A 115343-nucleotide genomic window follows, 5' to 3' on the forward strand; every position below is an offset into this window, starting at 1 on the left:
CGGTGGCCGCCGACCTGGTGTTCTTCGCGGTCGGCTGGCCGGGCAACGCGGACACGCTGCGCCCGGAGGCGATCGGCCTGCAGACCGCCCGCGGGTACGTGACCGTGGACGACCGGCTGGTCAGCAGCGTGCCGCACATCCTGGCTGCGGGCGACGCGACCGGCCTGTCCATGCTGGTGCCCAGCGCCCGGCAGCAGGGGCTCGTGGCGGCGGAGAACGCGGTGCTGGGCACCCGGCGGCGCAACACCCACGAGATCGTGCCGACCGGCTCGTTCACCGACCCCGAGTACGGCAGCGTCGGGCTGACCGAGCAGGAGGCGCGGGCCCGGTACGACTGCGAGGTCGCGATCGTCCGCTACGACGATCTGCTGCGGCCGGTGGTGGACGCCCGGTCCGGCGGGTTCTGCAAGCTGATCGTGGAGTCCAACCGGCGCTACATCCTGGGCGCGCACGTGCTCGGCGAGTACTCGGCCGAGATCATCCAGATGGTGGCCACCTGCATGGCCACCAACATGCGCATCGAGCAGCTGGCCGATCTGCAGTTCGCCTTCCCCACGTTCACCGAGGCGGTGGGCATGGCCGCGCAGAAGTGCGTGCGTCAACTGGGTATCGCCCGCCTGGCCCAGCAGTGGAGCGAGCTGCGGCCGCAGGCGCCCGACCCCGACACCGCAGCGGTCCGGTCCGACACCTGGCCGTGATCTGTTTGCCATGTACCGATCGGCCCGGTGCCGGAGAATGACGCAATGACCGACACCGATGACGCCGCCGGCAGCGCCCCGGCCGCCGACGGCCTCGACGCCAGCTTCGACGCCGTGATGGCCTCGCCGACCGGCGGGGTGCACGTGCTGGATCCGCCGAACACGGCGGCCGCCTCGGACGCCCCGCTGCATCCGGTGCACCACAGCTCGGGCAACTTCCCCAGCATCGGCGACTATGCGTTCCTGTCCGACTGCGAGTCGAACTGCCTGATCGCACCGTCGGGGGCGGTCGAGTGGATGTGTGTGCCCCGTCCCGACTCCCCCAGCGTGTTCACCGCCCTGCTGGATCGGGCTGGCGGCTCGTTCCGGGTGGCGCCGTTCGGCGTCGCGGTCCCGGCGGCCCGCCGCTATCTGCCCGGCACCCTGGTGCTGGAGACCACCTGGCAGACCCCGACCGGCTGGTTGATCGTCCGGGACGCGCTGATCATGGCCGAGTGGCACAACACCGATCAGCGGTCCAAGACGCACCGCCGGTCCCCCACCGACTACGACGCCGCGCACGTGCTGCTGCGCACCATCAAGTGCGTCTACGGCACGGTCGATCTGCAGATGAGCTGCGAGCCGGTCTTCGACTATGCCCGCAAGGGGGCCAAGTGGACCTACCCGAAGCCGGACTACTCCGAGGTCGTGGCCACCGCGAAGGGCCAGCCGACGTTGCGGCTGGCCAGTTCGCTGCGGATCGGGTTGGAGGGCCGCACCGCGCAGGCCCGGACCAAGATGAAGCGCGACGAGGTGCACTACGTCGCCCTGGCCTTCTCCGACCTGCCGCCGCCGGTGGACACCGCCCAGGCCGAGGACTGGATGTGGCGCACCGGGGAGTACTGGCGGCAGTGGTTGTCCCAGGGCACCTTCCCGGACCACCCGTGGCGGGCCTACCTGCAGTCGTCGGCGCTGGCCCTCAAGGGGCTCTCGTACGCGCCGACCGGGGCGCTGCTCGCGGCGGCGACCACCTCGCTGCCGGAAACGCCGGGCGGGGAACGGAACTGGGACTACCGGTTCACCTGGATCCGGGACTCGACGTTCGCCCTGTGGGGTCTGTACACGCTCGGGTTCGACCGGGAGGCCAACGACTTCTTCTACTTCATCCATGACGTGTGCCGGGACAACCCGAACGACCTGCAGATCATGTACGGCGTCGGCGGCGAGCGTCATCTGGAGGAGGGGACGCTGGATCACCTCACCGGGTACGACGACGCCCGCCCGGTGCGGATCGGCAACGGCGCCTACAACCAGCAGCAGCACGACGTGTGGGGCGCGCTGCTCGACTCGATCTACCTGCACACCCGATCCCGCGAGCAGATGCCCGAAGAGCTCTGGCCGATCGTCATCGCCCAGGTCGAGCAGGCGGCGGCGCACTGGCGCGCTCCGGACCGCGGCATCTGGGAGGTGCGCGGCGAGCCGCAGCACTTCACCGCGTCCAAGATCATGTGCTGGGTGGCGCTGGACCGCGGCGTACGGCTGGCCCGGTTGCACGACTCGCACGAGATCGCCGACAAGTGGGAGAAGATCGCCGACGAGATCCACGCCGACGTGCTGGCCAACGGCGTCGATGAGCGTGGGGTCCTGGTCCAGCGGTACGGCGCGGACGCCCTGGACGCCTCGCTGCTGCTGGCCCCGCTGGTGCGGTTCCTGCCGCCGGACGACCCGCGGATCAAGGCCACCGTGCTGGCCATTGCCGACGAGTTGACCCACGACGGGCTGGTGCTGCGCTACCGGGTGGAGGAAACCGACGACGGCCTGTCCGGTGAGGAGGGCACCTTCACCATCTGCTCATTCTGGCTGGTCTCCGCATTGGTGGAAATCGGCGAGGAAGAACGGGCGCACGCCCTGTGCGAGCGATTGCTCGCCCATGCCTCGATCCTGGGGTTGTATGCGGAAGAACTCGATTCGGTGAGCGGCCGTCATCTGGGTAATTTTCCGCAGGCATTCACCCATCTGGCCCTGATCAATGCCGTCACGCACGTGATTAGGGCCGAGGAGCGGCGCCGTTCGCACGGATTTGCGCCGGCTAACCGGCAGGCTTGATTTCGGCGACGTCGGTCGCCGGCGGCCGGCCGGCCCGGTTCGGACACCCCTTCGAGCCGCGGTCGGCCCCGGTCACCGGCGTTCGGCGACCGCGCCGGCTCGGCCATTCGCCCGCCACCGATACCCACTCCGTCCCCGTACGACCGGTGACCTCGGCGCCGGATCAGCGGGCGTCATGGTCCCCGATTCGGTGCGCTCCACCCGATCGGTTTAACGGTCGGTAACCGGCCGCCCGGGCACTCGACCCGAAGGTGTCGCCAATTGGCGACCCCATAGATTCCTGCTGGGAATGGCATAAGATCCGCATGAAGGTTCGAACGCCGATCACCGGGGGCACATATGGGAGAGTCGTACCGTGGGTACCTCGATCCCACTTCAGGTCGGCAGATCGTATTCGCCCGACCGGCCACAAAACCAGAACTTTGGCTGGATTATCTGCACGGGGCCCGCGCGACCTATCGACGGCACGGCGTTGAATCCGCGTTGGATTACGACCGAGTGCGCAACGGCCTTTCAACAGCCCTTTTTGCGGTGGCGCTGGAACCCGACGGAAAGGTCGTCGGCGGCCTGCGGGTGCAGGGGCCCTACGCGCGGGCCGACCAGGCCACGGCCATCGGCGAGTGGGCCGGCCGGGCCGGCTCGGACGAGTTGCGGCGGCAGATCGCGGACCGGCTGTCCGACGGCGCCGTGGAGATCAAGGCGGTCTGGGTCGACCACGACGTCCCGCTGCACCACGAGATCACCGACGCGATCGCCCGGGTGATCGTGCACTCCATGACCCTGCTGGGCGTCCGCTACGCCTTCTGCACGGCCGCCAGCCACGCCATCCCCCGCTGGGAATCCACCGGCGCCGTGGTCAGTACCGACGTCACGCCGGTGCCCTACCCGGACGAGCGCTACCGCACCAAGCTGCTGTGGTGGGACCAGCTGTGCGTCTACGACACCGTCGCCCCGGGGCAGCTGCCGGCCCTGCTGCGCGAATCACGTCAGTTGACGGCCGTGGCCACCGGCACGCCCTCGGCAGCCGCTTGATGACCGCGAGTACGTCCGTCGACCCATCGGCCGACGCGGTGGCCTGGTCGGCGGTGGTCCTGCGGGAGGACGAGCCGGACGACCGCGCCCGCCTGGCCGAGCTGTCGGCCGATCCCGGCGTGGTCGTGCTCGACCACTCCGACCGGGTGCAGCACGAGCTGGCCGCGCTGACCCCGGAGCTGAGCCCGGAGGGACTGGCCGAATCCCGACGGTGGGTCTGGTACCCCTGGCGGCGCACCCTGGCCTCGCTGCCCGGGCCGATCACCTTTCGGCGGCTACGGCTGGACCGAAATCGCAACAAGATCACCGCGGCCGAACAGGACCGCTTCTCCGGATTGACCATCGGAATTGTCGGGTTGAGCGTCGGGCATTCGATCGCGCACACCATCGCCCTGGAGGGCCTGTGCGGCCGGCTGCGGCTGGCCGATTTCGACACCATCGAACTGTCGAATCTCAATCGAATTCCGTCGACGGTGTTGGACATTGGTGTCAACAAAGCCGTCGCGGCCAGCCGACGCATTGCCGAGCTCGACCCCTACCTGCCGATCGAGGTCTTCACCGACGGTCTCCAGGAAGCGAATCTGGGGCAGTTCCTCGACGGCCTCGATCTGCTGGTCGAGGAGTGCGATTCGTTGGACGTCAAGGTGCGGGTCCGGGAAGAAGCCCGGGCCCGTGGCATTCCGGTCGTCATGGAAACCAGCGACCGCGGGTTGTTCGACGTGGAGCGATTCGACCGCGAGCCCGATCGCCCGCTGCTGCACGGCCTGCTGGGCGAGATCGGCTCGCAGTCGCTGCGCGGCCTGTCCACCCACGACAAGGCCCCGCACGTCATGCGCATCCTGCAGAGCGACGCGCTGTCCGCCCGGATGGCCGCCTCCATGGTCGAGATCGACCGGACGGTGTCCACCTGGCCGCAGCTGGGCGGCGACGTCCAGCTGGGCGGGGCCACGGTGGCGGCCGCGATCCGGCGGCTGGGCCGGGGCGAGGAGCTGCCGTCCGGACGGGTCCGGGTCGACCTGGACAAGGTGCTGGACACCCTGGGCGACCACGCGCTGCCGGATACGGCGCCGGCACCGTCCGACGATGACGACGGGATCCTCGGCCGGCCGCCCGAGCAGGCCGCTCAGGCCGTCGTGCACGCGATCCGGTTGGCCCCCTCGGGCGGGAACGTGCAGCCATGGTCACTGCGGGTCGAGGGCGATCGGGTCGACGTCCTGTTGGCCCGGGAGCGCACGTCGGCGATGGACGTGCAGTTCCGCGGCAGCTACGTCGGGATCGGCGCCGCCCAGTTCAACGCCGAGGTCGCCGCCGCCCGCCACGGTCGGCCGGCCTGCGTCCGGCAGTTCCCGCAGGGACCTGGATCCGACCTGGTGCTGTCCATCGATCTGCGGGAGGGCCCGGTCGATCCGGAGCTCGCCCGGCTGTACCCGGCCATGCTCGCCCGCTGCACCAACCGCGGGTTCGGCCGGCGCCGACCGTTCGACGCCGACGCCGTCGCCTCCTTCCAGCGGCAGGCCGTCGCCATCGGATCGCGACTGCACCTGATCAGCGATCCGGCGGGCGTGTCGGCGATCGCGGACATCCTGGCCGAGTCCGACCGCATCCGGTACCTCACGCCGGTGCTGCATCAGCAGATGATGAGCGAGCTGCGCTGGCCGGAGGAGGTCGGCGACAACCTGGGGATCGACGTGTCCACCCTGGACCTGGACACCACCGACCTGGCCAAGCTGGGCGTGGCCCGACGATCCGACGTGATGGACTACCTCGCCCGCTGGCAGGGCGGTGCGGCCCTGGGTGACACCACCAGGGACCGGGTGAACGCCAGTTCCGCGGTGGCCGTCCTGACCGTGGCCGGCGACACCCCGAGCGACTACCTGCGCGGCGGACGCGCGCTCGCGCTGCTGTGGACCCGGGCCAACCAGTGCGGCCTGGCCGTACACCCGGTCTCGCCCGTGTTCCTGTTCGCGCGCGACGAGCAGGACCGCGCCGGACTGTCCGCCGAGTTCACCGACGAGCTGACCGATCTGCAGGCCCGCTTCGCCGCGACGGTCGGGCTGCCGGCGGCGGAGGCCCCGGTGCTGGTGGTTCGAGTGAGCCATGACGTCGCGCCGGCCGCGCGAAGCCGACGACTGAGCGATGCGGCCGTGCTGCTGGCCTCCACGCCGCCGACCGAAGGGGAGCAGTTGCGATGAAGATGACCTTGGACGACCTGGTGACGTCGGTGGCCACGGAGCTGATGGGGGTGACCATCTCCAACCTGGAGGCCGCCTCCCGCGACCTGCTGCACCGGTTGGTCGACTACTTCGAGGTCGACCTGAGCTTCCTGCGGCGCAACGACCACGAGCTGGGCGCCACTGTCCTGGTCGCCGAATGGCCGCCCCGGGAGGACATCCCGGATCCCGATCCGCTCGGGGTCATCTATTTCGCGGGCGCCGATCCGACTTTCGCCGCGCTGGAGAACCTGAAGTCGGTGATGACCCAGCGGCCCAGCAACGACGAGAAGTACCAGGACCGGGTGCGGCAGGGCTCGGGCATCCAGGAGGTGTCGCTGGCCACCGTGCCGTTGATGACCAACGACACGACCACCGGGACACTCGGTTTCATCAAGTACGGCGACCGGGAGTGGCTGCACGACGAGATCAATGCCCTGCAAGCGGTGGCCGCGCTGCTGGCCCAGCTGCAGGCGCGGGTGGCCGCCGAGGAACGGCTGCACTACCTGGCCTATCACGACGAGCTGACCACCTTGGCCACCCGCCGCGGGCTGACCGATCACCTGGCCAAGCGCCTCAAGCCGGGTGCCCCCGGACCGGTCGCGGTCATCTTCATCGACGTGGACCGGCTCAAGGCCCTCAACAGCTTCCTCGGCCATGCGGCGGGCGATCAGTACCTGCACACCCTGGCCCACCGGCTGCGGGAGGCGATGCCCAACGACCAGCTGCTGGCCCGGCTCGGCGGTGACGAGTTCGTCTCGGTCATCCTCGGCCCGGCCGATGAGGAGCGTGCCCGGGAGTGCGCGGAACGTCTGCGGATCGCCGCGAACCAGCCGGTGCAGGTCGGTGGCGAGGAGATCACGCGGGGAGTCAGCGTCGGCGTCGCCCTGGGCGTGCCCGGCGCCGCCGATGTCTCGGAGCTGATGAATCAGGCCGACCAGGCCATGCTGCAGGCCAAAGGCAATGGCGGCAATGCGGTCTGCTTCTTCACCGCAGAGATGCGGCGGCAGAACGAGATCCGCACCGACATCGAGCTGCACCTGGTCACCGCGGTGCGCAACGACTCCCTGGTCCTGTTCTTCCAGCCCCAGGTCGCGCTCGAATCGGGCACCATCGACGGGGTCGAGGCCCTGGTCCGCTGGCCGCATCCCAATCTGGGGCTGCTGCCCCCGAGTGCGTTCATCGACGTCATCGAGACCACCAACCTGGCCGGTGAACTCGGTCGCTGGGTGATCGAATCCGGCTGCCGGCAACTCAAGGCCTGGCACGATCGTTTCCCCAAGGACGAACCGCTGACGATGAGCGTGAACGTCTCCCCCGCCGAGCTGCTCACCACCGACTTCGTCGCCACCGTCCGCCGGACGTTGGTCGAGACCGGGCTCGACGGGCAGTACCTCACCCTGGAGATCACCGAGAAGGCACTGGTCCGGGACACCGAGCAGGCCCTGCTCACCCTGCGCGGGCTCAAGGAGATCGGCGTCAAGGTCGCCATCGACGACTTCGGCACCGGGTACAGCTCGTTCGCCCAGTTGCGGGCCCTGCCGGTGGACGAGTTGAAGATCGACCGCACCTTCGTCTCCGAATTGGGTCACAACTCCAACGATCTGGCCATCGTGCGGTCGATCATCGGGTTGGCCGACGCCTTCGACCTGGAGATCGTGGCCGAGGGTGTGGAGACCGAGGTAGCCGCGGCCACGCTGATCGCGCTGGGCTGCCGCCGGGCCCAGGGCTTCCTGTTCGGAGCTCCGCGGTCGGCCGCCGACCTGACGACGATCCTGGATCAGCGCAGCGCTTCCCGCTCCGCCCGGGCGGGCCGGCCCAGCCGGCCCGCACTGATCCGGATCCCCACCATTCGCTGACGCCCCGCCCGGCTCGTCCCCGCCACCGGCCCATCCCGATCGGTAGGGTCGGACCACGGGTGCCCCGGCCCGACGGTGTCCGCGGGCCAGGCGAAGGGGCGAGCATGCGCATCGGACGAGGACTGCACCGGGCCGCGGCGGGGCTCGCGGTCGTCACGATCATTGGGTTGACCGCACCACCCGCCAGCGCCGAACCTCCGTTCCGGCTGCCCAACCAGATCACCGACCAGGTCGGGGCCCTCACCGGGTCCGACCGCACCGACGTGCAGACGGCCCTGGACCAGCTCTCGGCCGAGGAGAACATCGACCTGTACGTGGTCTACGTCGATACCTTCGACGAGCCGAGCGCGGCCGTCGACTGGGCCGCCCAGACCTGGCAGACCTCCGACCTGGGCGCCAATCAGATGCTGCTGGCCGTGGCCACCGGTGGTCGGGCCTATGCGGTGCACGTGCCGAACAACTTCAAGATCTCCGACGCCCAGCTGCAGCAGGTCGCGACCACGCAGATCCAGCCCGAGCTGCGCAACGACGACTGGGCCGGCGCGGCCATCGCCGCCGCCAACGGCTACCGGGACGCACTGGGCGGCGGCTCCTCGACCGTCTGGTGGTGGATCGCCGGCGCCATCGTGGTCGTCGGGGCCGGCGGGTACCTGATCTACCGGCGCCGAGCCAAGGCCGGCGCCGGCTCCGGGCCAGCCGGTCCGGCGGGTGCCCCGGGGCAGCCCGCGGAGCCGCTCGAGCCGTTGGAGGCCCTGTCGGCGCGCAGCGTGCAGGTCCTCATCGACACCGACAATGCCGTGCGGGCCAGCGAATTCGAGCTCAGCGCAGCCGAGAGCGACTTCGGCCACGACGCCGTCGCGCAGTTTCGGGTCGCGTTCGACTCGGCCCGCGAGTCGCTCACTCAGGCCTTCGAAATCCGGCAGAAGGTTGACGACGACCAGCCCGAGGACGACGCCACCAAACGCGCCATGATGAACGACATCATCGACCGGTGCGCCCAGGCCTCGGCGACGCTGGACGCGCAGAGCGATCGCTTCGACGAGCTGCGGGGGCTGCGATCCCGGCTGCCGCAGGTGCTGGCCGAGCTGCCCGGCACGATCGACTCCCTGCAGGCGCGGATGCCGGCTGCCGCATCGACCCTGCAGCGGCTGCAGCAGCAGTTCTCGCCGACCGCACTGGCCACCGTGGCGGCCAACGTCGAGCAGGCCGGTGAGCGGTTGCAGTTCGCCCGGGTCAGCCTGGACCAGGCGCGCCAACAGGCGGCCGGATCGACCCCGGCCACCAGCACCCTGCCGCTGCCCGGTCAGCCGCCGGCGACGGCCACGCCCCCGGCGGCCGCGGTGTTGGCCGCCGGTGCGGCTCAGGAGGCGGCCGACCAGGCCCGGACCCTGCTGGACGCCATCGACCGGATGGCCGCCGATCTGGCCACCGCGACCACGCAGCTGACCGGCGCGATCAGCGCGGTCGATCAGGAGCTGGCCGCGGTCCGGGCGGCGCTCGATTCCGCGACCGCCGGGGCCAACGAGGCCTCGATCCGGGCTCAGCTCGACCAGATTCAGGCCATCCTGTCGGTCGCCCGTTCCCCCCAAGGCGCGGCCGACCCGATGACCGCCCTGCACAAGGTCGAAGAGGCCGACCTCGCTCTGGACGGCATCCTGGCCAGCACCCGCAGCGCCCAGCAACAGGAGCAGCGCAGCCAGGCGGCGCTGGGCCAGGCGCTGCCGACCGCCCGGGCCGAGGTGGCGGCGGCCGAGGACTTCGTGAACACCCGCCGCGGCGCGGTCGGGAGCCAGGCCCGCACCCGGCTGGCCGAGGCGAAGCGGCACCTCGCCAATGCCGAAGCCGGCACCGGCGGCGCCGCGGCCGCGGCGTCCGAGGCCCAGCAAGCGGCCGCCCTGGCCCGGGAGGCCGCCGATCTGGCCCAGCGAGACGTGAACGGCTTCGGGGGTGGCGGTTTCGGCGGTGGGCAGCGCGGCGGCAACAGCGGGCTGGCCGGCGCCGTCCTTGGCGGCATCGTGCTGGACGCCGTGCTCAACTCGGGCCGACGCGGTCGTGGGGGCGGCGGCTGGGGCGGGGGCTTCGGTGGCGGCGGCTACCGTGGTGGCGGCGGTGGTTTCGGCGGTGGCGGCGGTGGTTTCGGCGGCGGCGGTGGCGCCGGGTCCGGGCACAGTGGGGGCAGCGGCCGCTTCTGATTCCGACGCGTCCGGCGCCGCAGCAGCTCTCGCTCCCGCCGCGCTCATCACGCGATCAGCAGTGACTACCCTGACCATCACGCGACAAAGGGCCGGCTCCCGAAGGAGCCGGCCCTTGGCGTTCGAGCTGATTGACGCGAGGCCCGCAGTCAGCTGGCGGAACCCGACTTCACACTCTTGCGGCGCAGCACCCCGCGAGTTCCGAAGAACAGCAGTGTGAGACCGGCCAGCAGGGCGACAATGCCGATGGCCAACGGAGCCCCGATGCTGGCGCCGGTGGACGCCAGGCCGGCGTATCCGGACGAGACGTTGCCGCCGGTCGAATAGCCGGAGGTACCGGAGTACGCGGAACCGCTGTTACCCGAGCCACTCCCGGACCCCGAGCTACTACCGGTTCCGGATCCCGAGCCGCTGCCACCGACCGTCCCGCTGCCACCGCCGGCGGCCGTCGGAACACCCGGCGGATCCGGCAGCACCGCGGGCGGGACCGCCCCGCTGCGGTTGCCGACCGCAGTGACGATCACATCGCCGTCGGACGTTAGGACGAATCTCTTCGACCAATTGCCATTCTCGTCCGGGGTAACCGAGAAGCCGTCCGCAGCCGCAGCCGCAGCCGCGGACAGGCCAGCGCTGCTGCGCAGCCCGGACGGACCCCCGTAGCTGACCGTCACCGTCACCACGTCGTCTGGGCCGTCCACCGTGCCGAAGTTGGTGCCGGTGATGATGATTTCGTCCACATTGATGGACACGACCGATACGCTGGCCGGTGCGTAGATCGGTGCCGCGGAGGCCGTGCCCGCGGCAACCAGGATCACGGCGCTCATCATCGCGAACACCGACGCGATCCTTCTGAGCATGAAGTCTTCCCCCATTCTTTGACGTTTGCGAGAACCTCGCTGACGATCAGCTCGGACACTGGTCGGAGCATATGCCAGCAAATATTGATGGGTAAGCCCACGCCAATCACTCGTGACTTCACCGGCTGCCTACGGTGATCGGACCGACGGCCACCCGGCACCTAGTGGTGACGAGATGGCAACACTCCGCAACTGCCTGCTTACACAAGGTTAACACCCTGTCCGATACCGACCGTAAAGCTCGGGCCGCACCCCTGAACGAAGGAACTTGCACTCGTTCGGGCTGCACCGGTCAGGCAATGCCCGACTAACGGTGCACGGAGCGCAGTTAGCCCTGCTATAGAGGCGATCTCGTGGCGGTCTCCCCCTCGCCGCATCGCCCGACCACGGCCGTGCGGACCGGATCGGCCAGCCGGCGACAGCGGCAAACGCTACTGAGGGTCACCTACACCACCAGACGATGTGTTCTGGCCAGGTCGCCTGGGCCGATCCTGCGCTCCGCCCGGGGGACGCCACGGGGACATCCGGTGGTTGACCGAAGAAATGCTTCGCCGAGTTCACCCGACATTCGCGAAGAATCGCTCAGATTCGCCGCATCACCTGAACATGACGTGAATTGTTGGTGCAAAACCTTCAGGTCTGCGCTCGAGAGAGCGACCCGGACGCGTGCCCGTTGCGACGATCCTCACCCGGACCTGCCGCTGGTTGATCGGCCGAGACCTGTGCGGTCTCCACCGGCGGGCTCGTCACCGCGTCGCCGGGCTCACCCGGCAAGAGCACCTCGCCGGACACCGGCGTGGTGGGCGCGTACCCGTATCCGTAGCCGTACCCGTAGCCGTAGGTCGAGCTGGCCCGTTGTGGCACGAAGTTGAAGATGGTGCCCAACACCTGGGTGCCGACGGAGTCCAGCCGCTGGCGGGCCTGCGCCGCCTGATCCCGGGTGGTCTTCCCATGGCGCACCACGAGGATCGCCCCGCCCGTCTGGGCCGCGATCAGGGCGGCGTCGGTCACCGGGAGGACGGGTGGCGCATCGATCACGACCGCGTCGTAGTCCCGGCGCACTTGTTCCAGGACGGCGGCCATTGCCTTGGACTGCAGCAGTTCCGCCGGGTTGGGCGGCAGAACGCCACTGGCGATCACATCCAGCCCGGTTCGGCCCCATGGCTGGATCGCGTCGGAGAGCTGTGCACCGCCGATCAGGACGGTGGTCAGCCCCACCGTGGACTCCAGATTCAGATACTCGCCGAACTTCGGTCGACGCAAGTCGGTCTCGATCAGGATCGTGCGACTGCCACTCTCGGCCAGCGCGAGCGCGATGTTGATGGAGGTGGTCGTCTTCCCATCACCGGGCATCGGGCTGGTGATGGCGTACGTCTTGGATGTCTGGTCGACATCGAGGAACTGCAGGTTGGTGCGCAGGACCCGGAACGATTCCACCCGTGGCGCGTGCGGGGACAACCCAGTGATCAGCGGCTTCTTGACCGCGGCGGGATCGAAGAAGATGGATCCGAGCAGGGCGGCTCCGGTGATGCGCTGGATCTCCTCGATCGACTTCAGGGTGGTGTCCAGCGTCTCCCGTAGCCACGCAGCGGCCAACCCCAGCAGCAGACCGATGACCGCTCCAAGACCGATCGTGATCATCGGCTTCGGCGACACCGGATTGGTCGGAAGTCCCGCGTCATCCACGATGTTGGCCCGGATCGGCGATCGCGAGGGGTCATCCGCGCTCTCCAGCTCGCCGACATACTGGGTGAACACCTCCGCCGTGCTCTGCGCCAACAACTGGGCTCGGGCCGGACTCGGGTCGGTGACCGTGATCTGCAGAATCACCGAGTCCGGGTCGGCGGTGGCGGTGATCTGGTTGACCAGCGCCGCGGGCGACTCGTCCGATCCGATCCGCTCCAGCACGCGCTCCGCGACGGTCGAGCCCTTGATCAGGTCGGCGTAGGAAGTCACCCGCTGTTGGGAGAACAACCCACCCTGGTACATCTGGGCGTTGGCACTGTCGCTGCCGGGGGTGGACACGAAGAGCCGCGCCGTCGACGAGTACAGCGGCGTCGCGCGCAGGATGATCACGACACCCACGGCGGTCCCCAGCAGTAGGCCGACCAACACCACCACCCACTGTCGACGCAGCACCCGCAGATATTCCCGAAGATCCACTACTCCCCCTTGAGCCGGCGCTGCCCGCTTGCTACCTGGTGCCCGATCGTCGGAGCTGTTCGACCCCCGAAAAGCGATGATACGCTCTGTAGCGGCCGATGCACCCAGCGTGATGAGTCGGTGCCGTGGGTCATTGTAGGCCAAGGGGAGGCCGGAAATTGCACCGGAACGTGAGCGGTCTGATTGCCCGCATGTCAAGCCATCGACACTTTTGGTTGCTCCTGTTCGACTCGACGGTCTGGGTATTGGCCGTCGGGTTCGCTGCCGTTGCCCGGATGGACTTCCAGTTCGTTCAGGTCGGTTGGCCATCGACGATGGTGCTCGCCGCCATCTGTGTCGTGACATTTGCGATCGTGGGGTGGATCTCGCGTCTGCATGAAGGCCGCGCCCCGCTTGGCAGCCTGGACGAGACGATCCGGCTGGCCTCTGCCGTGCTGTGCGTCGGGGTCGCCGTTTACTTGGCCAACCTGCTCTTTCTGCACCTCGTCCCGCGATCGGTGCCACTGATTGCAACGCTGGTGGCGGTCATTGTGATGGCGTGGGGGCGGGCCCTCGTGCGGGCCATCCGCGACAGTTGGAGCATCACCGATACGGCCGGGCGCGGGCAGCCGGTGCTGGTGATCGGTGCCGGTGACGGCGGACGGCAGCTAATCAGGTCGATGCGTCGGGATCCAGCGTCGCGGTGGTCACCGGTTGGGATCCTCGACGACGATCGACACAAGCGGCACCTGCGCATCGACGGTGTTCCGGTCCTGGGCACGATTGCCGAGTTGGCGACCGTGGCCCACGAAAGTGATGTGTCGACGGTCGTTGTGGCCATCCCCAGCGCGCCGGCCTCACTGCTGCAGGACATCTCCAATCAAGCAGCGGACGCCCAGCTGACGGTCAAGATCTTGCCCGGCGTGGAGGAGTTGCTCGGTGGACGGGCCGGGATCAAAGATGTCCGCGATATCAACATCCCCGACCTGCTCGGTCGCCGCCAGATCGACACGGACGTCGCCGCCATCGCCGGCTACCTGACCGGCCAACGGGTGTTGGTGACTGGGGCCGGCGGCTCGATCGGATCGGAACTGTGCCGTCAGATCAGCCGGTGGAGCCCGGCCCACCTCATCATGCTGGACCGGGATGAATCCGCGCTGCACGCGGTGCAGTTGTCGATCGAAGGCCGAGCCCTGCTCGATTCCAGCGACATCATTCTGGCCGACATCCGGGATCGCGACCGGATCATGGGCATCTTCCGGGAGCATCGTCCCCAGGTCGTCTTTCACGCCGCGGCCCTCAAGCACCTGCCCATGTTGGAGCAGTACCCGGCCGAGGCCGTCAAGACCAACATCTGGGGTACCCAGACCGTGCTCGAGGCGGCCGCCGCCGTCGACGTCGAACGATTCGTCAATATCTCCACCGACAAGGCAGCGAATCCGGTCAGCGTGCTGGGCTACTCCAAACGGATCGCCGAGGGCCTCACGGCGGCCATGGCCGTGCGGGCCACTGGCACCTACCTCAGCGTTCGCTTCGGCAACGTCTTGGGTAGCCGCGGTTCGGTGCTCACCGCGTTCGCCGCGCAGATTGCCGCCGGCGGTCCCGTCACGGTCACCCACCCCGACGTCACTCGGTTCTTCATGACCGTCAACGAGGCCGTTCAGTTGGTGATTCAGGCCGCTGTGCTCGGGCACGACGGCGAGGCCCTCGTCCTCGACATGGGAGAGGCGGTGCGCATCGACGCCATGGCCCGGCAGCTCATCGCGCTGTCCAAGCAGGACATCGCGGTCGAGTACACCGGGCTCAGGGACGGCGAAAAGATGCATGAAGATTTGCTGGGCCATGACGAGCCGGACCTGCGCCCCATGCATCCCCTTGTCTCCCATGTCGATGTCCCCCCGCTAGTTTCCGACCACCTTGTTCCTATCGACATAGCCCAACCCGCCACGATTACCAACGCTCTTGGCGCTCTATGCACCGCAATGACAAGAAACAAGGAGATTATCTGCGATGACGAACTCCTCCCACGCTGATCACTTGCAAGACCGGCTACTCGCGCGATCGGCCTCCATCGGGATCATCGGCCAAGGCTATGTGGGTCTGCCTCTTGCCCTTCTATTCGCCGAGTCCGGCTTATCAGTGATTGGCCTCGATACCGACGACGCCAAGGTGCAATGTCTGAACGCTGGCCGCTCGTTCATCAAGCACATTGGACCTGACCGGATACGCGAGGCCGTCGAGAGCGGTGCATACCGCGCGACCGGGAACTTCGATGAACTGGCCGAGTGCGATGCTATTCTGATCTGTGTGCCGACTCCCCTGGGGCGCCATCGCGAGCCGGACAACTCCTACATCCACGCGACCGGACGCGAGATTGCCACCCGACTCAAAGCCGGCCAACTGATCGTTCTGGAATCGACAACGTATCCGGGCACGACCGCCCAGGAACTTCAGCCGATCCTGGAAGAAGGTTCGGGACTGAGCTGCGGCACAGACTTCTTCCTGGCGTTCTCGCCGGAGCGTGAAGACCCCGGACGTGGTGACTACAACACCCGCACGATCCCGAAGGTCGTTGGTGGTGTCGACACGATATCGACCAAGCTTGCCGTCGCCATGTATTCCATAGCTATCACCAAGGTTGTACCCGTCTCGTCGGCGGCTGTTGCCGAATCGGCGAAGCTGTTGGAGAACATCTTTCGATCGGTAAACATTGCCCTGGTGAACGAGCTCAAGACGGTCTTCGACGCCATGGATATCGATGTCTGGGAGGTTATCGAAGCGGCCAAGACAAAACCCTTCGGATACATGCCATTCTATCCCGGGCCCGGTCTGGGCGGGCATTGCATCCCGCTGGATCCTTTTTTCCTCTCGTGGAAAGCCGCGGAACATGGGCGCTGGGCACGCTTCATTGAGCTGGCCGGCGAGATCAACACCTCGATGCCTGCATGGGTAGTAAGCAAGACCGCAGCTGCGCTCAACGACCACGGCAAGTCTGTCAAGAACTCGAAAATCCTAGTCTTAGGCCTGGCTTACAAGCCCAACGTCGACGACGACCGCGAATCGCCCTCGTACGAGCTCATCTCTGAGCTGTCCAGCCGCGGTGCGCTTGTCGACTATTGCGATCCCTATTTTCCGCGCACGGCACCCACTCGCAAATGGAATCTGGGCCTCGAATCGGTTGCTCTTTCCAACGAAACGCTTCGATCTTATGACGCCGTGGTTGTCGCCACCGCTCATGAGGAGTTCAAGGATCAGACTCTCTACGCTGGCGTTCCTCTGGTCATCGATACTCGGAACATCGTGCTATCCCAGGGGTCCGCCGATGTGGACATGACCCTGGTCAAGGCCTGACCGAAGGAAGCAAAGCCCCTCCTGGACCGATCGGAACATCCCCTCGCAGGCTACTGGTGATAACTAGATCCTGTGTGATAACTAGATCCTGTGAGGGGGCACTTCCGTCGGCTCGGAGCTGCATGCCCCGGCCTTTCCACTCGTCTTGGAGCGGATGCGCCCCGCTGCTGCGCAGGCAAGGATCAGATAAGCCCAGAAGAATCTTGTGTCATAGTGATCGCCCGAAACCATCGACGCAACAAAGATCGTGGTGCCGGCTGCCAACGGTCCCAGAACTACCGGTGAGCGGGTATTCTTGGTCCACAAGCCTCTAACCAGCACGAGCAGTGCGACCGTCAAGACAGCCAAGCCCAACAAGCCTGCGTCTACACCGACCTGCAGGAATAGGTTGTGTGTGTAGAAGCCATTGTTGGTCATGAAGGATCCGAGACCAGTCCCAAAGACAGGGTTCTCCGACATCGACGAAGTCGCATGCTCCCAGAGCGTGTCACGGCCGGAGGTATAGCCCTCCTCAAAGGTTAGCTTGACGATTCGCAAGGCAACGACCTTCTCAACGTTGGCTCCGTACTGGCCGTACAGGATGAAGAGAATCGGCGAGGCCACCACCGTGCATAATCCAAACTTCAACCAGGTTCGCCAGGAGAAGGCCACACAAACCACCAGCAATCCACATACAGTTCCGATCAAAGCCCCGCGCGACCCGGACAAGATATTGGCAACGGCCATGACGGGAATGAAGGCAAGCAGCGCTGGCCAGCCTCTCTTGCCTCTCAGCATCCAGAAGACGGCGGCGATAATGCCGATACCGGTGATGCGAGCAAAGACGTTGGGGCCTCCCCCAAATGCGGCCAAACGCGCACCTGAGCCACCGAGGACCAAGCCACCAACCGCGAAGATAATGCCGGTCACCGCACTCAGCAACATGAAAGTATCGACAGCCACCTTCGGCGACAACTGCGCTGCCGCCGAGACTACACAGAGAACCCCCAGCATCAGGACGATCCACATCAGCTGCAACCACGTCGCCTCGCCCGCCTCGCTCCACAGGCTCGAAAGAGCCAGGACGGCGAACAGCACGGCACAGGCAAGCATTGGGCCCGACGAAGCACGCCGTTCCGGCGACCTTCGTAGCGCCGCGGCTATAGGGCCCAACAGCAGCGCAAGCAGCGCCGGGACAGCAATCGCGGCAAGCGGAAGGGAGATACCGGAAGGACCACGCAGTTCGGTTTTCCCCGCAAGAAGCACGATATATGCTGCGCCGGCGGCCAACTTGGCCATTCCATCTGCACGCGATTGAGATTGGGGCGCCTGAAACCCATTTGTTGTATCGATCGACTTTTTGCTTGGTAAGTCAATCCGCATTCGTCCGCCCCCTTCCAGTCAACGCGATCCCGATCATCAACCCGATGGCATAGACCACGAGCGAGGACCAGGCAGCCCCTTGCGATGCTCCATAATATATCGAAACGAAGTACACGGGGACAGCCACGGCGGCCGTCGAAACCTCGATCACCGTCACCCGAGTCGGATCGTGTCGGCCCAAGTTATAAGAGACCGCTTGTCGGTACAGCGACAGCATGACGGCAGCGAGGCATAGCGGCAAGATCAGCGGAGCTGCACTCGCGAAGGCAGGACCAAGCAGCGGCAAGAGCCATAACCAAATGGTCAGCCCGGCAACCGTCGCGATGGGTATAAATATGAGACAGTCTCGAGCGAGAATTCCCATCAACTGGCCCCGCCGATCCCGACCTCCGGCGAGCGTGCTGACGCGATGATCACCCAAGGAGTTGGCAAGCCAAGTGAGCACCTCGGTTGCGGTCGCTACGGAAACGTAGAGGCCCAGCTGGGATTCGGGGGCTAGAATACCTAGAATTACCCGGTCAAGTCGGGTGACGATGACCGCCGAGATACTGGCCGGAAGAAGCTTCAGTGAGTCGGCGCTCACGTCCACGAACATTCCCCGACCCAGCTTAATATTTCGCCGCAATCCAGCCACCACCACGATTGGAATGGCAGGCAGCGCATAGGCGAGGGTCCACATAAACCAGTCCTGAACCTTGAGCAAATATAGCGTGACCGCGAAAGCTAAAATCGTTAGCTGATACCCCGCTATGAGCAACGTGTAGGTGCTGAATTGGTTGTCCCTGAACGACCTACTTCGTAAGACGGCGAGTGTCGCGATCGTGTATACCACCGGCCCAATCAGCGCCGTCCAATCTCGGGTCAAGGCAAAAACGGCAACGGTGACAAGGAGGCAAAGACTGGTCAGATGGACAGGAACAAAGCTGCCTTGGTCACCGCTCCTTCTGAGGGCGACCCTCTCAGCGCCAAGCAGTACAAACGGCACGATAAGGTAGGAGGCTTGGAGTACGAACGCTACCTCGCCACGCGAGTCTGGACCCAATTCCCGCGATATCAGGATGTTCGTGATGAAGGCGACCCCGGCCGCCAGGGCCGAGAGCAATACGCCCGCGCTCACCGCTTTTCGGGTGGCGACTGACGCCTTGGGCTGGTCTGATGGAGCATCCCTTCGCTGGGCGGCCCGGCGATCTGCCTCGTTCACCGGACGCCCGCACCCCCAGCCTTAGGCACTGGACTGGGCGACATGGTCCCGCGACGCCCCTGTTGCCGATCGGCGTGGTTTACGCGAGCGCCGCTCCGTGGTCGGATCCTTCGTCGGTTTGCGGCGGCGGCTCTTTACTGCAACCAGCGTCTCAAGCACGCGATCGCTCAGAAGATCTCGGGCGAACTGCTGATCAGCCAGGAGCCTAGCGGCGTCACGGGCTCTCGAGACTCGGCCCGGATCCCTTAAGAAGTCGATTAAGGCGCGGGCCGCTTTGTAGGGATCCTTGGGATCCAGCACGAGACCTGCCCCCGAGGCCTCAAGCAGCTCAGCCTGCCAGCCGTAGTGATTGACTGCCATGGGGCGCCCGGCGGCAAGCGCGTCGAAGAACTTGTTGGCACTGTTGTATTCGAGTTCTTTTACGGGCAGCACGAACGACGTACATACATCTGCCGCGCTCAGAATATCGGGCAGCTCCTTTTTGGTGACGGCACCTGGCATGAAGAGTGTCGTGTTCAGCAGGCCCAAAGAATCTGCACGTTCCCGAACTAGTTGCTCTTCTGCTCCGGTGCCATAGATGGCGAAAGCGATGCTCGACTCCAAAAGTCTTGTAGCGGCCGCTACATCGACCATATATCGAATATTGTTGACCTTGCCCAGAGTGCCGCAGTAGACCACCAACGGTCGGTCTTTGAGCCATGGCTGGCTTTCGCGATAAGCAATGCCGATAGCGTTCGGGATATTGAAATCCTCGTTGTCGCAGGAGTTAGGCGCAACGACGATTCTACTGGCTCCAATCCCTCGGTTCCGTATCCCCTCGGCCATTCCTGGCGAAAGCGCGACAACAGCGTCGGCCGAGTGGTATGCGATCCATTCCAATGTTCGTGCAGCACGTTGCATGAGTGGATTATTGAGAACCCCAAGCGCAATCGGAACATCGGGCCAGAGGTCCCGCACTTCGAAGACCATCGGGGTTCGCCGAAAAGCCGTCGCGAACAGTGCCGGCACGATGATGGTGAGTGGGGTGCTCGTCGCAAAGACGACGTCCCCCTTCAAACGACGAGCCCGGAAGCTGGCCCGAACTCCGAACTGAAAGAACGCCTGGATCCGGCGGCCAAAGGACATCGCGTTGGAATAGGGGACGGCACACGCGTGCACCGTGATCCCTTCCACTTCGTACGTGCGCCAACCTCCGGTGGACCGTTCGCTGTCACTGGTCACCATGTGGACACGGTGTCCCCGCGCCACCCACCTACGTGCCATTTCGTAGGAGCGCGTTCCGCCATTTGTCTGGGGCGTCTTGAAGTACTGGTGCAGGTAGACAATTTTCATGATCTGGTCCGATCTGCGGCCAGCCACCAGTGCTGAACATGGCCGCCGAGGAGAATGACCGAGCTCGATGTGCCAGGCGTGCTTCTCATTTCGCCGGCACCCCTTTCACGACGCGGTTTGCCGGGACGTCCCGTACCACGACGGCACCCGCACCAATCACCGCGTTGTCCCCGACCTGGAGTCCGGGCAGGACGGTCCCACTGGCACCGACCAGCACGCCTTGGCCGATCGTGACCGACCCGGACACGCATGCCTGAGGATTCAGGCGGCTGAAGGCACCCACCCGGCTGTCGTGACCGATGGTCGCGTTCTGATCGATGTGGACGTGGGACCCGACTGCGATATTCGTGCTCAGGCGCGCGCCGGCAGCAATCACCACACCGGATCCGATCTCGATGTCCTGACCCACGGTGCTGTCCGGATGAACGAGCGCCGGCCAGTCGAGATCGACGTCGGCCAGGCGGTCGACGATGGCCCTCCGGGTCACCGGAGAGCCGACCGCAGCAACCGCCGCCATCCCACCCGCGCGCAGCTTCGACACCGGGCCGATCACGCTGGAACCCAGGCGTTCGACGAGACGAAGGTTGGTCGGCGACGGGTCGTCGTCGACGAACCCGGCGATGTGCCAGCCAGTTCCCTGCTTCTGCAGCGTCAGGGCCAGCGAATACACCTCTCGCCCGAAGCCCCCGCAGCCGATGATCACCAGGTCCCGGGTCATGGTCCGGACTCCTGACCGACGGCGGTGCCCATGAACTCCGTCGTGGTCACATGTCCGGGTGCGGTGATGCCGTCCTGGCGGACGACCTGCCGCGCGGTCGCGACCAGGATCCGAACGTCGAGCATCAACGTGCGACGGTCGACATACTCGACATCGAGGGCGAGTTTGTCGTTCCAGGCGATCGCGTTGCGGCCCGATATCTGGGCCAGTCCGGTCAGACCGGGTCGGACGTCATGCCGGCGGGCCTGTTCGGGGGTGTACCGGTTCAGGTAGCGCACGAGTAGCGGTCGTGGCCCGACCAGGGACATGTTGCCGCGAATGATGTTGATCAGGGTCGGAAGTTCGTCCAGGCTGGTGGCCCTCAGTTTGGCCCCCAACGGTGTCATCCGGGATTCGTCATCCACCTGCCCACGATCGGGGTCAACCGGCAGCATGGTGCGAAACTTGACCAGCTCGAATGATTTTCCGTGCAGTCCGGGCCGCTCCTGCCGGAACAGCACCGGTCGGCCGAGTTTGCTGGCCACCAGGATCGCAATCACGGCCTGCAGGGGCAGCGTCAGGACGAACGCGGGAATGGCCACGACCAGGTCGAGCAGTCTCTTGAGCACGGGTGACCGCATCGGCTACCCGACCTTGAGACATGCTTCGACCGCGAGCAGCACTTGGTCGACATCGTCGTCCGACAGACCCGAGCCGCTGGGCAGGCTCAACCCGGTCTGGAACAGCCGGATCGAGACGGAGTTGGAATAGGCCCGGGCGTGCAGGAACACCGGTTGCAGGTGCATCGGCTTCCACAGCGGACGGGCTTCGATGTTTTGCGCCGCCAGCGCCTCAATGATCATCGTGGGCGTGGCCGAGACCAGGCGCGGATCCAGGACCAGGGTGGTCAACCAGCAGTTGTCGGCGTGGTCCGAACGCCCACTTGCGGTGCGGCCCAGGAACCGGACGCCGGGCAGGTGGCCCAGCGCTTCGACGTACCGTTCGCGGATTGCTCGCCGCCGCTCGATCATGCAGTCCAGCCGCGACAACTGGCCCCGGCCGAGGGCGGCCAGGATGTTGGACAGCCGGTAGTTGTAACCGATCTCGGTGTGCTCGTAATGCACGACCGGTTGCCGAGCCTGCGTCGACAGGTACCGGCAGCGGGCGATGAGGTCGAGGTCGTCGCTGAGGAGCATCCCGCCACCCGACGTGGTCATGATCTTGTTGCCGTTGAACGACAAGGCCGCAGCCCGTCCGAATGACCCGGCCCGGTGGCCTCCGATCGCAGCACCGAGTGACTCGGCGGCATCGGAGATGACCGGGATCCCGCGCTCTTGCATTGCCGGAAGAATCTCCGGGTAGTCGGCGCACCGGCCGAAGAGATCCACCATGACCACGGCGGCAATATCCGCGCCCTGCGCGCGCAGCAGGTCGACCGCTTGCACCAGTAGCTGCGGGTCGACATTGCCGTCCACGGCCTGGGAGTCCACGAAGACCGGTTCGGCGCCCGTGTAGACCACCGCGTTGGCCGTGGCGGCGAAGGTCATCGTGGGCACGAGAACCACACGACCGGGCCCGGCCCCGACCTCGAGCAAGGCCAGGTGCAGGGCCGCCGTTCCCGACGAGAGCGCAAGCGCGCCTTGTACTCCGACGTACTCGGCGACCTCGGCTTCGAAGGCGTCGACATCGGGTCCGAGCGGCGCGATCCAGCCGGATCGCAGCGCTCCGAGCACGAACTTCTCTTCGACCTCGGTGACCTCTGCCTTCGACAGATAGATCCTGGTGGTCACCTGCGCCCACTCCCCATTTGCGGCCCCCCTGTTTTCGGCCACACGCCACGTACGACCGGCGTAGCCGACTCGACACTGCGATCACCCTGCGGCACCGGACAGCACCCCGGAACATTACTGAGTGTAGACCAGAGACTACATTCCGCTATGCTCGCGACGGGTCGGACGGGGTCGCCTGACGGGCCCGCCGAACCGACGGAGCGTGGGGGCCGCAGTTGTCAGCTCGCGATGCCGACGACGAGTCCGCCGACCCGGCGACCGCCGAGAACCACGGAGCGAACGGCCAGAACCACGAGCCGCCGCGCCGGCGACGCCCGGGCCTCGCCTGGCTGATGCTGGTCGCCGGCGCGGTGATGGTGCTCGGCACCGCCTGGGTCGGGTGGCGCACGTACCAGGCCTACCGGGACCTGCAGTCGGCCGCCGTCCAGGTCAGCGCGCTGCAACGGCAGTTCGACGACGTCGACCAGCTCGGGCCGGCCGACGCCCGGCAGCCCGTCATCGCCTCCCTGCAGGCCGACGCGGCCTCGGCCCGATCCGCCGTGGAGGACCCGGTCTTTCGGCTGGCCACCGGGGTGCCCTGGGTCGGGCCCAATCTCGACGCGATCCGGCAGGTGAGCCTGACCGTCGACTCGCTGTCCACCGACGTCATTCCCTCCCTTGACGACATCGCGCAGACCCTGGATCCGGCCGCCCTCGCCCCGAAGGACGGCGCGATCGATCTCGCCCCGATCGTCGCGATCGGTCCCCGCCTGCAGCAGGCCGACGCCGCGGTCCAGGACGCCCGGGCCCGGCTCGGGCAGATCGACAAGTCGTCGATCGTCGCGCCGGTCGGCGACGCCGTCTCCGCCCTGCAGGCCAAGCTGGACGCCGCCGCCGACCTGACCGACCCGGCCGCCCGGATCGCTCGGCTGCTGCCCGCCGCGCTCGGTGCGGACGGCCCCCGGACCTACCTGGTGGTGTTCCAGAACCTGGCCGAGCCGCGCGCGACCGGCGGCATTTTCGGTTCGTACGCGGTGGTGACGGCCGATCAGGGGAAGGTGACGATCGTCGATCAGGCGCCGGCCCGGTCGATGAAGTTCTTCGAGCCGCCGGTCGGCGGCCTGTCCGATGATCAACAACGATTGTTCGGATCCGAGCCGGCCACCTTCCCCGCCGACGTCAACCTCACCCCCGACTTCCCGACCGCGGCGCGCCTGTTTATCGAGATGTACCAGGCCCGCGGCGGCGGGGCCGTCGACGGCGTCCTGGCCATCGACCCGGTCGCCCTGTCCTACCTGATGAAGGGTGCCCCTGCCCTGAACGTGGACGGGGTGTCGATCGACGCCGGCAACGTCGTGGCCACACTGCTGTCCGATGCCTACCAGCGCTTCGACGACACCAACCACGATCGGCGGGACGACTTCCTCGCCGGGGCCACCACCGCGGCCTTTGCGCAGATCTCCTCCGGCGCCACCGATCCCCACGCCGTCGTGGCCGGCGTGCGCAAGGCCGCCGGCGAGCGTCGCCTGCTGTACTACAGCACCCATCCCGACGAGCAGACCGACCTGAGTGCCACGGGGCTCAGCGGTGCCCTGAACGGCCCCACCGAGGCCGGCGGCTTCGGGGTGTTCCTCAACGACGCCGTCGCCTCGAAGCTCGGTTACTACCTCACCGGGCAGGCCACCGTCACGGCCGGCGAGTGTCAACCGGACGGGTCCACGTTGGGCACGGTCACGGCGACCCTGAACTACCAGCCACCACCGTCGGGCCTGCCGTCCTACGTCAGCGGGTCGAGTGCCGACTACTCCTACCGCACCCACGTCCTGCTGGTCGCCCCCACCGGCGGCTCCATCGACGCGGCCTTCCTCGACGATCGACCGGTCAGCCTGCAGTCCGGCACGGACGGTGGCCGGTCGACGGCCATCGCCGTCGTCGAGCTCACACCGGGCTCCCGGTCGACGGTCTCCTTCCACGTCTCGGTTCCACCCGGGTCATCCGCCCCGACGCTGACTCACACGCCGACGGTGGAGGACTGGTCGACCACGGTGCAGGGATTCGGGGCCTGCGGCTCGTAGAACGGACGCGCCCCCGGCGAGCTGGTACCCCGGTCGGCCAGCACGGCCAGGCTGTCGTACTTGGCGACCGTCCGCCCGATCTCGTACTCGGCCCATCCCGGCGGTGGCGCCATTCCGTGGAGGTCGGCCACGTAGAAGGCCGGAACGTCCGCGCCGGCCTGGTGATTGAACGGGTAGCCGCCACCGAAACGCGGGTTGATGTCGAGAACGAAGAACTGCCCGCCGGCGTCCACCACGTCGATGTCGATCAGCCCCTGCGGCTCGAGCAGACCGGTCAGCGCCTGCGCCAGGGCGTGGAAAGGCGCAGGATCGACGGTGGTCGCCACGTTCGCCTCGCCCGAGCGCATGGCCACCTTCTCCCGGGCGAGCACGGCGGCCGGACGCCGACCCCCACGCAGGCCGGTGACGATGTCCAGCCCGAAGTGGCACCCGGTGATCTCCGGTTGGACGATCCATTCCGAGGCCACCGGGCTGCCGTGCCGGGCCAGGCCGGACACCACCAGGTCCGCCTGGGCCGCATCCACCCGGTGCAGCCCCACCGACCCGCTCCCGAATCGCCGCTTCACGATCAGCGACCGGGACAGGGCAGCCATCCGCCGGAGTCCTTCGGAGTCGCCGGCCAGAACCGTCGGTGGGGTCAGGACGCCACACCCGGCCAGGGCCGAGGCCATCGCGTACTTGTCGGTGACCACCCGCTGGCTCTCGACCGACAACGACAGCACGCGGCACCCGGTCCGACGCAGGCGGTCGGCCAACGGTCCGGCCATGGCGAACAGCTCGTGGTCGTTGAGGGAGAAGTACAGGTCGGGTGCGATCCGGTCGACGAGGTCGGCCATCGCCCGGGGGTAGTCCGGGTCGGCATACCGCGGGACGACGTGGGACGCGTCGGCAAATGCGGTGGTCGCGGCCATCGGGTCGTGGTCGGTGATGTGGACCTCGCCGATCACCTCGCAACGGCTTAGGGCCTGGCGGAACCACTCGACCAGGTACACCCGGCGCCCGGCCGAGCCGATGAGAATGCGCGTCATCAATCCGTCCTTCGGACAGTGCCACCGGTAGGCCCCTGGTCGCTCGACATCCCCGTCCGGCCGACCGCCCACTTTGACCGATGTCACCATCAGTGTCCGGGAGATTACCGGCGGTTTGGGCCTGGTGTCGGATCCACACACCGGCCGACCGCGCCGGCCGACCGCTGACAGCGCCGTGTGCGCCGGCTGTCAGGGGTCCCCGGCAGGCTGGTCGTCGAAAGCTGAGAAAGGACGACCGATGACTCACATCATTGAGGCCGAGGGCCTGCGCAAGGCGTTCGGCAAGACCCAGGCGCTGGACGGGGTCGACCTGGCCGCCCGGGAGGGCACCGTGCTCGGGGTGTTGGGTCCCAACGGGGCCGGCAAGACCACCGCGGTGCGCGTGCTGGCGACCCTGCTGCGGGCGGACGCCGGCACCGCCCGCATCGACGGGTACGACGTGGTCAAGCAGGCCGCCCAGGTGCGCCGCACCATCGGCCTGACCGGCCAGTACGCCTCCGTCGACGAGGACCTCACGGGCGTGCAGAACCTGGTCATGATCGGCACCCTGCTCAACCTCTCGGCCCGCGACGCCAGGTCGCGCGCGCTGGAGCTGCTCGACTGGTTCGGCCTGGCCGACGCGGCCGGGCGGCGGGCCAAGACCTACTCGGGCGGGATGCGCCGGCGGCTGGATCTGGCCGCCAGCCTGGTCGGCCGGCCGCGGGTGATCTTCCTGGACGAGCCGACCACCGGGCTCGATCCGGCCAAGCGCGAGGACATGTGGGACGTGGTGCGGCGGCTGGTGGCCGACGGCTCGACCGTCCTGCTGACCACCCAGTACCTGGAGGAGGCCGACGCGCTGGCCGACGAGATCACGGTGATCGACCACGGCCGGGTCATCGCCCACGACACCCCGGAGGGCCTCAAGCGGACCATCGGCGGTCAGCGCATCCGGGTCAAACCCAGCGACAAGGATCGGCTGCCCGACGTCGGCCGGATCCTGGCCGAGATCTCCGGCGGCCAACCCCAGCCAACCGGTCGGGACGAGCTGACCGCGGCCGTCGACACCGGCGAGGACGCTCTGGCCCGCACGGTCGGCCGGCTGGCCGCCGAGGGCATCGGCGTCACCGAACTGTCCCTACACCTGCCGTCCCTGGACGAGGTGTTCCTGACCCTGACCGGCCAACGCGTCGGCGACAACTCCACCGGGCCCTCCGGTCCCACCGTCACGACCTCGAAGGACGCGGCATGAGCACCACCACGACCACCACGACCGGCCACCGCGCGGCCGGCCCCGCCCCCCAGCAGACCCCGACCGCGACCGCCGCCGCCTACCCGCGGCACGTCGTCGCCCTGGCCAAGCGCAGCCTGATCAAGATGTGGCGCACCCCGGAGGCGCTGATCGACGTCACCCTGCAGCCGATCATCTTCCTGCTGATGTTCACCTACATCTTCGGTGGGGCGATCGCCGGCAGCTCCGCGGACTACCTGCAGTTCCTGCTGCCCGGTCTGCTCGGCCAGACCATCGCCATGGCCGGCGTCGCGCTCGGTCAGAACCTGAACGCGGACATCGAGAAGGGTGTGTTCGACCGGTTCCGGTCGCTGCCGATCGGCCGCTCGGTGCCGCTGGTCGGCGCCGTCTTCGCCGACATCGCCCGCTACTTCATCCTGTGCGTGGTCACCCTGGGCTTCGGCATGATCATGGGCTTTCGCATCGAGACCAACCCGATGGCCGCGCTGGCCGCCGTCGGCATCTCGATCGCGTTCGCGCTGTGCTTCTGCTGGATCTCGGTGTTCGTCGGCATGAAGGCCCGCACCTCCGGTGCGGTGCAGGGCGTGATGTTCCTGATCGTGCTGCCGCTCTCGTTCGCCAGCAACACCTACGTGCCGACCTCGACCATGCCGAGCTGGCTGGAGACGTTCGCCAATGCCAACCCGATCTCGCAGCTGGTCACCACGGTGCGCGGGCTGATGATCGGCGGCCCGGTGGCGACCAGCCTGATGTGGACGCTGGTCTGGATGGCCATCCTGCTGATCGTGTTCGTCCCGCTCGCGCTGCGCGGCTACCGCCGGCGGGTCTGACCCTCCCGCTCAGCGGCCCAGGGCGTGGTCGGGGTCGATGGCCTCGACCGCGCCCGCCCGGGTGAGCGCGCCGCCCCGGCCGTAGTGCTCGGCATAGGCCTCGCCGAGATCCCCGCGCAGGCGCGCGATCAGCCGGGCCACCACCGGATCCCCCGGATCGTCGCTACCGCGCAACCGGGCCGACGCACCCAGGGCCACCGCCGCCCGATCCGGATGGCCGACGGCGGCGGCGACCCAGGCCACCGCCACCCCCAGCGTGGCCACCACCGGCATGTCCTCGGTGCGCAGGGCGATCGGGTAACCGGTCCGCACGTCGGCGACGGCGGTGTCCACGTCCCCGGCGTGCACGGCCACCACCGCGGTCGCGGCGACGACGAACGCCACCGCATGACTCTGCAGAGGGTCCGCGCCGCGCCGCTGCCAGTCCCCGCGCAGCTGCGTCGCCTGAGCCTGCGCGCCGGCCAGGTCCCCGGCCAGCAGGCTGATCATCGCCTGCATGCCGGCCGCGAACAGCCGCCGGTCGAATCCGGGCGTGCGCTCGTCCAGCGGGTCGTGGACCTGGGCGACCAGATCCTGCGCCCGACGCAGGTCGCCGGCCCGCATCAGCAGGCCGGCCAGCCGGAGCTGGATCATCGCCTCGTCCTCGGCCGCCCCCAGCTCGCGGGACAGGGTCAGCGCCCGCTCGTAGTCGGCGATGCCACCGTCGATGTCGCCGCTCGTGGCCCGCAGGTTGCCGCGGCTGGAAAGCACCGACGACTGGCCCCAGCGGTCGCCGATCGCCTCGAAGCCGGCCAGCGCGAGGTCGATGTCGGCCCGCATGTCGGCCGGGCGTCCCTCGTTCTCGGCGAACAGGGCCCGGCCCATGGCCAGCGCGGCCCGCGTCCACGGATCGGTCGCCCAGCTCGACGCGGCCGCCTGGGCGACCAGGTCGGCGTCGTTGGCGAACAGGGCCAGCATCGTGGGCACCATGGCGAACCACGAGGAGGGCGGCGGTCCCGCGGTCAGCAGGGCCCGGGCGATCCGTCCGGACTCGGCCCGGAAATCCGCCATCGCCGAGCTCGCGCCCACGCCGGCGAACGTGTCGACCAGGGTGAGCAATGCCTGCGCCCAGGGCCGGAGCGGATCCTGCTCGTCGTCGGCGGTCGCGGCCATCGCCACGGCCAGCAACCCGGAGGCCTCCGCCGTCGCCCCGGTCATCTGCCAGTACCAGGACATGTGCAGCACCAGCGCCAGAGCGGCCCGGCGATCGGCCGGGTCGGCCGAATCGGCCAGGTAGTGAACGGCGGCGACGATGTTGTCGCGCTCGTCGTTGAGGGCGGCGATGGCGGCCAGCTGCTCCCCCGTCCGCAGCAGCGGATCGGTCCGGCCCGCGAGTGCGGCGTAGTACCGGGCGTGCGCCGCCCGGGCCGCGGCCGCCTCGCCCCGGTCGGCCAGCCGCTCCACCCCGTACTCGCGGATCGTCTCCAGCATCCGGTACCGCACGACCGACCCGCCGGTGACGGTGAGCAACGACTTGTCGACCAGCGAGAGCATCAGGTCGGCGACGTCGGTCCCGGGCAACCGGGCGTCGCCGCAGACCGCGGCGGCCGCGGCCGGGGTGGCGCCGGCCGGGAAGACGGCGAGCCGCTCGGCCAGCAGCCGCTCCGCGGGGCGCAACAACTCCCAGCTCCACTCGACCACCGCCCGCAGGGTCCGGTGCCGGGGCAGGGCGGTCCGGCTCCCCCCGGTGAGCAGGCGGAACCGGTCCGAGAGCCGCGCCGCGATCTCGCCGACCGGCATCACCCGCAGCCGCGCGGCGGCCAGCTCGATGGCCAGCGGCAGACCGTCCAGCCGCCGGACGATCTCCACGACGGCCTCGACGGTGGCCGGGCTCACCTCGAACTCGGAGGTCACCGCATGCCCGCGCTCGACCAGCAGGCGGACCGCCGGATAACCGGCCGCCTCGGCCGCCGTCGCGCCAACCGGTGGCAGGCCCAGCGGCGGCACCAGGCACAACGACTCGCCGACGATGCCCAACGGCTCCCGGCTGGTGGCCAGCACCCGCAGCCGCGGGCTGGCCGCCAGCAGCGCATCGACCAGGTCGGCGACGGCCGCGACCAGGTGCTCGCAGTTGTCCAGCACCAGCAGGCAGTCGGCCTCGGCGAGCACGTCGATCAGGTACTCGATCGAATCTCGGGCCGCCCGATCGCTGCGCCGGTCCACCGCCCGGGTGTCCAGCAGGCCCAGGGCCCCGATCATCGCCGGCCCGATGCCCTTCGGCTCGGTCACCGAGGCCAGCTCGACCAGCCATACCCCGTCCGGGCGAGCAGCGGCGTCGGTCCGGCCCACCTCCTGGGCCAGCCGCGTCTTGCCGGCCCCGCCCGGACCTACCACCGTCACCAGCCGCCCGTCGGCCAGCAGGTCGGTGATCCGCCGAACCTGGGCATCGCGCCCGATCAGCCGGGTCAGCGGGGCCCGCAGGTTGGTCCGGCGCCGCAACGGGTTGTTCGCCGCGGGGGCCACGGCCGGTTCGGCGGCGATCTCACCGCGCAGCACGGCCAGGTGCACCGACTGGGTGTCCGCGCCCGGGTCGACCCCGAGCTCGCCGGCCAGCCGGTCGCGCAGCCGTTCGTAGACGGCCAGGGCGTCGGCCTGACGGCCGGTCGCGGCCAGGGCGCGCATCAGCTGGGCGGCCAACCGCTCGCGCAGCGGGTGGGTCGCCACCAGCTGTTCCAGGTCGGCGATCACGTCGGCCGACCGGCCCAGCCGCAGCTGCGCCTCGATCAGGTCGACCTGGGCATCCAGTCGCAGCTCCTGCAGCCGGGCCCGGGTCGCCGTCGCGTAGGGGCCGTCCGCCGCGTCGGCGAGCGGCTCACCCCGCCACAGGGACAGGGCCCGGGTGAGCAGATCCTGGGCCTGCGCAGGTCGGTCCCGCTGCAGCTCCCGGCGCCCGGTCGCGACCAGCTCGCCGAACACGGCGGCGTCGACCTCGGCGCCCTCGACGGTCAGCCGGTACCCGCCGGGCACCTGTTCGATGCGGGCCGCGTCGCCCAAGGCCCGCCGCACCCGGGACACCAACGACTGCAACGCATTCGTCGGGTCCCCGGGCGGCTCACCCGGCCAGAGGGCCTGCACCAGCTCGGCGACCGACACCGGCTCCGGGGCGGCCACGGCCAGCCGGGTCAGCAGCGCGCGCAGCCGGGTACCGGCGATCGGCACCGGCCCGTCGCCCGCCTGCACCTGGAGCGGGCCCAGGATCCCGACATACACCTCATCACTGTCCCAGAGCCCGGACAGTGAGCGGAATATCACGCCTTTGGCGCAACGTGTCACTCCCAAGAACCATTCGAATCCTTGCCAAAGTTGACACCATGATGCGAATGCCGGCAGCTGACAGCGAATGGGTCCTCACGGCGCAGCGCATCGCCGACGACGAACTGTTCCCGGCCGCGCCGGCCGTCGAGCGGCTGGACCGGGTGCCGCCCAACCACTTGAACCTGCTGGCCGACCACGGTTTCTACGGCCTGCCGGCCCCGGTCGAGTTCGGCGGTCTGGGCCGGGCCGGCTTCCCGGTCCTGACCGACGTCATCGCCGCGCTGGCCGGGGGCTGCCTGACGACCACCTTCGTCTGGTTGCAGCACCTGGCCCCGCTGATGGCCGTCGCCACCGTCGCCCAGCCCGACTTCCGGGACCGCTGGCTCGGTCCCATGGCCGCCGGGCAGGTACGGGCCGGGCTGGCCATGGCCCGTCCGCACCTGATCCGGGTCACCAAGGTGCCCGGCGGTTACACCCTGACCGGCGAGTCGGCCTGGGTGACCGGGTGGGAGCTCATCGACATCCTGCTGGTCGGTGGGGTCGACGAGCGCGGCCTGCTGCACTTCTTCCTGATCGACGCCCGGTCATCGCCCACCCTGGTGGCCGAGCCGTCCGAGTTGATGGCCGTGCAGGCCAGCCGGACGGTGTCCCTGCGGTTCACCGGGCACTTCGTGCCGGACGACCGGCTCGGGCACACCGAACCGTTCGCCTCGTTCGTCGCCGCCGAGGCGCAGGGCTCGGTGATGAACGGCTTCCTGGCCCTCGGCGTGGCCGGGCGCTGCGCCCGCCTGCTGGAGGCCGAGGACCTCGTCTCGGACATCGCCCAGGCCCGGCTGCGGCTGCTCACCGCGGCCGGCGAGCAGGTGCCGACCGCCCGGGCCGAGGCCAGCCTGCTCGCGTCCCGGGCCGCGGCCCGGCTGATGGTGCAAACCGGCAGCCGTTCGGTGCTGGCCGACGAGCACGCCGGACGGCTCTACCGCGAGTCCGGCTTCCTGCTGGTCTTCGGCCTGCGCCCGGCCATCAAGACGGCCATGCTGCAGCGGCTGGCCGACCCGGTCGGCGAGCCGGCCTGACCCCGGGGCCCGCCTCGGCCCCGCCCGCCCCGCCCGCCCCAGCCCCAGCCGCCCCCCTTCGCTGGGCGCGCTGATCGAAGGACCAGAAAACCGGACGAAACACCACCCAGATCGGCACTTGGATCAGCGCGGCCCCGCCCCCGGGCGCCGAGGGCAGCCGGAGCCGGGCGGGGGGGTGGTCAGTCCTGGCCCTTGATGCCGGCCAGCAGCATCTGGGCGACGTCCATGACCTCCACGTCGGCCACGTCGGCGGGGGTGGTCTCGGTCGGGGTGTTCTGCCGGGCGGTCAGGCCGTCGGTGAGCATGACCCGGCAGAACGGGCAGCCGGTGACGATGGTGTCCGCGCCGGTGGCCAACGCCTCGTCCGTGCGTTCCAGGTTGATCCGCTTGCCGGTCTTCTCCTCCATCCACATCCGCGCGCCGCCGGCCCCGCAGCAGAACGACCGGGCGCTGTTGCGCGGCATCTCGGCCAGGGTGACCCCGGTCGCGCCGATCAATTCCCGTGGCGGCGTGTAGACCTTGTTGTGCCGGCCCAGGTAACACGGGTCGTGGTAGGTCACGTCCCGCGAAGCGGCCGGCTTCTTGGGCACCAGCCGCCGGTCCCGGACCAGCTTGTTGAGCAGCTGGGTGTGGTGGATGACCTCGTAATGCCCACCCAGGTCGCCGTACTCGTTGCCCAGGGTGTTGAAGCAGTGCGGGCAGGTCACCACGATCTTGCGGGTCGCCCGGTCCCCGAACGCGGTGTTGATCGTCTCGACCGTGGCCTGGGCCAGCATCTGGAACAGGAACTCGTTGCCCGCCCGCCGCGCCGGATCACCGGTGCAGGTCTCCTCGGTGCCCAGCACCGCGAACCCGACCGCGGCCATGTGCATCAACTCGGCCACCGCCCGGGTCGTCTTCTTGGCCCGATCGTCGAACGCGCCGGCGCAGCCGACCCAGAACAGGTACTCGTGATCCGGGTCGATCGTGTCGGTCACCACCGGCACCTCGAACGGCAGGTCCTTGGCCCAGGCCATCCGGTCCTTGCTGTTCTGCCCCCACGGATTGCCCTTGTTCTCCAGGTTCCGGAACAACCCGCCCAGCTCCGAGGGGAACTCCGACTCGATCATCACCTGGTAGCGGCGCATGTCCACGATGTGATCGACATGCTCGATGTCCACCGGACACTGCTCCACACACGCCCCGCACGACGTGCAGTCCCACAAGATCCCCGGATCGATCACCCCACCGATCTGGTTCCCGTCGGCGTCGACGTCCGGGCCACCGACCAACGGCCGGCCCGCCTCCAGCATCGCCAACGGATCAGCGTGGGCGAACGCCGCCAACTCCGCCTCACCCATCTTCTCCGCCCCGTCCGGGGCGGTGCCCCCACCCGCGGCCAGGTACGGCGCCTTGGCGAACGAATGGTCCCGCAGCGAGAGCACCAGCAGCTTCGGCGACAGCGGCTTGGCCGTGTTCCACGCCGGGCACTGCGACTGGCAACGCCCGCACTCGGTGCACGTCGCGAAGTCCAACCAGCCCTTCCAGGAGAAGTCCTCGACCTTGCCCACGCCGAACGTGTCGACCTCCGGGTCGGCCTCCTCCAGGTTGAGCACCTCACCACCGGAAAGCATCGGCCGCAACGCACCCAACGCGGTCGACCCGTCGTCCTCACGCTTGAAGTAAATGTTGAAGAACGCCAGGAACCGGTGCCAGGCCACCCCCATCGACAGATTCCGGGCGATCACGATCGCCCACACCATCGACACGATCACCTTGACCAACGCAGCCACCGACACCGCCGCCGGCCACGCCGGCAACCACGACCCCAACCACGTCGAGATCGGCGCCGCCCACGTCGGATACGGCAGGAACCCGTTAGCCGAGGCAAACCCACGGATCAGGAAGATCAGCACCCCGATGCTCAGGATCACCGACTCGACGAAATACGCCTGCCCGAAATTCGACCCCTGGAACCGGGAAACCCGCTCGACCCGCCGCGGATGATTCAGCTGCCGGACCACGATCAGATACCCGATGCCCAGCACCGTGGTCAGCGCGATCAACTCGACGAACAACCCGTACCAGGCCTGATAACCCAGCCAGGGAATCTCGAACTCCGGATCGAACGTTTCCCCGACCGCCTGCACCAACGTCAAAAACAGCGCGCCGAACCCGATCATCACGAACCAGTGCGCGACCCCGACCCAGCCCCACTTGAGCATCCGGGTATGCCCCAGGAACTCCTTGACCAAGGTCCTCAGCCGCGCCCCGACCGGACCGGCCCGATGCGGATCCGGCGCCCCCAACCGGACATGCGCGAACATCTGCACCCCGGCCCGGATCAGCATGCCGAAACCGACCACGATGAACGCCACCGCGATCAGCCCGAGCACCCACGACCACCACATCATCGGCAGGTCCCTCTCCCTGAACACCTCGGCGATCGCGGCCGCCCGACGGTGAATGTTATCCACCGCTCACTTACGGTCCCGTTCCGGCTGCCGTGCGCCGCCGTCGCGTGCCTGTGTTCACATCCTGCGGCACGAACCTCTCCGGATGATCACGCGGTCCACTTCCTTGCTCGCCGACCGGTCCGTGGCGACCGCACCGCGGTCCGGCCGGAGCCGAAAAAACTCTCCCGCCGGTGTCGATCGGCCGCCGGACCGTTCGTAGAGGTGGTGACCAGCCGGCCGCACCCTGCTCCGGCCACACCCGAGGAGATCGACATGACCGCACCCTGGCCCACCGCCACCCACTCGACCAGCCCGACCTGCCCCCCGGCCGACCGGATCACCAAGTCCCTGCTGGGCTACGGCGTCATCGCCGGGCCGTTCTACGTCGCGGTGGCGCTGGCCCAGGCGCTGACCCGGCACGGCTTCGAGCTGAGCCGTCATTCCTGGAGCCTGCTGGCCAACGGCGACTGGGGCTGGATCCAGGTCGCCAACTTCATCCTCACCGGCCTGATGGTGATCGCCTTCGCGGTCGGCCTGGATCGTGCGCTGGGCCGCGGGCCGGGCGCGACCTGGGTCCCGCGATTGATCGGCGTCTTCGGCGTCAGCATGATCACCGCCGGTCTCTTCCGCGCGGACCCGGTCGCCGGGTTCCCGGTCGGGTCCCCGGCCGGGTCGGTCCCGTCCTGGACCGGGCTGGTGCATCTGGCCGCCGGCGGGATCGGCTTCACCTGCCTGGCCATCGCCTGCACGCTGATGGCGGCGCGGTACCGCAAGGAACGCCGGCCGGTCTTCGCAGCCTTCTCGGCGATCACCGGCATCGTCTTCCTGGCTGCCTTCCTGGCCCTGGCCGGCAGCGGCGGCGCCCCGGTGGCCACGCTGGCGTTCGTTGGCGCCGTCGTGCTGGTGTGGACCTGGATGACGATGGTCGCGATCGACCAGTACCGGACGGTCGCCGCCAGGTCCCGCTAGCTGTTGAGCCCGGACAGGTTGGTAACGGCTGGCGTGCGGTAGGCGGGCGGTTTGCCCTTCAGCGCGGTGTGCGGCCGATGGTAGTTGTAGCGGTGCACGAACCCGGCCAGGGCGGCGGCTCGTTCGTCGTTGCAGGACCAGGCCTGGCGGTAGGCCCATTCCCGGGCCAGGGTCCGGTGGTACCGCTCGACCTTTCCGTTGGTCTGCGGTCGGTACGGTCGGGTGTACTTGTGGACCGTGGCCCCCAGAGCGGTGTTGAAGTCCTTGCCGCGGTAGCAGGAACCGTTGTCGGTCAGCACCCGGTGGATCCTCTCGATGCCGTGCGCGGCGAAGAACTCGACCGCGCGGGCCCAGAAACCGGCCGCGGTCACGGACTTCTCGTCGGCCAGTTCTTCGGTGTAGGCCAGCCGGGACCGGTCATCGATCGCGGTGTGCAGGAACGCGTACCCGGGTCGCTGACCCCGCTGGGAGGCTCGGTGGGCGTCGTTGCCCCGGCCGTGGATTCGCCAGCCGCCGCCGTCGGGGATGCGGCCGATCTTCTTCACATCGACGTGGATCAGGTCACCGGGCGCGGCCCACTCGTACCGGCGGACCGGTTCCCGCAGCTGATGGCCGGTGACGTCCAGGTGCCGCAGGCGAGAGATGCCCCGGCGCACCAGGACCCGGTGGATCGTCGACGGCGCCAGCGTGATCCCGAACTCGCGCAGCTCCGCGGCCAGCATCACCGGACCGAGCTTGAGGTGCCGCCGCAGATACTCCACGACGTCCTCGACCTGGGCGTCGACCTGGCCGGGTGAGGACACCGGGCGCGACGAGCGGTCCTGCAGGCCGGCCGGACCGTCGGCCTTCCAGCGGGCGTGCCACTTGGCCAGGGTTTGCCGGGCCACGCCGGCCTCGGCGGCGACGTGACAGATCGGCCGACCGGCGTCGACGCGCTGGCACAGGCGTCGGCGTCCCTCGGGGGTCAGCGGGGCGTTACGGTGGGCCACGAGGGTCCTCCTGGTTCGGCGTGTTTGCTTGGTCGCTTCACACCTCACCAAGGGGACCCTCCCTCATGCCCGCAACCAGCCGACCCGGCGTGTCACCAATGTCCCTGGATACAACAGCTAGCGCACACACCCACTCACCCACCAGCCACCAGCCAAGGAGTCAGCAATGCGCTACCTCGTCCTGCTCACGGGAACCCAGCCCGGCACCCCGCCGCCCCCGGAATTGATGGAGGCGATCATGAATCTCGGCGCGGAGGCGACCGCCGCCGGGGTGCTGCTCGACACCGCCGGCCTGATGCCGCGCGCCGGCTCCGCCCGGGTCCAGGTCGCCGGCGGGCAGCTCAGCGTCACCGACGGCCCGTTCGCCGAGGCCAAGGAGTTCATCAGCTACGCGCTCTACCAGGTCCGCAGCCAGGCCGAGGCGGTCGAATGGTCGACCCGGTTCATGCAGCTGCACGCGGACCGGTGGCCCGGATGGAGCGGTCAGGCCGACGTGGTCAAGGTGATGGGCCCGGAGGACTTCGGCCCGCCGGCCTGACCGGGCGCCGGTCGGCCGACCGCAGTGGTTCGATCGACGGGTGAGCACCGCCACCCGGGAGGCCGTCGAGGCGGTGTGGCGCATCGAGTCGGCCCGGCTGATCGCCGGGCTGGCCCGGGTCACCGGCGACCTGGGCCTGGCCGAGGAACTCGCCCAGGACGCGCTGGTCACCGCCCTGGAACAGTGGCCGAGCGGCGGCATCCCGGCCAACCCGGCCGGGTGGCTGATGACCACGGCCAAACGGTTGGCGATCGACGCCCACCGGCGCCGGATCGTGTACCAGCGCAAACTGGAGACGATCGGCCGCGCACAGCCCGGCCATGATCTGGCCGACGAGATCGGCCGGGCGATCGACGATGCGCTGGACGACCACATCGGCGACGACCTGCTGCGGCTGATCTTCACCGCGGCCCACCCGGCCCTGTCCACCGAATCCCGGGTCGCCCTGACCCTGCGCTGCCTGTGCGGTCTGTCCACCCAGGAGATCGGTCGGGCCTACCTGGTGAGCACCGCCACCGCGGCCGCCCGGATCGTCCGCGCCAAACGGACGCTCGCCGCGCAGTCCGTGCGCTTCGAGCTGCCCGACCCGGCGGCGATGGCCGATCGGCTGGCCTCGGTCCTCGAGGTCATCTACCTGATCTTCAACGAGGGGTACTCGGCCTCGTCCGGGGACGACTGGATGCGGCCGGCGCTGTGCGAGGAGGCCTTGCGGCTGGGCCGGGTGCTCGCCGGGATGGTGCCGGACGAGCCGGAGGTGCACGGGCTCGTCGCCCTGATGGAGATCCAGGCGTCCAGAACCGCGGCCCGGACCGGACGCGAAGGGGAACCGGTCCTGCTGGCCGACCAGGACCGGCGCGCGTGGGACCGGTTGCTGATCCGCCGCGGCCTGGCCGCCCTGCAGCGGGCCGAGTCCCTGTCCAAGCCGATCGGGCCGTACACCCTGCAGGCCGCGATCGCCGCCTGTCACGCCCGGGCGACCCGGGCGCAGGACACCGACTGGGCCCGAATCGCCTCGTTGTACGTCGTCCTGGCTCATGTGTGGCCCTCACCGGTGGTCGAGCTGAACCGGGCCGTCGCGGTGGGGATGGCGGACGGTCCGGCGGCCGGACTGGCCGTCCTCGACGCCGCCGTGAACCGGGGCGAGCTGGGCGACTACCCGCTGGCGCACGCCGTCCGCGGCGACCTGCTAGCCCGCTCGGGGAATCACGGCGAGGCCGCGCAGCACTTCCACCGGGCCGCCGAGCTGACCCGCAACGCCGGCGAACGAAAGGTGTTCACCCGGCGCGCCGCCGAGCTGGCGGCGCCCGAGGTCAGCGCCGGGTGTCGTCCGCCCGGAAGTTGAGGTGGGCCCGCGACGGCGTGGGGCCGCGTTGCCCCTGGTAGCGGGAGCCGGCCTCGGCCGAGCCATACGGGTGCAGGGCCGGCGAAGTGAGCCGGAACAGGCACAGCTGGCCGATCTTCATCCCCGGCCACAGGGTGATCGGCAGGTTGGCGACGTTCGACAGCTCCAGGGTGATGTGCCCGGTGAAGCCGGGGTCGATGAACCCGGCGGTCGAATGGGTCAGCAGGCCCAGCCGCCCCAGGGACGACTTGCCCTCCAGCCGACCGGCCAGCGAGTCGGACAGGGTCACCCGTTCGAACGTCGAGCCGAGCACGAACTCGCCCGGATGCAGCACGAACGCGTCCTCGTCGTCAACCTCGACCAGGCTGGTCAGGTCGTCCTGCTGGACCTTGGGGTCGATGTGGGTGTAGCGCGAGTTGTTGAACACCCGGAAGAACCGGTCCAGCCGGACGTCGATGCTGGAGGGCTGGACGAGCGAGGCGTCGAACGGGTCCAGGGCGAGTGACCCGGCCTCGATCTCGGCCAGAAGGTCCCGGTCGGACAGCAGCATGCGGGCACTCTATGCGCCCGCCTGGTCAGCCGTGGGACCGGTCGATACGAAGCAGGTGCCAGTCCCACGGGCCGAGCCGGACGAACAGCCCGTCCACCAGGTCGTGCCCGTTGCGCTCGTAGGTCACGTCGTGGGTCGGGTCGACCAGCCGCCACATGTGGCCGCCCAGGCCGTCCAGGGGCAACCGGACCCGCCCGGTGACGGCCAGCCCGCTCAGGTTGACCACGACCAGCCAGCGGGTGGGGCCCTCCCAGCACCAGGCGACCAGGTTCTCAAAGCCGGAGCCGGGCCAGCCGGCACGCTCGGCCAGCCGCCACCGGCCGGTGTGGAACGTCGGATCGGCCAGCACCTCGAGCAGGGCCCGCGCGGACGCAGCCAACCCCTCGTCGGTGGGTTCGTCGGGGTAGCGACCCAGGAACACCGGCAGCTGGGTGCGCCAGCCCTGCGCCTGCCCGTCGTGGATCAGCCGCGCCCCGGCCTGGGTCAGCGCGGCCACCGCCGTCACCGGCGCCCGCTCGTCCCCGAACACGGCGGCGGCCCGCGGCTCGTCGTGGTTCTCCACGAACCGGACCAGCTTGTTCTGGTAGTCCAGGTCGGCGCTCAGGTGGGCCCGCACCTGCTCGGCCGGCCCGTGCACCAGCCGGTCGTAGAGTCGTTTGTCGTAGCAGAAGTCGAAACCCTGCTGCTGCAGCGCCCACTCGGTGTCCCAGTAGGCCTCGGCCAGGAATCGGAATCCGGGATGACGCTCCCGCACGGCCGGGATGACGGTCGGCCAGTAGTCGGCCGCCGGCGCCGGCCCGACCCGCTCGCCCCAGGTGCGGGCGAAGATCTCGTTCATCATCAGCATCGCCATGTCGCAGCGCACCCCGTCGCACTGCGCGGCGATCGCGTCCAGGGTGTCGATGACGGTGGCCCGCAACGCGGGCGCGAAGGCGTCGAGCTGCACGACGTCCGGCCAGGCCGGGAAGTAGGGGTCGCGCCCGTTGGCCAGGACGCGCTGGCCCACCCGGACGAACGCGGCCGGGTCCCGCTCGAGGTCGGCGTCGGTGCCGGCGACGAACAGCTCGGGCCGGCCGGTCACCCAGGGGTGGTCCGGTGCGACGTGGTTGGGCACGAAATCCAGGATCAGGCCGACGCCGCGGTCGGCCAGCGCGGCGCGGGCGGCGGCCAGCCCGGCCGGCCCGCCCAGCTGCTCGTCGACGACGTACTCACGGATGCAGTACGGCGACCCGGCGACGTCGGCGGGTGTCCAGTCCGGCAGCGCGGCGCCGAAGGACGCGGTCAGGTCGGGGTTGGCCAGCGCGATCGCCACCCCGGCCGGGCTGCGCCGCCACACGCCCATCAGCCAGACGGCGTCGACACCGGGTGCGGCCAGCTCGTCCCAGGCCTGGTCAGGGACCGTGCCCAGCTCGATCGGCGCCCCGGCCCCCCGCCTCAGCCGGCTCAGCCGGTTCAGCCACGGCCAGGTGTTGATCTCAACGATCACCGGATGCGTGGCGCTGCTCAGCCGGGTGCTCACGGGCCCTCCCACTGGGCATCACGCGGCCGACCGTGACCGCCGGATCACTCTAAGCGAACGAGCGGGCGAGGCCACCATGACCACCGGCGTAGGTTCGGCCGGGTGACCGATCGTGACTGGGCGCGGCGCGCCGATCAGCTGGCCGGGCAGGCGTACGCCGAGGGGCGACCAACCGGATGGTTCGACCAGCTCTACGCCGAGGGCGCCGCCGGCGTCATCGACATGCCGTGGAACCGCACGGATCCGCAGCCACTGCTGCTGGACTGGTTCACCGGGTGGGCCGGCCGGCAGCCGCCCGGCCGGGCCTGTGTGGTCGGCTGCGGGCTGGGCGCGGACGCCGAGTTCCTGGCCGCCCGGGGGTGGGCGACCACCGGCTTCGACCTCTCGCCCGCCGCGATCGGTGCGGCGGGTGCCCGCTATCCGGACTCGGCCGTCGACTACCGGGTGGCCGACCTGCTGGACCTGCCGGCCGACCTGGTCGGCGCGTTCGATCTGGTCGTCGAGATCTTCACCCTGCAGGCCATGCCCGACCCGCCGCGCCGGCAGGCCGCCCGCGGGGTCGTCTCGCTGCTCGCCCCCGGCGGCACCCTGCTGGTCGTCTCCTTCCGCGCCACCGGCGCGGTCACCGCACCGCCCCCGTTCCCGTTGACCCGGGACGATCTGCGGGCCCTGGAGGTCGACGGGGTGGTCGCTCGCCACGTCGAGGAACTGCCCGGCGAGCGCTGGCGGGCCGAACTGGTCCGCGGCCCGATTCGCCGGTGACCCGGAGCCGGTCCGTGGGCGGTCCGGCTCCGGGTATAGTGAACGGGCCTTTGCGGGCGTAGTTCAGTGGCAGAACTTCAGCTTCCCAAGCTGATAGCGCGAGTTCGATTCTCGTCGCCCGCTCCAGATGTTCCTCAGCTGTCGCCGCGCCACTTGGGCGCGCCCAGCAGCAACGGCTTCTCGGTGATCCAAGGCTGGTCGTCCCGGCCGATCTCGGCGTCGATCAGCGCCTCCAACTTGGCCAGGTAGGTGGCCACCAGCTCCCGTTGGGTCGGGTCGGTGGCCAGGTTGCGGGTCTCCCCCGGGTCGGTGACCCGGTCGTAGAGCACCACGTCGTTGGCGGCCAGCAGCTCGTCGACGGTGCGCGGGCGGTTCGGCGCCAGCGGCGAGAAGTAGCGCCCGAAGGAGTACCGGTTGTCGGTGTAGCCGCGCAGGAAGCCGCGCTTGTGCCAGTCCGGTCGCAGCTCGCCGGACTGGATTCGGGCCGGCGCATCGGCCTGGCCGAAGGCCCGCCAGAAGTCGGCGTCCAGGGTCAGCACCGATTCCACCGCGGTCAGCACGCCGTCGCGCACCTGGGCGCCGTCGGCCAGCGCCGGCACCAGCGAATGACCGCCCAGGCCGTCGAACTCGCCCCGCAGCTCGTCCGGGTCGACCCCGGCCAGGTGCAGGATGGTCGGCGCAAGGTCGACCGCCGAGCCGAGCGCCTGGGTGCGGCCGCCGCCCGGGATGTCCGGGTGCACGATGACCAGCGGAACGTGGAAGTTCTCGTCGTAGACCAGGTTTCCCTTCTGCCGCAGCCCGTGCGAACCGGCCAGCTCGCCGTGGTCGCTGGTGAACACGACCACCGTGCGGTCGGCCTGCCCGGACGCGACCAGGGCGTCCAGCACCAGGGAGACGCTGCGGTCGACGTCGCGGATGCAGTTGACGTAGAAGTTCAGGCCCAGCCGCCAGTCCTGCGGGTCGACCACCGGGCCGAACATCGCGTCGGCCAGCCCGGCGTACTCGCGCACGGCCTGCGGGGCGCCGGACAGGTCGTCGCCGGCGTTGTCCGGCACGTCGATGTCCCAGACCTTGCTGTACAGCGGCGTTTCCGCCGGCGGCTTGACCTTGACCGCCTCGGCCAGGTTCGGCGGCGGGGTGATCGAGCGGGTGCTGCCGTAGTCGTAGCTCATGATGTCGTGCGGATTGACGAAGTTGACGGTCATGAACCAGGGCTGGTCGCGCGCCACGACCGGGGCCTTGTCCCGGAGCCAGCGCACCGCCTGCCCGGCGATCACCGGGTCCACCTTGAGCCCGGCCCACGCCCCGCCGTCGATGTCGCCCCAGTCGTTGAACTCGGTGAACCCGTACGGCTGCAACGCCTTCGACGTCTCCCCCGGGTTCTGCGGGGTGCGGTAGGCGTTGGACAGGTGCCACTTGCCCTGGTAGGCGGTGTAGTAGCCGGCCGCCTGCATCATCGTGCCCAGGGTGGCCATGCCCGGATCGAGCGGGCGGATGTAGGGCATGTTGTCGTTGTCGAAGATCATGGTGCTGGTGACGTGCTGCCCGGTATACATCACCGAACGCGACGAGCTGCACATCGCCGAGGCGACGTAGTAGTCGTCGAAGCTGGTGCCGCGCTGGTGCAGCCAGTCCCGGGCCGGCAGGGTGAAGCCGTCCAGTTTGGGCAGCGTGTAGCGCTCCTCGCCGGTGGTGATCAGCAGGACGTTGGGGCGCCCGTCGGCGCGGCCGAGGCGGGGTGCGGTCATGAAGGTTCTCCTTGGGGTGTGGGTCCGGGCGGCGGATCGAGGACGGGCAGGGGTCGGTGGGCGATCTCGGCCGCCTCGGCGGCCGGCAGGCCCAGGGTGGTGAGCAGGGTCGCGGCCAGCAGGTCGGCGTCGGCGTCGGTGACCGAGCCGCTCCCGTCCGCGGTCAGCCGCATCTGCAGGAAGGCCAGCACGCTGCCACCGACGACGGCCAGGGCCAGGGCCGGACGGGCCAGGGTGAACCGGCCCGACGCCAGCCCCTGCCGCAGGTCCCGGCTGGCCAGCGGGGCCAGACCCCGGTCGGCCACCAGGAACTCGGGACCGGTCAACACCAGCACCCGGGCCACGGCCGGCCGGGTGGCGGCCAGCCGGCAGGTCGAGCGAATGCCGATCGCGACCAGTTCGGCCGGATCCTGCACGTCAGCCCGGGCCGCGTCGATACCGGCGGCGAACGCGTCGAGCAGGTCGAACACGGCCGCCTCGAACAGCTCGGACTTGGTCGTGAAGTGGTTGTAGAACGATCCGAGGCCGACGCCGGCCTCGTCGGTGATGTCCTGCACGGCCACCTCGGTGGTCCCGCGGTCGGCCAGGATCCGTTGCCCGGCGGCGATCAGCGCGGCCCGGGTACGGGCCTTTCGCCGGTCGACGCGACCGATCGCGGGGCTGGACACGGCGCGAGCGTAGGACCGGAGTTGACGATTTCGTCAGGTTCGAAACCGAGCTCATCCGAAGTGGGTGAGGCCCGATCCGAGCATCGTCGCTGTCGGCAACCGACCGTGCCGCAGCGTCCCGGTCGAGTGCATTGACGACCCCTTCGGGTGGTGCCGCCGCCGGCGCGCGTCGGCCCGCTCCGGTGAATGTTTTGCTGAGGATCGCGCTCCGACCGTTCCCCGCCCGAGGACCTGGAGGTCCGGTGTTCCATCACCAGTCCGCACCCGACGTCACCGACCTGCCCACCGGGGCATACCTTGTGCGGCGCAAGCTGTCCAGCATCGAAGGGTTCCTGGTCTACGACCACACCGACACCCAGCTCTACCACTTCAAGGGCCACCTGGCCTTTCCCGGCCAGCGGTGGAGCATGCTGGACGCCACCGGCACGGAGGTCGCCGGCCTGCTCCGGCCGGCCATGCACATCCACCCCACCTTCACCGTCACCCGGCCCGGCCGGACCGACGTGGTCATCCGCAAGGCCAACTTCGCGCCGATCAAGGAGAGCTGGCGGATCGAGGGCGCCGAGGACGGTGACATCGACCTGCGCGGGGACCTGCTCAATCACGAGTTCGTCTTCGAACGCAACGGCCAGGCCGTCGGCAGCACCACCCGCCGGTGGATCTCGTTGACCGACGCCTACACCCTGCAGGTCAACGACATGGACCCCGTGCTGGCCATCGCGGCGGCCGTGGGCATCGACTCCATCGAAGAGGACCGGCAGCGCTGAGCCTGGGCCGGGCGCACGGGCTGCGGGATGCAGCGGCCGGTTCTACTGTCCTGATGTGCACCTGCCGCTGGGCCGCCGCCCCGACCTGAGCGTGGCGCGGCCGGCCGCCGTGGTGATGATCGCCTGCGCGGCCGTGCACGTCGTCGGCGCGATGCGGCACTGGTCGCCCGGGCTGTCCCTGCTCACCATCGCGGTCGCGCTCGGCTGCCTGCACTGCGTGCACCACCTGTGGACGGCGCCCCGGGTGGCCGACTGGGTCTGGGTGACGCTGGGCAGCGCGGCCATGCTCGCGCTGCACCTGATCATGCTCGCCGGCCCGACCGGCTCCGGGCACGCCCACCATCCGGTCGCCCCGGCCGGCGGCACCGGGCTGGACCCGGTGACCGTGGTCGGCCTGCTCCTGCCCCTGCTCGGGCTGGCCCTGGCCTGGTGCGCGCTGTCCGCCGCCCGGATCAGCTCACTTGGCGTCGGCGTACCGGTCGACGATCACCGGGCGCACCGGGGTCTGGACGGCTGACCCGGGAAAGACCAGCCGCCGGGCGGCGTCGGCGGCGTCCTCGATCAGCCCGGCCACCGGCTCCGCGACGGGCTCGGGGGCGTGCACGATCAGCTCGTCGTGCTGGAAGAAGACCAGCTCGGCCCCGGCCACCTCGGTCAACGAGGTGCGCAGACCGGCCAGCCAGACGGCGGCCCAGTCGGCCGCCGACGCCTGGACCACGAAGTTGCGGGTGAACCGGCCCCGATCACCGGCCAACCGGTCGGCCAGCGTCCGTTCGGCGGGGGTGGCGTCCTGCTGCCGGCCGATGCGAACCGCCTCCCATGAGGTTCCCGGCGGCGGGCAGGCCCGGCCCAGCACCGAATGCACCACCTCGCCGCGTTCGCCGGCCCGGGCCGCCCCGTCGACGTAACCCATGGCCTGCGGGTAGCGGGCGCGCAGGGTGCTGACCAGCCGCCCGCCCTCACCGGTGGTCTGCCCGTACATCGCCCCCAGCATGGCGACCTTGGCCGCCGCCCGGTTCCCGCCGAATCCGTCCGCGGCCAGCCCCGCATACAGGTCGTCCTCGGCCGAGATCGCCTGCAGCACCAGGTCTGCGGAGATCGCGGCGAGCACCCGCGGCTCCAGCTGGGCGGCGTCGGCGACGATCAGCCGGTAGCCGGGGTCGGCGACGACGGCCTGCCGCAGCACCCGCGGGATCTGCAGGGCGCCCCCACCGCGGGTGGCCCAGCGGCCGGACACCACCGCCCCGGACAGGTATTCGGCGTGAAACCGGTTGCCGCGCACCCACTGCTCCAGCCAGGCCCAACCGTTGGCGGTGTGCAGGCGGACCAGTTCCTTGTACGCGAGCACCGGGCGCACCGCGGGATGGTCGATCGCCTTGATCACCCAGGACCGGGTGCTCTCGATGTCGAACCCGACCCGCCGGAAGGCCGCTCGCACGTCGACCGCCGAATCGGGATTGACCGGGAAGCCGAAGGCCTGGCTGATCTCGTCGGCCAACGCGGCCAGCGTCGGCGGGCGGCCCCCACCGACCGGCCGCGGACCCAGCAGCTCGGCCAGCACGGCCAGATGGATGTCCCGGCGCCAGGGCAGGCCAACCGCACCCATTTCGGTCGCGGCCAGGGCCGACGCGCACTCGGCGGCCAGCAGCAGACCGAGCGCGCCGTCCCGGCCGGCCCGGGCCCGCTGGTCGAGGTAGGCCAGCCGCAGCGTCTCGGTCGGGTCCTCGTCCGGCGGCTGGTCGGCCGGGCCGGACAGCTCGAACAGGGTCGGCGCCGGGTCGAGGTCGGCGACCCGCTCGGCCGGGGCCGGGCGACCCTGGGCCCGGGCGAGCACGGCCGCGGGACTGGTCGGCTCGCCGAACGCGCCGGCCCGGCCGAGCAGGATCCGCTCGACCACCGCGACGTCGTGACAGCGGGCCGCCCGGATGCCGGCGGCCATCAGCGGCGGGTAGTCCACCCCGGTGCTCGCCCACAGCCAGCGCTGACCGGCCGGGTCCAGCTGATCCAGGTCGTGCTGATCCAGGTCATGCGGTGCTCCGACCCGATCGCCGTCGTCGGTGAGCTGCTGCACCACCAGCGTGCCGTCGGGCCGGCGCGCGCAGGCCAGCACCGGCCGCGGCCCGCTCAGGTCCCGGAGCCGGAGCCGCGCAACGAGTTCCGGATCGCCGCGAGCTTGTCCTGGGCCGCCTTCTCCCGCTCCGCCTGCTGTTCGGCCGCCGACCGCGCCTCCGGGGTCTCGCCGGCCAGTTCGGCCGACCCGAGCGAGCGGGCGAACCGGCCCTCGATCTTGTCCCGCACGAAGTCCAGGCTCGGCACCCCGCCCGCCGAGTAGTCCGGCGGCGGCGCCACGATCGCCGCCGGGCCGCTGTCGACCGGCGTCACGGGCACCGGCGTCACGGGCACCACCGCCGCGGCCTCGGGTTCGGGGGCGTGTTCGTCGGCCATGGTGTCCTCCCTTTCGCTGCGTGCTCCGCCCATCTTGCGCCGACTTGCCCCAGACGCACGCCTGCGGGCGGATCAGCGGTGCGTTTGTGGCAAGTCGGCGGACACAGGGGCCGGGCCTGGCGGGCCGGCCGGCGCGGGGGCAGGCGGGGCGGGCGGCGCCGAGCCCTGCCGGGCGGCGACCGGTGGGTTACCGTGGGCGCCATGGGGCGACTGAGCGTCCTGAACTGGCCGGTGGTCCGGCAGTTCCGGTCGGGCGACGTGTTCGGCCGTGGGCCGGCAGTCACTTCGGCGCGCACCCGGGAGCTGACTCCCCGCACCTCCACCGCCGACCGGGTCGCCCGCAGCGTGTGCCCCTACTGCGCCGTCGGCTGCGGGCAGAAGGTGTTCGTCAAGGACGAAAAAGTCGTCCAGATCGAGGGCGATCCGGACTCGCCGATCTCCCGGGGCCGGTTGTGCCCCAAGGGGTCGGCCAGTGAGCAGCTGGTCAACTCACCCGCCCGGCAGACCCGGATCCTGTACCGCCCGCCGCACGCCACGGACTGGCAACCGCTGGAGCTGGACACGGCGATCGACATGATCGCCGACCGGTTCCTGGCCGCCCGCCGGGCCCACTGGCAGGACGCCGACGACGAGGGTCGACCGCTGCGCCGGACGATGGGCATCGCCGCCCTCGGCGGGGCCACGCTGGACAACGAAGAGAACTACCTGATCAAGAAGCTGTTCACCGCGGCCGGCGCGATCCAGGTCGAGAACCAGGCCCGTATTTGACACTCCGCCACGGTTCCCAGTTTGGGAGCCTCGTTCGGACGCGGCGGCGCGACGCAATCGTTGCAGGACATGGCCAATGCCGACTGCATCGTGATCCAGGGCTCCAACATGGCCGAGTGCCACCCGGTGGGCTTCCAGTGGGTGTCCGAGGCCAAGGCGCGCGGCGCCCGGATCATCCACGTCGACCCCCGCTTCACCCGAACGAGCGCGATCGCGCACAAGCACATCCCGATCCGGGCCGGATCCGACGTGGTGCTGCTGGGTGCGTTGATCAAGCACGTGCTGGACAACGACCTGTGGTTCCACGAGTACGTCGTGCACTACACGAACGCGGCGACCATCGTGAACGAGGACTTCCGCGACGCCGAGGACCTGGGCGGGCTGTTCTCCGGGTTCGACCCGGCGACCGGGAAGTACGACCTGTCGTCCTGGGCCTACGAGACCGCTGATGATGCGCACGAGGACGCCGCCGAGCACGGCGCCTCCGCGTCCGACCGGGCGGCCGGTGACGAGCACGGCAGCGGTGGGCCGACCCTGCCGCACGCCAAGGTGCTGCGCGACGACACCCTGCAGCACCCGCGGTGCGTGTTCCAGATCCTTCGGCGGCACTACGCCCGCTACACCCCGGCGATGGTGCAGGAGGCCTGCGGGATCAACCCGGCCGACTTCCGGTACCTGGCCGACTCGATCACTCAGAATTCCGGGCGCGACCGGACCACCTGCTTCGCCTACGCGGTCGGCTGGACCCAGCACACGCTGGGTGCCCAGTTCATCCGCACGTCGGCGATCCTGCAGCTGTTGCTGGGCAACATGGGTCGCCCGGGCGGCGGGATCATGGCCCTGCGCGGGCACGCCAGCATCCAGGGCTCGACCGACATCCCCACCCTGTTCAACCTGCTGCCCGGGTACCTGCCGATGCCGACGGTCGGCCGGCACGACACCTACCAGGAGTACCTGGACGCCATCTCGTCCAAGCAGCAAAAGGGGTTCTGGGCGGCCGCCGACACCTACGTGGTCAGCCTGCTCAAGGCCTGGTGGGGGAACGCGGCGACGGCCGAGAACGACTGGGCCTACGACTATCTGCCCCGGCTGTCCGGGCCGCACGGCACCTACCAGACCGTGCACGACATGCTCGAGGACAAGGTCGACGGCTACTTCATCCTCGGCCAGAACCCGGCCGTCGGGTCGGCCAACGGCCGGATGCAGCGCCTCGGCATGGCCCACCTCAAGTGGCTGGTGGTGCGCGATCTGAACCTGATCGAGTCGGCCACCTGGTGGAAGGACGGCCCGGAGATCGCCTCCGGTGAGCTGACCACCGAGGGCATCGGCACCGAGGTGTTCTTCCTGCCGGCGGCCACCCACGTGGAGAAGGCGGGCTCGTTCACCCAGACCCAGCGGCTGGTGCAGTGGCGGGAGAAGGCGGTCGACCCGCCCGGGCAGGCGCAGGCCGAGCTGGAGTTCTTCTACGAGCTGGGCCAGCGGATCCGGGCCAAGCTGGCCGGCTCGACCGACCCGCGGGACCGCCCGCTGCTCGACCTGACCTGGGACTACCCGCTGGACGAGCACGGCGAGATCGACCCGGAATCGGTGCTGCGGGAGATCAACGGCTACCGGTTGACCGGCCCCGACGCCGGGGTGCCGATCTCGTCCTACCTGCAGCTGCGCGCGGACGGCAGCACGGTGGGCGGGTGCTGGATCTACGCCGGGGTGTACGCCGACGGCGTCAACCACGCGGCCGACCGGGTGCCCCACGGCGGGCCGAGCCCGAGCCAGAACGAGTGGGGCTGGGCGTGGCCGGCGAACCGGCGGATCCTGTACAACCGGGCCTCGGCGGACCCCGCGGGCCGGCCGTGGAGCGAACGCAAGAAGCTGGTCTGGTGGGACGAGCAGCAGCAGCGCTGGGTCGGCAATGACGTGCCCGACTTCGTCGTCGACCGGGCCCCGGGCAGCCGTCCCGACCCGGAACTGGGCGGCGCCGCCGCGTTGGCCGGCGACGACCCGTTCGTCATGCAGGCGGACGGCAAGGGCTGGCTGTTCGCGCCCAAGGGCATGCTCGACGGCCCGTTGCCCACGCACTACGAACCACAGGAGTCCCCGGTCCGCAACGCGCTGTACCCGCAGCAGCAGAGCCCGTCGCGGATCCTGATGCCCGGCAAGGACAACCTGTGGGCGCCCAGCGCCGGTCAGCCCGGGGCCGGGGTCTACCCGTACGTGTTCACCACCTACCGGCTGACCGAACACCACACCGCGGGCGGGATGAGCCGCTGGCTGCCGTTCCTGGCCGAGCTGCAGCCGGAGATGTTCTGCGAGGTCTCCCCGGAGCTGGCCGCCGGGAAGGGCCTGGAGAACTTCGGCTGGGCGACCATCATCTCGCCCCGGTCGGCGATCGAGGCCAAGGTGCTGGTCACCGACCGGATGACGCCGCTGACGATCGGCGGGCACACCATCCACCAGATCGGGCTGCCCTACCACTGGGGCGTCGGCGGCGACGCCGTGGTCAGCGGGGACGCGGCCAACGACCTGCTCGGCATCACCCTGGATCCGAATGTGCAGATCCAGGAGTCCAAGGCCGGGTCGTGCGACATCCGGCCCGGCCGCCGGCCGCAGGGCGAGGACCTGCTGCGACTGGTCGCCGAGTACCAGTCCCGGTCCGGCGCTACCGTCGAGACCGACAACGAGCGGGTCACCGACCCCGACCGTGAGGGCGAGGGGCGGCGCTGATGGGCCAGCTGACCGGGCCGACCAACCCGACCACCGACGCCAACTGGGCCGATCCCCAGCCCCGGAAGGGCTTTTTCACCGACACCTCGATCTGTATCGGCTGCAAGGCCTGCGAGGTCGCCTGCAAGGAGTGGAATCACAACCCCCGCGACGGCGACCTGCAGTTGCTGGGCTCCTCCTACGACAACACCGGCTCGCTCGGGGCCAGCACCTGGCGGCACGTCGCGTTCATCGAGCAGGACGGCGACCGGATCGAGCAGGCCCGCGAGTCCGGCCGGGCCCTGGTCGGGTTGGGCATGCCGGCGGTGCGCTCGTCGGCCGCGCCGGTCGACACCACGCCCCCGGACACCGCCGAGTTCCGCTGGTTGATGTCCTCGGACGTGTGCAAGCACTGCACGCACGCCGGCTGCCTGGACGTGTGCCCGACCGGCGCGCTGTTCCGCACCGAGTTCGGCACCGTGGTGATCCAGGCCGACGTGTGCAACGGCTGCGGCACCTGCGTGGCCGGGTGCCCGTTCGGCGTGGTCGAACGGCGCGACGACGGCACCTACTCCACCCACGCCAGCCGCCCCGGGCAACCGGAGGCGCACACCGAGGTGCCGAACCACAACGTCGCCCAGAAGTGCACGCTGTGCTACGACCGGATCCTGGAGGGCCAGACGCCGGCCTGCGCGCAGACCTGCCCGACCACCTCGATCAAGTACGGCGACCATGACGACCTGGTGGCGCAGGCCCGGCAGCGAGTCGGCGAGCTGCACGCCCAGGGGATGACCGAGGCGCGGCTATACGGCGCCAACGAGCTCGACGGCGTCGGCGGCACCGGGTCGATCTTCCTGCTGCTGGACGAGCCCGAGGTCTACGGGTTGCCGCCGGACCCGCGGGTGCCGACCGCCGACCTGCCGCGGATGTTCAACCGGGCCGGCATCGCCGCCGTCGGCATGCTCGCCGCCGCGGCCCTGTCCTTCCTGACCGGACGCGGGACGGGCCGGCGCCGGTGACCACGTCCGAGTTCGACAGCCTGCGGCCGCCGGAGCCCTCGGGCCGGCGGCGGCGCCGTCGACGCGCCGGGGCGCCCGGCCCGCAGGTCGGGGCTGACGGCTCCCGCGAGATGCCGATGGTGCCCGAGGCCGAGTTCACCTCCTACTACGGCCGGCCGGTGGTCAAGGCGCCGCCGTGGGGCGAGGACGTGCCGGCCTACCTGTTCCTCGGCGGGCTGGCCGGCGGCTCCGCGCTGCTGGCCGCGGGGGCCCAGTTCACCCGGCGGCCGACGCTGCGGCGCAACGCCCGGCTCGGCGCGATCACCGCGATCGGCCTGGGCAGTGTCGCGCTGGTGCGCGACCTGGGCCGGCCCGAACGGTTTCTGAACATGTTGCGCACCGTCAAGGTGACCTCGCCGATGAGCATCGGCTCCTGGATCCTGGCCGCCTTCGGCGCCGGGGCCGGCGTCACCACCGCCCTGGAGCTGGACCGGATGACCGGGCGGCGCTTCCCGCTCGGCCCGCTGCGCCGGGTGCTGCCGTTCGTCGACGGCGCGGCCGGGGTCTGGACCGCCCTGTTCGCCCCGCCGCTGGCCGCCTACACCGCGGTGCTGCTGGCCGACACCGCCGTCCCCACCTGGAACGCCGCCCGCGACGAGCTGCCGTTCCTGTTCGTCGGGTCGGCCGCGTTGAGCGCGGGCGGGCTGGCCATGATCACCACCCCGCTCGCCGAGACCGGGCCGGCCCGCACCTTCGCGGTGGCCGGCGCGGTGACCAAGGTCGCCGCGTCCGAGGTGATGAAGCACCGGATGGACCCGACGGTGGCGCAGACCCTGCACCACGGCGGGGCCGGAAAGATGCTGCGGGCCAGCGAGATCCTGACCGTCGTCGGCGGGCTGGGGGCATTGCTGGCCGGTCGCCACCGGGCCATCGCCGTCGGCTCCGGCCTCGCCCTGCTGGCCTCGTCCGCGCTGACCCGCTTCGGCATCTTCGAGGCCGGCATCCACTCCGCCAAGGACCCGAAATACACCATCGTGCCGCAGAAGCGCCGCCTGGCCGCTCGCCGCGCCGCCGGCATCACCGACGACTCCATCACCACCGCTGGCTAACCCCCCGCCCCCTCCCCCCGCGCGGATCAACTACTGCGGCGCGGATCAACTCACACCAGATGTGACTGGTGTGACCGGTGAGTACGACTTCATCCGCGCGGGGGCAGCCGGAGGCGGGAGAGGGGCCAGGGCGGGGCAGGCCGGGGGCCTGGGCCGGGACGGGCCGGGCGCCGGTACCGCCGCGGTCAGCGCACGTCGATACCGGCGCCGGCGACGGTGTGCCCGATCACCGGATAGCCGGGCACCTCGCCGATCACCAGCAGGCCACCGGAGGTCTGGGCGTCGGCCAGGATCAGCAGGTCGTCCTCGGTGACGCCGGCGCCCGCCCGCAGGTGCGGCCGCACCCAGTCCAGGTTGCGCGCGGACCCGCCGGGCACGAAGCCGTCCCGGAGCGCCTGCCGGGCCGCCTCCAGCACGGGCACCGCGCCGCGGTCGATGACCGCCCCGACGCCGGAGGCCCGCACCATCTTGTGCAGATGGCCGAGCAGGCCGAAGCCGGTGACGTCGGTCGCGGCCTTCGCGCCGGCGGCCAGCGCCGCGTCGGCGGCGTCCCGGTTGAGCTGCGTCATGGTCGCGATGGCTTCCGGGAACACCTCGCCGGTCCGCTTGTGCCGGTTGTTCAGCAGGCCCAGACCCAGCGGCTTGGTCAGCGTGATCGGCCGGCCGGCCTCGGCGGAATCGTTGCGCAGCAGCCGGTCCGGATGCGCCACCCCGGTGACGGCCATGCCGTACTTGGGTTCCGGGTCGTCGATGGTGTGCCCGCCGATCACCGGGCACCCGGCGGCCGCCCCGACCTCCAGGCCCCCGCGCAGGACCTCGGTCATCAGCTCCATCGGCAGCACGCCCCGCGGCCAGCCGACCAGGTTGATGGCCACCACCGGCCGGCCGCCCATCGCGTAGACGTCGGAGAGCGCGTTCGCTGCGGCGATCCGGCCCCAGTCGTAGGCGTCGTCGACGACGGGCGTGAAGAAGTCCGCGGTGGAGATGACGGCCAGGTCCGCGCGCAGCCGGACGACGGCCGCGTCGTCACCGCTGTCCAGCCCGACCAGCACGTCCGGACCGGCCTGGCCGACGAGCCCGCGGACCGCGTCCTCCAGCTCGCCGGGCGGGATCTTGCACGCGCAGCCACCGCCGTGCGCGTACCCGGTCAGCCGGATGCCCTCGGCCCGGTCGATGGACGCCGTCGTACCCATCCCCCGAGCCTAGACACGGCCTCAGTCCGGGTGCCCGACGACGTTGACCACCACCCCATGCGGATCGCGGACGAAGAACCGGCGGACGCCCCAGGGTTCATGGGTGAGCGGGTAGACGATCTCGTACCCGCGGCGGCGGGCCTGCTCGTAGGCGGCATCGACATCGCTGACGTTCACGCTCAGCGCCGAGGGCTCGGGGGCGGTGGGATCGCCGGAGACGATGCTGACCTGCACGCTCGGGTTGGTCGGCGACCGGAAGCTGGCCACCCAGCCCAGGTCGAACTCCTTGCGCAGGCCGAGGAAGTCCTCGTAGAACTCGTGGCCGGTGCTGGCGTCGTCGACGTTCAGGTTCGGCACGATCCGATGAATGGTCATTCGTGGCCTCCGTTGCCGCCCGCCCCAGCTTTCGCCACTGTAGGTTGGCCCGGCTGGTGCTGACAGGGAGGCGTGCGGGTTCCTGGTGGTCCCCTCGGTCTTCAACACCGGAGAGGTCGAGTATCTCGGCCTGGCGGGTTCGATTCCCGTCCGCCTCCGCCACCCGACCCACGATCGAGGGGCCAGTTGCGGTCGTTCGGGCCAGCCCCGAACGACCGGAAGTGGCCCCTCGATCCGCGGCGGCTCCCCCGACGTGGGAACAATGCAGGCGTGAGCACGACCGACCCGCGCCGGCTGATCCCGCGGACTGATCGTCTGCTCGCCCTCCCGGCGGCCCGGGACGCCCGGCAGCGGCTGGGGCCCCAGGCCGTGGGCGCCCTGGTTCGCGACCTGCAGGAGCAGGCCCGGCAGGGCACGATCCGGCCCGAGCAGGTCGAGCCGGCGCTGCTGGACGCGCTGCGCCACCCGCCGGCCGGCCTGACCGCCGTGCTCAACGCCACCGGGGTGCTCGTGCACACCAACCTGGGCCGGGCCCCGCTCTCGGCCGCGGCCGTCACCGCCCTGCTCGACGCCAGCGGCTATGTGGACGTGGAACTGGACCTCGACACCGGCCAGCGATCGCGCCGGGGTGCGGCCGCCCGCGCCGCGCTGCTGGCCGCCTGCCCATCGGCGCCCGAGGCGCTGGTGGTCAACAACGGCGCCGCCGCCCTGGTCCTGGCCACCACCGCGCTGGCCGCCGGCCGGGAGGTGGTGATCAGCCGGGGTGAGCTGATCGAGATCGGCGCCGGCTTCCGGTTGCCCGATCTGATCGCCTCGACCGGCGCCCGGCTGCGCGAGGTGGGCACCACCAACCGGACCCACCTGCGGGACTACGCCGACGCGATGGGCCCGGACACCGGCTGCCTGCTCAAGGTGCACCCGAGCAACTTCCGGGTGCAGGGTTTCACCGCGGCCGTCCCGGTCGCCGAACTCCGTGGGCTGACCGGCGAGCACGGGGTACCGCTGGTGGTCGACATCGGCAGCGGGCTGCTGGCTCCCGACCCGTTGCTGCCCGACGAGCCGGACGCCGCGACGACGCTGACCGACGGCGCCGACCTGGTCACCGCCAGCGGGGACAAGCTGCTCGGCGGCCCGCAGGCCGGCCTCCTGCTGGGCCGCGCCGATCTGGTGACGACACTCGCCCGGCACCCGTTGGCCCGGGCGGTCCGCGCCGACAAGCTCACCCTGGCCGCCCTGACCGCGACCGTGCTCGCCGGCCGGACCCCGGTCGGCGACGCGCTGCACGCCGACCCGGACCGGCTGCGCGAGCGGGCCGACCGGCTGGCCGCCGCGGTCGGGGCGCCGGTGGTGGCCCACGACGGGCGGGTCGGCGGCGGCGGGGCCCCCGGGGTCCCGTTGCCCGGCTGGGCGGTTGCCCTGCCCGAGTCGGCGGCGACGCGGCTGCGCACCGGCCGGCCGGCGGTGCTGCCCCGGGTACACGACGGCGCCTGCCTGGTCGATCTGCGCTGCATCCCCGAGGCCGACGACGAACGGCTGCTCGGCGCCGTCCGGGCCGCGCTCGGGAGCTGAGCGGTGCCCGACCCCGCCCACGTCGTGGCCACCGCGGGCCACGTCGACCACGGCAAGAGCACGCTGGTCCGCGCGCTGACCGGGATGGAGCCGGACCGCTGGGCCGAGGAACGCCGGCGCGGCCTGACCATCGACCTGGGGTTCGCCTGGACGACCCTGCCCTCCGGCCGGCCGGTCGCGTTCGTCGACGTGCCCGGGCACGAACGGTTCCTGGGCAACATGCTGGCCGGGCTCGGCCCGGTGCCGGTGGTCGTGTTCGTGGTGGCCGCCGACGAGGGCTGGCGGGCGCAGTCGAGCGATCATCGGGACGCGGTGGCCGCGCTGGCCATCGAGCACGGGCTGATCGTCATCAGCCGGGCCGACCGGGCGGCCGACGGTGGCACGTCGGCGTTGCGGCAGACCCGGGCCGAACTGGCCACGACCGGGTTGGACGAGGCTCCCGCGGTCACCGTCTCCGCGGTCACCGGCACCGGTCTGGCCGAGCTGCGGACCGCGCTGGACGGCGTCCTGGCCGCCGTACCGGCCCCGGTGAGCTCCGGCCGGCTGCGGCTGTGGATCGACCGGTCGTTCACCGTCGGCGGGGCCGGCACGGTGGTCACCGGCACGCTGGCCGCCGGCACCCTGAGCCGGGGCATGCCGCTGCAGGTGCTGGGCCCCGGCTCACTCCGCGACGTCGCCGTCCGCGGGCTGCAGAGCCGGGGCCAGACCCACGCCACCCTCACCCCGGTCGACCGGGTCGCCCTGAACCTGCGCGGGGTGCCGGTCGATCAGGTCCACCGCGGCGACGTCCTGCTCACCCCGGACGCCTGGCCGGTCACCGCCCTGCTGGAGGTGCGCCGCACGTCCGGGGCGCCGTTCACCGAGGCCCCCGAACACCTGACCGTGCACGTGGGCACGGCGGCCCTGCCGGCCCGGGTGCGCCCGTACGACGACGACCATGCCCGGATCACCCTGGACCGCCGGCTGCCGCTGGTGGTGGGCGATCGGCTGGTGTTGCGCCATCCGGGCAGCCGCCGGGTGCTGGGCGGGGCGCAGGTCCTGGACGCCGAACCCCCGGCGCTGCGCCGTCGGGGCGACGCCGCGCGCCGGCTGGCCGTGGTGGCGCGGCTGGACCCCCGCGGCGATGTGGCGGCCGAGGTCGCCCGGCGGGGGGCGGTGCCGGTGGCGCACCTGGGCCGGCTCGGCCTGCTGGACGCCACCGCCACGCCGCCGCCGCAGGTCCGGGCGGTGGACCGGTGGTGGGTGCACGCACCGACCTTCCAGGCCTGGACGACCCGGCTGCGCACGGCGGTCGAGGCCCTGCACGACCGAGATCCGCTGGCCGGCGGCCTGTCTCGAGGCGCGGCGGCCGACCTGCTGGCGCTGCCCGACCGCGACCTGCTGGACGCGGTCGTGACGGCCGCCGACCTGGACTACGCCGGTGGGCACATCCGGCTGCCCGGCACCGGTGACGAGCTCGGGCCGGCCGCCGCGGCCGTGGCCGAGCTGGAGACCCGCCTGCGGGCCGCCCCGTTCGCGGCGCCCGAGGCCGATGACCTGGCGGCCCTGCAGCTGGGCGCGCGCGAGCTGGCCGCGGCCGAGCGGGCCGGCCGGGTGCTGCGATTGCGCGACGGGATCGTGCTGCTGCCAACGGCTCCCGCGCTGGCGATGCGGGCTCTGTCCGGTCTGGACCAGCCGTTCACCACCAGCCAGGCTCGGGCCGCACTGGCCACCACCCGCCGGGTGGCGATCCCGCTGCTGGAGCACCTGGACGCCCGGGGCTGGACGCGGCGGCTGGACGCCGGTCACCGCGAGGTCGCCCGGCCGCACGCCTGATCATCGGCAGCGCTGCCACACTGGGCCGATGCTGATCCGTCCCGCGCACGCCGGCGACGTCCCGGAGCTGGTCGTCCTGCTGGACCAGTGGGGCCATCCGCAACCGGCGGACGTCGTCGCCGCCCAGCTCGCGGACTGGACGCAGACCCCGAACGCCGCCTACCTGGTGGCCGAGGCCGACGGCACCCTGGTTGGCGCGGTCGCCGTCGCGGCCACCCCGCATCTGGGCCGGCCGGGACGCAGCGCCCGGATCGTCGGGTTGGTGGTGCGCGCCGGGCAGCGGCGCACCGGGGTGGGCGCGGCCCTGGTGGGCGCGGCCGAGGACCGCGCCCGGGGTTGGAACTGCGACGTCCTGGAGCTGACCTCGTCGCGAGCCCGCGACGCCGCGCACCCCTTCTACCGGGCCCTGGGTTACCAGGACCAGTCCGATCATCACGCGCGGTATCTGCGGGAGCTCTGACCGGCGGGTCAGATACCCCGAAGAGCGCCCGAAGTATCCCGTTTGTGCCTTCGTTCTGAAATCTCCCGCCCAGGAGCCATTGTCACGTGGCGCCGGTCGGGCGCAGACTGGCGGCGGGTCCGTTCACCGCCGCGCCGGCCCGCCCGTCGATGCTCACGCATGGATCAGGAATCGACGCGCACCCCCGCCGACCGGACGCCATCGCCGGCCGAAGGGAAGCGCGCATGCAGACACCCGCCCCCGTGGACTACGCCCGGGCGCACAGCGTCGAGCAGGCGCTGGACCTGCTCGACCAGCACGACGGCGAGGCCCGGCTGATCGCCGGCGGGCACAGCCTCATCCCGATGATGCGGTTGCGGATCGCCCAGCCCGAATGCGTCATCGACATCAACGATCTGACCGAACTGGACTACATCCGGGTGACCGGCGATCACCTGAGCATCGGCGCCCTCACCCGGCACAAGACGGTCCTGGCCTCCCCGGTGATCGGCGAGCACTACGCGATCCTGCACGACGCGGAACGGGTGATCGCCGACCCGATCGTCCGCAATCGCGGCACGGTCGGTGGGTCACTGTGCCAGGCCGACCCGGCCGAGGACCTCAGTGCCGTCCTGGCCGCCCTACGGGCCGAGGCGGTGATCCGCTCGCGCACCGGATCTCGGGTGGTGCCGGTCCGGGAACTGGACGACGGCCCGTACCAGACGGTGCTCGAGGACGCCGAGATCCTCACCGAGGTCCGCATTCCCATCCGGCCGGGGGCGGGCAGCGCCTACGAGAAGGTGGAGCGGCGGACCGGGGACTGGGCCGTCGCCGCCGTCGGCGCCTACCTCGTCCTCGACGGTGGCGTCGTCTCCGACGTGGGCATCGCCCTGGCCGCACTCGGGGTCGAGCACGGCTGCGCCACCGAGGCCGAGGACTACCTGCGCGGCCGGGAGATCACCGACCAGACCCTGGCCGAGGCCGGCCGGCTCGCCGCGGCGGCCAGCCGGCCCAGCCCCGATCAGCGCGGGCCGGTCGTCTACAAACGCCATCTCGCCGACGAGCTGACCCGCCGGGCCCTGCGCCGGGCGGCCGATCGCGCCCAGGGAAGGATCTGACATGCAGGTGCGGATCACCGTCAACGGCGTCGAGCACGTCAACGAGATCGAGTCCCGGCAACTGCTGGTGCACTACCTGCGCACCACCTTGGGCCTGACCGGAACCCACTGGGGCTGCGACACCTCGCAGTGCGGGACGTGCGTCGCCTGGCTGGACGAGGAACCGGTCAAGACGTGCACGGTGCTGGCCGCGATGGCCGACGGGCACCGGGTGCGCACCGTCGAGGGCCTGGCCGACGGGGCCACCCTCGATCCGGTCCAGGTCGGTTTCATGGCCGAACACGGCCTGCAGTGCGGGTTTTGCACCCCGGGGATGATGATGACCGCCCGGCACCTGCTCGATCACGATCCCGATCCGGACGAGGCCACCATCCGGGAGGCCATCTCCGGTCAGATCTGCCGCTGCACCGGTTACGAGAACATCGTCCGTGCCGTCCGGCACGCCGCCGGCCATCCGTCCCATCCCTCCGACGCCGCCGGCGCCGACCCGGCCACCGACGGCGACAGCGCCGTCGTCGGCGAACCCAGCCAGGAGGTCCCGGCATGACACCCTCTGTGTCAACCTCAGGCCGCAAGTTGCCCGCTGTTGATCTTGTTCGCGTTGCCGTGCCTGGCCGGGTCGTAAGGCTCTCGGTCGAGCCAGCAGCGGTAGATCACGCGCACCCAGGCGCGGGCCAGGACCCGGACGGCGTGCGGGTGGTCGTGCCCGCGTTGGATAGCTCTGCGGTAGACCTCGGCGGCCCACGGGCTTTGGTGGCGACTGTTGTCGGCGAACGTGGTCATCGCTTTACGGAATCGTTTGTTGCAGGCCCACCGGAAATGCACGGCATGATATTTACCGGACGCTTTGGTGACCGGGGTCAGGCCGGCCAACGCCGCGACGGCGTCGGGCGAGTCGTAGGCTTGCCGGGAATCGCCCCACTCGGCGAGCACCTGGGCGGCGTTGATCTGACCCGACCTTGGCAGCGACGTGAAGATCGCGGCGTCCGGGTGCTCCCCGAGGTGGGCGGTCACCGACCGGTCCAGGTCCTTGCGGGTCTCGCCCAGGGTGCGCAGCACGGCCACCAGCGCCAGCACGGCGTCCCGGACGGCCTCGACCAGGTCCGGGTCGGTGGTGCCGGCCGGCGCAGCCCGCAATCGGGTCAGCAGCTCCGCGGCCGAGCGGCGACCGGAGTAGCCGTGCTTGACGCAGAACGCGGCCATGCGCTTCTCACCCAGGCCCGCGGCGTGTTTGGCGGTCGGGTACCGGGTCAGGAACTCCAACGCGATCGGCGACTCGATATCGGCGAAAACCTTGGTGGCGCCGGGCCAGTGGGCATCGAGCAGGGCGGTCAGCTGGTTCGCCGTGGCGGTCCGCATGGCCACGATGTCATCGCGGGTGCGTACGACCGTACGCAGCGCCCTGGTCGCCGGGGTGAACGGGGTGGCCGGCCGCAGCCGGTGCGACCGCAGCCGCAGATATTCGGCGATGACGGCGGCGTCGCCGGCGTCGGACTTGGCGCCGGACAGTACCTCCCCGTCGCGCCAGGTCTTGATCGCGTTCGGGCTGACCGGCACCACCGGGTAGCCCGCTTCGAGCAGGGCGTCGACCAGCCGACCGTCGGGCCGTTCCAGGGCGACGCTGACCTGCATCGGGTCGCTGGCCAACCGACCCAGACGGGCCAACAGGGTCGCGAATCCGTCGGCGGTGTGCTCGATCGTGAACTGCGCGGTGATCTTCCCGGCCGCGTCCTGCACACACACGGCGTGCGTTTGGGCGGCCCAATCGATACCGACGTAGAAATCGCATTCGGGCAGGGACAACTCAACAACTCCTCACAACGGCAGCGACGACTCGGCGAGGAGGCCGATCACCGGGCGGTCACTGACTGGCGCTCTGCGGCGCGTCCCTCTGTTGCCGGTCTACAGCCCCGCGAGAACCGGGGGCGGCGGTGTCATGCAGGCCGTCGAACGGCGACCGGCACAGGCCGTCACCCCGGCTCCCGCCGAGTCCCTACAACGAGCACCCTCTCAGGGCCCGCAACAAGGAGTGTTCACCAGTGACCACCACCGCCGACGCCCCCAGCGTGCCGCGCAGCGCGGCCGGCAATCCGATCGGCTTCGGCCGGATGCCGCGCAAGGAGGACGCCCGGTTCCTGCGCGGGCAGGGCCACTACGTCGACGACGTGCGCATGCCCGGCATGCTCGAATCGGCCATCCTGCGCAGCCCGTACGCACACGCCCGCATCCGCTCCATCGACACCACCGCCGCGGCAGCGCTGCCCGGGGTGCACGCGGTGATCACCGGGCAGACCCTGGCCGGATTGAACCTGGCCTGGATGCCGACGCTGTCCGCGGACGTGCAGGCCGTGCTGGCCACCGACAAGGTGCGCTTCCAGCATCAGGAGGTGGCCTACGTCGTCGCCGACACCGAGTACATCGCCCGGGACGCGCTGGAGCTGATCGAGGTCGACTACGAGCCGCTGCCGGCCGTCGTCGACGCCAAGCGGGCCCTGGACCCGGACGCGCCCGTCATCCGCGACGACGTCGACGGTCGCACGGACAACCACATCTTCGACTGGGAGGCCGGCGACGCCGCCGAGACCGCGCGGGTGTTCGACGCCGCGGAGGTGGTCGTCACCCAGGAGATGCTCTATCCCCGAGTGCATCCCGCACCGATGGAGACCTGCGGGACGGTCGCCCACATGGACCCGGTCACCGGCAAGCTCACCGTCTACTCGACCAACCAGGCGCCGCACGCGCACCGGACCATCTACGCGCTGGTCGCCGGCATCCCCGAGCACAAGATCCGGATCATCTCGCCGGACATCGGCGGGGGCTTCGGCAACAAGGTCGGCATCTACCCCGGGTACGTGCTGGCCGTCGTCGGGTCGATCGTCACCGGCCGGCCGGTCAAATGGATGGAGGACCGCAGCGAGAACCTGATGGCCACGTCGTTCGCCCGGGACTACCACATGACGGGCAGCATCGCGTCGACCCGGGACGGCAAGATCACCGGCCTCAAGGTCGACGTGCTGGCCGACCACGGGGCGTTCAACGGGACCGCCCAGCCGACCAAGTTTCCGGCCGGCTTTTTCCACATCTTCACCGGCTCGTACGACCTGCAGGCCGCGCACTGCAAGGTCTCCGGCGTCTACACCAACAAGGCCCCGGGCGGGGTGGCCTACGCCTGCTCGTTCCGGATCACCGAGGCGGTGTACCTGGTCGAGCGGATGGTCGACCTGCTCGCCCGCGAATTGGACATGGACCCGGCGCAGCTGCGGCTGAAGAACCTGCTGCGGCCAGAGCAGTTCCCGTACACGTCCAAGACCGGCTGGGAGTACGACTCCGGTGAGTACCCGCGGGCGTTGAAGCTGGCCATGCAGATCGCCGGGTACGACGAGCTGCGCAAGGAACAAGCCGAGAAGCGGGCCCGCGGCGAGCTGATGGGCATCGGCATCTCGTTCTTCACCGAGGGGGTCGGGGCCGGACCCAAGAAGCACATGGACATCCTCGGCCTGGGCATGGCCGACGGCTGCGAACTGCGGGTCCACCCGACCGGCACCGCGCAGCTGCGGCTCTCGGTGCAGAGCCAGGGACAGGGGCACGAGACGACCTACGCGCAGATCGTCGCGCAGGAGCTCGGGCTGCCCCCCGAGGACGTCGAGGTCATCCACGGCGACACCGACAACACCCCGTTCGGCCTGGGCACCTACGGCTCCCGGTCGACCCCGGTCTCGGGTGCGGCGGCGGCCATTGTCGCCCAACGCATCCGGACCAAGGCGCGGATCGTCGCGGCGGCGGCGCTGGAGGTTAGCGCGGACGACCTGGAGTGGCAGATCACCGCCGCGGGCGGCCGGTGGCAGGTCAAGGGCGACCCGGAGCAGGGCAAGACGATCGCCGAGATCGCCATGCTCAGCCACGGGACCCTGGAACTGCCCGAGGGGGTCGAGGGGCACCTGGATGCCTCCGTCGTCTACGACCCGCCGAACCTGACCTACCCGTTCGGCGCGTACATCTGCGTCACCGACGTCGACCCGGGGACCGGCCAGGTCAAGGTGCGCCGGTTCATCGCCGTGGACGACTGCGGCCCGCGGATCAACCCGATGATCGTGGAGGGGCAGGTGCACGGCGGCCTGGCCGACGGGATCGGGATGGCGCTGATGCAGCTCATCGCGTTCGACGCCGACGGCAACTGCGTCGGTGGTTCGTTCATGGACTACCTGCTGCCGACGGCGCTGGAGTGTCCGAGCTACGAGCTGGGCGAAACGGTGACACCCTCACCGCACCACCCGCTGGGCCTCAAGGGGGTCGGCGAGTCCGCGACCGTCGGGTCGCCGCCGGCCGTGGTGAACTCGGTGCTGGACGCGATCGCGCCGTTCGGGGTGCGGCACGCCGACATGCCCCTGACCCCGGCCAATGTCTGGATGGCCATGCAGGGCACCCCGATGCGCACCGACCTGGCCGTGACCTGAGCATGGGTCGCCAAGACCTGGACGAGCGGGCCGCGCAGCTGCGCACGGCCGGGGTGCCGTTCGTCCGCGCGCGGGTCGTGCTGGCCCGCCGGCCGACGTCGGCCCGGGCCGGCGACGAGGCGATCGTGCACGCCGACGGGTCGATCGAGGGATTCGTCGGCGGTACGTGCGCCGAGTCGACCGTCCGGGTGCAGAGCCTGCGCCTGCTGGGACGCCCGGAGCCGCTGCTGTTGCGCATCGTCCCCGACGACGGCGTCGGGCGCGGCGACGGTGACGGTCACGAAGACGGTGCGGCCGAACCGGCGGGCACCCTGACCGTGCACAACCCGTGCCTGTCCGGCGGTGCCCTGGAGATCTTCCTCGACCCCGTCGTGCCGGCGCCGCTGGTGCTGGTGCACGGCGACGGCCCGGTCGCCCAGGCCCTGCGGCAGGTGACCGAGGCGGCCGGCTACCGCTGCGCCGAGGCCGCGGCGCAGACCGTCCCGGGCGCGGACGCCGTCGTCGTCGCCTCGCACGGCCGCGACGAGACGGCCGTGCTGGCCGCGGCGATCGAGGCCGGCGTCGGCTACATCGGGCTGATCGCCAGCCGCCGTCGCGGCGCCGCCGTGCTGGCCGAGATCGCCGCCGCCCGGCCCGATCTCGCGGAACAGCTGCGCCAGCGGGTGGACACCCCGGCCGGCCTGGACCTCGGTGCCCGCACCGCCGGCGAGATCGCGGTCTCCGTCCTAGCCGCCATCGTGCACTCCCGGGCCCACCCTCCCGCGCGGATCAACTTCGCCGGCGCGGATGAAACTGCACCGAATGTGAATGGTGGGACAGAAGTCAACGACTTGAGCCGCGCAGGTATCCACAGCGGAGGTGGGGACACCCGCGCGGATGAAACGGCACCGAATGTGAATGGTGGGACAGAAGTTGCCGACTTCGCCCGCGCCGGGGAAGTTGATCCGCGCGAGGATCAGGGGCGAGGGCGGGGGGAGGCGGTCGACCCGGTGTGCGGGATGACGGTGGCCACGGTGCCGGCGAGCGAGCGGGCGGAGTACGACGGGCGGACCGTGTGGTTCTGCGGACCGGGATGCCGGAACGCGTTCCTGGCGGACCCCACTCGGTACCCTGAGTCGTGACCGCGCCGGCCGACCTGTCCGATCTGTTCCCGGATGTGCGCGCGCTCGGCGCGACGCTGCAGGCCACCGGGTACCTCACCGATGACGGCCTGGCGACGGCCCTGTTCTGCGCGGCCCGGTTGGGGCAGCCGCTGCTGCTCGAGGGCGAGGCCGGGGTGGGCAAGACCTCGGCCGCGCTGGCCCTGGCCACCGCCCTGGACACCCAGCTGATCCGGATGCAGTGCTACGAGGGCATCGACATCGCCGAGGCCGTCTACGAGTGGAACTACCCGCGGCAACTGCTGGCCATCCGGGTCGCCGAGGCCGAGCGGCAGGAGATCGCCACGGCCGACCTGTTCGATCCGGAGTTCCTCATCCACCGGCCGCTGCTGCAGGCGTTGACCCACCCGGGCCCGCGGCCGGCCGTGCTGCTGATCGACGAGATCGACCGCGCCGACGAGCATTTCGAGGCCTACCTGCTGGAGATGCTGGCCGAGCGGTCGGTCACCGTGCCCGAGTTGGGCACGCTTCGGGCCACCGTGCCGCCGATCTGCATCCTGACCTCCAACCGCACCCGGGACGTGCACGACGCCCTCAAGCGTCGCTGCCTGTACCACTGGATCGAGCACCCCGAGGTCGCCCGGGTGGTGGCCATCGTCCGGTCCCGGGTGCCCGGGGTCGGCGAGGCGCTGGCCACCGCGGTGGCCGCCGCGGTCGCCCAGCTGCGCACGCTGGATCTGCAGAAACCGCCCGGGACCGCGGAGGTCATCGACTGGCTGCGCGCCCTGCGGGTGCTGGGTCGCGACCTGCTGGACGAGGCCACCCTCGCCGCGACCCTGGGGTCGGTGCTCAAGTACAAGGAGGACCAGGAGGTGGCGGTGGCCGCCGGGTTGGCCCGGTTCGCCGGTGGCTGAGCCGGACCTGAGCCTGGGCGCCGATCTGGCCACGGTCGGCGCGCTGCTGGCCGACCGGCTGGCCCGTCACGGGGTGCCGGTGCCGGTGCACCGGGCGGTCTGGTGGACCCGGGTGGTGATGGCCGGCGGGCCGACCACCGTGGACGAGTTGTACTGGCTGTCCCGGGTCAGCCTGATCGACCGGCACGAGCACCTGCCGACCTTCGACGCGGTGTTCGCCGGACTGTTCGGCGCCGGCACGGCCGCGCCGCCGGACCCGGCCGCGTTCCGGGGCGATCAGAACAACGAGCTGCCCCCGGCCGCGGCCGCCGGGTCACCGTCGCCGCCCCAGGCCCCGGACGCCCCGCCGCCTCCGACGCGTGACGAGCAGCCCACGGTGCAGCAGGTGGGCGACGACGAGGACACCGGGGCCGAGCCCGAGGAGGACCAGTCGCCGGGCGTGGCCGCCGTGGCCTCGTCGATCGAGCTGCTGCTGGCCAAGGACTTCGCCGACTGCGACGCGGACGAGATCGCCGAGCTGAACCGGATCGTGGCCCGGATGCGGATCGTCGCGCCCACCCGGCCGGCCCGCTGGAAACCCACGCTGGGGCCGGGCCGGTCGGTGGATCTGCGGCGGACGCTGCGCCGGGCCAGCCGCACCGGCGGGGACCCGGTGCGCTGGGTCCGCCGGCGCCGCAGCGCCGTGCCCCGGCGGGTCGTGCTGCTGGCCGACGTGTCCGGGTCGATGCAGTCCTACGCCCGGGTCTACCTGCGGGTGCTGCAGGGGGCCGCGCTCGGCGCCCGGGCCCACGCCTACCTGTTCGCCACCCGGCTGCATCCGGTCACCCGGGCATTGGTCCGCGGCCCCCGCGAGGGCGGCATCACCCGGGCCATGGCCCAGTCGCCGGACGCCTCCGGCGGCACCCGGATCGGCGCGGCGATCAAGGAATTCCTGGACACCGACGGCCGCCGGGGCCTGGCCCGCGGCGCGGTGGTCGTGGTGGTCTCCGACGGCTGGGAGCGGGCCGATCCGGCCCTGCTGGGCGAGCAGATGGCCCGGCTGCACCGGCTGGCCCACTCGGTGATCTGGGTCAATCCGCGCAAGGCCGCCCCCGGCTTCGCCCCGCTGGCCGGCGGGATGGCCGCCGCGCTCCCGCACGTCGACCGGTTCATCGAGGGGCACTCGGCGCGGTCGGTGCAGGGACTGCTGGACGCGATCGCCGACAGCACCGGCGGGCCGGTCGGCGCCGCCCGCCCCGGCCGGCCGGGCTGATCACCCCCGCGGCGGGACGCCGGATCGGTCCGGCTCGACGCGGGTGGGGTCCGCCGACCCACCCGGCAATCCTTCGTCGGCGGCCCGCCGCAACAGCCGGGCCAGCCCGGTCAGCCAGGCCGAGGTCAGCACCACGGCCAGCGCCGAGCGGACGCTGCCACCGCCGCCGGGCAGGAAGATCAGCAACAGCGCGGCCACCGCCATGAGCAGGCTGGCGACAGCCCAGCCGGTCCGGCCGCGAGCGGCGAACCAGCGGGCGAAGACCAGGCCCAGCCCGATCAGGCAACCGAACGCGACCGGCGGCGCGATCGCGTGCACGACGCCGTGCCAGCTCATCGCCGGGCCCGGTGCCGCGGCGTCGAGCGGGAAGCCGGCTCCCGGATCGACCAGGAACACTCCGGTGGCGATCAGAGCGCCCCCGTAGCCCCAGATCAACGGGGCAGCCGCGGCCGGCAGGCCGGGGCCCAGGCGGCGCACGCCGACCCCGAATCCGATGGACAACGCGCCGGCCGCGACGAACGAGGCGATCTGGATCCAGCCCCGATCACCCAGGCTGAGCAGGCTGATCCCGTGCCGGCGCAGATCGAAGCCGTCCCGGGTGAGCACGCCGGCGGCCGTCACCCCGACAAACAACGGCCCGGCGACGACACCGCCGGTCAACCATCGCCGGGTCCGGGCCGCCGCGGAACGCATGGCGGCCAGTGTGTCAGCCGGCCGGGGTCGGAACCACCGGTTCGTCGAACTCGGAGCCTTCCCGCAGCTCATCGATGCGGACCATGGCCACGCCGGCGACGATCAGGGCCCCGCCCAGCAGCTGCACCACCGTGGGCAGCTGCCCCAGCAGCAGCCAGGCGAACAGGACCGCGAACAGCACCTCGGTCAGCCCGACGAACGAGGCCAGCTTGGAGCCCAGCGCGCGAGCGGCCATGATCCCGACGACGTAGGCGAACACGGCGGCCAGCAGGGACAGCCCCAGGATGGGCACCCACCAGGGCACGTCCTGCCCGGCGAAGACGACGTCCGCGGTGGTGGCGGCCAGCGGCAGCAGGCCGACCGCCCCCAGGGCCAGCAGCGCGATCGCGCCGATCACCATCCCGCCGCCGGCCATCACGATCGGCGGAAGCTCGGGATCGCTCTTGGCCGACATGACGAAGAAGACGGCCAGTCCGATGGCCGCGACCAGGCCCCAGAGCACGCCGACCAGATCCACGGTCGCATCCCCGACCAGGTCCAGCACCAGCGCCAACCCCAGGATCGAGACCACGGTGCCACCGACGGTCAGCCGGCGCGGACGCTGCCGGTGCCGGACCCAGAGCCAGCCGACGACCAGCACGATGCCCATGTACTCCAGCAGCAGCGCGACCGCGACCGACAGGTGCTGCACCGCGTTGAAGTAGGCGACCTGGCAGCCGGCGATCGCGATCAGCCCGAACGCGGTGATCATCGGCAGGTTGCGGCGCAGGACCGACCACCGGCCGCGCAGCGCCACGATCGAGGGCACCAGCAGCACCACGGCGGCGATGCTCACGCGGGCGGTGACCGCGGCGGCCGGGGTCCACCCGGCGTCGATCAACGAGCGGGCGAACGCCCCGGAGGTGCCGAACGCCGCCGCGGTCAGCAGGGCCAGCAGCAGGCCGAACCGAGGTCGGTGCGACAGGCTTGGGGTGTGGGTGTGATCGCGGGTCAACGGACACCTCCCGTCATGAGTCATCGGTACGTACGCTAGTGACATTAGAGTTCCGAACCGTCAGGAGTCAACATGGTCTTCACCCATGACACGGAGGTCGCGCTGGCCGCGGCCGCCGCCCTGGTGAACACCGCCCCCAACCCGGACACCGGTGACGCCGAGGAGCTCGCCGATGTCGAGGACCTCGACCGGTTCGTGCGGACCTGGGGATGGACCGGCAGCCGGCACCGGGACGAGGCCGAGCTGGCCGCGGTGCATGCGCTGCGGCCGCGGCTGCGCCCGATCTGGGACGCCGACGTGGACGGGGTGGTCGAGATCGTCAACGGCCTGCTGCGGGAATTCCAGGCCCTGCCCCAGCTGGTCAAGCACGACGAGTGGGACTACCACCTGCACGCGACGCGTCCGGATGCGCCGCTGGCCGCCCGGATGGCGGTGGAGGCGGCGATGGCCCTGGTCGACTTGGTTCGGGCCGGCGAGCTCGAGCGGCTGCGCACCTGCCAGGCCCCCGACTGCCAGGACGTCGTGGTGGACCTGTCGAAGAACCGCTCCAAGCGCTTTTGCGAGTCGGGCTGCGGCAACAGGATGGCGGTGGCCGCCTACCGGGCCCGGCGCTCGTCTCTATAGTCCGGCCATGATCCGTCGCGGCGCCGACCCGACCACCGACACCCGCTGGAGCCGTGCCCGCACCGCGCTGCGCCGGATCCTGCGGCCACCGATCACGATCACCGACCCACCCGCCGGCGCGTTGGCCCAGTGGGACGTACCGGTGCCGATGCGGGACGGCGTCCACCTGCGGGCCAACGTGTTCCGGCCGCTCGGGGATGGACCGTTCCCGGTCCTGCTGTGCGCCCACCCCTACGGCAAGGACGACATCCCGCTGCACCACCGGACCCGACGGGGCTACCGGCCCTCGCTGCAGTACCGGCTCATGCGCAGTGCCCCGGTCACCCATTCGGCCTGGACGTCGTGGGAGGCGCCCGATCCGGCCCACTGGGTGGGCCGCGGCTACGTCGTCGTCAACGCCGACCTGCGGGGCTGGGGCACCTCGGAAGGCGAGCCGACCGCCCTGTCCGCCCAGGAAGGTCTGGACGTGCACGACCTCGTGCAGTGGGCCGGCACCCAGCCGTGGAGCAACGGGCGGGTGGGCATGAGCGGGGTGTCCTATCTGGCCCTGAGCCAGTGGGCGGGGGCGGCGACCCGGCCGTCGCACCTGGCCGCCATCTGCCCGTGGGAGGGCTTCACCGACTGCTACCGCGACTTCGCCCGACCCGGCGGGATCCTGGAGACCGGCTTCCTGACCGTTTGGGGCACCGCGATGCGGCGCCGCAGCCGGGGCCGGGTCGACCTGCTCGGGCCGGCCCGCCGGCGCCGGGAGTTCGACCAGTGGTGGGCCGACCGCGATCGGGACCTGGCGCGGATCGACGTGCCCGCGCTGATCTGTGGCAGCTTCTCCGACCACAACCTGCACACCGCCGGCTCGTTCGAGGGCTTTCGGCGGATCGGTTCGGCGCACCGCTGGCTCTACACCCACCGCGGCCCCAAATGGGCCACCTACTACTCACCGGAGGCACTGGCCGCCCAGGCCCGCTTCTTCGACCATTTCGTCAAGGGACAGGACACCGGCATCGCCGACCAGCTCCCCGTCCGGCTGGAGATCCGGGACGACCGGACGACGATCACCCGGGTCGGCGACCACGCCGACTGGCCGCCGCCCGGCATCGGCTGGCGCACGCTGCACTGTCGCCCGGACGGCACCCTGACCGACCCCGGGACCGACACCGACCCCGGGGCCGACACTGGCACCGACACCGACCCCGGGGCCGACACTGGCACCGACACCGAGAGCGACATCGGGCCGACCACCGTCGGCTTCGCGGCCCGGCGGGGCCGGATCAGCTTCACCCACCGCTTCGCCGCCGACACCGACGTGGTCGGCCCGATGGAGTTGAGCCTGACCCTGTCCGTGGACGCCGGTGACGACCTGTCGGTGTTCGCCGGCGTCCGCAAGTTCCGCGACGGCCGGGAGATCACCTTCGAGGGTTCGTACGGCTTCCAGGGGGACCTGGTGACGCACGGCCTGCTGCTGGCCTGTCACCGGGCGCTCGATCCGAGCCGGTCCCGCGACGGGGTGCCCTGGCACCCGCACACGGCCCGGGAGCCCCTGGTCGCGGGCCGGCCGGTTCGGTTGCGGATCGGCCTGCTGCCCTCGGCCACCCACTTCCGCGCGGGCGACGAGCTGCGCCTGGACGTCCAGGCGCATTGGTTCCACGGCCGCAACCCGCTGCTGGGTCAGTTCCCGGCCGGCTACCGGCGGGTCGGCCGCGGCACCGCCACCCTGCACCTGGGCGCACCGGGCTGCGACCTGCGCATCCCGGTGCTCGACCGGGACGATCAGGAAGCGCCCTTCCTTGCGCAAGTTACTCGCCAGTAATAACCTGGGTTAACAAACGCCGGCCCTCTCGACCACTCGGGCACGTCGCGGTGCCCGGGTCGCCACGTTTCGTCAGCCAGCAGACCTCACGTCAGGGAGCACGCAATGTCGCACTACCGTTCCAACGTTCGAGATCTCGAGTTCAACCTGTTCGAGGTGCTCGGTGCCGGTGAGCGGATGGGCAAGGGCCCGTTCGCCGAGATGGACGCCGACACCGCCCGCAACGTGCTGCACGAGTTCGAGCAGGTCGCCAGCGGCCCGGTCGCCGCGTCGTTCGTCGACGCCGACCGCCACCCGCCGGTCTACGACCCGGCCACCTTCAGCGTCACGCTGCCCGAGTCGTTCAAGAAGTCCTACCGGGCCATCGTCGACGGCCAGTGGGACCGCCTCGAGCTGCCGACCGAACTGGGCGGGTTCGGGGCCAGCCCGAGCCTGCGCTGGGCCGCGGCGGAGCTGATCCTGGGCGCCAACCCGGCCCTGTTCATGTACTCGGGCGGCCCCAACTTCGGCGCCGTGGTGCACCGCAACGGCACCCCCGAGCAGCAGCAGATGGCCCGCACCATGATCGACAAGCAGTGGGGCTCGACGATGGTGCTGACCGAGCCGGACGCCGGCAGCGACGTCGGCGCGGGCCGGACCAAGGCCGTCCAGCAGCCCGACGGCACCTGGCATCTGGAGGGCGTCAAGCGGTTCATCACCTCGGCCGAGCAGGACCTGACCGAGAACATCGTGCATCTGGTGCTGGCCCGCCCGGAGGGCCCGGGGATCGAAAGTCGGCCCGGCACCAAGGGTCTGAGCCTGTTCATCGTGCCCAAGTTCCTGTTCGACCCGGCCACCGGAGAGCTCGGCGAGCGCAACGGCGTCTTCGTCACCGGCGTGGAACACAAGATGGGCCTGAAGGTCTCGACCACCTGCGAGCTGAGTTTCGGCCTCAACGGCAGCCCGGCGGTCGGTTACCTGCTGGGCGAGCGGCACGACGGCATCGCCCAGATGTTCCAGGTCATCGAGTACGCCCGGATGATGGTCGGCACCAAGGCCATCGCCACCCTGTCCACCGGCTACCTCAACGCCCTGGACTACGCCAAGACCCGGGTGCAGAGCGCCGACCTGACCCGGGCGGCCGACAAGACCGCCCCGCGGGTGACGATCATCCACCACCCGGACGTGCGCCGGATCCTGATGCGGCAGAAGGCTTATGCCGAGGGCCTGCGGGCGGTCTACCTGTACACCGCGTCCTGGCAGGACCGGATCGCCGGCGGCGAGCTCGGCGGTGGCGAGCTGGCGATGGCCAAGCACGTGAACGACCTGCTGCTGCCGATCGTCAAGGGGGTCGGGTCGGAGCGCGCGTACGAGAACCTGGCCCTGTCGCTGCAGGTCTTCGGCGGTTCCGGTTACACCCAGGACTACCCGATCGAGCAGTACATCCGGGACGCCAAGATCGACACCCTGTACGAGGGCACCACCGCGATCCAGGCCCAGGACTTCTTCTTCCGCAAGATCGTCAAGGACGGCGGGGCGGCGCTGGGCGTGATCGCCACTGAGATCGCCACCTTCGTCAAGACGAGCATGCCCGAGACCCGGGACGGGCGGTTCAAGGAGGAACTGGCACTGCTGGGCACCGCCCTGGCCGACGTGCAGGCGATGGTCGGCGCCCTGGTCGGCTACGCCATGGCCGCGGTCCAGGACCCGCCGTCGGTGTACAAGGTCGGCGAGCACGCGGTCGCGCTGCTGATGAGCGTGGGCGATCTGCTGATCGGCTACCTGCTGCTGCGCCAGGCCCTGGTCGCCCAGGCCGCGTTGGACGACCTGCCGTCGGACCGGGCGGCGGCCAAGGACAAGAACTTCTACGCTGGCAAGCTGGCCGTGGCCCGGTGGTTCGCCCGGAACATGCTGCCCGAGCTGACCGCCCGCCGCGCCATCGTGGAGTCCGCTGACCTGTCGTTGATGCAGGTCGACGAGGCCGCCTTCTGATCGGGCCGGCGCCGCGCGGGCAGCTCTAGCGCGGCGCGGGCAACTCGATCTCGGCCCGGATCCCGCCCGCGGGTCCGGGCCCCAGGCGCAGCGCGCCGCCGTGGGCCACGGCCACGGCCCGGACCAGGTCCAGGCCGGTGGTCGGACGCTCCGCGCGGCCGGCCGGCGGCGGTGCCGGCTCCCCGTCCAGGCCCTGCCCGTCGTCGGTCACCGAGAGCACCACCACCTCGTCGGTGACGACGGCGGCCAGATCGATGAAGCCGCCCCGGGCGGCGTTGGCCAGGGCCCGGTTGACCAGCGCGATCAGGGCTCGTCGGAGGGCGGCCCGCGAGCCGTTGACCCGCGCCTGCACGGGGATGGTCACCACCACCGTGGCGTCCTGCTCGTCGGCCAGCACGGACATCGACATGGCCACCTCCTGCAGCAGCTCCCGCACGTCGACGGACTCGGCCGCACCGGGTTCGGGCCCCAGCCGGGCGCCGGCGGCCAGGTCGTCCGCGATCTCACCGAGCACCCGGCTGTCGGCCAGCAGCTGCCGGATGGCCGGCAACGCCGGATCGTCGGGCGGGGTCCGGCGGGCGATGAGCTGGGCCCGCAGGTAAACGACGGTCAGCGGGGTCTGCAGCTCCTGCCGGGTGTCGGCGACGAACCGCTGCTGACGCCCGATGACGGCCAGCAGCGGCGCGACCGACCGACGGGCCAGCAGGACCGCGAGCAGGCCGCCCACCAGCACCCCGACCACACCCGCGACCAGCAGAGCCGCCGGGGCGACGGGCACGTCGGTCTCGGCCGCCCACAGCCGGCTCAGCCCGAGCGTCAGCCCGACCGTGAGTACGACAGCGACGAGCACCGTCGCGGCCACCGCCACCGTCAGCTGCCGAGCCGGCCGCCGGCCGGCAGGCTGCTCGGCCCCGCCACGGTCGCGGCGATCCTCGCCCGGCTCGGCGATCCGATCCACGTCCCTCTCGACACCGTGCGGCCCGGTCATCGCGCTCGCACCGCCTCTCGTCGCCGGATCGGAATCCGGCCCGTCACGCCCGCCCTCGGCGGCGCCGACGTCCACGATCTCAGATTGCGCCCGACCGGGTGGGTCAGATGTCCGCGGATGGTTGACCGAACCCCCACCGACCTCTATCGTCTGTGGCCTGACCACCTATGGTCAGACCACAGGATCAGATCACAGGATCAGATGACGTCCAATGACTCAGAGGAGAGCCATGGTCAAGCGCCAGCTGCCCAAGCCCGCCGAACTCGCCGAACTGATGAAGTTCAAGAAGCCCGAACTGAACGGCCGCAAGCGTCGCCTGGACAAGGCCCTGACGATCTATGACCTGCGCAAGATCGCCAAGCGCCGGACGCCGGCCGCCGCGTTCGACTACACCGACGGAGCCGCCGAGGCCGAGCTCTCACTGACCCGGGCCCGCCAGGCGTTCGAGGACGTCGAGTTCCACCCGGACATCCTGCGGCCGGCGCCCGACGTCAACACCTCCACCACCATCCTGGGCGACACCAGCGCCCTGCCGTTCGGCATCGCCCCCACCGGCTTCACCCGCCTGATGCACACCGAGGGCGAGATCGCCGGGGCCGGGGGGGCCGGGGCGGCCGGCATCCCGTTCACCCTGTCCACCCTGGGCACCTCCTCCATCGAGGACGTCAAAGCGGCGAACCCGCACGGCCGCAACTGGTTCCAGCTCTACGTCATGCGGCAGCGGGAGATCTCCTACGGCCTGGTCGAGCGGGCCGCCCGCGCCGGCTTCGACACCCTGATGTTCACCGTCGACACCCCCGTGGCCGGCTACCGGATGCGTGACAAGCGCAACGGCTTCTCCATCCCGCCGCAGCTGACCCCGGGCACGATCATCAACGCGCTGCCGCGGCCGTGGTGGTGGATCGACTTCCTGACCACCCCCACCCTGGAGTTCGCCTCGCTCTCCTCCACCGGCGGCACCGTCGGCGACCTGCTCAACTCGGCGATGGACCCGACCATCTCCTACGACGACCTCAAGGTCATCCGCGAGATGTGGCCGGGAAAGCTGCTGGTCAAGGGCGTGCAGAACGTGCCCGACGCCGTGCGGCTGATCGACCAGGGCGTGGACGGCATCATCCTGTCCAACCACGGCGGCCGGCAGCTCGACCGGGCGCCGATCCCGTTCCACCTGCTGCCGCAGGTCGTCCGCGAAGTCGGCCGGGACGCGACCGTCATGGTCGACACCGGCATCATGAACGGCGCGGACATCGTCGCCTCCATCGCCCTGGGCGCGAAGTTCACCCTGGTCGGCCGGGCCTACCTGTACGGCCTGATGGCCGGTGGGCGCGAGGGCGTGGACAAGACCATCGCCATCCTGCGCAGCGAGATCGAGCGCACCATGGCCCTGCTCGGCGTCTCGACGCTGGACGAGTTGGAGCCGCGGCACGTCACCCAGCTGGCCCGGTTGGTGCCGGTCGCCCCGTCGGTCGCGCAGGCGGCGCTGCCGCTGGCCCGGTAGGCCTGCGGTCGCCGGCCCTACCATCGGTGCGGTGCCGACTGCCCAGATCCCCACGCTGGCCGAACTGGACCGGACGATCGCCGGCTGCCGGGCCTGCCCCCGGCTGGTGGAATGGCGGGAAGAGGTGGCCCGGGTCAAGCGGGCCGCCTTCCGCGACCAGACCTACTGGGGTCGGGGGGTGCCCGGGCTGGGGCCGGCGGACGCCCGGCTGCTCATCGTGGGCCTGGCCCCGGCCGCGCACGGAGCCAACCGGACCGGGCGGATGTTCACCGGGGACCGCAGCGGCGACGTGCTGTTCGCCGCCCTGCACCGGTGCGGACTGGCCTCGCAGCCGACGTCGACGCACCGCGGCGACGGGCTGACCCTGCGCGGGGTGCGGATCACCGCCCCCGTGCACTGCGCCCCGCCGGACAACCGGCCCACGCCGACCGAGATCGCCACCTGCTCGGCGTACCTGCGCCGGGAGCTGGCGCTGATGGCCCCCACGGTGCGCGTGGTGCTCACCCTGGGGGCCATCGGCTGGCAGGCGATGCTGCGCGTCCTGATCGCGGATGGCTGGCCGATGCCGCGACCCCGGCCCCCGTTCGGCCACGGCCGCGAGGTGGCGCTGAGCCACCCCGACGGCCGCCGGCTGACCCTGCTCGGCTGCTATCACGTCAGCCAGCAGAACACCTTCACCGGCCGGCTCACGCCGGCCATGCTGGACCAGGTGCTGCGCCGGGCCTGGGCGCTGACCACCGACGAGCCGCACTGATCGCGCCGCCGCAGCGGCCGATCAGCGGGGCCCGCGGCCGGATCAGACGTCCTCGTCGACCCAGTCCAGCGTCTTGGTGACCGCCTTCTTCCACTGCCGGTACAGCCGGTCCCGCTCCGAGGACTCCATCGAGGGGTTCCAGCGCTTGTCCTCGGCCCAGTTGTTGCGGATGTCGTCCTCGGAATCCCAGAACCCGACGGCCAGGCCGGCGGCATAGGCGGCACCCAGGGCGGTGGTCTCGGCCACCACCGGACGGATCACCGGCACGTCGAGGATGTCGGCCTGGAACTGCATCAGGGTGTCGTTCGCGACCATGCCGCCGTCGACCTTGAGCGCCTTGAGCTCGACGCCGGAGTCCGCGTTCATCGCGTCCAGTACCTCCTTGGTCTGGTAGGCGTTGGCCTCCAGCACGGCCCGGGCGATGTGCGTCTTGTTCACGTACCGGGTCAGGCCGACGATCGCGCCGCGGGCGTCGGACCGCCAGTACGGGGCGAACAGGCCGGAGAACGCGGGCACGAAATAGCAGCCGCCGTTGTCGGGCGCGGCCAGTTCCTCGATCTCCGGCGCCGAGCTGATCAGCCCGAGGTTGTCCCGCAGCCATTGCACCAGCGAGCCGGCGATGGCGATGGAGCCCTCCAGGGCGTACACCGTCGGCTGGTCGCCGATCTTGTAGCAGACCGTCGTGAGCAGGCCGTTCTTCGACGGCACCTTCTCGGTCCCGGTGTTCAGCAGCATGAAGCAACCGGTGCCGTAGGTGTTCTTGGCCTCGCCCGGGGACAGGCAGGCCTGGCCGAAGGTGGCCGCCTGCTGATCGCCCAGGATGCCGGCGATGGGCACTCCGGCGAACGAGCCCTTCTCGCGCCCGTTGCCGTACACCTCCGAGGAGGACCGGATCTCCGGCAGCATGGAAAGCGGAATGCCCATCTCGGCGGCGATCCCGGCGTCCCAGGACAGCGTGTCCAGGTCCATCAGCATGGTCCGCGAGGCATTGGTCGGGTCGGTGACGTGCAGGCCGCCGTCCACCCCGCCGGTCATGTTCCACAGCGTCCAGGTGTCCATGTTGCCGAACACCAGGTCGCCGGCCTCGGCCTTGGCCCGGGCGCCCTCGACATTGTCCAGGATCCAGCGGACCTTCGGACCGGAGAAGTAGGTGGCCAGTGGCAGACCGACCTTGGCCTTGTACCGGTCGGCACCCCCGCCGAGGGCCCCGAGCTCCTGACAGATGGCGTCGGTGCGGGTGTCCTGCCAGACGATGGCGTTGTGCACCGGCTCGCCGGTGGTGCGGTCCCAGACCAGGGCGGTCTCGCGCTGGTTGGTGATGCCGACCGCGGCGATGTCGCTCTCGTTCAGATCGACGTGCGCCAGCGCGTCGGCGGCCACCAGACGGGTGTTGTCCCAGATCTCGATGGCGTTGTGCTCGACCCAGCCGGCCTTGGGGAAGATCTGCTCGTGCTCGCGCTGGGCGACCGAGACGACCCGGCCCTCCCGGTTGAACAGCATGCACCGGACGGAGGTGGTGCCGGAATCGATGGCGGCGACAAACTTCTCACTCATGTGCTGCAACTTCCCTTTCATTGCTTCCACGATGAAGCGGTTGACCACTTGGTAGGCACACGGCCGGGGCGCCCGGCCCGGATGGGTCCGGGCGCCTCGCCGATCACATGGTGCGAAACGGCGTCAGGACACGCCCGGGAAGATCCCCGGACCACCCAGCGCCAGGAACAGCAGCGCGCCGAGAGCGCCACCGATGAACGGGCCCACGATGGGAACCCAGGAGTAACCCCAGTCCGACGAGCCCTTGCCCTTGATCGGCAGAATCGCGTGCGCGATGCGAGGTCCGAGGTCACGAGCCGGGTTGATCGCGTACCCGGTCGGGCCACCGAGCGAGGCGCCGATGCCGACGACCAGCAGGGCGACGAACAGCGGTCCGAGACCGGACGGCGTGCCGCCTGAGATCAGGATGACGAACACCAGGACGAAGGTGCCGACGACCTCGGTCAGGGTGTTCCAGCCGTAGTTGCGGATGGCCGGACCGGTGGAGAAGACGCCGAGCTTCTTGCCCGGATCCTCCTCCGCATCGAAGTGCTGCTTGAACGCGAGCCAGGCGATGATCGCGCCGACGAAGGCACCGGTCAGCTCGGCCGCGAAGTAGATCGGCACCACCGACCACGAGATGCCGCCGTTGTCCGGCCCGGTGATCGCCAGCGCCAGGGTGACGGCCGGGTTCAGGTGCGCGCCGCTGCGGAACGCGACGTAGACGCCGGCGAAGACGGCCAGGCCCCACCCGAAGTTAATCAGCAGCCAGCCGCCGCCCTCACCCTTGCTCCCTTTGAGGATCGCGGTGGCGACCACACCACAGCCCAGCAGCAACAACATTGCCGTGCCAGTGAACTCGGAGATGAAGATCTCACCGTTGGAAACAGTCAACGCGGCCTCCTTGCCGACGGGTCCGCCGGCGCAACCATTGCGGGGCGGAGAAAATCATGATCACCAAGCGATCGAAACGGAACTTACGCCCCTATCGGTCGTGACGAACCCAGAACTTTTCGTCCGTGACCACACTGTGACGATTTGTTCTCGATCCGACATCAATTGGCTCACCCGGCCCCCACGCGCACGTCCGGGGCCCCGAGCCGGGCCGCGTCCGCGGTCAGATCGTCGAGCTGCTCCTGGGATTCGCGCTCCGCGGCCACCCGGGTCCGGTAGTGGCCGACCTCGCGGTCGATCGCCTCGGCATCCCAGCTCAGCAGCGGGGCCACCAGTTCGGCGACCTCCTGGGCGGCGCCGTCGCCACGGTCCCAGGTATCGATCGAGATCCGGGTCCGACGGGCCAGGATGTCGTCCAGGTGCAGCGCACCCTCATGCGAGACCGCGTACACGGCTTCGGCTTTCAGGTACTTCGGCGCGGATTCCAGCGGCTCGCCCAGGTTCTTGTCCTGGTCGATCAGCTCGAGCAGGTCGCTGATCGCGCTGCCGTACCGGCCGAGCAGGTGCTCGACCCGGGCCAGGTCCAGCCCGGTCCGTTCGGCGATCCTCGCCCGGGTGTTCCACAGCGCCTGGTACCCGTCCGCACCGATCAACGGAACCTTGTCGGTGCAGCACTTCTCGACCGCGCCGGGCAGCTGCTTGGCGGCCTCGTCGACCGCGTCCTTGGCCATCACCCGGTAGGTGGTGTACTTCCCGCCGGCCACGATGACCAGCCCGGGCACCGGCGAGACGCAGGCGTGCTCCCGGGACAGCTTGCTGGTCTGGTCCGACTCGCCGGCCAGCAGCGGGCGCAGCCCGGCGTAGACCCCGACCACGTCCGCTCGGGTCAGCGGCTTTTCCAGCAATGCGTTGGCGTGCTCGAGGATGTAGTCGATGTCCGAGGCGCTGGCCGCCGGATGGGCCTTGTCCAGATCCCACGGGGTGTCGGTGGTGCCGATGACCCAGAAGTCCTCGCTCCACGGGCACGGGATGATGAACAGCAGGCTCTTCTCGGTCTCGGTGATCAGGCCGGTCTTGGACTTGATCCGATCCCGGGGGACCACGATGTGCACGCCCTTGGAGGCCTGCACCCGGAAGCTGCCCTTGCCGCCGAGCATCTCCTGGATGTCGTCGGTCCACACCCCGGTGGCGTTGACGACGGTGCGGGCCCGGACGGTGATGTCGTGGCCGGTCTCCAGATCGCGCACCACCGCGCCGACGACCCGCTGGCCCTCACGGACCAGGTCGACGACCCGGGCACTGGTGGCCACCGACGCCCCGTAGGCGGCGGCGGTCCGGGCGATCATCATGGTGTGCCGGGCGTCGTCGAGCTGACCCTCGTAGAACTTGATGGCGCCCTGGATGTGGCCCTTCTTGCCGTCCGGGAACGTCTCCAGGGTCTTGCGCTTGCTCAGGTGCTTGTGGTGCGAGGGCACCCCCTTGCCGGCGCCCAGCACGTCGTAGACACCGATCCCGAGCCCGACGTAGCCGCGGTCGATGCCCTTGCGCTCCAGCGGGTAGATGAACTCCACCGGCCGGGCCAGGTGCGGGCACAGCGTCTTGAGGATCAGCGAACGTTCCCGCAGCGCCTCGAAGACGAGCGAGAAGTTGAGCTGCTTGAGGTACCGCAACCCGCCGTGGACCAACTTCGACGACCGGCTGGAGGTGCCCGCGGCCAGGTCCCGGGCCTCGACCAGGGCCACGGACAGGCCGCGGCTGGCCGCGTCCAGCGCCGCCCCGGCGCCGACCACCCCGGCCCCGATGACCAGCACGTCGAACTGCCGCTCGGCCAGATCCGTGAGGGCCTGCGCGCGGGTCTGGGGGCTCAGTGCAGAGATCTGCACACTCATACTTTCTCCTTTGAAACGTCGGTGGTCGATCCACGCCGGGCCGGGCCCGGCTCTTAGTCGAGCGCGGGCACCAGGGTCGAGCGCACCGGATCGTGGAAGGTCTGGATGAAGCGGATGGTGCCCGACCGCGCCCGCATGGACAGCGAGGTGGTGCTGATCCGGTTGGTGCCGAAGCGCACGCCCTTGAGCAGCGCGCCGTCGGTGACGCCGGTGGCGGCGAAGAAGATGTCCTCGCCCCCGCACAGGTCGGTGGTGGTCAGGATGCGGTCCAGGTCGTAGCCCAGATCGATGGCCGCCTTCCGCTCCTGCTCGTTGCGCGGGGCCAGCCGGGCGAAGATCGATCCGCCCAGGCAGCGCAGCGCGGCCGCGGCGATGACGCCCTCGGGCGTGCCGCCGGTGCCGAAGAGCAGGTCGACACCGGTGTCGATGGTGTCCTCGGACGCGGCCATGATGGCGCCGGCCACGTCGCCGTCGCCGAGGAACTTGATCCGGGCGCCGACCGCGCGGATCGATTCCACCAGTCCGGAGTGCCGGGGACGGTCCAGCACGGCGACGGTCAGGTCGTCGGGCTTGCGGCCCAGAGCCTTGGCCACGGCGGCGATGGTCTCGCCGACCGGGGCCTCCGGATCGACGACGTGCGCGGCCGAGCCGGGCACGACGGTCTTGCGCATGTAGAAGCAGGGACCCGGATCGAACATCTTGCCGCGCTCGGCCAGCGCGACCACGGACAGCCCGTCCGGCAGGGCCTTGGCCACCAGCGTCGTGCCGTCCACCGGGTCGACGGCGATGTCGACCTCGGGGCCGGTGCCGTCACCGACCTGCTCGCCGTTGAACAGCATGGGCGCCTCGTCCTTTTCGCCCTCACCGATCACCACGACGCCGCGCATCGCGACCGTGCCCAGGACCGGTCGCATCGCGTCGACCGCGGCCGCGTCGACCTGGTTCTTGTCGCCCCGGCCCAGGTAGCGGGCCGAGGCCATGGCCGCCGCCTCCGTGGCGCGGATCAGCTCGACCGCCAGGTTGCGGTCGGGCTCGCGCTTGCGGCTGGGGCGGGGCGTGGTGGTGGTCATCGAGGCTTCCTCACTCATGGGCACACTGACGGGCTCGGACACGAGCCCCCAGTCGGGCGGACAGATGCCAGGTGACGGCCGGGATCGGCCGCAGGCGATCGTCGCGGGCGGTTGCCGCGAGCGATCACTGACCACGCTGGCACGAAGACGGACCGCGAACGCGTCGAACGGGTTGCGACGAACCGCAAATCCCGCAAGATTCCTCGCCTCCTCGCCGTCCACCCTCATCATGGCCCAGTGCCTCACTGGTCGCGACCGTATCCGGGGCGCCCAGGCGCGACAATCGCCGCCGTTCGACCATGCCGAACGGCTGCGGGCGACCCGGGGTAGCCTGCCCAGGTGCCGGGCAACGTGCAGTCGGTGGAGCGAGCGGCCGCAATCCTGCGGCTGCTGGCCGATGCCGACGAGCCGCTGGCGCTGGCCCAGATCGCCGCCGCGCTGGCCCTGGCCAAGCCGACCGCGCATGGCATCCTGCGGACCCTGGAGGACGTCGGCTTCGTCGAGCAGGACGTGGCCAACGGTCCGTACCGGGTGGCCGGGGACCTGTTCCACCTGGGCCGCACCGACCGCCTGGATCCCAACGAGCTGCGGTCCAAGGCCATGAACTGGACCGACACGCTGGCCGCGCGGACCGGAGAATCAGCCCGAGTGGCCACCTTTCATCGGGGCCGGGCCGAGGTGGCGCACCATGTCTTCCGGGCCGACGGCGGCACCCAGGTACTGGTCACCGGTTCGGTGGTGCCCCTGCACGCGAGCGCGCTGGGCAAGGTGCTGCTGGCTTACTACCCGGGCGCGGCCCGCACCCTGCTCCGGCAGGACCTGCCCGCCCTGACCACCCGCACCATCATCGACCGCGTCGCGCTGCAGCGGGAGCTGGCCGGCATCCGGGACGTCGGGTGGGCCGGCTCGGTCGGCGAGGTCGACCCGGCGGTGGCCGGCGTGGCCGCGCCGATCCGGGATCGCGGCGGGTACGTGGTGGCGGTGGTGGGCATCGAGGGCGCGATCGAGCGCATCTGCGATGATCGGTCGCGCCCCCGGACGGCCCTGGTCACCCAGGTGACCCGGGCCGGGCGGGCGATCTCCCGCGAGCTGGGTCACGGACGGGACCGATGACGGTGAAACTGGTGGCCGCCCTGGACCAGGGCACGACCTCGACCCGGTGCATGCTGTTCGACCGGCAGGGCCGGATGGTCTCCATCGCCCAACGGGAGCACCAGCAGTACTACCCGCACCCGGGCTGGGTGGAGCACGACGCCGCCGAGATCTGGTCGATCGTGCGGCGGATCATCCCGCAGGCGCTGGCCGACGCCGGGGTCGGCGCCGCCGAGGTGGTCGCCCTGGGGGTGACCAACCAGCGCGAGACCGCCGTGCTGTGGAACCGGCACACCGGGGTCCCGGTGGGCCGGGCGATCGTCTGGCAGGACACCCGGACCACCGACGTGCTGGCCGACCTGGCCACCCGGATCGATCCGGCCCGGGTCCTGGCCCGGACGGGACTGCCGATGGCCAACTATTTCTCGGCGGCCAAGCTGCGCTGGATGCTCGATCGCAACCCGGCGGCCGCCGCGGCCGCCGCCGCGGGCGATCTGCTGTTCGGGACGATAGACAGCTGGATCACCTGGAATCTGTCGGGCGGCCCGGGCCGCGACGGCGGCGGGCCGGGCGTGCACGTCACCGATGTGACCAACGCCAGCCGCACCATGCTGATGAACCTGGACACCCTGGACTGGGACCCCGAACTGCTCGCCGCGACCGCCATCCCACGCGCGGTGCTGCCCGAGATCCGGCCCACCATCGGGGTTGTCGCGCGAACGGTGGATCCGGTGCCGGGCATCGCGATCGGCGCGCTGATCGGCGACCAGCAGGCTTCGCTGTTCGGCCAGACCGCGTTCGAGGCCGGCGAGGCCAAGTGCACGTTCGGCACGGGCAGCTTCCTGCTGCTCAACACCGGCCCCGAGGTCATCCGCTCCAGCCACGGACTGATCACCACGGTCGCCCACAAGGTGGCCGGCGAGCCGGCGGTGTACGCGCTGGAGGGGTCGGTCGCCCAGGCCGGCGGGCTGGTCCAGTGGTGCCGCGACAACCTGGGCCTGATCCGCTCTCCGGCCGAGATCGAGACACTGGCCCGGTCGGTGCCCGACAACGGCGGCTGCTACCTGGTCCCGGCGTTCTCCGGGCTGTTCGCGCCCTACTGGGACAACATGGCCCAGGGGGTGCTGGTCGGGCTGACCTCGTACGTGACCAAGGCGCACATCGCCCGGGCCGTGCTGGAGGCCACCGCCTGGCAGACCCACGACGTGGTCGACGCGATGAACGCCGACGCCGGGGTGGCCGCCCGCTCGCTGGCCGTCGACGGCGGGATGACCAGCGACAACCTGCTCATGCAGACGATCGCGGACGTGTTGGACATCCCGGTGGTGCGGCCGATGATGGCCGAGACGGTCGCCCTGGGCGCGGCCTACGCGGCCGGGCTGGCCGTCGGCTACTGGTCGGACCGGCAGGTGCTGCGCCGGTTCTGGCGCAAGGCCGGGGAGTGGCAGCCGTCGATGACCGCGGCCCGCCGCGAGGTCGAACTGGCCCGCTGGAAACATGCGGTCGCCGCGGCGCAGCTGTGGGGGCAACGACCCGGCTGAGCAGGTCGCCGGTCAGCCGCGCCCGGCGGACACGGTGGGCGCGGCCGGCACCCCCATGGCCAGGGCCGGCTGCGCGGCGAGCATCGCGTCCAGGTCGGCGGCCGCGGCCGGCCGGGCGTACAGGAAGCCCTGCACGTACCGGCAGCCCAGCTCGGCCAGCACCGCGGCCTGCTCGGGCAGTTCCACCCCCTCGGCCATCACCATCAGGCCCAGGTCGCGACCCAGGGCCAGCAGCGCGCGTAGGAATTGGGCGGCCGACGGGTCGGTGTGGATGTTGGCGACGAACTCGATGTCGATCTTGACGGCCTGCAGGGAGATCTGCCGCAGGCTCAGCAGCGAGGAGTAGCCGGTGCCGAAGTCGTCCAGCCACAGCCGGATGCCGGCCAGCCGCAGCTGGTCGGCCACCGCCCGGGAGGTGGCGACGTCGCCGATCAGGGCGTCCTCGGTGATCTCCAGGACCAGCCGGTCGGGCCGGATCCGGTGCCGGCGCAGGGCGGCGTCGATGCGCCGGGGGAAGTCGCGGTCGGCCATCAGGCCGGGCGGCACGTTGACCCCGACCCGCAGGTCGTCGCACCCCAGCCGCTCGGTCCAGTCGGCCAGCGTGGCGCAGGCCCGGTCGACCATCAGGTCGGTCAGCGCGGGGAGCAGCTTGAGCCGGCCGGCGAGCTGGATGAAGTAGTCCTGGGCCACCACCTGGTCGCCGACCTGCCAGCGGGCCAGCGCCTCCATGCAGTGCACCCGGCCGCTGTCCAGGTCCAGGATCGGCTGGAACACGCAGTCGATGCCGCCGCTGCCGATCGCCTCGATCAGCAGCGGCCGGTACTGCAGGTCGGCCGCCTCCGGCAGCACCATCGTCGAGTCGTACAGGGCGATCTGGCCCTTGCCGGCCCGCTTGGCCGCGTACATGGCGATGTCGGCCCGGGAGAACAGGTCGTCCAGGGTCGGCGTCGGATGCTCGGCCGGCACCTCGGCGATGCCGATGCTGGCGCCGATGGACAGGCCGTGCTCGCCGAGCACGAATCGTGGCCGCAGCGCCTCGACCAGCCGGGAACCCAGCTCGACCCCGTCGGCGTCCTCACCCTCGGCGAGCACCGCGAACTCGTCGCCGCCGAAGCGGGCCACCGTGTCGCTGGCCCGGATCGCGCCCCGCAGCCGCTCGGCCACCCGGATCACCAGCTCGTCGCCGACCGGATGCCCCAGGGTGTCGTTGACCGCCTTGAAGTCGTCCAGGTCGACGAACAGCAACGACAGCGGTCGCATGCTCTGCCGGTGCTGCTCCAGAGCGTGCGCCGCCCGGTCGGTGAACAGGGCCCGGTTGGGCAGCCCGGTCAGGATGTCCTGGAACGCCTGCCGGTGCAGCTGGTTCTCCCGGCGGGCCAGGTTGGCGGTCAGCGCGGCGTTGTCCCGGATGGTCAGGTACTGCCGGACCAACACCCCGAGGAAGGTCACGATGAGGGCCGGCCCGGCGACCCGGTCCACCGGTTCCCCGCCGATCCGGTCGGCCCCCACCACCAGCAGGGCCAACACGAGAGGGACGTAGGGCAGGGCGCTGGCCCGGCGCACGTCGAGCGGGACGCCGGTCTCGCCGCCGGTCTCGGTCACGGTATGGGGACCGGTCGGCGGCTCGACCGGTGCGGGGGCGCCGACCCGGACGCGGGCCCCGGCGGCGCAGGCGATCAGGCCGAAGCCGGCCACCCACCCGATCCCGACGAGCGAACCCGAGGTGGATTCGCCGGAGGAGGTCAGGTAGGCGTAGAAGGCGTCGGACACGGCGATCAGGCCCATTCCGGCGGCCACCGCGGTCAGCCCGCTGCGGTCGACGGTGCGGCGGGACAGGCTCAGGATGGCCATCGTCAGCACCACCACGTCGCCGCACGGGTAGGCCAGGTTGATCACCATGGCCAACGGCTCGGTGTCCGGGGTGCGATTGGCGGTGATCGCGTCGATCGAGGTCGACCAGCTGATGGTGAACAGCGACATGCCGATGATGAAGCCGTCCAGCAGGATCCGCAGCCGGTCGCTGCGCGAACCGCCGGTCGGCGCCACCGCCACGATCATCAGGGCGGTGAAGGACAGGAAGAACAGGTCTGCCGGCGACACCTCGGGCACGTCCTGCCCGAGAATCAGCTCCACGTAGCACCAGTAGCTCTGCCCGATCGTCCACAAGCCGCAGGCCAGCGCGACCAGCCACCACCGGAGCCGGCCGGCGGGTTCGGACCGCCGGGCCGCGCCGGCCGCGGCCGCCGTCGCGAGGGCCGCCGCGGTCAGCTGGGCCAGGTTGGAGACCAGGCCGGACGGGTCCGAGTCGGCGCCGTAGAGCAGGGCGGACAGCAGCCCGGCGAGCACCAGGATCCCGGTGATCACGCCGGCCACGACCGCCGCCGGCCGCCGCCAGTCGACGCGACTGGGCCCGGCCGAACCGTCGACCTCGATGACCGCTTCCGCCGACCTGATCACGTGCCCCCCTGCACCCGACGTCGGGAGATCAACGCGAGCGGGTTCCCTCCCACCCGGCCGCCCCCACCGTTCCGGGGTCCAGCCTGGCGGATCGAACCGGTGGCCGGAGCGCGCGGGGACGACGATCCCCCAACCGGGGTGCAGAGTTCAGCCGACTCATCCGAGCCGTGACTTTCAGTGAGGAGAAACTACGGTCGGTAAAAGCCTCCCGCGACGGGAGCCCGACCGTTCAATGGTGCCGTCGGGAGGAATCGAACCTCCCGCATCGCCCAAGCTCGACTGCCGCACGCTCGACGCGTGCCGTCTGCCGGTGAATCACCATCGCATCCAGGGCCGGCCACTTATACAGACGCATGGGAGGGGCCTTTGATTCCCTCCACAGGGGTGCGATCCCGCTCACACCGCCAACGCGGCCCGAACGAGCCGGGGCCGCTCGCCCCACTCGCGGCCTACTCGGGCAGCGGGTGGTATGGGCCGGTCTGGGTGACCTTGGCGATGGCCCGCATCTTGTTCACCGCGTCCAGGGCGGCCACCTTGTAGGACTCGGCCAGGGTCGGGTAGTTGAACACGGTGTCGACCAGGTAGTCCACGGTGCCGCCGCAGCCCATCACCATCTGGCCGATGTGCACCAGCTCGGTGGCGTTGGTGCCGAAGACGTGCACGCCCAGCAGTTCACGGGACTCGGCGTGCACGAGGATCTTGAGCATGCCGTAGGAGTCGCCCAGGATCGCCCCGCGGGCCAGCTCGCGGTACCGCGACACCCCCACCTCGAACGGCACGTTCGCGCTGGTCAGCGACTCCTCGGTGCGGCCGACGAAGCTCAGCTCAGGGATCGTGTAGATGCCGATGGGCTGCAGGTCGCCCAGTTTGTTGCCGACCGGCTCGTTGAACGCGTGGTACGCGGCCCGGCGACCCTGCTCCATGGCCGTCGCGGCGAGCGCGGGGAACCCGATCACGTCGCCGACCGCGTAGATGTGCTCGACCTCGGTCTGCAGGTTCTCGTTGACCTCGATCTTGCCCCGATCGGAGGCGCCGAGCCCGGCCGCGGCGATGTTGAGTTCGTCGGTCAGACCCTGCCGGCCGGCCGAGTACAGCACCGTGTCGGCCGGGATCCGCTTGCCCGACTCCAGCACGGTCAGCGTGCCGGCCGGATGCCTCTGCACCTCCCGCACGGTCTCGGAATACCGGAAGGTCACGGCCAACTCGCGCAGCTGGTACTGCAGGGCCTCGATGATCTCCTTGTCGCAGAAGTCCAGCATCGTCGGTCGGCGCTCGACGATGGTCACCTTGGTACCCAGGGCGGCGAACATGGAGGCGTACTCGATGCCGACGACGCCGGCCCCGACCACCACCATCGACGACGGCACCTTGGCGATGCTCAGGATCTGGTCGGAGTCGACGATGGTCTCCCCGTCGAATTCGACGGTGCTCGGGTGGGCGGGTTTGGTGCCCACCGCGATGACGATCTTGTCGGCGCTGAGCTCGACCGAATTGCCGGCCTCGTTGGTGACCACGATGGTGCGCGGGGTGATGAACCGCGCGGTGCCGACGTACATGTGCACGTGGTTGCGGGCCAGCTGGTTGCGGATGACATCGATCTCGCGGGCGATGACGTGTTGGGTGCGTGAGGACAGGTCAGCGATGGTGATGTCCTGCTTGACCCGGTAGGACTGCCCGTACAGCTCCCGCTGGTTGAGCCCGGTCAGGTAGAGCACCGCTTCGCGCAGTGTCTTGGACGGGATGGTGCCGGTGTTGATGCAGACGCCGCCGACCATGTCCTTGCGCTCGACGATGGCGGCCCGCCGGCCCAGTTTCGCCGCCGCGATGGCCGCCTTCTGCCCGGCCGGACCCGACCCGATGACGATCATGTCGTAGCTGTCCATGACGGAGCACTCCCCTGGGCGCGATCCGGCGCCGCCGGTGGCTGGTCCGGCCGACCGGATCAACACGTCCCACCGACAAACGTGGTCCCAGCTACAAGTAAAGCCCCGTCCCGCCCCGGGTGCGCTCGGAGGCCACCGCCTGCAGGTCACGCTCGCGCAACACCAGGTAGGTTTCGCCGCCGACCTCGACCTCGTACTGGTCCTCGGGGCTGAACAGCACCCGCTCACCGAGCTTGACCGAGCGCACGTGCTGGCCGACCCCGGCCACTTCGCCCCAGACCAGTCGCTTGGCCACCTCGGCGGTCGCCGGGATCAGGATGCCGGCCCTGGTGGTGCGCTCACCGCCGGGCGAGGAGGTCTTGATCAGGATCCGGTCATGGAGCATCTGGATGGCCAGCGGGGCGTCGGACACCGGCTGAGCGTAGTCGCCGCCGTCCGGATCGCGGCTCGGAGAGGGACCGGAGACGGCCCGGAGACGAAGTGACCCCGCACAGCTGCCAGGTCGGGGGTCCGGCAGCTGTCCGGGGTCGCCCTGACTATCGCTGAGAACTGGCTGTCCGTTACAACAAATTGGCTGCAGATTTTATGAATCTTGAAAGTCTGACGCTGAGTAGTCAGGAACGCCGTCGTTGGTCACCTTACGTGAGGACGCACCGTCCCGTGCCTCGCGAGCGATCTCCAAGGCCTTGTCGATGTACACCCGGTACCCCCGATCGGCCCGCAGCCCGTGCACCTCGGAGGTATCCAGGCTGTTCATGTAGTCCAGGATCTGCCGGCTGAACTTCTGGCCGGGCACCAGCACCGGGAAACCCGGCGGGTAGGGCGTCACGTACGTCGCCGAGACCACGTCGACGCCGCGGTCCAGCTTCTCCTGGATCAGCTCGGGCATCAGGTACTCGCACAGGCTGTCGTCGTAGGACAGGAAGAACGCGCGCCGCACGTCGCCCTCCGGAGTGGCCGGACCCGGGCCCGGATCGTCGGCCGGGCTCGGCCGGAACGCGTCGTGGAAGGACGAGAAGTCCGGCAGCGGCGCCGACGAACTGGTCAGCCGGCGCACCGCGTGCTCGTGCGCCGCCCGTTCGGCCAGGCTCATGTCGGTGACCTTCTCGTCCAGCTCGCGGGCGATCTTGACCAGCACCTCGATCAGGTAGGCCACCGAGCTGCGGGTGGTGCCGATGTTGGTCATGAACAGCACGCTGTTGCGGGAGGTCTTGTTGATCTGCACCCCGTGCCGGTCCATGAGGTACTCGCGCTTGAAGGTGTCGCCGTCGATGCCGGTGGCGCCGATCGAGATGGTGACCCGGCACGGGTCCAGCGCGAACTCGTCGGACCGCCAGGCCAGCTGCATGTTCTTCAGGCCGGAACGCAGCGGCTGGCCGATGCCCGAGGGGCGGAACTCCGCCGGGATCAGGTCGGCGGTGGTCAGGCAGCGCATGTACTTGCGCAGCAGCGGGTGGTTGTCGACGGCGTCGCGCAACCGCATCGCGTACTCGACCTGCTTTTGCACCAGCTCGAAGCCCTCCAGGGCGGCCTGCCGGCGACCCAGGTCCAACGAGGCCAGGATCTGGTAGTTCGGCGAGGTCGAGGTGTGCGCCATGTACGCCTCGTGGAAGTTCTCCTCGACCTTCTGCCCGAAGTCCTGGTCGAAGACGTGGATCATCGAGCCCTGCCGCAGCGAGGTCAGCGTCTTGTGCGTCGACTGGGTCGCGTACACCCGCACCCGGGCCCGGGCCGGGTCCGGGATGAGCCGGGTATCCAGCAGCTCGGCGTCCGTGGCGTCCTTGATCTGCTCGTTCCAGGCGGCGAAGACCTTGCGGTACTGCGGGTCCCGCAGCTTGCCCAGCAGCGACCCGGCCGAGTGCATGCCGGTGCGCGGCCGGTAGACCGGATGGAACCGGGCGAAGGCGAACCACGCCTCGTCCCACAGGAAGACCAGGTCGGGCTTGATGGCCAGGCACTCCTGCATGACCCGCTCGGCGTCGTAGACCATGCCGTCGAACGTGCAGTTGGTCAGCATCAGCATCTTGACCCGGTCGAGCTTGCCGGCCCGGCGCAGCTCCAGCAGTTGCGCCTTGATCGAGCGCAGCGGCACCGCCCCGTACATCGAGTACTCGTTGAGCGGGTAGGCGTCCAGGTAGATCACGTGGGCCCCGGAGAGCATCAGCCCGTAGTGGTGGGACTGATGGCAGTTGCGGTCGACCAGCACGATGTCCCCGGGCTGCACCAGGGCCTGGCAGACGATCTTGTTCGCGGTCGAGGTGCCGTTGGTGGCGAAGAAGGTCTGCCGCGACCCGAAGGTGCGCGCGGCCAGGTCCTGGGCCTCACGCAGCGGGCCGGTCGGTTCCAGCAGGGAGTCCAGACCGCCGCAGGTGGCCGAGGTCTCGGCCAGGAAGATGTCCAGGCCGTAGAAGTCGATCATGTCCTTGATCCAGTGCGAGTTCACGATCGACTTGCCCTGGGAGATGGGCAGGGCGTGGAACACACCGGTCGGCCGGTGGCTGTACTTCTGCAGGGCGTTGAAGAACGGCGACCGGTACCGCTCCTCGATCCCGCCGAGCAGGCTCAGGTGCAGCTCCAGCGTGCCCTCGCGGGAGTGGAAGATGCGGCGGAAGTCGTGGCTGAGCCAGCCGGCGACGTCCTCCAGGGTGATCTCGGTCATCAGGTACAGGTCCAGCTCGGGCCGGATGCCGACCAGGGCCTTGCCCAGCAGGTCGGCGCGCTCCTCGACCGAATGCTCCATCAGATCGTTGGGCGAGCGGTCGTCGACGAAGTGCGCCACCGCCGACATGTCCCGCCCCGAATGCTGGGCGAACCGACGCTTGATCACGCAGGCCTGCAGGCTGAAGTTGATCCGGGCGGCGATCACCGCGTCCTCGAAGCTGGGCACCACGACGATCTCGTAGATGAACTCGTCGTCCGGGCGGCGCCAGGCCCGCAGCTCCTGACGCAGCGCCCGTTCCTGTGCCTCGGTCATGTCCTCGACGACGAGCACCTCGAAGTAGGGCCGCTGCGGCGTGCTCGTCCCGGTGGTCGAGCCCGACTGGTCCATGGTGTCGGTGATGGCCGCGGCCACCGACCACGGGATGCCGTTGCGGAAGGAGTCGCTGGCCAGGGCCCGGCTGACGCTGGCCACGGCCCGGGCGAACCGGGTGTACTTGCCGGCGGTGAACAACCGGCGGCCGGCCTGGAAGGCCTGCGGGCCGGGGAACGCCCAGTACCGCTCGATCGGGTTGAGCCGCTCCAGCAGGCCGCTCACCCGGTCGGCGTGGGCGTCGACCGGGCGGTCCGCGGCCGCGGCGACGGCCAACCGCTCGGCGGCCTCCTCCAGGGTGGACCAGGTGTCCTTGCGGTACTGCGAGAGGTTGTTGTAGCCCTGCAGTACCGTGCCCGCGCTGTTCATCGGCCGCCCCTTTGCGGTATGGATCCGGAACCGACGCGTCAGGTCGGCCCCGGACACCATCTTGCGCGCGCCGGGCGTCCCGCGCGCGCAGTCGGACGTGATGGGCGCGCAGCGCCCGGGCCGGTCAGAAGGCCAGGGCCAGCCCCGGATCGGCCAGCAGGGCACCGATGTCGGCCAGGAACTGCGAGCCCTGCTGCCCGTCGATGACGCGGTGGTCGAAGCTGAGCGCCAGCTGGCATACCTTGCGCACCGCCAACTCACCGTCGACGACCCACGGCGCGTCCCGGATCGCGCCCAGGGCCAGGATCGCCGACTGGCCCGGGTTGATGATCGGCGTGCCGGTGTCCACCCCGAACACCCCCACGTTGGTGATGGTGAAGGTGCCGCCGGTCAGCTGGGCCAGGCTGGTCCGACCGGCCCGGGCGGTGGCGGTGAGCTCCTGCAGGGCCCGGGCCAGGTCGGCCAGGCCCATCGCGTCCGCGTCCCGGATGACCGGCACGATCAGCCCGCGGTCGGTGGCCGCGGCGATGCCCAGGTGCACGTCCCGCTTGACCAGGATCTGGTCCGGGCCGTCGGTGCCCGCCTCGTAGACCGAATTGATCTCGGGGGTGCGCCGGGCGGCCAGGCACACGGCGCGGGCGGTCAGGGCCAGCGGCGTCGGGGGCGCGTCGGCGAATTCCCGGCGGGTCCGCAGCCGCTCCCGCAGCTGCATCATCGGGGTGACGTCAACGGTGAGGAACTCGGTCACGTGCGGGGCGGTGAACGCGCTGGCCACCATGGCCGCGGCGGTCGCCTTGCGCACCCCGGTCACCGCGATCCGGTACTCCCGAGACCCGTCGTCGGGCCTGGTCGACGCGCGGGCCGCCGGCGGAGCCGGCTCCCGATCCGGACCCGCGGCCGGCCGGGTCCGCGCCGCGGCGGCGTGCTCGACGTCCTCCCGGCTGATCACCCCGTCCGCGCGGGAGGGGGCCACCGCGTGCAGGTCGATACCCAGATCCTTGGCCAGCTTGCGGACCGGCGGAGTGGCCAGCGGAGCCGCGTGGGTCGCGTGCGCGGCCGGCGGTTCCGGCTCGGCCGGGACCGGCGGCGGCGATGACACAGGGGCGGCCGGGGCGCGTGATGCGGGGGCGGCCGCCCCGGTCGGGGCGGCGCGGCGGGCGCGGCGGCCCCCCGACCGTCCGGCCGGCACGTAGCCGACCAGCGTGGCGATCCGCCCGTCGGCGGTCACCTCACCGATCTTGGACCCGGTCTCGGCCGCGGCGCCGTTGACCGGGCCACCCTCGACGACGGCGCCGTGGTCACCCGCCGGAGCGGTCCCGGTGTCGGTTCCGGTGTCGATGGTGATGATCGGCGTCCCGACCTCGACGGTCGCGCCCGGTTCGGCGAGCAGCTGGTGGACCCGGCCGGCGTACGGGCAGGGCAGTTCGACGGCCGCCTTGGCCGTCTCGATCTCCACGATGACCTGGTTGACGGTGACGGTGTCGCCGACGGCGACCCGCCAGCCGATGATGTCGGCCTCGGTCAGGCCTTCGCCGGCGTCCGGCATGCGGAAGGTCTCGAGCCGGCCGGTCGGTCGGGTGGTGCTCTCGGTGCTGGTCACGGGTTCGTTCCTCGTCACGGGTCAGTAGGCCAGGACGCGATCGACCGCATGCATGACCTTGTCCAGATCCGGCAGGTACTCGTCCTCGACCCGGCTGGGGGGATAGGGGGTGTCGTAGCCGGCGACCCGCAGCACGGGCGCGGCCAGCGAGTAGAACGCCTCCTCGGTGACCCGGGCGGCGATGTCGGCGGTGATCGAGGACTCCCGCGGCGCCTCGGACACCACGACCAGCCGGCCCGTCTTGCGGACCGAAGCCAGCACCGGATCCAGATCCAGCGGGGACAGCGTGCGCAGGTCGATGACCTCCAACGAGCGGCCCTCGGCCTGGGCCGCGTCAGCCGCCGACAGCAGGATCGGCATGCTCGCGCCGTAGGAGACCACGGTGACGTCGGTGCCGGGCCGGCGAACCACGCTGGTCAGGCAGGGCGGCGGCCACGGGTCGCCGGGCCGGTGCCGGGGGTACCGGTCGGGATCCAGGTCGCCCTTCTCCCAGTAGCGCCGCTTCGGTTCGAAGAAGATCACCGGGTCGTCGCAGGCGATGGCCGCCCGCAGCATGTCGTAGGCGTCCTGCGGGTTCGAGCAGGCGACCACCCGGAGCCCGGCGATGTGACAGAAGAACGACTCGGGCGACTCGGCGTGATGCTCGACGGCACCGATGCCGCCGCCGAACGGGATCCGGATGACCATCGGCATCGACCAGGCGCCCTGGGTCCGGTAGGTGATCTTGGCGACCTGGGAGGAGATCTGGTCGAACGCGGGGAAGACGAAGCCGTCGAACTGGATCTCGGCAACCGGCCGGTAGCCGCGCATGGCCAGGCCGACCGCGGTGCCGACGATGCCGGACTCGGCCAGCGGGGTATCCAGCACCCGGTGGTCGCCGAAGTCCTTCTGCAGCCCGTCGGTCACCCGGAACACGCCGCCCAGCCGGCCGACGTCCTCGCCCATCACGATGACCTTCGGGTCGTCGTCCATGGCCGCGCGCAGCCCGGCGTTGAGGGCCTTGGCCAAGGTGGTCGTGGTCGTGGTCATCAGCGCTCCCCCGCCCCGGAAGTCTCGTCCGCGAAGCCGGCCAGGTAGTCGGCGTGCTCGCGTTGCTGCGCCTGCAGGCCGGCGTGCGGCTCGCTGTAGACGTGGCTGAACATGCGCTCCGGCGCCGGTTTGGGCATCTGCACGCAGAAGCTGCGGAACCGGGCGGCCAGCTCGTCGGCCTCCGCGCCGACCTGGTCGAAGAAGGCCTGGTCGGCCAGCCCCTCGCGGGCCAGGTGCGCGCGCACCCGTTCGATCGGGTCGAGCAGCTTCCAGTGCTCCTCTTCGGCGGCCATCCGGTACCGGGTCGGATCGTCCGAGGTGGTGTGCGCGTCCATCCGGTAGGTGAACGCCTCGATCATCACCGGGCCGTTGCCCGAACGGCACTCGTCCAGCGCCCAGCGGGTGACGGCCAGGCAGGCCAGCACGTCGTTGCCGTCGACCCGGACGCCGGGGAACCCGTAGCCGGTCGAGCGTTCCCACAGCGGTACCCGCGACTGGCGGGCCACCGGCTCGGAGATCGCCCACTGGTTGTTCTGGCAGTAGAAGACGATCGGCGCGTCGAAGGCGGCCGCGAAGACCATCCCCTCGTGCACGTCGCCCTGGCTGGTGGCCCCGTCCCCGAAGAACACGATGGTGGCCTCGTCGGTGCCGGCCCCGTTCGCGCCGTCGGCCCGCGAGCCGATCACCCCGTCGAACTTCTGGCCCATCGCGTAGCCGGTGGCGTTGAGCACCTGGTTGCCGATGACGATGGTGTAGCCGTTGAAACCGGTCCGCTTGGGGTCCCAGCCGCAGTGATCGGTGCCGCGGAAGATGCCCAGCAGCTCGGTCGGATCGACCCCGCGGCACCAGGCCACACCGTGCTCCCGGTAGGACGGGAAGGCCATGTCCGCGGGCCGCAGCGCCCGGCCGGCGCCGACCTGGGCGGCCTCCTGGCCCAGCAGCGGGACCCAGATGTTGAGCTGGCCCTGCCGTTGCAGCGCATTGCCCTCCCGGTCGAATCGCCGGACCAGGACCATGTCCCGGTACAGGCCGCGCAGCAGGTCCGCGGAGATCTCGATCGGGAAGTCCTCGCGCGGGGTGAACACCCCCTCGGGCGAGAGCACCTGGACCAGGTCCTCACCGTGGCTGGTGGCGCGCAGCCCGGCGATCACCTCGGACGGGGTGGGAGCACCGCGCAGTCCGGCCGCGCCGCGGGCGGCGGCCTGGGTGACGGAGGTCGGGTGGTAGGGATCGCTCTCGCGGGTGGCCGGCGGGTCGGACGGCGACCGTTCCGGTGCCATGACGTCTCCTCAGTCGTTCGGGCCAATGCCCGGGATCGCCGGGAATCGGCACCGACGTGGCCCGGAGGCGGTGCGTACGCACAGGGCCCGTCGGCATTGACGGTGGCGGCGAGCGCCTCGGCCCGGGTGGATCGCACCCGCCGCCCTGCGCTCGACACCGTCGATAGTGGCACGAAGCCCGCCGGTATTCGACTGCGCCACGTCCGACAATCGGAGCCTCGACGGTCGGGACCTGCGGCGTTGCCGCTTCGACGGGGCGGCGGCCGGTGGCCGACGGCTGCTGCTGGCGCGGGCCGGGCCGGCCCGACATACGATCAGACCTTCGCCGCGGTCGGACGACCTCGGCCTCTTCGTCGCGGAGGTCGGTATGGAACTGGAGCATCGGTTCGAGGTTCCGGTGGGAGTCGAGAAGGCCTGGAATTCGCTGCTGGACATGGAACTGGTCGGGCCCTGCTTCCCGGGGGCGATCCTGGACCACGTCGAGGGCGACGATTTCAGCGGATCGGTCAAGATCAAGCTGGGTCCGATCCGGATGACCTACAAGGGACACGCCCGCATCGTCGAGAAGGACGAGGCGACCCATCGGGCCAAGATCGAGGCGACCGGCAACGCCGGTGGCTCCACCTCCACCGCGGCCATGCTGGTCACCGCGACCGCGACCGCGCTGGCCCCCAACCGCACCCAGGTCGATCTGGTCACCACCCTGTCGTTGACCGGACGCCCGGCCCAGTTCGGCCGCGGGGTGATGGTCGACGTCGGCAACAAACTGATCGGCCAGTTCGCCGACTGCGTCTCCACCAAGCTGGCCGGGCACGAGTCCGGGGGCGCCGAGCTGGTCGACGTGACCAACCCGGACGAGGTCGCCGCGGACTACGTCACGCCGACCCCGGCGGCGGCCGCCGCGTTCGGGGCGCCGGGCGGGGCCGCCCCGGCCGCGGGCGAGCTGGACCTGTGGTCGGCCACCGCGACCCCGATCCTCAAGCGGGTGCTGCCAATCATCGCCGGGATCGTCGCGCTGATCCTGGTGCGCAAGCTGTTCAAGCGGCACCCGGACGGCACCGAGTAGCCCGTCACCGCTCGGGCCCGGATCGATCAGGTCAGGCCAGGCCGCTCTTGCGGATCATCTTGGCCTCGTACATGGCCGCGTCGGCCCGGTCGAGCAGGACGTTGGTGTCGAAGTCCGGGTCCGCCGACGAGGCGCTGGCGGTACCGATGCTGGCCGAGATGCCCTGCTCGGCCAGTCGCTGATTGGTCCGGTCGACCAGGGTCTGCGCGTCCCGCTGGCTCGTGCTGGTGATCAGCACGGCGAACTCGTCCCCGCCGACCCGGGCGATGGTGTCGTTTTCCCGGAACGCCCCCCGCAGCACCTCGGCCACCGACCGGATCAGGGCGTCGCCGGCGGCGTGGCCGTGCCGATCGTTCACCGACTTCAGGTCGTCCACGTCGATGTAGACGACGGTCAGGTCCAGACCCTCCTTGCGCAGCCGGGCGGGGATCTCACGGACCACCTCGTACAGGCCGCGCTGGTTGGCCAGCCCGGTGAGCTCGTCGGTGGTGGCCAGCCGGTGCACCTCGTGCTGGGCGGACTCGAACCGGCGGACGGTGCGCCGGCGGGCGATGTTGAGCACGATGGCCAGCGCGTTGGCCTTGATGATCTGCGCGGCGAACGTGGCCGGCGGGACGGGCAGGCCGAACCCGGCGGCACAGGCGATCCAGAACAGGTCGACGAAGGCGATGGTGGCCACCGCCCAGAACCGGTTGTGCACCAGCGCGCCCAGGGCGACGATCACCAGCAGCATGCCGATGGCCGGATAGGTCACCCTGGTGCCCAGGATGTAGATCATCGGGTTGGCCGCGACCAACGCGGTCACCACCGCCCCGAACCGCAACGAGTGACGCCGCAGCACCTGCCCGCGGCCGCTGTGCAGGACGAGGAAGGACACGGCCAGGAACAGACCGGTCAGCGCGGCCAGGCCGGAGGACCACCAGGAGCCCGGGGTCGGGTCGAACTTGAACTGGGCGAACGAGACGAAGCCGAACATGATCGCGCCGAGCCCGCAGAAGGGCCCCATGGCGTCGTTGATGACGACGGACTGGTTGTCCTCGCCCAGGTCGCGGTTGGCTATCGGCGCGCGCCACCACGCCCCCCCGCGCCGCTCACCATTTCGCGACTGTGTCACCACGCCCAGCTATCCCCTAGAACCCCGCATGACATCTGCGCTGACGACCTGCATCGCCCGACCCGCCTCCCCGCGGGGCCGTGCGGCCGGACACCGGACTAGGAAATCACGAAAGTCCGACCGCCCGTCGGCCGAAGTCATCATCGTAGGGCTGAACGAGCAAGAATCACCGGGTCGGCAAGATCCCTTGGTCCGTTAGGGCAGCCTGAGATGTCATTCCGTGGTCAGCCGGGCGACGCCGGCCGGACCCGATTGGGCCGACCGGCGCCGCGGCGATTGCTCCCCGCGCTCAGACCGCGATCAGGCACCGCTCGGAGCGGACTCAGCTCAGACCCAGCCGCAGCTTGAGCGAGTCGAGCTCGTCGCGCAGGGAGGTCGGAACCGAGTCGCCGATCTTGGCGAACCACTCCTCGATCAGCGGGATCTCCGCCGCCCACTCCTCGCGGTCCACGGTCAGCGCCGCGGCCAGCTCGTCGGCCGTCAGCCCCAGGCCGTCGACGTCCAGCGAACCCTCACCGGGAACGTGCCCGATGGGGGTCTCCACGGCCGCGGCCGAACCGTCAAGCCGCTCGATGACCCACTTGAGCACGCGGGAGTTCTCCCCGAAGCCCGGCCACAGGAAGCCGCCGTCGGCGTCGCGCCGGAACCAGTTCACGTAGAAGATCTTGGGCAGCTTGCTCTCGTCCGCACCCTTGCCCATGTCGATCCAGTGGGCGAAGTAGTCGCCGGCGTTGTAGCCGATGAACGGCAGCATGGCCATCGGGTCGCGGCGGACGACCCCGACCGCGCCGGTGGCGGCGGCCGTGGTCTCCGAGGACAGCGTCGCCCCCATGAACACGCCGTGCTGCCAGTCCCGGGACTGGGTGACCAGCGGGATCGTGGTCTTGCGGCGGCCGCCGAACAGGATGGCCGAGATCGGTACGCCGACCGGCTCGAAGTACTCGTCGGCGATGATCGGGCACTGGGTGATCGGGGTGCAGAACCGCGAGTTCGGGTGGCTGGACGGCTCGCCAGCGGAATCGAGTCGGCGGCCGTGCTCATCTAAACCGGACGGGGTCCAGTCGCGACCCTTCCAGTCCGTCAGGTGGGCCGGGGGCTCCTCGGTCAGGCCCTCCCACCAGATGTCCCCGTCGTCGGTCAGGGCGACGTTGGTGAACAGGGAGTTGCCCTGGGCGATGGTGCGCATCGCGTTCGGGTTGGTGTTCCAGCCGGTGCCGGGGGCGACGCCGAACAGGCCGTACTCGGGGTTGACCGCGTACAGCCGGCCGTCCTCACCGAAGGTCATCCAGGCGATGTCGTCGCCGAGGGTCTCGACCTTCCAGCCCGGGATGGTCGGCTCGAGCATGGCCAGGTTGGTCTTGCCACAGGCGCTGGGGAACGCGGCAGCGAGGTAGTCGACCTTGCCCGCGGGCGAGGTGATCTTCAGGATCAGCATGTGCTCGGCCAGCCAGCCCTCGTCGCGGGCCATCACCGAGGCGATGCGCAGCGAGTAGCACTTCTTACCCAGCAGGGCGTTGCCGCCGTAGCCGGAGCCGAACGACCAGATGGTCCGCTCCTCGGGGAACTGCACGATGTACTTGGTGTCGTTGCATGGCCAGGGCACGTCCTGCTGACCGGGGGCCAGCGGAGCGCCGATCGAGTGCAGCGCCTTGACCCACGGGTTGCCCGCGTTAATCAATTCGAGGGCTTTGGTCCCCATGCGCGTCATGATCCGCATCGACGCGACCACGTACTCCGAGTCGGTGATCTCCACCCCCAGCTTGGGGTTCGGCGCATCGTACGGGCCCATACAGAAGGGCATCACGTACATGGTGCGGCCGGTCATGCAGCCCTCGTACAGGGCCGTCATGATCGACTTCATGGCGGTCGGGTCCATCCAGTTGTTGGTGGCCCCCGCGTCGGCCGGATCGACCGAGCAGATGTAGGTGCGGTCCTCGACCCGGGCGACGTCCGTCGGGTCGGACGCGGCCCAGTAGGAGTTCTCCTTGGCCGCGAGCTTGGTGATCGTGCCGGTGCCGAGCATGTGCTCGATGAGCCGGTCCCATTCCTGGTCGGACCCGTCGGTGAAGACGACCCGATCCGGCCGGGTCAGCTCGGCGACCTCGAGGACCCAGGACAGCAGCGCGGGCGAGGTTCCGGCCGGCGCCCCCTCCACCTTGATGCCGGCGGGCACCCCGGGCCCGGCCGAGAACGACCCGGAGATCGAGGTCGCCGGGATCTCGGCGGCACCAGTTGCTTCGTCGGTCGGACGGATCACCGCGGTCACACGCATCATCTCCTGGGATTGGCCCCGGACGACCGGCCGGGAACGGTGTGGCTTGGCCGAGCGGCACCCCCTTGTGCCGGTCGATTTCCGCGACACTAGTCACGCCGTGTTGCGCCTGGCCGCGGAAAACAGTGTCGGACGCGCCACAGAATCGTGAAAGATGACGCCCGTACTGTGTGGGTTCGCCCACCTTTTGTTCGATCTTGTTCAGAGCCGGTCGTAGTTGAGTGATGTTGCCGCTAGCTGCGCAGATGGGCTCGGCCGTGATCATCTTCGGGTGCCATCGATCGGCCGCCCGGCCGGCCGGTAATTCCGGTTGACGATTTCTCGGAATTGTTCGAAGGCGGGGAATTCTGTTTGTCACTGGGTCGACCCGAAAGGGATCGCCCAGTTCGGGGACTGCGGCCGGTCCGGACCTCTGCCAGGCTGCCCGGCATGTGTCGACTCTTCGGATTGCATGCCGGCGCCTCGCCGGTGACCGCCTCGTTCTGGCTGATCGACGCCCCGGATAGCCTGCGCCGGCAAAGTCACCACAACCCCGACGGGGCCGGGATCGGGGTGTTCGACGCCGACGGCGAGCCCCGGTTGGACAAGCAGCCGATCGCCGCCTACGCGGACGACGAATTCACCCGGGACGCCCGAACCGCCCGCAGCCGAACGTTTCTCGCGCACGTCCGGTACGCCAGCGTGGGCGCGCACAAGGTGACCAACACCCACCCGTTCACCATGGACGGTCGGATCTTCGCCCACAACGGCACTCTCGAGGACCTCGACCCACTCAACGAACGCCTGCGCGAGCTCGACGCGTCCGGCTTGGTGCTCGGCGACACCGACAGCGAGCGCATGTTCGCCTTGATCACCGCGGAGATCCGGCGGCACGACGGGTCGGTGCCGGACGGCATCGTCGCGGCCGTCGGCTGGATCGCCGACCACCTCGGGGTGTTCTCGGTCAACCTGATCCTGGGCACCCCGGACGAGCTGTGGGCCCTGCGCTACCCGGCCAACCACGAGCTGTACGTGCTCGACCGGAGCGCGCACCCGGCCCCGCTGGCGGTGGCCTCGCCGCGGATCCGCGCGCACAGCCCCGAGCTGGCCGACCAGCCCGCCGTGGTCGTCGCCAGCGAGCCAATGGATGGCGAAACCGGTTGGCGGCTCATGGATTCCGGCGAGCTGGTGCACGTCGCCCGGGACCTGACGATCACCAGCACCCGCCCGTTCCCGCACGCGCCGCGGCACCTGCTGACCCTGGCCGACCTGTCGCCGACGGCCGCCGCGTCGCAGTCGCCGGCCGCGCAGCGCACCACCTGACCCGCCGAGTGTGCAGAATCGGCCCTTATTCGCGCGAATAAGGGCCGATCTGCACACTCGACCGGCGGCTGGGGTGGGGTCAGTGGACGGGTGGACCCCGGGGCTCAGCCCTTGGGCGCGAGCAACAGTCGGCCGTTGGCGTAGTCGAAGGCCACCGTGTTCGCGTAGAAGTACTCGATTCCGGTGTTGAACTCGGTGTTGGCGCCCAGCGCGGCCAGCTCGACCACGTTCTGCCCCTGGGTCTGGCCGCTGGTGAACGACCACAGTGTCTGCTTCTCGGTGGTGCCCATGACGATGCCGGTGCCGCTGGCCAGCAGGTCCCCGCCGGCGTCGAGCGCGGCGAACGTCGTCGAGTTCAGCGCGGTGTTGGGGTTGCCGATGTCCAGGTCGGTCGGGCCGCAGGCCGGGGCGGCCGAGCCGATCGTCCAGCACAGCTGCACGTCCTTGGCATAGGCGGGCGCGCCGTCCGGGTAGGTCGTCGGCGGGCCACTCACCGCGACCAGCGGCACCGCGACGGCTCCGGCCGGCGCGGTGACCGGGCCCAGCGTCCACGTCCCCGTGCCGGTCGGCGAGATGTCCAGCATCGAGCCCGCCTGGTACGGCGCCGGCAGCTGCAACGTCGGCGAGAACAGGTCCGCGTTCAGGGTCGGCCCGTTCGCGGTCCCGATGCCCAGCAGCCCGGACGTGCCGTCGAACAGGCCGGCCCCGCTGCCGGCCTGGAGCAGGCCGATGCCGACGGGCGAGGCGGTGGTCACCCCGCCGACGGTCACCGGAGCCTGGGCGAGGGTGGCCGGCACCGTGCCGCCGACGAAGTTCTTGTCCAACTGCTGCCCGGAGTCGACGACCTGGGAGCCCACCATCGAGGCGTCGATGAGCAGGCCCGCGGACCCGGTGTCCAGCACGACGGTGGCCGGCGGCCCGCCGCCGACGCTGATCTGCACCGTCACCTTGGCATCACCGCTGCTGCCGGTCACCGTGGTCACCGGGACGGTGATGGTCGAGCCGGTCTGCTCCAGGATGTCCGAGGACGCCGGCACCCCCGAGGCCGGCACCGAGGCCGGGGTGCCGGCGGTCGTGCCGCCGGCGGTGGTCGCACCGGACGGCGAGGACGCGCCCTCGCCGCCACAGGCGGCCAGCAGCACCCCCGCGCCCACGACGATCGCGCCGATGCGACCCCCCGGCCACCGGCTCGCTGCACTCCGAGTCATGTCCCCCGCCTCGCGTCCGCGCATTCGATCACTGCCCGTGATCCAGTGCGACGGAGCGTAGCGGGCGGGATCGGGTCGCGCGACCGCGGCCCGTCAGGTAGCGGGCGACACCGACGACATGTTGAAGCCGTCCACGGTGATCGGGGGCATCGCGGTGCGGGTGAACCAGTCGGCCCACTCCCGGGACAGGGTCGGCACGCTCGCCCCCACGTCGGCCGCCTGCCGCAGGATGTCCAGCGGCGACATGTTGAACCGGAAGTTGTTTACCGCCCCGACCACCTCGCCCTGCTCGACCAGGAACACCCCGTCCCGGGTCAGCCCGGTCAGCAGCAGCGTGGCCGGATCGACCTCGCGGATGTACCACTGCGAGGTCAGCAGGAGCCCGCGGTCGACGTCGGCGACCAGCGCGTCGATGTCCCGGTCGGCCTGACCGCCGGTGAGCACCAGGTTGTCGGAGGACGGGGTGAACGGCTCGCCGAACTCGGCGGCCGATCCCCGGGTGTGCAGCAGGGAACCGATCACCCCGTCGCGGACGAACTCGTGCCGCCCGATCGGGGCCCCGTTGTCGAAGACCGAGACGTCGTCGCTGGAGTGCCCGGCCACCACGAACGGCGCCGCGGCCAGCCCAGGTTGGTCGGGGTCGCTGAACATGGTCAGCCCCAGGTCGGTCAGCCGCTCCCCGGACCGGGTGCCGCCGCCCGGCGCGGCGAACGCCGATCGGCCCTCGTGCGCTTCCCGGGCTCCGGAACTCCAGGCCAGGTAGATCATCAGGTCGGCGACGGCGGTCGGCGGCAGCACCGTCCGGTACCGGCCCGGCGGCAGGTCGATCGACCGCTTGGCCCAGTCCAGCCGGGCCACCAACGGGGCGAGCACCCGATCCAGCTCGACGTCACGGAAGTCCGGGGTGGAGACCCCCGCCCACGCCGAGCGGCGCAGGTCGGCCGATTTGGCGTTGACCTCCAGGGTCCCGGTGGGCTGCACCCAGCGCCGGCGCAGTCCGGTCGAGGACCCCAGATAGGTGGTGGTGACGGTGTGGTCGACGAACCCGTAGAGCACCCGGCCGTCCGACCGGGCGGCCGCGAACGCGTCGACCAGGCCGGTGAGCAAGGTGTCGAAGACCGCGAACGAGGTGTCCACGGGTTCGTCGTCGAAGTCGGCCGGGGCACCGCCGGTCGGTTCGATCAGGGGTTGGGCATCCCGGGCCGGACCCAGCCGGGAGGCGGCCACGGCGGCCTCGTGGGCGGCGGCCACCACGGCCCGCACCGCCTCGGCCGAGGCGGCGTCCGAGGCCGACCCGGCGACGGTGGCCGCCGCCCCGCCGACGACGGACACCACGAACCAGGACAGGTCCTGGGCCACCCCGTTGGTGGTGACGGTGTTGTTGGCCCACCGGATGTTGGCCGAAGTGGATCCGTTCACCACCACGATGCAGCCGTCGGCCCGGCTGGCCGCCAGGGCCACCTCGATGATCTGCGGCGGCGTCAGCAGGCCGCCCGCTCCCCCGCTCACTGGGCCTCCTGGGTGGCGTTGAGGATGTTGACCCCGCGGAACCGGGCGGATGGGCACCCGTGGGAGACCGCCGCGACCTGGCCCGGTTGGCCCTTGCCGCAGTTGAACGCGCCCCCGAGCAGGTAGGTGGACGGCCCGCCGATCCCGTCCATCGAGCCCCAGAAGTCGGTGGTCGTCGCCTGGTAGGCCACGTCCCGGACCTGTCCGGCCAGCCGGCCGCCGCGGATGCGGTAGAACCGCTGCCCGGTGAACTGGAAGTTGTAGCGCTGCATGTCGATCGACCAGGACTTGTTGCCGACGACGTAGATGCCGTCGTCCACCCCGGAGATCAGGTCGGCGGTGCTCCCGCCGGCCGGGTCAGGTTGCAGGCTCACGTTGGCCATCCGCTGGATCGGGATGTGCCCGGACGAGTCGGCGAACGCGCAGCCGTTGGACCGGGGCAGCCCCAACCGGTGGGCGAAGGTGCGGTCCAGCTGGTAGCCGACCAGCAGGCCGCCCCGGATCAGGTCCCAGGACTGCCCGGCCACGCCGTCGTCGTCGAACCCGATGGTGGCCAACCCGTGCGGGACGGTCCGGTCACCGGTGACGTGCATCCCGGGCGAGCCGTAGACCAACGACCCGAGCTTGTCCGGGGTGGCGAAGGAGGTGCCCGCGTACGCCGCCTCGTAGCCGATGGCCCGGTCGTACTCGGTGGCGTGGCCGATCGACTCGTGGATGGTCAGCCACAGGTTCGTCGGGTCGATGACCAGGTCGTAGCGGCCGGGTTCGACGGAGGGCGCCTTCACCTTCTCCATCAGCTGCTCGCCCATGACGGCGATCTCGCCGTCGAAGTCCCAGGTGCCGTCGGTCAGGTACTCGTACCCCCGACCGACCGGCGGGGTGAGCGAGGACATCGTCTCGAATGCGCCGGTGGCGCTGTCGATGGCGGTCGCGACCAGCGTCGGTTCCAGCCGCACCCGTTGCTGGGTGGTCCGGGTGCCGGCGGTGTCGGCGTAGTACTTGTTCTCCTTGACCTGGAACAGGCCGACCTCGGTGTGGGCCACCCCGTCGGCGGCCAGCAGCCGCTCGGAGCGGTCCAGCAGCAGGGCGATCTTGTCCGCGCCGGCCACCGCGAACGGGTCGACGTGGTAGGCGCTGACCCATTCCTGATCGGCGTGCACCGGCTCGTCGGCCCGCTCCACCCGTTCGTCGACGACCCGGGCCAGGGCGCGGGCGACCTGGACGGCCCGGCGGGCGGTGGCCGCGGCCGCGTCCGGGGTGGGCACGACGGAGGCGGCGAATCCCCAAACGCCGTCGACGATCACCCGCACGGCGAAGCCGGTCCTCTGCCCATCGGTCGCGCTCTGCACCGCGGTGTCCCGGATGCTCAGGGTCGAGGTGAGCAGGCGCTCGAACCGGAAGTCGGCAAAACCGGCGCCGGCGGCGGTCGCCGCGCCGAGCGCGGCGTCGGCGAGCGCGGCCAACGGCAGGGCGGTGAAGGCCGGATCCACGCCGTGCCGGGACGCGGGGACGGCGGCGCGTGGGGGTGGGGCGCTGTGCGGGTCCGACATTCGACCCACCCTACGAAACCGAGCGGGCCGGCGGGTGGAGGTGACGGCCGCGCGCTCAGGTCATGCAGATCCAGTCGGTGATGACCCCGGCGTCGGCGGTGGTGCAGCGCAGCCGGAACGGCCCACCGGGCGGCCGGGGGAAGGTGAAGCAGCCGACGTCGTCGGCGGTGACGTCGCTTTCCTCGCCGGCCGGGGTGAGCAGGGTGAGGCGGCCGGCCTGCAGCGGGTAGATCTGCCCGACGATGATCTCCGGGCCGATCTCCAGCTCGATGCTGACCGACCGACCGGCGAACTCGAGCGTCCGGGTGACCGGTTCCTCCGCCCCGCGGACCAGCACCGGCGCGCCGGCCGACTCCTCGGCGATCGCCAGCAGTTCCAGTTCCTGGTCGATGGTCCGCCAGGTGAAGGCGGCCCGGGCCGCGGCGTACATGCGCTCGACGGTGTCCGGGTCCAACCCGGGCCCGCCCGGCTCGGGCGTGCGGTCGGTGGCCTGGGCCAGGGCCTGGCGCAGCTGCGCCACCAACGCCTCGTCGTCCTCCATCCATCCCGAGGTGGTCATCGCCGCTCACTCTCCGCTCCGAGCAGGGACTGGATCGGTCCGGTCGCCCGTAGCTTGGCCAGCGCCCGCTTGCGGGTCGGACCGATGCTGCCGACCGGGATGGCCAGCCGGGCACTGATTTCCTGGTAGCTCAGCGGGGGGTCGATGACCATCAGTTCGATGAGCTGACGGTGCAGCACCGGCAGCTCGCGCAGGCCGCCGCGCAAGGCGCGGTGCCGCTCGGCGGTCAGGAGTCGGTCGTCCATGCCAACCGAGTCCGCGTCCCTGTCCAACGGTCCTCCCGCACCCGGGTCCACCGGGTTGGTCTGTAGTTTCGAACGCTGCACGCGGATGGCCTCGCGCCGCGCCGTCGTCACGATCCAGCCGGGCAGCGCCCGCGGCTCGCGCAACGAGTCGATGTGCTCGACCAGCCGCAGCCACACGGTCTGACTGATGTCCTCGACATCCTTGCTGGAGAGTCGAAAACCTCGGGCGACCGAGATGACCAACGGCATGTACCGGTCCACCAGCACATCCCACGCCTGCTGACTGCCCTGCGCGGCCGCCCTGACGACCTCGCCCATGTCCGTTGTCTCGGTCATGCGTCACCTTCCGGGTCCGGCCGACCTGCCCCGTCGTCCGCGGCGGCGGCCGGACCGGTTCCCGAATCAGCCACCAGTGCGGACGTGCGCACATCTGACTGATGCCGTGGGGCCGGCAGAAATACATCCGGCCGACGGGTTTGTGCCGGACTTCGGGATGACCGGCGGCGGAGTTCAGGGGGTCAACCGCAGGAAGACCGGCCGGATGCCCGCGCCCATGCAGACGAAGCCGGCACCGGCGGCCCAGGCGGCCAGCCCCCGCCCGGCCGCCCGGGACTGCGCGGTGGCCAGCGCCTGCGCGGGCGGCTCGCCGACCAGCAGTTGCCGGTGGTAGTCCCGCATCAGATCGACCACCGCCTCGTCGACCACGGTGACCACCGGGGCGACCAGCGAGGTGGTGCCCTGGGCCAGCAACATGGCGGCGAAACCCAACACCTCGTCGACCGCGACCACCGTGGCCTGCGCGGTCTCGCAGGCGGCCAGCACGACGTGGCCGGGGGCGTCGATGCGTTCCAGGTCGTAGAGGGTCAACGGGCCGTCGGCCAACTGCAGCGAGGAGAAGTACGGGTTGTCCGAGCGCAGCCGGCCGTGCGCGGCGATGTGCAGGATGTCGGCCCCGTCCCCGGCCGCGGCGACCCGTTCGGCCGTCGCGTCCTCGCCGACCAGGCAGCGGGCCCCGGGATACTGCGCCGCGACGACGGCCGCCTCCTGCGCGGCGCCCGGCAGGCCGGGCCCGGCGGCGACCACGATCCGGTCGCCGGCCGGCCGGTTGCGGGCGGCCGCCTCCAGCCACAGTGTGGCCGAGGGCACCACCGAGACCGACCGCTGCCGGCAGGTGGGCAACGCCGCCCAGGGCAGGCCGTGCAGCCCGGCCGACGGCACGACGATCAGCGGCCGGTCGCCCAGCCGGTCGCGGATCGGCCCGAACAGCAGCTCGTCCAGCTCGCCCTGCATCCTGCGCAGGGCCGCCGCCGCAGCCTCCTGGCGGGCCGGGGTCGAGTGTGGCCGGGCCAGCCGGCGCAGCGCGAACGAGAGCTGGGGCAGCAGCCGGCGGGCGGTCTCCACCGCGCCGAGCGGGTGCAGCCGGGACACCCCGTCGTGCACCGTGACCGCGTGCAACCGGTCGCCGATCTCGACGAACTCGACCAGGGTGGAGCCGGTGAAGGCGGCGGCCAGCTCGGCCCGCCGCCGCGGCAGCCGCCGCGGTGGCCCGAGCGCACCGGGCAGCTGCATCGTCCGGCCGGCGATCGCATCCTCCAGCCGGACCTGCCGGGCGACCAGCGCGGTGCTCGAGCGGCCCTCGTCGCGCGCCTCGTCGATCTCGCGCATGGTCGTGCGCAGATCGGCCAGGTCCCGGGACAGCGCCGGGTCGGCCGGCGGGCGCGGCCGCCGGAACAGCAATGCGGACGCCCGGCCCCGCTCGACCAGCGCCAGCATCCGGCGGGCATCGCCGGCCTCCTGGGCCAGCCGCAGGCCCAGCCGGGCCAGCTCGCCGCGGTGCAGGCTGACGTGGGCGCGCAGCTCGGTGGCCCCGAGGGTGGCCTGGTAGCGGTCCACGATCCGCAGTCCGGCATCGATCGCCGAATGGGCGGCGGTGGGCCGACCGTCGGCCGAGCGCAGCAGCGCCTCGCCCAGCCAGCCCCGGATGCGGACCTCGGCCGGCCCGGTGGCCCGGGCCCGAGCGGCCAGGGCCAGGTCGAGCCGGGCGGCGCCGAGCTGCCCGCGACGCAGCGCGATGATCCCGGCCAGCACCCGGGCCTCCAGCGCAGGCACCTGCCAGCCCGTCGCGCGCAGCTCGTCGGCGGCCCGGCGGGCCCGGCCGGCGGTCACCGCGGCGGGGTCGATCGCGTACCGCGCCTGCAGCCGGGCGAAGCGGGCCAGGGCCACCCCGCCGGCGTCGCCGAGCCGGCCGAATCCGCCCAGCGCCTGCTCGGCCGAGCGCGCGGCGACGGCCAGGTCCCGTTGCACCAGCGCGACGGTGGACAGCAGCAACTGCGCGCGCGGCAGGTGGAGCTGGTCGCGGTGCCGGCGGTGCAGGCCGACCGCGCCGTCCGCGGCTACCCGGGCCTCGTCGATCAGCCGGACCGAGAGCAGCATCTCGGCCCGGTCCACCAGTAGCGACCCGGTCTGCGTGCCCACCTGCCCGAACAGCTGCTCGGACCGGGCGAAGTGGCCCAACGCGTTGACGATCTCGCCGCGGTTGGACTCCAACCAGCCCAGGTTCTGCTCGATGTAGGCCGACCACAGGGTCAGGCCGTGCTCGGCGGCCAACCGGCCGGCCAGCACCAGGTCGGCCTCGGCCGCCGCGAACGCGCGCCGGGCGATGTGCAGGACGCTCCGGTTGGACAGCGCCCCCGCGGCCCAGTCGGCGTCACCGGCCTGGCGCAGCGCGGGGATGGCCCGGCGCAGATCGGCCAGCGCGTCCTCGGGCCGGCCGGTGAGCTGCAGGATCGCCGCCCGCTGGGTCAGCGCCCGGGCCGCGTCCACCCCGGACAGGTCGGCCAGGGCCCCGTCGATCTCCCGCAGTGCCGCGGCCAGCCGGCCGCGCACCAACATCGAGCCGGCCAGGCTCGCCCGGGCGCGGGCGGCGACGTCGACGAACCCGGCCGGCCCGGCGATCCGGATGGCCCGGCGGTACTGCTCGATGGCGTCGTCGATGCGGCCGAGCTGCTGGGCGGCCACGCCGGCGGCGTGCGCGCAGACCGCGGCGGACCGGGCGTCGCCCCCGCGCCGGGCGTGCTCACCCAACTCCAGGGCGCGGCGATAGGCCCGGCCCGGTTCGACGGTGGCCTGCCGGAGCACCTGGTCGGCCGCGTCCGGGACGAGCGGGCCGGACAACCCGTCGCGGGTGCCCGCCTCCGGCGCCCGCGCATCCGACGACATGGCACCCTCCGTCACCCGTTGGGGTCGTCTCCGGGTGAATTATCCGGCTGCGCGCATGCAGAGCGAACACCTACTATCGCCACCCATGACCGAAATGCGCGAATCCGCGACGAGCTATGAACCGGTCGAGGGTGATTCGATCCTCGTGTCCAGCCAGGACGCCGAGCTGGTGACCAGCACCCTGAAGGACGAGCTAGGCATTCTGGTCGGTCGGTCCGAGCCGGATTCACGCCTGGGTCTGACCCTGCTCGAGTTCGTCCCGCCGGCCCAGCTCGACGATCGCGACCTGGGCCGGGCCAGTGAAAAGGCGCCCGAGGTGTTCGTCCTCGGCGGCCCCGGCGAGCTGGTGCTCGACGCCGTGCTCGGCCGGCTTCGCGAGATCTTCCGGGCTCGCAACGCCGCCTGGATACCCACCATGGGCAAGAACCGCACGCTGACCCAGTCCATCGAGGGTGGCGTGATCATCCGCGAGGACGAGTACCCGCCCGGGCTGGCCGGCGAGCCCACGACCACCCTGGCCGCGTTCGCCCCGGGCGATCATCCGGTGCGGGTCGGGCTGCTGGACACCCCGTTCGTGACGCATCCCTGGCTGTCCGACCGGACCCGGGTGATCGGCGCGAACCGGCTCGACCCGGGCACCCCCAACTGGCGCACCGGCCACAGCACCTTCCTGGCCGGTCTGATCGCCCACCAGGCGCCGAATGCCGAGATCGTCGTGTTCCCGGCGTTGAACCCCCTGGGTCGGGGCTCGGCCTGGGACGTCGCGCGGCGCATCGCCGACATCGCCGAGCGCAACGCCAAGGCCGCGCCGAACGAGCGCATCGACGTGCTCAACATCAGCTCCGGCACGTTCACCTACGACGGTCAGGCCCCATTGGCGCTGGCCGCCGCGGTCGCGCTGCTGGGCCCGGAGGTCGTCGTGGTGGCCGCGGCCGGCAACCACGGCCGGGACCCGCGCCGGCTACGGGCCGGCGTGAAGTACCAGTGGGGCCGCCGGCCGATCTTCCCGGCGGCCAGCGCGCCGGTGGTCGCGGTCGGGTCGGCCGACGCGCGCGGCGACCGGTCGACGTTCAGCCCCGACGCCCCCTGGGTCGATGTGACCACCCAGGGGGAAGAGCTGATCAGCACCTACCTCCCCAGCAAGGTGGCCGGCTTCGAGAAGGCCAGCGCCGGACGCGACGCCCGCTACCTGGGCGATCCCCCTACCGGCACGGTCCGCAAGTTCGACGGCTTCGCCCAGTGGTCGGGGACCTCGTTCGCCACCGCCCGGGTCAGCGGGGCCATCGCGGCCGCGGTCGACCGCGACACCGGCGTCTCCGCCCGGCAGGCGTGGTCGGCGATCCGGGCCGGCCTGGGATCCGACCGCTACCTGCCGCTGCCGCTGCTGTCCTGAGCGCCCTGCCGACCGCCCGGACGGCACATGCAATGCTGGACCGAGGGGAGGCAACATGATCGAGGCAGTAGGCCTGACGAAGCGATACGGCAGCACGGTGGCCGTCGACGACCTGTCGTTCACCGTGCAGTCGGGCATGGTGACCGGATTCCTGGGACCCAACGGCGCGGGCAAGTCCACCACCATGCGGATGATCCTGGGTCTGGACAACCCGAACGGCGGGCGGGCGCTGATCGACGGCCAGCCCTACGCCGCGCTGACCCGGCCGTTGACGCAGGTCGGCGCGCTGCTGGACGCGAACTGGGTGCACCCCAACCGGTCCGCGCGCTCGCACCTGCGCTTCATGGCCGCGTCCAACAAGATCCCGGCCCGCCGGGTGGACGAGGTGCTCGAGCTGGTCGGGCTGACCAGCGTCGGCAAGAAGGCCGTCGGCAAGTTCTCGCTGGGCATGAAGCAGCGGCTCGGCCTGGCCGGTGCCCTGCTGGGCGATCCGAAGGTGCTGCTGTTCGACGAGCCGGTCAACGGACTGGATCCGGAGGGCATCTACTGGATCCGCACCTTCATGAAGAATCTGGCCGCCCAGGGCCGGACCGTCTTCGTCTCCTCGCACCTGCTCTCGGAGATGGCGCTCACCGCCGACCACCTGATCGTCATCGGCCGGGGCCGGCTGATCGCCGACGCGGCGACCAAGGACTTCATCGCCCAGGCGACCCGCTCCTCGATCCGGGTCCGCTCGCCGCAGCTGGCCGACCTGCGCGCCGCCCTGGTCACGGCGAATCTGACCGTCAACGACGTCGACGGGGCGCTGGAGGTCGTCGGCGCGCCGATCGAACAGGTCGGCGACGTGGCCGGCGCGGCCGGGATCACCCTGCACGAGCTCACCCCGCAGGTGGGCTCGCTGGAAGAGGCGTTCATCCAGCTCACCGGTGACGCCGTCGAGTACGGCGGTTCCCGCGCCCATGGAGCGGGATCGGCCCCGATCAGCACGGTCGGTGCGGCCGGAGCGCCGCCGCCCGGCTTTCCCCCACCGGGGGTGCCGGCCGGCTACCCGCCACCCGGCCCGCCGGGGTTCGCCGCCCCGGCCCCGTCCCCCGTTCCGCCGCGGGAAGGTGAATCCCGGTGACCCTGCTCAACGTCGAACGCATCAAGCTGTTCTCCACCCGCTCGCCCTACTGGTGCCTGACCGCGATCGCGGTCGCCGCGCTGGGCTTCGCCACCCTGTTCGGGCTGGTGGAGAACGGCGACGCGGCCATCCCCTACCTGTTCCTGCGTGGCGTCGGCCTGGGCATGAGCATCTTCATGGTGCTCGCGGCGCTGGCGGTGACCACCGAGTACCGGTTCGGCACCATCCGCAACACCTTCCTGGGGGTGCCCCGGCGACCCAAGGTGCTGCTGGCCAAGACGGTGCTGCTGGCCCTGCTGGGTGCGGTGGTCGGCATCGTCGCCGCCGTCGCGTCCTACTTCCTGGCCAAGGGCCTGGCCAAGAACCCGCCGGTGCCGCTGGAGTTGACCACCTGGGACGACTGGCGGCAGGTCGTCGGCTACGGCGCGATCTTCGCCATCGCCGCGGTCATCGCGGTGTCGGTGGGCACGATCGTGCGGCAGTCCGCCGGCGCCATCGCGATCCTGCTGCTGTGGCCGCTGATCCTGGAGAGCTTGTTCACCCTGATCCCGACCGTGGGCCCGAAGGTCGGCCCGTGGCTGCCGTTCGCCGCCTCGGACAAGATCATCGCGCCGACCACCGGCGTGGCCAACCTGTTCCAGCCCAGCGGCGGACCCGATGCCCTGCAGGGGCTGCTGGTGTTCGCCGGCACCGGCCTGGTGCTGTGGCTGATCGCGCTGCTGCTCCTGCAGAAGCGTGACGCCTGAGGTGAGCGGCCCGCTGGCCCGGTTCGGATCCGCCCGGCGGCCCGATCGGCCGGTGGTGCACCCCCGGCCGGCCGGGACCGACGACGCCACCGTCGACGCGGTCGGCAAGGTGTCCGCCGCGTTCGAGGTGGTGGAGAACGCGCGCGGCTTCCTCTACGGCTTCCACCGGATGTCGGGCGAGGCCGATCTGGCCCTGCAGGAGGCCCTGGCCGCGCTGCGGGCGGCCGGGCACGACGAGCTGGCCGCCGAGATCGACGAGGTCCTGGTCGGCCGGGACGTGGTGCCCGGGATGTGGACGTTCCAGCTGGTCGAGGCCTACGACGAGCACTACTACCAGGTGTTCCGGGCCGTCGACGCGCTGGTCCGCGACCGGCTGTCCGACGGCCGGCCGCATGTCTTCGAGGCCGAGATGAAGCACCGCGAGCAGCGCTCCGGGTCCCAGCCGGCCGACTGACCGGCGGCGGCGGGCGTGGCGGCGCCACTCGCCCCGGCCCGCCGACCCGGCGTCGATGGTCCCGCGACCGCGCTCAGCACCTAGGCTGCCTGCTGTGCAGGACGCCAGGATCGTGACCACCGCCCCGGATGACGGGCTGCCCGCCCACTTCCGTCGGGTGGTCAGCTTCCATCCCCGCGGCGGCCGGCTCAACCCCGTCCAACGGCGCGCGTTCGAGACCCACGCCGCCGCCTGGTACCGGGACCCCATCGACTTCGACGGCGTCATCGATCCGGCGGCCCTGTTCGGCCGCGACGCCGACGTGGTGCTGGAAATCGGCTCGGGCATGGGCGAGTCGACCGCGCAGATGGCGATCGCCCGGCCCGAGATCAACCTGCTGGCCGTCGAGGTCTACAAGCCCGGTGTCGCCCAGACGCTGCACCACCTGCACCGGGTCGGTGCGCAGAACGTCCGCCTGGTCCGGGGCGACGGGGTATCGGTGCTGACCGACCTGATCGCCCCCGGTTCGCTGGCCGAGGTGTGGCTGTTCTTCCCCGACCCCTGGCCCAAGACCAAGCACCACAAGCGCCGGCTGGTCACCCCGGAGTTCGCCGAGCTGGTCGCCTCCCGCCTCCGCAAGGGTGGGATTTTCCGGCTGGCCACCGATTGGGAGCCCTACGCCGAGCAGATGCTGGCCGCCTGCACCGCCACCCGCACCCTGCGCAACGCCCACGCCGGCTGGGCCCCCCGGCCCACCTTCCGCCCCCCGACCCGCTTCGAGCGCCGCGGCCTGGCCGCCGGCCACCAGATCCAGGACCTGGAGTTCATCCGCCGCTGACCCTCCCCACGGCCGCGCGCACCCCTCTCCCTACCGCGCGGATCCTCTCCTTTCCCGCGCGGATCAACTTCCCCGGCGCGGCCGAAGTCGTTGACTTGCGACCCACCTGTCCCATTCGGTGCAGGTTTATCCGCGCAGCACCGCTGCCCCAGCCCGCGCGGATGAAGTCGTGCGCTTGCGTCACACCAGTCACATTCGGTGGCTCTCCTGCTGAATCAGTGGGTCGTTTGTTGGGGTGGGGAATGGCAACACGCCGCTCCCGCGCCTAGGTTCTGGGGCTGTCTGAAGGTCCCGGGACGGTGGGCGGAGAGCGGCGTGCGCGGAAACAGGGTATGGCATCGGGCGTTGGGCCTGATGGGGGCGATCGTTGAGGACGTCGACGTCGATGATCCGGACTTGATCGTGGTGCGGGTCCGGCCAGTGAAGAGGTGGGCGGGGCGGTGTGGCCGGTGTCGACGCCGGTCGCCGTGGTACGACCGGGGCGCCGGCCGTCGGCAGTGGCGGACGGTGGACGTGGGGTTGTCCCGGGCGGTGGTGGAGGCTGAGGCCCCTCGGGTGTCGTGCCGTGAGCATGGTGTGGTCGTTGCGCATGTGCCCTGGGCCAGGCACGGCGCGGGCCACACCCTGGTGTTCGACCGGACCGTGGCGTGGTTGGCCACTCAGACCTCGAAGACGGCCACGACCCAGCTGTTGCGGATCAGTTGGCGCACTGTCGGGGCGATCGTGTCTCGGTACTGGGCCGATCATGAACGGTTGCAGGACCGGTTACGCGGGGTCCGCCGCCTCGGGATCGATGAGATCTCCTACAAGCGTGGCCACCGGTTCCTCACGGTCGTGGTGGACCACGACACCGGTCACTTGTTGTGGGCGGCACCCGGTCGGGACTCGGCAACGTTGCACCAGTTCTTCGATCTT

General features: G+C 70.8%; 88 protein-coding genes and 2 tRNA genes (2 of these 90 only partly in view). 47 read left to right on the plus strand and 43 right to left on the minus strand.

Going from position 1 to position 115343, the window contains the following annotated elements; genetic code table 11:
* The 6 genes from NAMU_RS25975 to NAMU_RS31585 all read left to right on the plus strand — a co-directional run.
* Positions 1-698, plus strand: the final stretch of a protein-coding gene (locus tag NAMU_RS25975; protein WP_015750311.1) for a dihydrolipoyl dehydrogenase family protein. Its footprint begins 757 nt before the window's first position; only the last 698 of its 1455 coding nucleotides appear in the window; its start codon lies off the left edge, out of view; it ends in the stop codon at positions 696-698.
* Positions 699-743: 45 nt separating this feature from the next.
* Complete coding sequence (locus NAMU_RS25980) at positions 744-2783, plus strand: glycoside hydrolase family 15 protein (RefSeq protein WP_015750312.1); 2040 nt, start codon at positions 744-746, stop codon at positions 2781-2783.
* A 531-nt stretch (positions 2784-3314) separates the two neighbouring features.
* Positions 3315-3815: a hypothetical protein gene (locus NAMU_RS25985; RefSeq protein ID WP_052308091.1), complete on the plus strand. Its 501-nt coding sequence runs from the start codon at positions 3315-3317 to the stop codon at positions 3813-3815.
* Entirely contained in the window at positions 3815-6007 is a 2193-nt protein-coding gene (locus tag NAMU_RS25990; RefSeq protein ID WP_015750314.1) for an Rv1355c family protein, read from the plus strand. Before NAMU_RS25985 ends, NAMU_RS25990 begins: the two co-directional genes overlap by 1 nt.
* Complete coding sequence (locus NAMU_RS25995; protein WP_015750315.1) at positions 6004-7884, plus strand: putative bifunctional diguanylate cyclase/phosphodiesterase; 1881 nt, start codon at positions 6004-6006, stop codon at positions 7882-7884. Before NAMU_RS25990 ends, NAMU_RS25995 begins: the two co-directional genes overlap by 4 nt.
* A 167-nt stretch (positions 7885-8051) precedes the next feature.
* Positions 8052-10076: a TPM domain-containing protein gene (locus NAMU_RS31585; protein ID WP_169312557.1), complete on the plus strand. Its 2025-nt coding sequence runs from the start codon at positions 8052-8054 to the stop codon at positions 10074-10076.
* 149 nt (positions 10077-10225) lie between these two features.
* On the opposite strand, the gene NAMU_RS30725 is transcribed toward NAMU_RS31585, so the two are convergent.
* Complete coding sequence (locus tag NAMU_RS30725) at positions 10226-10912, minus strand: hypothetical protein (protein WP_015750317.1); 687 nt, start codon at positions 10910-10912, stop codon at positions 10226-10228.
* A gap of 654 nt (positions 10913-11566) precedes the next feature.
* Positions 11567-13096: a polysaccharide biosynthesis tyrosine autokinase gene (locus NAMU_RS26010; RefSeq protein WP_015750318.1), complete on the minus strand. Its 1530-nt coding sequence runs from the start codon at positions 13094-13096 to the stop codon at positions 11567-11569.
* Between the two features lie 215 nt (positions 13097-13311).
* Between NAMU_RS26010 and NAMU_RS26015 the strand changes: the two genes are divergently transcribed.
* Positions 13312-15108: a nucleoside-diphosphate sugar epimerase/dehydratase gene (locus NAMU_RS26015; protein ID WP_217180659.1), complete on the plus strand. Its 1797-nt coding sequence runs from the start codon at positions 13312-13314 to the stop codon at positions 15106-15108.
* Positions 15086-16426: a nucleotide sugar dehydrogenase gene (locus NAMU_RS26020; RefSeq protein WP_015750320.1), complete on the plus strand. Its 1341-nt coding sequence runs from the start codon at positions 15086-15088 to the stop codon at positions 16424-16426. Before NAMU_RS26015 ends, NAMU_RS26020 begins: the two co-directional genes overlap by 23 nt.
* A gap of 81 nt (positions 16427-16507) precedes the next feature.
* On the opposite strand, the gene NAMU_RS26025 is transcribed toward NAMU_RS26020, so the two are convergent.
* From NAMU_RS26025 to NAMU_RS26045, 6 genes are all read right to left on the minus strand, one after another.
* Positions 16508-17704 (minus strand): O-antigen ligase family protein, encoded by a 1197-nt coding sequence (locus NAMU_RS26025; RefSeq protein WP_169312558.1) that lies wholly within the window; start codon positions 17702-17704, stop codon positions 16508-16510.
* Positions 17705-17777: 73 nt separating this feature from the next.
* Positions 17778-18905 (minus strand): lipopolysaccharide biosynthesis protein, encoded by a 1128-nt coding sequence (locus NAMU_RS26030; protein ID WP_041369470.1) that lies wholly within the window; start codon positions 18903-18905, stop codon positions 17778-17780.
* Between the two features lie 105 nt (positions 18906-19010).
* A complete protein-coding gene (locus tag NAMU_RS28760; protein ID WP_015750323.1) occupies positions 19011-20321 on the minus strand; it encodes a glycosyltransferase family 4 protein in 1311 nt (436 codons plus the stop codon).
* Between the two features lie 85 nt (positions 20322-20406).
* Positions 20407-21039 (minus strand): acetyltransferase, encoded by a 633-nt coding sequence (locus NAMU_RS26035; RefSeq protein ID WP_015750324.1) that lies wholly within the window; start codon positions 21037-21039, stop codon positions 20407-20409.
* Positions 21036-21659: a sugar transferase gene (locus tag NAMU_RS26040; protein ID WP_015750325.1), complete on the minus strand. Its 624-nt coding sequence runs from the start codon at positions 21657-21659 to the stop codon at positions 21036-21038. The genes NAMU_RS26035 and NAMU_RS26040 overlap by 4 nt, the downstream gene beginning before the upstream one ends.
* A gap of 3 nt (positions 21660-21662) precedes the next feature.
* The gene (locus NAMU_RS26045; RefSeq protein WP_015750326.1) at positions 21663-22808 is read right to left on the minus strand and encodes a DegT/DnrJ/EryC1/StrS family aminotransferase; all 1146 of its coding nucleotides are present in this window, start codon (positions 22806-22808) and stop codon (positions 21663-21665) included.
* Between the two features lie 215 nt (positions 22809-23023).
* Between NAMU_RS26045 and NAMU_RS26050 the strand changes: the two genes are divergently transcribed.
* Positions 23024-24862 (plus strand): DUF4012 domain-containing protein, encoded by a 1839-nt coding sequence (locus NAMU_RS26050; protein WP_015750327.1) that lies wholly within the window; start codon positions 23024-23026, stop codon positions 24860-24862.
* Here the strand turns inward: NAMU_RS26050 and NAMU_RS26055 are convergent.
* Positions 24799-25890 carry an ATP-grasp domain-containing protein gene (locus tag NAMU_RS26055; RefSeq protein ID WP_015750328.1) on the minus strand — a complete coding sequence of 364 codons (1092 nt, stop codon included), beginning with the start codon at positions 25888-25890 and terminating at the stop codon, positions 24799-24801. The genes NAMU_RS26050 and NAMU_RS26055 overlap by 64 nt on opposite strands.
* Positions 25891-26128: 238 nt before the next feature.
* Here NAMU_RS26055 and NAMU_RS26060 point away from each other — a divergent pair, with 238 nt between their 5' ends.
* Positions 26129-27121: an ATP-binding cassette domain-containing protein gene (locus NAMU_RS26060; protein ID WP_015750329.1), complete on the plus strand. Its 993-nt coding sequence runs from the start codon at positions 26129-26131 to the stop codon at positions 27119-27121.
* Positions 27118-27951 carry an ABC transporter permease gene (locus NAMU_RS26065; RefSeq protein ID WP_015750330.1) on the plus strand — a complete coding sequence of 278 codons (834 nt, stop codon included), beginning with the start codon at positions 27118-27120 and terminating at the stop codon, positions 27949-27951. Before NAMU_RS26060 ends, NAMU_RS26065 begins: the two co-directional genes overlap by 4 nt.
* 9 nt (positions 27952-27960) lie before the next feature.
* Here the strand turns inward: NAMU_RS26065 and NAMU_RS26070 are convergent, their stop codons facing one another.
* A complete protein-coding gene (locus NAMU_RS26070) occupies positions 27961-31200 on the minus strand; it encodes a BTAD domain-containing putative transcriptional regulator (RefSeq protein WP_052308092.1) in 3240 nt (1079 codons plus the stop codon).
* A 110-nt stretch (positions 31201-31310) separates the two neighbouring features.
* On the opposite strand from NAMU_RS26070, the gene NAMU_RS26075 reads away from it, so the two are divergent.
* A complete protein-coding gene (locus tag NAMU_RS26075; RefSeq protein WP_041369472.1) occupies positions 31311-32318 on the plus strand; it encodes an acyl-CoA dehydrogenase family protein in 1008 nt (335 codons plus the stop codon).
* A 179-nt stretch (positions 32319-32497) separates the two neighbouring features.
* On the opposite strand, the gene NAMU_RS26080 is transcribed toward NAMU_RS26075, so the two are convergent.
* On the minus strand, positions 32498-34711 hold the full coding sequence (locus NAMU_RS26080; RefSeq protein ID WP_015750333.1) for a (Fe-S)-binding protein: 2214 nt from the start codon (positions 34709-34711) through the stop codon (positions 32498-32500).
* A gap of 315 nt (positions 34712-35026) precedes the next feature.
* Here NAMU_RS26080 and NAMU_RS26085 point away from each other — a divergent pair, with 315 nt between their 5' ends.
* Positions 35027-35722, plus strand: a complete 696-nt coding sequence (locus tag NAMU_RS26085) for a DUF998 domain-containing protein (RefSeq protein WP_015750334.1) — start codon at positions 35027-35029, stop codon at positions 35720-35722.
* Here the strand turns inward: NAMU_RS26085 and NAMU_RS26090 are convergent.
* Positions 35719-36711, minus strand: a complete 993-nt coding sequence (locus NAMU_RS26090; protein ID WP_015750335.1) for an IS481 family transposase — start codon at positions 36709-36711, stop codon at positions 35719-35721. The two genes, NAMU_RS26085 and NAMU_RS26090, sit on opposite strands and share 4 nt — an antisense overlap.
* A 166-nt stretch (positions 36712-36877) precedes the next feature.
* Between NAMU_RS26090 and NAMU_RS26095 the strand changes: the two genes are divergently transcribed.
* Together NAMU_RS26095 and NAMU_RS26100 are read left to right on the plus strand one after the other, a co-directional pair.
* The gene (locus NAMU_RS26095; RefSeq protein WP_015750336.1) at positions 36878-37249 is read left to right on the plus strand and encodes a YciI family protein; all 372 of its coding nucleotides are present in this window, start codon (positions 36878-36880) and stop codon (positions 37247-37249) included.
* Positions 37250-37289: 40 nt separating this feature from the next.
* On the plus strand, positions 37290-38591 hold the full coding sequence (locus tag NAMU_RS26100) for an RNA polymerase sigma factor (RefSeq protein WP_015750337.1): 1302 nt from the start codon (positions 37290-37292) through the stop codon (positions 38589-38591).
* On the opposite strand, the gene dcd is transcribed toward NAMU_RS26100, so the two are convergent.
* On the minus strand, positions 38560-39141 hold the full coding sequence (gene dcd / locus NAMU_RS26105) for a dCTP deaminase (RefSeq protein WP_015750338.1): 582 nt from the start codon (positions 39139-39141) through the stop codon (positions 38560-38562). The genes NAMU_RS26100 and dcd overlap by 32 nt on opposite strands.
* Positions 39142-39166: 25 nt before the next feature.
* Entirely contained in the window at positions 39167-40660 is a 1494-nt protein-coding gene (locus NAMU_RS26110; protein WP_015750339.1) for an alpha-amylase family protein, read from the minus strand.
* A 102-nt stretch (positions 40661-40762) separates the two neighbouring features.
* On the opposite strand from NAMU_RS26110, the gene NAMU_RS26115 reads away from it, so the two are divergent.
* Entirely contained in the window at positions 40763-41422 is a 660-nt protein-coding gene (locus NAMU_RS26115; protein WP_015750340.1) for a class I SAM-dependent methyltransferase, read from the plus strand.
* Between the two features lie 52 nt (positions 41423-41474).
* Positions 41475-41548 (plus strand) — tRNA-Gly (locus NAMU_RS26120).
* An 8-nt stretch (positions 41549-41556) separates the two neighbouring features.
* Here the strand turns inward: NAMU_RS26120 and NAMU_RS26125 are convergent.
* On the minus strand, positions 41557-43170 hold the full coding sequence (locus NAMU_RS26125; protein ID WP_015750341.1) for a sulfatase-like hydrolase/transferase: 1614 nt from the start codon (positions 43168-43170) through the stop codon (positions 41557-41559).
* Positions 43167-43838, minus strand: coding sequence for a TetR/AcrR family transcriptional regulator (locus NAMU_RS26130; protein WP_015750342.1), 672 nt, complete (start codon positions 43836-43838; stop codon positions 43167-43169). The genes NAMU_RS26125 and NAMU_RS26130 overlap by 4 nt, the downstream gene beginning before the upstream one ends.
* Positions 43839-44080: 242 nt before the next feature.
* On the opposite strand from NAMU_RS26130, the gene NAMU_RS26135 reads away from it, so the two are divergent.
* Complete coding sequence (locus NAMU_RS26135) at positions 44081-44605, plus strand: LURP-one-related/scramblase family protein (RefSeq protein WP_015750343.1); 525 nt, start codon at positions 44081-44083, stop codon at positions 44603-44605.
* 55 nt (positions 44606-44660) lie between these two features.
* Entirely contained in the window at positions 44661-45122 is a 462-nt protein-coding gene (locus NAMU_RS26140; RefSeq protein WP_015750344.1) for a hypothetical protein, read from the plus strand.
* Here NAMU_RS26140 and NAMU_RS26145 read toward each other — a convergent pair.
* Positions 45063-46715, minus strand: a complete 1653-nt coding sequence (locus tag NAMU_RS26145; RefSeq protein ID WP_015750345.1) for a bifunctional 3'-5' exonuclease/DNA polymerase — start codon at positions 46713-46715, stop codon at positions 45063-45065. The genes NAMU_RS26140 and NAMU_RS26145 overlap by 60 nt on opposite strands.
* Positions 46716-46729: 14 nt before the next feature.
* The gene (locus NAMU_RS26150) at positions 46730-47050 is read right to left on the minus strand and encodes a hypothetical protein (RefSeq protein WP_015750346.1); all 321 of its coding nucleotides are present in this window, start codon (positions 47048-47050) and stop codon (positions 46730-46732) included.
* A gap of 201 nt (positions 47051-47251) precedes the next feature.
* Here NAMU_RS26150 and fdh point away from each other — a divergent pair, with 201 nt between their 5' ends.
* Genes fdh through nrfD form a run of 3 tightly spaced genes read left to right on the plus strand, consistent with a single transcriptional unit; the run spans position 47252 to position 52625 of the window.
* Entirely contained in the window at positions 47252-50539 is a 3288-nt protein-coding gene (fdh, locus tag NAMU_RS26160; protein ID WP_015750347.1) for a formate dehydrogenase, read from the plus strand.
* On the plus strand, positions 50539-51537 hold the full coding sequence (locus NAMU_RS26165; RefSeq protein ID WP_015750348.1) for a 4Fe-4S dicluster domain-containing protein: 999 nt from the start codon (positions 50539-50541) through the stop codon (positions 51535-51537). Before fdh ends, NAMU_RS26165 begins: the two co-directional genes overlap by 1 nt.
* Positions 51534-52625, plus strand: a complete 1092-nt coding sequence (nrfD, locus tag NAMU_RS26170) for an NrfD/PsrC family molybdoenzyme membrane anchor subunit (RefSeq protein ID WP_041369479.1) — start codon at positions 51534-51536, stop codon at positions 52623-52625. The genes NAMU_RS26165 and nrfD overlap by 4 nt, the downstream gene beginning before the upstream one ends.
* 185 nt (positions 52626-52810) lie before the next feature.
* Here the strand turns inward: nrfD and selD are convergent, their stop codons facing one another.
* The gene (gene selD / locus NAMU_RS26175; RefSeq protein ID WP_041371700.1) at positions 52811-53800 is read right to left on the minus strand and encodes a selenide, water dikinase SelD; all 990 of its coding nucleotides are present in this window, start codon (positions 53798-53800) and stop codon (positions 52811-52813) included.
* A 39-nt stretch (positions 53801-53839) separates the two neighbouring features.
* Complete coding sequence (locus NAMU_RS26180; RefSeq protein WP_015750351.1) at positions 53840-54193, minus strand: VOC family protein; 354 nt, start codon at positions 54191-54193, stop codon at positions 53840-53842.
* Positions 54194-54259: 66 nt separating this feature from the next.
* On the opposite strand from NAMU_RS26180, the gene NAMU_RS26185 reads away from it, so the two are divergent.
* The 6 genes from NAMU_RS26185 to NAMU_RS26210 all read left to right on the plus strand — a co-directional run bounded on the left by NAMU_RS26185 (position 54260) and on the right by NAMU_RS26210 (position 59681).
* Positions 54260-54355, plus strand: a tRNA-Sec gene (locus NAMU_RS26185).
* A 108-nt stretch (positions 54356-54463) separates the two neighbouring features.
* Positions 54464-55762, plus strand: a complete 1299-nt coding sequence (gene selA, locus NAMU_RS26190; RefSeq protein ID WP_015750352.1) for an L-seryl-tRNA(Sec) selenium transferase — start codon at positions 54464-54466, stop codon at positions 55760-55762.
* A 3-nt stretch (positions 55763-55765) separates the two neighbouring features.
* Positions 55766-57577, plus strand: a complete 1812-nt coding sequence (gene selB / locus NAMU_RS26195) for a selenocysteine-specific translation elongation factor (protein ID WP_015750353.1) — start codon at positions 55766-55768, stop codon at positions 57575-57577.
* Between the two features lie 28 nt (positions 57578-57605).
* The gene (locus tag NAMU_RS26200; RefSeq protein WP_015750354.1) at positions 57606-58037 is read left to right on the plus strand and encodes a GNAT family N-acetyltransferase; all 432 of its coding nucleotides are present in this window, start codon (positions 57606-57608) and stop codon (positions 58035-58037) included.
* Between the two features lie 224 nt (positions 58038-58261).
* Entirely contained in the window at positions 58262-59134 is an 873-nt protein-coding gene (locus tag NAMU_RS26205; RefSeq protein WP_015750355.1) for an FAD binding domain-containing protein, read from the plus strand.
* 1 nt (position 59135) lies between these two features.
* Positions 59136-59681, plus strand: coding sequence for a (2Fe-2S)-binding protein (locus NAMU_RS26210; protein WP_015750356.1), 546 nt, complete (start codon positions 59136-59138; stop codon positions 59679-59681).
* A gap of 17 nt (positions 59682-59698) precedes the next feature.
* On the opposite strand, the gene NAMU_RS26215 is transcribed toward NAMU_RS26210, so the two are convergent.
* The gene (locus NAMU_RS26215; protein ID WP_015748986.1) at positions 59699-60937 is read right to left on the minus strand and encodes an IS110 family RNA-guided transposase; all 1239 of its coding nucleotides are present in this window, start codon (positions 60935-60937) and stop codon (positions 59699-59701) included.
* 305 nt (positions 60938-61242) lie between these two features.
* Here NAMU_RS26215 and NAMU_RS26220 point away from each other — a divergent pair, with 305 nt between their 5' ends.
* From NAMU_RS26220 to NAMU_RS26235, 4 genes are read left to right on the plus strand one after another with little or no spacing between them, the layout of a single operon-like run.
* A complete protein-coding gene (locus tag NAMU_RS26220) occupies positions 61243-63588 on the plus strand; it encodes an aerobic carbon-monoxide dehydrogenase large subunit (protein ID WP_083786078.1) in 2346 nt (781 codons plus the stop codon).
* A gap of 2 nt (positions 63589-63590) precedes the next feature.
* A complete protein-coding gene (locus NAMU_RS26225; RefSeq protein ID WP_015750358.1) occupies positions 63591-64709 on the plus strand; it encodes an XdhC family protein in 1119 nt (372 codons plus the stop codon).
* Positions 64706-65602, plus strand: coding sequence for an AAA family ATPase (locus NAMU_RS26230; RefSeq protein WP_015750359.1), 897 nt, complete (start codon positions 64706-64708; stop codon positions 65600-65602). The genes NAMU_RS26225 and NAMU_RS26230 overlap by 4 nt, the downstream gene beginning before the upstream one ends.
* Entirely contained in the window at positions 65595-66854 is a 1260-nt protein-coding gene (locus NAMU_RS26235) for a vWA domain-containing protein (RefSeq protein ID WP_015750360.1), read from the plus strand. The genes NAMU_RS26230 and NAMU_RS26235 overlap by 8 nt, the downstream gene beginning before the upstream one ends.
* On the opposite strand, the gene NAMU_RS26240 is transcribed toward NAMU_RS26235, so the two are convergent.
* Positions 66855-67547: a DUF998 domain-containing protein gene (locus NAMU_RS26240; protein WP_015750361.1), complete on the minus strand. Its 693-nt coding sequence runs from the start codon at positions 67545-67547 to the stop codon at positions 66855-66857.
* 13 nt (positions 67548-67560) lie between these two features.
* On the minus strand, positions 67561-68586 hold the full coding sequence (locus NAMU_RS26245) for an EamA family transporter (RefSeq protein WP_015750362.1): 1026 nt from the start codon (positions 68584-68586) through the stop codon (positions 67561-67563).
* Between the two features lie 27 nt (positions 68587-68613).
* Between NAMU_RS26245 and NAMU_RS26250 the strand changes: the two genes are divergently transcribed.
* The 3 genes from NAMU_RS26250 (at position 68614) to NAMU_RS26260 (ending at position 72943) form a co-directional block, all read left to right on the plus strand.
* Complete coding sequence (locus NAMU_RS26250; protein ID WP_015750363.1) at positions 68614-69165, plus strand: CGNR zinc finger domain-containing protein; 552 nt, start codon at positions 68614-68616, stop codon at positions 69163-69165.
* Positions 69166-69172: 7 nt separating this feature from the next.
* The gene (locus NAMU_RS26255; protein ID WP_015750364.1) at positions 69173-70972 is read left to right on the plus strand and encodes a CocE/NonD family hydrolase; all 1800 of its coding nucleotides are present in this window, start codon (positions 69173-69175) and stop codon (positions 70970-70972) included.
* Positions 70973-71077: 105 nt separating this feature from the next.
* A complete protein-coding gene (locus NAMU_RS26260; RefSeq protein ID WP_015750365.1) occupies positions 71078-72943 on the plus strand; it encodes an acyl-CoA dehydrogenase in 1866 nt (621 codons plus the stop codon).
* A gap of 25 nt (positions 72944-72968) precedes the next feature.
* Here the strand turns inward: NAMU_RS26260 and NAMU_RS27940 are convergent, their stop codons facing one another.
* Positions 72969-73931: a sensor histidine kinase gene (locus NAMU_RS27940; RefSeq protein WP_015750366.1), complete on the minus strand. Its 963-nt coding sequence runs from the start codon at positions 73929-73931 to the stop codon at positions 72969-72971.
* 229 nt (positions 73932-74160) lie between these two features.
* On the opposite strand from NAMU_RS27940, the gene NAMU_RS26270 reads away from it, so the two are divergent.
* Positions 74161-75429 carry an alpha-hydroxy acid oxidase gene (locus NAMU_RS26270; RefSeq protein WP_015750367.1) on the plus strand — a complete coding sequence of 423 codons (1269 nt, stop codon included), beginning with the start codon at positions 74161-74163 and terminating at the stop codon, positions 75427-75429.
* 31 nt (positions 75430-75460) lie between these two features.
* Complete coding sequence (locus NAMU_RS26275) at positions 75461-76183, plus strand: uracil-DNA glycosylase (RefSeq protein ID WP_015750368.1); 723 nt, start codon at positions 75461-75463, stop codon at positions 76181-76183.
* A 42-nt stretch (positions 76184-76225) separates the two neighbouring features.
* Here the strand turns inward: NAMU_RS26275 and glpK (NAMU_RS26280) are convergent, their stop codons facing one another.
* The 4 genes from glpK (NAMU_RS26280) to glpX form a co-directional block, all read right to left on the minus strand.
* Positions 76226-77737, minus strand: coding sequence for a glycerol kinase GlpK (glpK, locus tag NAMU_RS26280; protein WP_015750369.1), 1512 nt, complete (start codon positions 77735-77737; stop codon positions 76226-76228).
* Positions 77738-77860: 123 nt separating this feature from the next.
* Positions 77861-78610 carry an MIP/aquaporin family protein gene (locus NAMU_RS26285; RefSeq protein ID WP_015750370.1) on the minus strand — a complete coding sequence of 250 codons (750 nt, stop codon included), beginning with the start codon at positions 78608-78610 and terminating at the stop codon, positions 77861-77863.
* Between the two features lie 170 nt (positions 78611-78780).
* On the minus strand, positions 78781-80499 hold the full coding sequence (locus NAMU_RS26290) for a glycerol-3-phosphate dehydrogenase/oxidase (RefSeq protein WP_015750371.1): 1719 nt from the start codon (positions 80497-80499) through the stop codon (positions 78781-78783).
* 53 nt (positions 80500-80552) lie between these two features.
* The gene (glpX, locus tag NAMU_RS26295; protein ID WP_015750372.1) at positions 80553-81569 is read right to left on the minus strand and encodes a class II fructose-bisphosphatase; all 1017 of its coding nucleotides are present in this window, start codon (positions 81567-81569) and stop codon (positions 80553-80555) included.
* 339 nt (positions 81570-81908) lie between these two features.
* Here glpX and NAMU_RS26300 point away from each other — a divergent pair, with 339 nt between their 5' ends.
* Complete coding sequence (locus tag NAMU_RS26300) at positions 81909-82682, plus strand: IclR family transcriptional regulator (protein WP_041369482.1); 774 nt, start codon at positions 81909-81911, stop codon at positions 82680-82682.
* Positions 82679-84202: a glycerol kinase GlpK gene (glpK, locus tag NAMU_RS26305; RefSeq protein ID WP_015750374.1), complete on the plus strand. Its 1524-nt coding sequence runs from the start codon at positions 82679-82681 to the stop codon at positions 84200-84202. Before NAMU_RS26300 ends, glpK (NAMU_RS26305) begins: the two co-directional genes overlap by 4 nt.
* Before the next feature lie 12 nt (positions 84203-84214).
* Here the strand turns inward: glpK (NAMU_RS26305) and NAMU_RS26310 are convergent, their stop codons facing one another.
* From NAMU_RS26310 to pdhA, 7 genes are all read right to left on the minus strand, one after another.
* Positions 84215-86659, minus strand: a complete 2445-nt coding sequence (locus NAMU_RS26310; protein WP_015750375.1) for a putative bifunctional diguanylate cyclase/phosphodiesterase — start codon at positions 86657-86659, stop codon at positions 84215-84217.
* Positions 86660-87108: 449 nt separating this feature from the next.
* Positions 87109-88542, minus strand: a complete 1434-nt coding sequence (sthA, locus tag NAMU_RS26315) for a Si-specific NAD(P)(+) transhydrogenase (protein ID WP_015750376.1) — start codon at positions 88540-88542, stop codon at positions 87109-87111.
* Positions 88543-88633: 91 nt separating this feature from the next.
* Positions 88634-88954, minus strand: coding sequence for a GroES family chaperonin (locus NAMU_RS26320; RefSeq protein ID WP_015750377.1), 321 nt, complete (start codon positions 88952-88954; stop codon positions 88634-88636).
* 171 nt (positions 88955-89125) lie between these two features.
* Complete coding sequence (locus NAMU_RS26325; protein WP_138180493.1) at positions 89126-91942, minus strand: aminotransferase class I/II-fold pyridoxal phosphate-dependent enzyme; 2817 nt, start codon at positions 91940-91942, stop codon at positions 89126-89128.
* Between the two features lie 124 nt (positions 91943-92066).
* Entirely contained in the window at positions 92067-93488 is a 1422-nt protein-coding gene (locus tag NAMU_RS26330; RefSeq protein WP_041371718.1) for a dihydrolipoamide acetyltransferase family protein, read from the minus strand.
* Positions 93489-93563: 75 nt separating this feature from the next.
* Positions 93564-94571, minus strand: a complete 1008-nt coding sequence (locus NAMU_RS26335; RefSeq protein ID WP_015750380.1) for an alpha-ketoacid dehydrogenase subunit beta — start codon at positions 94569-94571, stop codon at positions 93564-93566.
* Entirely contained in the window at positions 94571-95851 is a 1281-nt protein-coding gene (pdhA, locus tag NAMU_RS26340) for a pyruvate dehydrogenase (acetyl-transferring) E1 component subunit alpha (RefSeq protein WP_015750381.1), read from the minus strand. The genes NAMU_RS26335 and pdhA overlap by 1 nt, the downstream gene beginning before the upstream one ends.
* A 367-nt stretch (positions 95852-96218) precedes the next feature.
* On the opposite strand from pdhA, the gene NAMU_RS26345 reads away from it, so the two are divergent.
* Entirely contained in the window at positions 96219-96917 is a 699-nt protein-coding gene (locus tag NAMU_RS26345) for an SRPBCC family protein (RefSeq protein WP_015750382.1), read from the plus strand.
* A gap of 31 nt (positions 96918-96948) precedes the next feature.
* Here the strand turns inward: NAMU_RS26345 and NAMU_RS27945 are convergent, their stop codons facing one another.
* The gene (locus tag NAMU_RS27945) at positions 96949-98034 is read right to left on the minus strand and encodes a GGDEF domain-containing protein (protein WP_015750383.1); all 1086 of its coding nucleotides are present in this window, start codon (positions 98032-98034) and stop codon (positions 96949-96951) included.
* Between the two features lie 319 nt (positions 98035-98353).
* Positions 98354-100204, minus strand: coding sequence for a phosphoenolpyruvate carboxykinase (GTP) (locus NAMU_RS26355; RefSeq protein ID WP_041371725.1), 1851 nt, complete (start codon positions 100202-100204; stop codon positions 98354-98356).
* Positions 100205-100732: 528 nt separating this feature from the next.
* On the opposite strand from NAMU_RS26355, the gene NAMU_RS26360 reads away from it, so the two are divergent.
* Entirely contained in the window at positions 100733-101605 is an 873-nt protein-coding gene (locus tag NAMU_RS26360; RefSeq protein WP_015750385.1) for a class II glutamine amidotransferase, read from the plus strand.
* A 104-nt stretch (positions 101606-101709) separates the two neighbouring features.
* Here NAMU_RS26360 and NAMU_RS26365 read toward each other — a convergent pair whose 3' ends face one another.
* From NAMU_RS26365 to NAMU_RS26390, 6 genes are all read right to left on the minus strand, one after another.
* Positions 101710-102813 carry a hypothetical protein gene (locus NAMU_RS26365; protein WP_015750386.1) on the minus strand — a complete coding sequence of 368 codons (1104 nt, stop codon included), beginning with the start codon at positions 102811-102813 and terminating at the stop codon, positions 101710-101712.
* Between the two features lie 93 nt (positions 102814-102906).
* The gene (locus NAMU_RS26370) at positions 102907-104322 is read right to left on the minus strand and encodes a metallopeptidase TldD-related protein (RefSeq protein ID WP_015750387.1); all 1416 of its coding nucleotides are present in this window, start codon (positions 104320-104322) and stop codon (positions 102907-102909) included.
* A complete protein-coding gene (locus NAMU_RS26375; RefSeq protein ID WP_015750388.1) occupies positions 104319-105872 on the minus strand; it encodes a TldD/PmbA family protein in 1554 nt (517 codons plus the stop codon). The genes NAMU_RS26370 and NAMU_RS26375 overlap by 4 nt, the downstream gene beginning before the upstream one ends.
* Before the next feature lie 55 nt (positions 105873-105927).
* Positions 105928-106431, minus strand: a complete 504-nt coding sequence (locus tag NAMU_RS27950; RefSeq protein WP_015750389.1) for a hypothetical protein — start codon at positions 106429-106431, stop codon at positions 105928-105930.
* Positions 106428-107012: an RNA polymerase sigma factor gene (locus tag NAMU_RS26385; protein ID WP_015750390.1), complete on the minus strand. Its 585-nt coding sequence runs from the start codon at positions 107010-107012 to the stop codon at positions 106428-106430. Before NAMU_RS26385 ends, NAMU_RS27950 begins: the two co-directional genes overlap by 4 nt.
* A 174-nt stretch (positions 107013-107186) precedes the next feature.
* A complete protein-coding gene (locus NAMU_RS26390) occupies positions 107187-109895 on the minus strand; it encodes a CHAT domain-containing protein (protein WP_015750391.1) in 2709 nt (902 codons plus the stop codon).
* Positions 109896-109980: 85 nt separating this feature from the next.
* Here NAMU_RS26390 and NAMU_RS26395 point away from each other — a divergent pair, with 85 nt between their 5' ends.
* The 6 genes from NAMU_RS26395 to NAMU_RS26420 all read left to right on the plus strand — a co-directional run.
* Positions 109981-111288: a S8 family peptidase gene (locus NAMU_RS26395; RefSeq protein WP_015750392.1), complete on the plus strand. Its 1308-nt coding sequence runs from the start codon at positions 109981-109983 to the stop codon at positions 111286-111288.
* 55 nt (positions 111289-111343) lie between these two features.
* Positions 111344-112411, plus strand: coding sequence for an ABC transporter ATP-binding protein (locus NAMU_RS26400; protein ID WP_015750393.1), 1068 nt, complete (start codon positions 111344-111346; stop codon positions 112409-112411).
* Positions 112408-113157 (plus strand): ABC transporter permease, encoded by a 750-nt coding sequence (locus tag NAMU_RS26405; protein WP_015750394.1) that lies wholly within the window; start codon positions 112408-112410, stop codon positions 113155-113157. The genes NAMU_RS26400 and NAMU_RS26405 overlap by 4 nt, the downstream gene beginning before the upstream one ends.
* Position 113158: 1 nt before the next feature.
* The gene (locus NAMU_RS26410; protein WP_015750395.1) at positions 113159-113611 is read left to right on the plus strand and encodes a hypothetical protein; all 453 of its coding nucleotides are present in this window, start codon (positions 113159-113161) and stop codon (positions 113609-113611) included.
* Positions 113612-113723: 112 nt separating this feature from the next.
* Positions 113724-114428, plus strand: coding sequence for a tRNA (guanosine(46)-N7)-methyltransferase TrmB (gene trmB, locus NAMU_RS26415; RefSeq protein WP_015750396.1), 705 nt, complete (start codon positions 113724-113726; stop codon positions 114426-114428).
* A gap of 315 nt (positions 114429-114743) precedes the next feature.
* Positions 114744-115343 carry the 5' portion of an ISL3 family transposase gene (locus NAMU_RS26420; RefSeq protein ID WP_015746744.1) on the plus strand. The gene runs 702 nt beyond the window's last position, so 600 of the gene's 1302 nt are visible here — the first part of the coding sequence; it begins with the start codon at positions 114744-114746; its stop codon lies off the right edge, out of view.

This window comes from Nakamurella multipartita DSM 44233 (genome assembly GCF_000024365.1).
Taxonomy (GTDB): Bacteria; Actinomycetota; Actinomycetes; order Mycobacteriales; family Nakamurellaceae; genus Nakamurella; species Nakamurella multipartita.

Bases quoted from the DNA above. Each gene is read 5' to 3' on its own strand.
- pdhA (WP_015750381.1), bottom strand. From the start codon at position 95,851: ATGGCACCGGAACGGTCGCCGTCCGACCCGCCGGCCACCCGCGAGAGC.
- NAMU_RS26075 (WP_041369472.1), top strand. From the start codon at position 31,311: ATGCCGGCAGCTGACAGCGAATGGGTCCTCACGGCGCAGCGCATCGCC.
- NAMU_RS26225 (WP_015750358.1), top strand. From the start codon at position 63,591: ATGGGTCGCCAAGACCTGGACGAGCGGGCCGCGCAGCTGCGCACGGCC.
- NAMU_RS26220 (WP_083786078.1), top strand. From the start codon at position 61,243: ATGCCGCGCAAGGAGGACGCCCGGTTCCTGCGCGGGCAGGGCCACTAC.
- NAMU_RS26400 (WP_015750393.1), top strand. From the start codon at position 111,344: ATGATCGAGGCAGTAGGCCTGACGAAGCGATACGGCAGCACGGTGGCC.
- NAMU_RS26035 (WP_015750324.1), bottom strand. From the start codon at position 21,039: ATGACCCGGGACCTGGTGATCATCGGCTGCGGGGGCTTCGGGCGAGAG.
- NAMU_RS26150 (WP_015750346.1), bottom strand. From the start codon at position 47,050: ATGGCCGACGAACACGCCCCCGAACCCGAGGCCGCGGCGGTGGTGCCC.
- NAMU_RS26395 (WP_015750392.1), top strand. From the start codon at position 109,981: ATGACCGAAATGCGCGAATCCGCGACGAGCTATGAACCGGTCGAGGGT.
- NAMU_RS26255 (WP_015750364.1), top strand. From the start codon at position 69,173: ATGATCCGTCGCGGCGCCGACCCGACCACCGACACCCGCTGGAGCCGT.
- NAMU_RS26260 (WP_015750365.1), top strand. From the start codon at position 71,078: ATGTCGCACTACCGTTCCAACGTTCGAGATCTCGAGTTCAACCTGTTC.
- NAMU_RS26375 (WP_015750388.1), bottom strand. From the start codon at position 105,872: ATGTCGGACCCGCACAGCGCCCCACCCCCACGCGCCGCCGTCCCCGCG.
- NAMU_RS26200 (WP_015750354.1), top strand. From the start codon at position 57,606: ATGCTGATCCGTCCCGCGCACGCCGGCGACGTCCCGGAGCTGGTCGTC.
- NAMU_RS26060 (WP_015750329.1), top strand. From the start codon at position 26,129: ATGACTCACATCATTGAGGCCGAGGGCCTGCGCAAGGCGTTCGGCAAG.
- NAMU_RS26385 (WP_015750390.1), bottom strand. From the start codon at position 107,012: ATGACCGAGACAACGGACATGGGCGAGGTCGTCAGGGCGGCCGCGCAG.
- NAMU_RS26125 (WP_015750341.1), bottom strand. From the start codon at position 43,170: ATGACCGCACCCCGCCTCGGCCGCGCCGACGGGCGCCCCAACGTCCTG.
- NAMU_RS25980 (WP_015750312.1), top strand. From the start codon at position 744: ATGACCGACACCGATGACGCCGCCGGCAGCGCCCCGGCCGCCGACGGC.
- NAMU_RS27940 (WP_015750366.1), bottom strand. From the start codon at position 73,931: ATGACCGGGCCGCACGGTGTCGAGAGGGACGTGGATCGGATCGCCGAG.
- NAMU_RS26205 (WP_015750355.1), top strand. From the start codon at position 58,262: ATGCAGACACCCGCCCCCGTGGACTACGCCCGGGCGCACAGCGTCGAG.
- NAMU_RS26360 (WP_015750385.1), top strand. From the start codon at position 100,733: ATGTGTCGACTCTTCGGATTGCATGCCGGCGCCTCGCCGGTGACCGCC.
- NAMU_RS26345 (WP_015750382.1), top strand. From the start codon at position 96,219: ATGGAACTGGAGCATCGGTTCGAGGTTCCGGTGGGAGTCGAGAAGGCC.
- NAMU_RS26095 (WP_015750336.1), top strand. From the start codon at position 36,878: ATGCGCTACCTCGTCCTGCTCACGGGAACCCAGCCCGGCACCCCGCCG.
- NAMU_RS26210 (WP_015750356.1), top strand. From the start codon at position 59,136: ATGCAGGTGCGGATCACCGTCAACGGCGTCGAGCACGTCAACGAGATC.
- NAMU_RS26020 (WP_015750320.1), top strand. From the start codon at position 15,086: ATGACGAACTCCTCCCACGCTGATCACTTGCAAGACCGGCTACTCGCG.
- NAMU_RS28760 (WP_015750323.1), bottom strand. From the start codon at position 20,321: ATGAAAATTGTCTACCTGCACCAGTACTTCAAGACGCCCCAGACAAAT.
- NAMU_RS26180 (WP_015750351.1), bottom strand. From the start codon at position 54,193: ATGACCATTCATCGGATCGTGCCGAACCTGAACGTCGACGACGCCAGC.
- NAMU_RS26390 (WP_015750391.1), bottom strand. From the start codon at position 109,895: ATGTCGTCGGATGCGCGGGCGCCGGAGGCGGGCACCCGCGACGGGTTG.
- NAMU_RS26085 (WP_015750334.1), top strand. From the start codon at position 35,027: ATGACCGCACCCTGGCCCACCGCCACCCACTCGACCAGCCCGACCTGC.
- NAMU_RS25990 (WP_015750314.1), top strand. From the start codon at position 3,815: ATGACCGCGAGTACGTCCGTCGACCCATCGGCCGACGCGGTGGCCTGG.
- NAMU_RS26065 (WP_015750330.1), top strand. From the start codon at position 27,118: ATGAGCACCACCACGACCACCACGACCGGCCACCGCGCGGCCGGCCCC.
- NAMU_RS26290 (WP_015750371.1), bottom strand. From the start codon at position 80,499: ATGAGTGTGCAGATCTCTGCACTGAGCCCCCAGACCCGCGCGCAGGCC.
- NAMU_RS26240 (WP_015750361.1), bottom strand. From the start codon at position 67,547: ATGCGTTCCGCGGCGGCCCGGACCCGGCGATGGTTGACCGGCGGTGTC.
- sthA (WP_015750376.1), bottom strand. From the start codon at position 88,542: ATGGACAGCTACGACATGATCGTCATCGGGTCGGGTCCGGCCGGGCAG.
- NAMU_RS26165 (WP_015750348.1), top strand. From the start codon at position 50,539: ATGGGCCAGCTGACCGGGCCGACCAACCCGACCACCGACGCCAACTGG.
- NAMU_RS26025 (WP_169312558.1), bottom strand. From the start codon at position 17,704: ATGGCCAAGTTGGCCGCCGGCGCAGCATATATCGTGCTTCTTGCGGGG.
- NAMU_RS26325 (WP_138180493.1), bottom strand. From the start codon at position 91,942: ATGAACAGCGCGGGCACGGTACTGCAGGGCTACAACAACCTCTCGCAG.
- glpK (WP_015750369.1), bottom strand. From the start codon at position 77,737: ATGAGTGAGAAGTTTGTCGCCGCCATCGATTCCGGCACCACCTCCGTC.
- NAMU_RS26055 (WP_015750328.1), bottom strand. From the start codon at position 25,890: ATGACGCGCATTCTCATCGGCTCGGCCGGGCGCCGGGTGTACCTGGTC.
- NAMU_RS26270 (WP_015750367.1), top strand. From the start codon at position 74,161: ATGGTCAAGCGCCAGCTGCCCAAGCCCGCCGAACTCGCCGAACTGATG.
- glpK (WP_015750374.1), top strand. From the start codon at position 82,679: ATGACGGTGAAACTGGTGGCCGCCCTGGACCAGGGCACGACCTCGACC.
- NAMU_RS26330 (WP_041371718.1), bottom strand. From the start codon at position 93,488: ATGCCGGACGCCGGCGAAGGCCTGACCGAGGCCGACATCATCGGCTGG.
- glpX (WP_015750372.1), bottom strand. From the start codon at position 81,569: ATGACCACCACCACGCCCCGCCCCAGCCGCAAGCGCGAGCCCGACCGC.
- NAMU_RS26040 (WP_015750325.1), bottom strand. From the start codon at position 21,659: ATGCGGTCACCCGTGCTCAAGAGACTGCTCGACCTGGTCGTGGCCATT.
- dcd (WP_015750338.1), bottom strand. From the start codon at position 39,141: ATGCTGCTGTCCGACCGGGACCTTCTGGCCGAGATCGAGGCCGGGTCA.
- NAMU_RS26365 (WP_015750386.1), bottom strand. From the start codon at position 102,813: ATGACTCGGAGTGCAGCGAGCCGGTGGCCGGGGGGTCGCATCGGCGCG.
- NAMU_RS25995 (WP_015750315.1), top strand. From the start codon at position 6,004: ATGAAGATGACCTTGGACGACCTGGTGACGTCGGTGGCCACGGAGCTG.
- NAMU_RS27950 (WP_015750389.1), bottom strand. From the start codon at position 106,431: ATGACCACCTCGGGATGGATGGAGGACGACGAGGCGTTGGTGGCGCAG.
- NAMU_RS26335 (WP_015750380.1), bottom strand. From the start codon at position 94,571: ATGACCACGACCACGACCACCTTGGCCAAGGCCCTCAACGCCGGGCTG.
- NAMU_RS26245 (WP_015750362.1), bottom strand. From the start codon at position 68,586: ATGTCACTAGCGTACGTACCGATGACTCATGACGGGAGGTGTCCGTTG.
- NAMU_RS26080 (WP_015750333.1), bottom strand. From the start codon at position 34,711: ATGATGTGGTGGTCGTGGGTGCTCGGGCTGATCGCGGTGGCGTTCATC.
- NAMU_RS26250 (WP_015750363.1), top strand. From the start codon at position 68,614: ATGGTCTTCACCCATGACACGGAGGTCGCGCTGGCCGCGGCCGCCGCC.